Source organism: Xylanibacter sp. (assembly GCF_057607445.1).
Map to the genome: position 1 here is coordinate 1 of NZ_DBLZAX010000015.1, position 104,953 is coordinate 104,953.

A 104,953-nucleotide genomic window follows, 5' to 3' on the forward strand; every position below is an offset into this window, starting at 1 on the left:
GGATGGCAGCATGAAGCTTACCAAAGACTCTAACATTGAATTTTCCATGATGCAAAGATAAGATTTTTTTCTTTCTTTCCCCACTATTTATCGGGTGAGCCGTATTGGGACAGTAGGAATTTGATGGGGATATCCGTAGAGCTTTGCGATTTTAAAGAGGAAAAACTTTTTATCAGTCACTCCATGAAGATTAGCTCTGAAAAGTTTGATTTTAGCATTAAATAATTCAGCCGCTGCATTCGTGGAACGATTGTTATAAAATTTCAATATTTCATCATTATACTCATAAGAGAAAGGTTGCCTTTTCCTGATATGTTTTGGTTTGAATATATTGATTAAAATTAATGTGTGTATTTGTTGTCTGCAAGAGTACTCGCTATTGGTCGGCTAAATGCAAATGTAAGTTTGTTGTTTGGAGAAAAATGAAAGGACGCATAAAAAAATGCGCCCTTTCATTTTTTCCTTCTATCTGATTTCAGATGAAATTGCTTTGTTATATGTGATAGTCTTTGTTTGTTCTTTATTGCCTGTCGTGTTGGGTGATAAATTCTTCTGCGCGCTTTAAGTCTTCGGGAGTATCAATTCCTATGGTTTCAACGTGGGTAATGCCTACTTTTATGCGGTATCCATTTTGAAGCCATCTGAGTTGTTCCAAGCTTTCAGCAAGCTCTAGGCTTGATTGTGGTAATTTTGTTATTTCTGACAAGACATTAGCCCTGTATGCATAAAGTCCAATATGCTTTAAATATGTGAATTTGTTTATCCAATTTGATTTTTCTTCTCCGCGTATATAGGGTATTATATTCCTGCTAAAATACATGGCAAAGCCATTGTTGTCGCAAATGAGTTTCGGGGAATTAGGATTCTCTAAATCATTTATAGAGTCTTTTTCAGTAAATGGCCTGCCTAAAGTCGCAATCATAGTTTCTGAGTCATCGAAACATCTGCATATTGTTTCTATTTGGGTCTTGTGAATAAATGGCTCATCACCTTGGATGTTGATTATGACGTCAAATTTTTTTTCTATAATATTTACTGCTTCTTCTATTCTGTCAGTCCCACTTTTGTGATTAGGGGATGTCATAATAGCATTTCCTCCAAAGCTTTCCACCGCGTCCTTAATCCTTTCATCGTCAGTGGCGACGTATACGTCGTCAAGCACTTTTGAAACTTTTTCGTATACATGTTGAATTACGGGTTTTCCGCCTAAAATGGCTAACGGTTTTCCGGGAAAACGTGTTGACGAATATCTTGCTGGTATGATTCCTACAAAGTTCATAGTATTTCTGTTTTAATATTTTTGCAAAGATACTAATATTTATCAATAAATATATTCGTAAAACCGATTTTAAAAAAATAATTTTGCAGTATGGTTATTTTTTATTACTTTTGGTGATAAATTTAAAAAGAAAAATCGTGAAGAACTATATATTGCTTTTATTTTGTGCTGCTTTGCCTCTAATATGTAGTGCGCAAAAGATAACATTAGGCTCATGTGAGACTAAAGATGGTGGAACATACCAGGGTGAAATGGCTTCTGGAAAACCTCATGGGAAAGGTAAAACTGTTTATAAAAACGGGGATACTTATGAAGGTGAATATGTGAAAGGAAAGCGTCAAGGATATGGAGTTTATACTTTTTCTGATGGGGAGAAGTATGAAGGAGAATGGTTCCAAGATCAGCAACACGGTAGAGGGACATATCATTTTATGAATAATAACAAATATGTTGGACTATGGTTTCGTGATTATCAGCAGGGCCATGGCGTAATGTGGTATTACAACGGCGACAAATATGACGGCGATTGGTATCAGGATAAACGTACCGGAAAAGGAACATACACTTATAGCGGTGGTGCCTATTATACTGGTGAATGGAAAGATGACAAGAAAACGGGTAAGGGATTCTTTGATTGGGGCGATGGGACAACATATGATGGTATGTGGCTAGATAATTTGCGCTCAGGAAAAGGAACCAATCATTATGCTGATGGAGATGTATATATCGGTGATTGGCTAGATGATGTTCAAAATGGGAAAGGTATATATAAGTTCCAAAATGGCGATATGTACGAGGGTGATTATGTTAGAGGAAAACGTACGGGTGAAGGTATTTTTACTTTTGCTAATGGCGATAAATATACCGGACATTTTACAGAAGGAGATAAGGACGGCCATGGAGTCTTACGTTGGAAAAATGGTGATGTATATAATGGATATTGGAAGGCTGACAAACAAAACGGTCTAGGTAAGTTAACGAAAAAAAATGGAGATGTCTTTGAAGGTAATTTTAAAGACGGCGTTTTTGATGGTGAAATTATAATACATTTCTCAGACGGAAGTAAATTCAAGGGTATTTATCGTCGTGGTAAAAGAAATGGTCGAGCTTTAGAGGTCGATAAGGATGGACGGCGTTTTGAAGGCTCTTATAAAGATGATAAGCGTGATGGTAAATATGTTGAGAAAGACAAAAATGGTAACATCGTTTCTCAGGGTATGTATATTTTAGGAAATAAGGTTCAATAATTAATTAAAATAATATTTATGGTTATAGATACATTGGAAAATTTAGAGAAATATGTTTCTTTAAATCCATTATTTAATGATGTAGTTGATTTTTTGAAATCAAATGATTTAAATAAATTAAGTGAAGGAAAACATCTGATTAAAGGCACAGATTTATTCGTAAATATACAAGTGGCAAAAGGTAAATCATGTGAAAGTGCTTTGCTGGAAACTCATAAGAAAATGATTGATATCCAGATACCTTTAAGTACGTCAGAGACGTATGGATATACTCCATTAAAGGATTTGCCTGAAGCAGAATATAATGAAGAAAAAGATATAACAAAATATGAAGGAGCTGCTGCTACGTACGTTACCTGTAAGCCCGGTGAGTTTGCTATATTTTTCCCTCAAGATGGTCATGCTCCTTGTATTTCTGAACAGGCAGAAATAAAGAAGGCCATATTTAAAGTCTTAGCATAATTTTGCTGAGAGTATCAAATAATAATGTTATTATAAAAAGTTTTTAAGGAGGTATCATGGTTACCAGAAAAGCCAAATCATTAAATAATAAGGCTAAAACGGATAGTAAAGCGGCAAATGAGCCGAAACATATTGGCTTAGTTGTTAATGATGGTTATCTCGCGCCTTATGAAGATGCCATAAGAGGGCGGCATGATCATGCCTTGTGGAAATTAGGCCAGCTGACTCGTAATGGTAAAATATCATTAGAGGATTTTGCCAGTGGGTACGATTATTATGGCTTGCATAAATTATCAAGAGGCTGGGTCTTTAGAGAGTGGGCGCCTAATGCGACAGAAATTTATCTTGTCGGCGATTTCAATAATTGGCAAGAGACAGAAAAGTATAAAGCCAAGCGTATAGAAGGAACCGGAAACTGGGAATTGAAAATCTCAGAGAAAGGTATGAAGCATGGCGATTTATACAAAATGCATGTTTATTGGAATGGCGGGTCTGGAGAACGTATCCCGGCATGGTCTCAACGAGTTGTGCAGGATGAAGAAACCAAAATATTCTCAGCCCAAGTCTGGAATCCTGAAAAGCCTTATGTGTGGAGGAAAAAGAAGTTTAAACCAAATAAGAGTCCGCTTCTGATATATGAGTGCCATATAGGAATGTCGCAAGATGCGGAAAAGGTTGGTACTTATACTGAATTTAAGGAGAATGTGTTGCCGAGAATAATTGAGGATGGTTATAATTGTATACAAATTATGGCAATACAAGAGCATCCTTATTATGGTTCTTTCGGTTATCATGTAAGTAGCTTCTTTGCTGCTTCAAGCAGATTTGGTACTCCTGAAGAACTAAAGTCTCTTATTGATGAAGCTCATCGCAATGGCATTGCAGTGATTATGGATATTGTTCATAGTCATGCTGTTAAGAATGAAGTTGAGGGATTGGGTAATTTAGCAGGTGATCCTAACCAATATTTTTATCCAGGTGACAGGCATGAGCATCCCGCATGGGATAGCTTGTGTTTTGATTATGGTAAGGATGAGGTTATGCATTTCTTGTTGAGCAATTGTAAATATTGGCTTAAGGAATTCCATTTTGACGGTTTCCGTTTTGACGGCGTTACTTCTATGCTTTACTATAGTCATGGTTTAGGAGAGGCTTTCTGTAATTATGGTGATTATTTCAACGGGCATGAAGATGATAATGCAATATGTTATCTTACTATTGCTAATAAACTAATTCATGAAATTAATCCTAATGCAATAACAATTGCAGAGGAAGTAAGCGGTATGCCGGGGCTTGCAGCTAAGTTTGAGGATGGCGGATACGGCTTTGACTATAGGATGGCAATGAATATTCCTGACTATTGGATAAAGACGATAAAGGAGCAAAGTGACGAAAACTGGAAGCCTAGCAGTATTTTCTGGGAAGTAAAGAACAGGCGTCCGGATGAAAAGACTATAAGTTATTGTGAAAGTCACGATCAGGCTTTGGTTGGTGATAAAACAATTGTTTTCCGTCTTATTGATGCGGATATGTATTGGCATTTCAAAAAAGGCGACGAAAATGAGGTCGTTCATCGTGGAATAGCTTTGCATAAAATGATACGTTTAGTAACTGCTGCTGCAATTAATGGCGGATACCTTAACTTTATGGGAAATGAGTTTGGGCATCCTGAATGGATTGACTTTCCTAGAGAGGGTAATGGTTGGAGCTACAAATACGCAAGAAGACAATGGAATTTGGTAGACAATAAAGATTTGTGCTATCATTATCTGGGTGATTTTGACCGTGAAATGCTTAGCGTTATCAAGAGTGTGCGTAATTTCCAACGGACGAACGTACAGGAGATTTGGCATAATGATGGTGACCAGATATTGGCTTTTATGCGTGGCGATTTGATATTTGTGTTTAATTTTAATCCCACACGATCCTTTACTGATTACGGATTCTTGGTTCCTACAGGATCTTATGATGTTGTATTGAATACTGACGCTAAAAAGTTTGGTGGAAATGGACTTGCTGATGACAGTATGACACATATGACAAACTTTGATCCTCTTTATGTAAAAGATCATAAGGAATGGTTAAAACTTTATATCCCTGCTCGGTCAGCCGTGGTCTTAAAGAAAAATTAATATGACACAAGAAGTCAAGACAAACAATAGCACATTAGTTAATTCTGTATGTGCTATTGTTTTCATATTATTTACTTTTGTATATTTATATTTCTTCCAGTCTGATATTATTGCTATGGAGCAACATGTCTTGTCTGGAGGCATTACTCATTACAACAAAACCATAGGTGCGGTATTGCTGACTGTGGTACTGTTTCTTATCAAACTTGGCGTGAGTAAGTTAACGAGGTTTGATGGATGGATTAATATTCTGAATTATTTGCCATCATTAATGTTTCTCGCTGTTCTGACATCCGGGAATCAGGATTTCGATGTTAGTTTATTTCCAACCAATGTTATAGTAATCGTATGCATTGTTATAATATTGTATGCAATTTTTGCTGTTTTGTCTAGACAGAAGTCAATATTCTATATTGATACGTCTTATACAGGAAGTCTGACCGGAGGTTTGTGGAAGAGTCTTTTGGCTTTGTCTGCTATGTTGTTGATGGTATGTGCTTTGGGAAATACAAATGAGATTTTTCATTATCGTTTAAGGATAGAGCATTTATTAGAGTCAAATGATTATGATGATGCTTTGAGCGTAGGCGAGAAGTCTGATGATACGGATCCTGATTTAACTATGTTGAGAATTTACGCTTTGTCGCGTACAAAGCAATTGGGTGAACGTTTGTTTGAGTATCCTATACCTAAAGGCGGTTCTGATATATTATTGCCTGATGGGGTGAATGTCAAATGTATGATGTTTCCTGAAACAGAGATATTCAAGCAGCTTGGTATACGAAAGATGGGAAAGATGAAGCCTCTTGAGTATCTGTTGTATCTGGAAAATCATGGTCTGGCAATGAAGTCTGTAACAGACTATATATTATGTGGTTATTTGTTAGATAAAAATTTAGATGGATTTGTGAACATAATTAAAAACAAATATAATCTAAGCTCACCTGCTTTGCCAAAGCATTATAGAGAAGCGCTCACATTGTATACACACCTAAGGTCGAATCCTGTTTTGGTCTTTCATAGCGAGATAATGGATGCTGACTATGCGGATTTTCAAAAACTTGAAGAAAAGTACAATAACAAGTCAGAGCGTTTTTCTTATGTTAAAGACACTTATGGAGAAACATATTGGTTTTATTACTTTTACCAATAAATTTCACTTGGAGTAGATGACCATCGTAAATGAAAACAGAAGGATACAGCATGAAAAAATGTATCCTTCTGTTTTTTTTGTTTATATAATTATTTAGTTTTAATTTTTCGTTATAATAACTTTTATGCTGTCTGCTTGAAGTCTTGCCTTTAGCCAATCTGTGATTTTGCTCCTTTCGAGTTCTTTCATATTGGCTTTTGCTTTAACGCCAATAACGGCCAATGTGTAATGTTTAACCTTTAATGAATCTGTGTTTACATAACTGGCATTAGACAGGCTTATGTCGTCAACGTTATCGAATAAAGACTTAATTTCCTTTGCTACTGCAGGTGCCATAATGTCATATTTTGTATATTGGTCAAGGCTTTTCTGAAGTTCAGATATTTTTGCTGTTTCTTCACGAACCATATCTGAGTAGTTATCGTTAGATGTTCGCATATTTGTCAGTCTGTTGTTGAGCATCATTAATGATGTTGACTCAGAGCCTTGTATTACCTCAAGTTTATACTGCCGGATATTATAATTCTGCATTTCTTTCTCAGCTTTTGCAATAGCACTGTCTGACAGTTCCTTTCCTACGGCGACAACACGTAATGTGAGACTGTCGTTGTTGGCTTCATATGAAATAATCCTTGTGCCAGTACTGTCTAATTGTTCTTTTACAAATTTGCTGAGATTGCTTTTAAATACGCTTGTTTTTACAATACTGTATGTCATGAAGCCTGCCGGTATCATTGTGGCAACTACAATGATAATAATGTATTTCTTTACTGTAGTTTGTCTTTCATGGTCGACAAATTGTTTTTCCTTGAATTTAAGCATTCTTACGCCAATATATGTGGCGAGGGCAATGAATACCGTATTAATAAAAAACAGATAGAAAGCGCCAAGAAAATAGAAAATGTTACCTGTGGCTATTCCAAAGCCGGCTGTGCAGAGCGGCGGCATCAAGGCTGTAGCAATTGCGACTCCTGGCAGCACATTTCCTTTCCCCTTTGTGGCCAGGGCTACAATGCCGGCTGCACCACCGCATAATGCTATAAGTACATCGTATAGTGTGGGGGATGTGCGGGCCAAGAGCTCCGACTGGGCTTCGTCAAGTGGTGTCAGTAAGAAATAAAGTGTTGCTGTACATACACTTATTATTGTTGCCACGAGATAGTTCTTAAGTGACCGCTTTAGTAATTCAAAATCGTTTATACCAACCGCTAATCCCATTCCAATTATAGGTCCCATAAGTGGTGATATCAGCATGGCGCCGATTATTACTGCGGTAGAATTCACGTTGAGGCCCAATGATGCTATGAATATTGCAAAAACCAGAACCCACAGATTGGCCCCGTGAAATGATACTCCATTACTTATGGCCTTGATTGTATTTTCTTCATCCTCTTTGTCGGGCATGGCATTAAAATACTTTTTTAAAAAAGCCATGATGCTTACAGACATCTTTTTTACGAATGATGTTTGTGAATCAGTCAGTTTTTCTTTTGTCATATTTTACGAGATTTAAGTTTTAACTATTATAGTGTTTTGGTTGTATAGGTAAACAAAGTTAAGTATTTTTATCCAATTATAGATGCTTTTTGTGAATAAATGTATAATTGTGTCTAATATTTTTTATTATGTAATATCGTTTACGGTTTGCATGCCAAAGGCTGAAATGGAGAGATTGTTGTATTTTGGCATTATATTATAAATAATTTGCTGTCAGTGTGCAGTAAAATAATATTACAATATTAAATTGAAAAATAGATATTTTCTTGATGTCACACAGCATGAATCATGCTGAATGTTATAGCTTTTGCGGTGAAAGTAGTTGTTCTGTTTTATAAAACCAATGCTTTTAATCAATAAAAGCATTGGTTTTGGAGACAGATTCTTATGGTTTTGTCTCCAAAAACATGCGTATTTTAGCTGGATTTTATATGTAAGACATTATCTTGAATTGCATTATTGATATAATAATTCAGCTTAAAGTGTTGATTATGAGCTGTTTACGTCTTTAGTGTGTTTTTGAGGTTATTTTCTCATAATTCTTGATCTTTTATGGAAATACTTTACGCATAAAGCCTTAAATTTCTGAATTTTGTAAAGAAAGATGAAAGTGTGCAATTAATTTGTTCGCATTTCAGCGATAAGGTTATTGCTGATTATATTTGTTGTTTTCACCCCAAAGTTGTCCTTGATAAATATTGTTCTTCTTTAGATAGTTGACAAACTTATTTGTAAATTCGTAATTTTTTAATCCCCAGTCTGGCGCTATCAGCAAATCTTTAGGAGATTGTGATGTGAATCTGTCTATTATTATATTACTTCGAAGATGTTGTATATATTTTGCAAGCAATTCTATGTATTCGTCTACGTCATAGGTGTGGATTCCTCCTTGGTAGTATTCGTTTTCAAGTTTTGTTCCCCGTATTATCTGCAACTGATGTATTTTTATTATGTTTAAGCTTGTTTGGGATATAAGTGATGCTTGTTTTATATTTTCATTTGTATCTTCTCCAGGAAGTCCTAATATTATATGCCCTCCGGTTATTATGCCTCTTGAAGTCGTTTCCTCTATTGCATTTCTTGAACATTCAAAAGTGTGTCCTCTGTTTATGCGTTTAAGTGTATCGTTGTTAGCTGATTCAATGCCGTATTCAACAATAACAAACGTTTGCCGTGAAAGGCTTTGAAGGTAATCAAGTATTTCGCTGTTAATACAGTCTGGTCGAGTGCCAATAACAATGCCTACGACATCCTCTGTATTTAGCGCTTCTTCATACAACCTTTTAAGCTGCTCTATATTCCCATACGTGTTTGTGTATGCCTGAAAGTATGCCAAATAGCGCATTTCGGGATATTTGTTGCGAAAAAACATCTTTCCTTTTTCAAGCTGCTCCTTAATAGTTTTGTTCTTGTCGCAATAAGCAGGATTGAATGTGCTGTTGTTGCAAAAGGCACATCCGCCGTAGCTGATTCTGCCGTCCCGGTTGGGGCATGAGAAGCCTGCATCAACAGAAATCTTTTGTATTTTGAACGGGAAAATAGATCTTATCCAGCTGCCAAAATCATTATAAGGTGATGTCGTTTTTTTATTTAAATCTTGCATTGTATAATTACGCTTAAATTTTTGCCATACGGCATTAATATCTTTTAAATCAATTGAGATGCAAATGTAGTGAAAATTATGTATCTTTGTGCTCAAAATAATTTATAAAATACAATGAAAAGACTTTTTATTATGTGTGCGGCTTTATTGTTTGCTGCTAGTAATATGATTTCTGGAAATCTGCTTTCTTTAAAAGATGTTGCAGGCAAAACTTTTGCTGCTGAATATCTTAGTGCTGTCAGCCCCATGTCCGACGGAGACTGCTATGCTATGATAAGCAAGGACGGGAAGAGAATAATAAAATATTCTTATAAGACTGGAAAGCAAGTAAGTGTGTTGTTTGACGTAAACAATACTGTCGGTGAAAAAATTGACAAGCTTGAAAATTATATAATGAGCCCTGACGGGAAGAAGATGTTGGTTCAGACTAACTCTAAGAAGATTTATCGCAGGTCTTATACAGCTGATTATTATATTTATAATATTGCAGACCGTAAGTTGGAAAAACTTTCGGATAACGGCCAGCAGCAGTCGCCTGTATGGTCGCCGGATGGAATGAAAGTGGCTTTTGTACGTGACAATAATATTTATCTTGTTAAGCTGCTTTATGGCAATTCGGAGAGTCAGGTTACTAAAGACGGCAAGCGTAATGAGGTTATTAATGGAGTGCCGGATTGGGTTTATGAAGAAGAGTTCGGATTTAATTCTGCACTTACATTTAATGCCGACGGAAGTATGCTTTGCTGGATTCGTTTTGATGAAAAGGATGTGCCTACATATTCTTTACAAATGTTTAAAGGGCTTGAGCCGGAAATGACAGAGTATTCAGAGTATCCAGGGCTATATTCGTATAAATATCCAAAAGCAGGCCAGAAAAATTCAACTGTTTCTGTTCTGAGCTATGATATTCAGTCGCGTCAGACACGCACCATGCAGCTGCAGATGGACAAAGACGGATATATACCCCGTATAAAGGCAACTTCAGATCCGCAAAAGATAATTGTTTACACAATGAACAGACATCAGGATCAGCTCTGTCTGTATGGGGCTAATCCTAGAAGTACAGTATGCAAGTTGCTGATAAAGGAATCTGTGCCAAAGTATGTGAAAGAAGAAGCAATGGCTAATATATTGATTTCTTCTAATCATATATTAATGCCAAGTGACCGAAATGGTTATATGCAATTATATCTTTACAATATGAACGGGCAGTTGCTGCGTAAGGTGACTGACGGCCAGTATGATGTAACAGATGTTTATGGATACGACGAGCAGACCGGTGCTACATACTATCAGGCTGCAGGCAAAAATCCTATGAATCGTGAGGTTTATGTTACTTATAAAAATGGCAAGACTGAATGTCTGACTTCACGCGATGGTTGGAATATAGCTGTGTTTAGTGCTGATTATAAATATTTTGTAAATCAGTGGAGCGACAGAAATACACCATATGAATATGGTATTTTTAATAATTCAGGCAAAGAAACCGTATCATTGATTACTAATAGCGAGTTGAAGAAAACTCTTGCTGAATATGATTTGCCTTCAAAAGAATTTTTTAGCTTCAAGACATCAGAAGGTGTTCAGCTGAATGGTGTTATGATTAAACCTGCTAATTTTGATGCAAGTAAGAAATATCCTGTAATTATGTGGCAATATAGTGGTCCCGGCAGTCAGCAGGTTGTCAACTCATGGAATATCGGTTCAATGGGGCAGGGCGCTTTGCTTGACCAATATTTGGTGCAGCAAGGATTTATTCTTGTCTGTGTTGACGGCAGAGGTACAGGAGCGCGTGGTGCTGATTTCGAAAAATGTACTTATCTGAAAATCGGTGATCTTGAATCTAAAGACCAGGTTGAAACTGCCATATATTTAGGCTCATTGCCCTATGTCGATAAAAATAATATTGGTATATGGGGATGGAGCTTTGGTGGATTCAATACATTAATGAGCATGAGTGAAGGACGTAAAGTCTTCAAGGCAGGAGTTGCTGTTGCACCTCCTACAGACTGGAGATTTTATGATACGGTTTATACTGAGAGATATATGCGTACTCCAAAAGAGAATCCTTCTGGATATGATGTAAATCCGATTAAGCGTGCTGCAAACCTGCATGGCGAACTGCTTATTTGTCAAGGCTTGGCTGATGACAATGTTCATCCACAGAATGTGTTTGAATATACAGAGGCACTCGTGCAGGCAGACAAAGACTTTAAGATGAATGTATATACAAACCGTAATCATAGTATATACGGAGGCAATACGCGTAATCATATCTACAGGCAGATAGCTCAGTTCTTCATCAAAAATCTCAAATGAGAATAAATGTATGAATATAATAAACTAAAATAAAACTATATCGTATGAACTTTTTGAAAAACTTTAGGGTATTATCTTTATTTATGTTTGCAATGCCGTTGTCAGCGATGGCAGATAATGTTACTGTGACAGTTACAAATCCATATGACGTTCAGCGTCAAGAGCTTATAGAGGTTGAGCTCAAAGATGTTTATTCGAAATTAGGAATAAAGAATGGAGAAAGTTTTATTGTAAAGAATGCATTGGGACAGCAGGTGGCTTACCAGATTTCATATGACGGAAAGTTGTTGATTGATGCCAGTGTGCGACCTGCAGGGTCAGCAGATTTTACTATTACTCCAGGAACTCCTAAAGAAATGAAGACCATTGTTTGTGGTAAGCAATATCCCGAGCGTGTAGATGACATTGCATGGGAAAATGACCGTACTGCTTATCGTGCTTATGGTCCTGCCTTACAGCGTACAGGCGAAAAGGCTTTTGGAATAGATGTCTGGGTTAAAAATACGCCGGATTTGGAGGTTGATAAGAGGTATGTAACAGAACTTTCAAACCATGCTAAGATTGAAGAGTTAAAGAAAGCAGGAAAGACAGAAGAAGCTCATGAAATGGAAGAGGCAACAACATATCACTTTGACCATGGATACGGACTTGACTGCTATAAGGTTGGTCCGACGTTGGGTTGTGGCGCTCCTGCGCTTTTGTCTGGAGGGGAGATGGTCTTACCTTATTGTTATAAGACATATAAAATATTGGATAATGGACCTTTGCGCTTTACAGTCCAGCTTGATTACAACCCATTTTCTATAGGAAGTGACAAGAATATTGTTGAACATCGTATTATAAGCCTTGATAAAGGTAGCAACTATAATAAAATGACCGTATGGTACGAAGGACTTACTAAGCCTTGTGATATGGTGGCTGGAGTTGTACTTCATAGTGAAGACACTAAGAGTGTAGCTTGTGGAGATAATTATGTGCTTTATGCAGATCCTACAGATAATCCGGCAAAACAAAATTTCCAGATTTATGTTGGCGTGTTGTTCCCTAATGGTGTTAAGGCAACAAAAAAAATAATGTATGATAATCCTGTTAATGGAAATGCCGGACATGGAGTAGGGCTTATTACATATCAGCCAAATGAGAAATATACATATTATTTCGGCTCTGCATGGAGTAAGAATGATGTTCGCACATTTAATGAATGGAACTTACGTTCTAAAGAGTACTTGAAAGCACTTCATTCACCATTAAAGGTGACTGTTAAATAAAATTATCATTTTAATAACCAATCTTGTTAAATTAAATCTGATATTATGAAAAAACTCTTATTAGGAGATGAGGCTATTGCGCAAGGCGCGATAGACGCAGGTCTTAGTGGGGTGTATGCCTATCCTGGTACACCTTCTACAGAAATAACAGAGTATATTCAGAATTCTAAAACGGCAAAGGAGCGCAACATCCATCGCAGATGGTCGTCAAACGAGAAGACTGCTATGGAGGAGGCACTCGGTATGTCGTTTATGGGAAAGCGTGCTCTTGTTTGTATGAAGCATGTGGGTCTTAATGTTTGTGCCGACCCATTTGTCAATTCTGCTATGACTGGAGTTAATGGAGGAGTAGTCGTATTGGTTGCAGATGATCCTTCAATGCACTCTTCTCAAAATGAACAAGATAGCAGGTTCTATGCTAAGTTTGCCATGATTCCATGTTTTGAACCGAGCAGCCAGCAAGAGGCATATGACATGGTAAGGTATGCCTTTGATTATAGTGAGAAAATACATCTTCCTATTCTTATGCGAGTTACAACCAGAATGGCTCATAGTCGTGCGGTTGTTGAGATCTGTGATAATTCAAGAGAGCAGAATAATATCAATTATGATTCCAAGGCTGCTGATTGGATTTTATTGCCAGCTATGGCACGCAGGAAGAATGATATAGTTACTTCGATGCAGCCAGAACTGGAAAATGACGCTAAGAATAGTAAGTATAATCAATATATTGATGGCAGTGATAAGTCTTTAGGAATAATTGCAAGCGGAATTGCTATAAATTATTTGAATGAATGTTATCCTCAGGGATGTCCTAATCCAGTAATAAAAATAAGTCAATATCCATTGCCAAAGGATTTGATAAGACAGATGACTTCTGCGTGCGATTCTGTATTGGTTATTGAAGAGGGACAGCCTTTCATTGAAGATATGCTTCGCGGCATAATGCCGGGCGATGCAACAATAAAGGGGCGTCTTACCGGTGAACTTCCGCGTACAGGCGAATTAAATCCTGATCTTGTAAAGAAGGCTTTAGGTCTTCCTGTTGATGAATGTTATGCTCCAAGTGAAAATGTGACACCTCGTCCACCTGCATTGTGTCAGGGATGTGGCCATAGAGATGTCTATTCCGCTCTTAATGAAGTTTTGAAAGATTATGAAAATGCAAGAGTCTTTGGTGATATCGGATGTTATACGTTAGGAGCTCTGCCGCCATTTAGAGCTTTGCATTCAACAGTAGACATGGGTGCAAGTATAACCATGGCTAAAGGTGCAGCAGATGCCGGCTTATGGCCTGCAGTTGCCGTTATAGGCGATTCAACATTTACGCACTCTGGCATGACAGGCTTGCTTGATGCGATTAACGAAAATGCAGATATAACGGTCATTATTAGTGACAATCTTACAACAGCCATGACTGGTGGGCAAGATTCTGCCGGAACGAATAAGCTGGAAGCTATATGTAAAGGCTTAGGACTGAATAATGAACATTTAAGAACAGTTGTTCCTCTTCCAAAGAATATGCCTGAAATAACAAACATGCTGAGAGAGGAAATTAATTATCATGGCTTGAGTGTAATTATACCATGTCGTGAATGTATGCAGACATTGCAGAGACATTTAAGAGAAAAAAAGTTAAACGCAAATCAATCAAAATGAAAACAGATATAATACTTTGCGGTGTAGGAGGACAGGGTATTCTTTCAATCGCAACAATTATTGGTGAAGCTGCAATAAAGGACGGACTTTATATTAAGCAGGCAGAGGTTCACGGAATGTCACAACGCGGTGGCGACGTGCAGAGTAACTTGCGTATATCTTCTGAACCAATTAATAGTGATTTGATTGCAGAAGGTCAGGCTGACGTTATTATATCAATGGAACCAATGGAGGCATTACGATATCTTCCATATCTTAATAAGAAAACGGGATGGATTATAACGTCAAGTGTTCCTTTTGTCAATATTCCTAATTATCCTGATATGGATAAAATAAAGGAGGAATATTCAAAACTGAATAATGTTGTTTTCATTGATATCGAGCAGTTGGCAAAGGATAATAATGTGCCGCGTTCTGCTAATATGATATTATTAGGAGCTGCTCAAAAGTCTTTGGGTATAGGATACGAAGAGATAAAGGCTGCTTTGGGCAGAGTGTTTGCACGTAAAGGCGAAGAGGTCGTTAATGCGAATATTAAAGCTCTTAATATCGGAATAAGTGAAAGTAAATAGAATTTCAAATTATCTGAAATATGAAAAATACACCAATAGACAAGGTTCTTGTTGATAATACAATAAGAAGTTTGGGCATACAGGACTTCGAAAAGGCTACGATACGTGAGGTAAAGTCTGTTGCTGCTTCTGTAGAAAAGGAGTCTGGTGTGGAATTCATTAAGCTGGAAATGGGTATACCGGGCTTGCCTGCATCTGAAGTAGGTGTTAAGGCACAAATCGAAGCTTTAAAAAATGGTATTGCACACACATATCCCGATATTCAGGGATACCCTGAATTGAAAAAACAGGCATCACGTTTTGTCAAAGCTTTTATCGGCATAGATATTATGCCGGAATGCTGTGTTCCTGTATGTGGTAGTATGCAAGGTACGTTTGCAGCTTTCCTGACATGTTCACAATGTGACCCAAAGAAAGACACCGTATTATTTATTGACCCGGGATTTCCTGTTCAGAAGATGCAATTGCAGGTCATGGGTGTCAAATATGAAACTTTTGATGTCTATGATTTTAGAGGTGACAAACTTGCTCAAAAATTAGAGGGATATTTATCTAAGGGTAATATTTGTGCAATAGTATATAGCAACCCGAATAATCCATCTTGGATTTGTTTTAATGATGACGAATTGCGTATTATTGGTCAGCTTGCAACTAAATATGATACAATAATAATGGAAGACCTGGCTTACTTTGCCATGGATTTCCGTAAGCAGTTAAGTGTACCGTTTGAGCCTCCTTATCAGGCAACGGTTGCAAGATATACGGATAACTATATGCTTTTTATAAGTGGAAGTAAAGCGTTTAGTTATGCAGGTGAACGAATTGGAGTGACATGTATCAGTAACAAGTTGTTCCATCGTCATTATGATAATCTTGGGGCAAGATATGAAGGCCTCTCCTTTGGTTATGTCTTTTCTACAAGAATGCTTTATGCATTATCTTCAGGAACAAGTCATAGTGCACAATATGCGATGGCAGGGATGTTTAAAGCAGCATGTGATGGCGAATATGATTTCAGAAAGGATATAAGTATTTATGGTGAAAGAGCTCATAAACTGAAAAAAATATTTACAGATCACGGCTTTTACATTGTATATGATAAAGATCTAAGTGAACCTATAGCTGATGGCTTTTATTTCACTGTTGGTTACCCAGGAATGACTGGTGGGCAATTGGCACATGAACTTATGTATTATGGCGTTAGTGCTATATGTTTAGTAACAACAGGTAGTTGTCAAAATGGTTTGCGTGTTTGCACTTCATTTATTGAAGACAGACAGTTGGAAGATTTAGAGCGTAGAATGGCTATCTTTGAAGAGAATAATGCCGTATAATTTCGCGTAAATTTTGATGCATCAGCCTTTCAAGTTTTGTATTAATACATATTTGAAAGGCTGATATTATTCAATATTGCGACAAGAATATATGTGTAAAAGCGTGAATTAAGTGAATGTTACTTACCGATGCAGAAATGTTTGAAGATGTTGCTTAATACTTCATCTGTGGTTATTTCGCCACCTACAATTTCTGTTAGGTGAAAAAGACATTGGCGAAGATCCTCACTTATCAAATCACCAGAAAGTTGGGTATTAAGGCCCTCTTGGACACGGTGGATAGATGAAAGGGCATGACTGAGTGCCTCATAGTGGCGTAGGTTGCTTACAACAACACTATTTTGAGACATGTCAGGTGTAATCGTAAAGTCAATTAGTTGTTGTTGTAAATCATAAAGCCCATCTTTGTTTTTAGCAGATAGAGGTATAGTAACATATTTTGATGGAATGCCATCTGATATTGACATATATGAGCAGTCCGCAGTATCTTTATTGGTTATATTGTTTTCCAATGATTTCTTTATATTTTCATTAAGTAAATCAAACTTATTGAGTATAATTACAAGGTGCTTGTCTTTACATCTTGGTATAATTTGCTCTGACAGTTGCTTATATTGCTTTTCTGCACAAGTAGCATCTATGACCCATAGAACTATATTTGCTTGTTCTAATTTTTGGAAACTACGTTTGATGCCAAGGGATTCAATAGCATCCGTTGTCTCACGTATGCCGGCTGTATCAATAAAGCGGAATGTTATTCCTTCAAGGTTTATAGTATCTTCAATAACATCGCGTGTAGTACCATGGATATCACTTACTATGGCACGTTCTTCATTTAGTAAGGCATTCAATAATGTTGATTTTCCTGCATTTGTTTCTCCAACGATAGCTACAGGAACTCCATTTTTTATGGCATTGCCCATATTGAAAGAATTTGTTAGTAGACTTATTACCTTTTCTATTTGATTAGCTATATCTTTAAGTTCTGAACGGTCTGCAAATTCTAATTCTTCATGATCGCTGAAGTCAAGTTCAAGTTCCATTAGAGATGTAAGTTGAAGTAATTTATCACGTAAGAGTGATAATTCTTTACTGATGCCTCCACGCATTTGATTTATTGCCATGCGGTGTGTAGCTGCTGATGTTGCAGAAATTAAATCTGCAACAGCTTCTGCCTGACTTAGGTCCATCTTCCCGTTAAGAAAGGCTCTTTGTGTATATTCACCAGGGCCGGCTGAGCGGCATCCATTTTTGATTAATAATTGCATAATATTTTGCAATATATATGATGACCCATGACATGATATTTCTACTGAATTTTCTCCTGTATATGAATGCGGTGCTCTGAAAATACTTACAAGAACTTCGTCAATGATTTCTTTTTCGTTATTTTTTATTAGGCCATAGGTTATGGTATTCGCAGCCTTTTTACTTAATGGCATACACTTTTTTCCCACTGGATAAAAAATCTTATCAGTGATGCTTATAGCATCTTGTCCTGATATTCGTATTATGCCTATAGCTCCACCATTCGCTGTTGCAATTGCGCATATTGTATCTTGTATATCCATTTTATATAGCCTCAATGTTGTAGGATAATTTAATGTTTGATTTATAAATAAAAAGCAGAAATATATAAAGACTTTAAAACTTAGTGTTATTGAATATGTATCATATAAATATGGCTGCCTCATTACTTATCTTTGAGACAGCCATTATATTATTGATAATATATTACTGGTATCATATCATCTATCTGATTCTATCTGCAGCTCTGACTAATGCTTCATCTGCGAGTATAGCTCTTCTTGCCATTAAATATAAAATAACAGCTATAAGTGGAAGTATTGATGTAAAGGAAATTTTGTAATGTCCTATAGATTCCGTTAAATTTATTGCAAACACAGCGTAAACTGCATACCATCCTAAGATTAATAATATGTTAAATATACAGAACCGACTTTGTACAATTCTGTTGTGATACATAAAAATTGCAATCAGCGAAATCGGACATGTAATCAGTAAAGTTGCAAAAAGGGCCCATACAGAATAATTATGACTTCCATTCGGCATCGTAATCCACAAATTAAACATTGTAGATGTGGAATTTATATTTCCATCTGCAACAAAATGTCCTAACGGCAAGCATAGACAGATTATATTTAAAATTAATGCTGCCAAAAGTAATAAAGTTTGTTTCCTTTGTATCATTGCATATCTTTTAAATTGTCTTTTTGACCGTCACGCCAATATATATTGCCATCAATGAATTCTTGAGTAGCTAACAATGTCGGTTTAGGGAGTTTTTCATAATATCTTGATATTTCTATTTGCTCTCTATTTTCAAAAACCTCTTCTAAACTATCATTGTATGAAGCAAATTCTGCTAGCTTCTTACTTAAATCTTGTTTTATTTCTACAGAAATTTGGTTTGCACGTTTTGAGATTATAGCAACACTTTCATAAATGTTGCCTGTCTCATCACATAAATCCATAATGTTTCTGGTTACGGTGTTTGATGGTGCTTTTGATTTTTTGTAGTCCATATTCTTTATGTTATATTTATTTCTCTTTGGTATATTTCTTACAAGATGATATGTATTTTTCTGCTAATGCCTTATTCTTTGAGTCTGGATATTCATTAATGAATCCATAACATTCGTCTTCTGCATCTCGATAGCGGTCTATTTTCTTTGATTCAACGCTTTGTTCTGCCAATTCGAATTTACTTTTCATTATTAAAACAGCAAAGTCTTCGCGCAAAGAACTGTATGGATAATCATTGATTGCGTTTTGTGCCGTTATAATACATGCTTCATAATTACTTCCTCCACTTGTACAATTACCAAAATATGTACCTAAATTATAATATAATTGTGCAGAATATAATTCTTTTTTTACAAGTTTATCCTGTAATTCGAAAAGGCGTTTCTGTGCTTTACCTTTTAAAGAGGCTTCTGGATATATATCCAAGTATTCTTGAAAAGCAGCAATTGAATTTACAGTCTGTGTTTGATCTAATCTTGGTTCCGGTGTACTCATAAACAGGCTTTCGCCAATGTAGAATGAGGCCATTTCTGAATAAATACCTTTGGGATATGTCTTATAGTATTTTTTAAAAGTCATTGCAGCACTTTCATAGTCCTTGTCACAAAATTGTGCCATTGCAAGCATATATAGACTTTCTTCAGCATTGTCTGTTCCTTTTTGAATTGTTACAAGTTCTTCAAGCAAAGTAATTGCCTGTGTATATTTGCCATACGCAAAACACTCTTTTGCATATTCATACTTATAATTATAGTCTTGTGACTTATAAACTTGATTGAATTCGTGTGCACATCCAGAAAACAACACGACAGCAAATATGGAGATGATAATATTATTCTTCATAATTCAATATTTGGCTTGCAAAAGTACATATTATTCTATTAAGTAACAAAGTTTTGAACTTATTTTTAAGAAAAAATATCTTTATTAGGTGATTTCTTTGTAATATTTGTATTTTTGCATCTTGAATTGTTATGTATTTATAATATTCTTATTGTGTTTATTGTTATATGAAAGGTTTTAAGCTTACCTCAAATTATAAGCCGACAGGGGATCAACCTGAAGCTATTAAGCAATTAACAGAGGGGGTACTTAATGGTGAAAAGTCACAAGTGTTACTTGGAGTAACTGGATCGGGTAAAACTTTCACGGTTGCAAATGTTATCGCCAATGTAAATAAACCAACGTTAATTTTAAGCCATAATAAGACACTTGCAGCTCAGCTTTACAGTGAAATGAAATCTTTTTTCCCTGATAATGCGGTGGAGTATTATGTATCATACTATGATTATTATCAGCCTGAAGCATATTTACCACAGACGGATACATATATTGAAAAAGATCTTGCTATTAATGAGGAAATAGACCGTTTACGTTTATCTGCTGTTTCTGCATTGCTGTCAGGAAGGAAAGACGTTATTGTCGTATCGTCAGTCTCCTGTATTTATGGTATGGGCGGACCTGTTGAAATGGCAAAAAGTATAATATCTTTAAAGCGAGGCCAGATTTTAGATCGCAATGACTTCTTGCGTAGCCTCGTAGGAGCTTTGTATGTTCGAAATGACATAGAACTCAAGAGAGGCAATTTTAGGGTTAAAGGAGATACTGTTGATGTATTTATGGCTTATAGTAATTATGTTCTTAGAATTTCATTTTGGGATGATGAGGTTGATAGTATTGAGGAAATAGATTCAATTGATTTTCATCGAATTGCTTCTTTTGATAATTATCAAATTTATCCTGCCAATATTTTTGTAACATCAAAAGAGCAAACTGAACTTGCTATACGTAAAATACAAGATGATTTGTTAAAGCAAATATATTACTTTAATGAATTGGGGGATAATATTAAAGCTCAGCGTATTAAGGAACGTGTGGAGTATGATATGGAAATGATAAAAGAATTGGGCCATTGTTCGGGGATAGAAAATTATTCACGATATTTTGATGGACGTGAAGCAGGACAAAAACCATATTGTCTTTTGGATTTTTTCCCGTCAGATTATCTGATGGTGATAGATGAGAGTCATGTGAGTGTTCCTCAAATTAGTGCTATGTATGGTGGCGATAGGGCGAGAAAGACTAATCTGGTTGAATATGGATTCCGTCTGCCGGCAGCATTTGATAATCGTCCATTAAAGTTTGAAGAGTTTCACTCTATGATACATCAGGTAATTTATGTTTCTGCAACTCCTGCAGATTATGAATTGGAGGAAGCCGGAGGGGTTGTTGTTGAGCAGGTTATACGTCCAACAGGATTGTTGGATCCGGAAATAGAAGTAAGACCAAGTGAAAATCAGATTGATGATCTCATGGAAGAGATTGTTATACGTAATGGGAAAAATGAACGTACGTTGGTTACTACATTGACAAAGCGTATGGCTGAAGAGTTGACTGAATATTTGCTTAATCACGATGTTAAAGCTAATTATATACACAGTGATGTCGCTACTTTGGATAGAGTGAAAATTATGAATGATTTACGTGAAGGCGTTTTTGACGTTCTTGTTGGAGTGAACTTATTGCGTGAAGGGCTTGATTTGCCTGAAGTCTCGCTTGTCGCGATACTGGATGCGGATAAAGAAGGTTTTTTGCGTTCACACAGATCGTTGACTCAAACTGCAGGCCGAGCGGCGAGGAATGTAAATGGTAAAGTAATTATGTATGCTGACCATATTACTGCAAGTATGCAGATGACGATAGATGAAACTGCAAGGCGTCGCGAAAAGCAGTTGAAATATAACGAAGAGCATAATATTACTCCTAAACAAATTGTTAAGGTAATAAATCATGATACATTGGGATCTGCTAGTATTATTGATATGCCAGTTGCAAACAAAAAGTATGAGGCTTATATTGAAGAAGACCATGTCGCATTTGCTGCGGATCCTATTGTAACCAAGATGAATAAAGATCAGTTGTTAAAAACAATTGCAAATACACAAAGGATGATGAAAAAAGCGGCAAAAGATCTTGACTTTATACAGGCTGCACAATTTCGAGATGAATTAATTCGTCTGCAAAATATACTTGATGGTAAATATTGATAATTATAAAAACATTATGTAGTAATTTATATCGGTGCTTATTTGTTGCTATTCTAATTCTAGTTGTTAAATTATGCTTATTGTTGCGCCTATAACTTTTAATTTATTAATTTTGCAAAAATATATATTCGTATGAAACTGATTTTTATCCTTTCTATGTATTTGATTCCAATGATTGGCTTGGCACAGAGTGTTTGGGAAGCACCTAATGACGAAGATCATAAAGTCACCACAAGTACATTTATTGATAATAAAGAGAATTCGGAAGCTAAATATTTAAAAGGAGCAGTTCCTGAGGTTGATGGAAAAGTTGAATGGCGCTTAGATATTGATGTCCCAAAGAAAAATGCTCAGGATATATACGATATAATATTTGATTGTTTTACGAGTTTAACTAAAACAGAAAATCAACTTGAAGGTAGTCGTATTTCACTTATCAATAAAAAGGACCATATTGTAGTTGCTAGTATGAAAGAGTGGCTCGTTTTTACAGATAAATTATTGTCTTTAGACAGAACGAAATTTAATTATACTTTAATCGCATATTGTAAAGATAACCATCTTACGGTTACAATGGGACGTATATTATATGTTTATGATGAAGAACGCGTTAGAGGTGGATATGTGTATAAAGCAGAAGAATGGATTAATGATGAAAATGCATTAAATCGTAAGCAGACACGTTTGTTGCCTGGTTCTGCAAAATTTAGAAGAAGGACTATTGATCGTAAAGATTATATTTTTAATATGATTAAAGAAAATGTTTTGAAATAAGCTTATTTTTGATATTTTATTTAAAAGCAATGATTGTAAATACAAATGATAATAACAAGAAAATTAATTCTTGTGGGAAATATGGAAGTCGAGGTGAACGCTTTATGTTTCTTCGTAATATATTAAATATTATTTTCATGTTGGGAGCATTGATTGGTATGGTAATTTATTTTAAAGTAGATCATCAAATTGGCACAATCGTAATATTGTCTTCCATGTTATTTAAAATTGTTGAATGTGTTTTTCGCTTCATAAAATGAGTAAAAGGCTATTAATAGGGATAACGTATATATTATTTTGTTTATCGGTCTATTCACAAGACTATAATCAGTTAACAGATACGGGCGAGTTTACACAAGCGGGATCAAATAAAAGTTCAAAAAGTGATACACTTTCATCTGGGAATAAAGAAATTCCAAAAGGATTGAAAGTTTGGACTATTGATGAACGTTTTGGGGAACGTACGGCTGCTGTACCAGATACAATGCAGCATATGTATATGAACTCAATTTTTACAACAGGCCTTCGTGGAGAATACAATACTACAGGAAACTTAGGAGCGCCACGTATTAGTCGTATTTTTATAGATAGAGATGAAATGTCCCAGTTTGTATTCACACAACCATATGATTATTTCTTGACGCCTGTCAACAAATTCCTTTTTACGAACACTCTTTCGCCGATTACCAATATTTCTTATGATGAATGTGGTGATAGAACAAATGGTGAAGATCATTTTAAGGCAATTTTTGGTGTTAATGCAGGTAAAAAGTTAGGCGTAGGTTTTAAGTTTGATTATATCTATGGCCGTGGATATTATCAAAATCAGAGCACGTCGCATTTTAATTATACTATGTATGGCTCATATCTAGGTGACAGATATAATGCTCATATTTTATTATCAACTAATCACCAAAAAGTGACGGAAAATGGTGGTATAACTGATGATAGGTACATAACACATCCTGAAGCATTTGATGATAATTTTAGGGAGAGTGAAATACCTACCGTTTTAGAACAAAATTGGAATCGTAATGATAATCAACATATATTTTTCACACACCGCTATAATTTGGGATTTAATAGAAAAGTAAAAATGACAGAAGAAGAGATTGCTGCACGAAAGTTCGCAATAGCTTCTCAAAAGGAGAATGAAACAAATAAGGCAAAAGAAGAGGCACGGAAGAAAGCTATTAAGGAAGGACGTGAATTTGATGAAAATGCATATGATGAGAAAAAGACATTTTCAGGGCGTCCTGACAATGCTATAATAGCTGGTGATGAGCCTGCCGATACGACTAATACAGCAAGCGATAGAATAGTTCTTGATAAGACAGCCGCAGATAGTTTGCTTAACGTTCATATAGACGATAAAAATGTTGCTAATGTGGATACTGCATGGATGAAAGATGAATACGTGCCAGTTACAAGCTTTATACATACTTTAAAATTTGATAATTATCGTCGTATATATCAAGCATATAGAACTCCTGAAAATTATTATGCAAATACATTCCCTGTTAATGAGAAGTTTGAAGGGGATTCAATTTATGACAAAACTAACCATTATTCATTAAAAAATACATTTGCTATAGCATTGCTAGAAGGTTTTAATAAATGGGCGAAAGCAGGACTAAGGGCTTTTGTTACATCAGATTTACGGCATTTTAGTTTGCCTGATTCTTTAGGCGGAACAAGTAGCTATAACGAACATAATTTGAGTGTTGGTGGTCAATTAATAAAAAAACAAGGAACAACGTTGCATTATGATGTTACAGCTGAAGCATGGCTTGCAGGAGAAGACGCTGGACAATTGAAAGTTGATGCAAACGCAGATCTTAATTTTCGTCTGTTTAATGATACAGTAACTCTAGCTGCACGGATGTTTTTTTATCGCCTTAACCCAACATTTTATTATAGACATTATCATTCAAAACATTTTTGGTGGGATAATGATGGTCTTAGTAAAGAAATACGTACCCGTATAGAAGGTGTCTTTTCTTTAAGGCGTACTCATACTACATTGCGTGTAGCTATTGATGATTTAAAAGATTATACATATTTGAGTCAAAGTTATACAATTACCGATAATTTTAATCGGGCAGGGAATGTGGTTTCTGTAAAGCAATGCTCAGGGAATATAAATTTATTCACTTTGCAATTGTCACAGGATTTTAAATTTGGCCCTCTTAATTGGGAAAATCAAATAACATATCAGAAATCAAGTAATGAAGAAGTCTTGCCTGTTCCTCTGTTAAATATATACACTAATTTATATTTTAAGTTTAAGGTTGCTCGTGTGTTAAGTGTTGATCTCGGGGCTGATTTGCGTTATTTTACAAAGTATAAAGCGTTGGATTATAGTCCGGCATTAGGTCAATATACCGTACAGGACAATGGTGAGAATAATGTTGAAATAGGGAATTATCCTTATGTAAATGTATACGCCAATTTACATCTAAAGCATACGCGATTTTTCATTATGATGAGCCATGTTAATGCAAGTGCAGGTGAATATTTCCTCGTTCCTCATTATCCTTTGAATGGAAGAGTGCTACGTTTTGGTGTGTCATGGAACTTTTTCAACTGATAGTAATCTTGCAACATTGACTGATGAAATAAATTTTATTGTTGATTAGTCTTTAAGTTTATATTAATTTTGTTAGAAAATATCAAATTATGCCTCAAATATCAGTACGTGGATTAGAAATGCCGGAGTCGCCAATAAGAAAATTAGCTCCGTTAGCGACAGCTGCTAAAAATCGCGGAATAAAAGTATATCATCTTAATATAGGACAGCCTGATCTGCCTACACCCAAAGTTGCTATTGACGCTATACGTAATATTGATAGAGAAATTCTTGAATATTCACCATCACAAGGATATCTTGGATACAGAAAGAAGCTTGTGAATTATTATAAAAAGTACAACATTAATGTAAGTCCTGATGATATTATAATAACTTGTGGGGGAAGTGAAGCGGTTCTTTTTGCTTTCATGTCGTGTCTAAATCCAGGAGATGAGATAATTGTTCCTGAACCTGCATATGCTAATTATATGGCTTTTGCTATTTCTGCTGGAGCAAAAATAAGGACTATTGCAACAACTATAGATGAAGGATTTTCTTTACCAAAAGTTGAGAAATTTGAAGAGTTGATAAATGATCGTACACGTGCAATACTTATTTGTAACCCCAATAATCCTACAGGATATTTGTATACAAGACGTGAAATGAACCAGATTAGAGATTTGGTTAATAAGTATGACTTGTATCTTTTTTCTGATGAAGTTTATCGTGAATATATATATACAGGTTCGCCTTATATCAGTGCATGTCATCTTGAAGGTATTGAGCAAAATGTAGTTCTTATTGACTCTGTTAGTAAAAGATATAGCGAGTGTGGAATACGTATTGGAGCCTTGATAACAAAAAACTTGGATGTACGTCAAGCCGTGATGAAATTTTGTCAAGCCCGTTTGTCACCGCCATTAATCGGACAAATAGCAGCAGAAGCATCTCTTGATGTGCCAGAAGAATATTCACGTAGCGTATATGACGAATATGTGGAACGTCGTAAATGTCTTATTGATGGCCTTAATCGTATACCAGGTGTTTATTCACCTATACCTATGGGGGCTTTCTATACTGTTGCAAAACTACCTGTAGATGATAGTGAAAAGTTTTGCCGTTGGTGTTTGGAAACATTTAATTATGAAGGTGAAACTGTCATGATGGCTCCAGCGTCAGGATTTTATACAACACCTGGAGCCGGATATAATCAAGTACGTATAGCATATGTGTTAAAAAAAGAAGATTTAATACGTGCGCTTTTTATATTACGAAAAGCGCTTGAAACTTATCCGGGGAGGGTTGATGAAGAATGAATTTACCATTATATATAGCAAAGCGTATTTATTCAGACAATAACGCTCAGCAAAAAGTTAGTAAGCCGGCAATCCATATCGCAACAGCAGGTGTTGCCGTAGGGTTAGCCGTAATGATAATTTCTGTATGTATTGTTTTAGGTTTTAAGCATACTATACGTGATAAAGTTATAGGCTTTGGTTCCCATATTACTGTTGCGAACTTTATGACGCTACATGGCTATGAACAGAAGCCTATTGCTATGCCTGATAGTATGATGAATGTATTGAAATCCATTAATGGAGTTAAGCACGTACAACGTTATGCAATTAAACAAGGCATATTGAAGACAGACAGCGATTTTCTGGGAATAGCTTTTAAGGGCATTGCTTCAGAATACGATACTGCTTTTATCCACAATAATATGATAAGTGGTACTATTCCTGCATTTAGTGACAATAAAAGCCATAATAAGATTGTTATATCTAAGATTATGGCGGATATGCTCAAGATAAATACTGGTGATAAGGTGTTTGCATATTTTATTGATAATGATGATGTCAGAATGAGACGATTTACTGTATCAGGAGTTTATCAAACAAACCTTACACAATATGATAAAACAATCTGTTTTACCGATCTTTATACTGCATCCCGTCTTAATGGATGGGACACAGGACAAGTTACAGGTGCAGAACTTATTGTGAATGATTTCAATAAGATTAATAATGTCGAAAATATTCTTATTTCTAAAGTAAATAGAACTACTGATACTTATGGAGAAGCCTATTCTTCAGAAACAATTCAAGAGGCGAATCCACAAATTTTTTCATGGCTTGATCTTTTAGATTTAAATGTTTGGATAATACTGGCACTTATGCTATGTGTTGCTGGATTTACAATGATTTCAGGATTACTCATAATAATTCTTGAACGTACAAGTATGATAGGTATTTTAAAAGCTCTTGGTGCAAAGAATACGATAATCCGTAAAACTTTTTTATGGTTTGCTATTTTTATTATAGGGAAAGGTATGATTATTGGAAATATTATTGGTTTTGGACTAGTTTTATTACAAAAACTGACAGGTATTGTTTCTCTAGATCCTTCAACTTATTATGTTAAGACCGTACCAGTTGAAATTAATTTACCTTTAATTATATTACTTAATGTTGCCACTTTACTTATAAGTGTTTTTGTGCTTATAGCACCAAGCTTTCTTGTTTCACGTGTACATCCAGCAAAGTCAATGAGATATGAATAGAATCTAAATATAAATGATTAAGATAAGGCTTCATTATTATGTTTGTAAGTGATTTAATTAATAAAAGAAATTTCCCTAAATTCTAATTAGTCGCCCCTTAAAAAGGTTATTATCTACTGGTATTCAGTAATTTAATCAATAAAAGTCTTTGATGAATCTGCAAGTTTTCTTATCTTTAGGGTAATAAACTTGCAGATTTTATGATTAAAAAAAGTGTAGTGTTTCACTGAGTGTGTCTGAGGCAAGTTTGCCTTAGAAGTGATGATGCAAAGTTAATAGACAATTTTGTATTTCATATCAAAAAAGTGAATTTTATGTTGTATCTGGACGAGGAACGGGTTCTGCAGAGGAGCACCCCGTCAGCAACATGGCTACGCCTATACTGATAGCAAGAACTATCCTGGAGTCGTCATGGCGGCGACTCCTTTTTTTGCTTTCAGGCAGGCTTTTCTGCTAAAAAAACTATTCCATTAGTCCGGAAACAGAGTCTTGTCGCAGGTTATGTTGGGTAGCAGCCGGTCAAAAGCCTTGTGTTCCATGGCGACACTGCCCATGAGCGTCAGTACTGATTCTTCGCCAGGCATGGCTGTACGCATTCAGGTCACTCTCCTGAAGTCCCGGTTGAGGCGCTAGATCCAATTAGTGGTATATATCATGGACAGAATCTCCGGAGCATAGTTCAAGTAAGTCATGTATGCCTTGTAGTCGGCGTTGTTATGCATGAGTTTGAATGCCCGGTAGTCTTTACCCCACCTCTCACACATATCCTGCCATTTCTTCCATGCCATCTCAATGGTGTAATCGCGCTGTCCGGTACGGAATATATCACGCAGGTCAGAAGCCAAAGCACCCTTGTCTCCATGACTGACCTTGGCAAACATATTGCGTTTGAGATGGGTTACGCATCTCTGAAGCGGAGTACCGGGGAATTTCTCTCCCACAACGACATCAAGACCCTTAATACCGTCTGCTACCATGAGCCCAATCTTTTGGACGCCCCTTTCTTTTAAAGTGTCAAAGATATCACTCCATCCTGTTGCGCTCTCTGTAGGAATATTGAATATACCCAGCACATCACGGCGGCCTTCCTCTGTAACGGCCAATGCGACATAGAACGCTTCACTGGATACCGAACGTTTACGGTGAATCTTAATATGCACACAGTCTACGAACATGACCGGGTAGTAACTCTCAAGACTGCGCTCCAGCCAGGCGCTTACCTGGGTACGAACGCTGTCTACCATCCGGCTGATGCTGGACTTGGAATAGTGCTGGCCGTAAATCTGCTCAAAGACATCTCCGACCTATTCCTGCGTCAGCCCTTTGGTATATAAGACTCCAGCCAACCGGTCACATTCCTCTTCCTGATTGCGAAGAATGGCAAGTATCCGGGGATGAAAGTTGCCATAACGGTCGCGGGGAATACGGAATTCCAATTTTCTTCCTTGGCCATAGGCATGTCCAAAACGATAGCCATTGCCCTTATTTTGAGGATTTTCATGCAGAAACTCACTCCGTTCTGCTACCATCATGCTTTCAGGCATGATTTCCATCAGGTCGTGTAGACCATTTTCTTTCTCTGCATGCTTGCGCATGAGCTCAGAAATTTGTAGTTTCGTGAAGTGCATAGTTTGTATATTTAGTGGTTTGGTTACTCCTAAATTACAAACTTCAGGGCTGACACGCAAGGGGCGGCCCTTTTTTACTGACTATCAGACACACTTTTTGAGATGGTATCACGTTCTTCTGGTTGCAGCGGCTTATAACTTCAAAAGAACCATGAAAGCTCTTTGTTGCATGCATCAAAAAATATGCGAGATACTGTGTTTGAACAATATCTCGCAAAAAGGGCTTTTTTAGGGACGACAAGGGCATTTTCTAATAAATGGTTTTGTCATATACAACTTCAGGGTCTGGTGAACCTGATATCATATCTTGATATGCTTTTGATAAATCAGACTTTACAATATCAATGTCATTATTAACTGGTCGGCCATTATCTAAAATAGAATGTGAGAAGAGCCATTCATATGTTTTATTCATATATAATATTCGTGCTAATGCCCCGTGTGAAGCACCTTTTAGCCAGTCAAATTTAAGTCTTTTGTCATTATTTGTTTGTTTTAATTCGTCGACAACGACTTTTGATTCTTTTATTGATACTGCTCTGTCAGCAGTACCATGTATTATCCATAATGGTACCTTTCCTAAACCAGTTTTGTCTTTGAGCGTACATCCACCGCAAAGCGCCATAGCTGCAGCAACTTTATTTGGATAAGTTCCGGTAAAATCAAGCGTTCCGTATCCACCAAGACTCATTCCAATTACATATACGCGTGTAGAGTCCATTGAATAATTATTTTTTGTCCATTCTAAAACTTGATTTATTTTGTACGGATTCCATGAACCGCCAGGGTTTTGTGGAACAATAACTAATGCATCAATTTGTCTGCCTTTAACTATTGCATCTAATGGTCCATATCGCCTTACTTTATTAAGGTCATTTCCACATAAACTTTGGCCGTGTAAGAAAATTATTACTGGTGTATTCTCAAGCGTATAATAATAGTCGAGTGGGGTATATACCCAGAAATTATATCCTCCGGGTATTGAATCTTTTACAGGTCGAATAAAGTCGTATTGTGCTAATAAATATTGACTATAGCACAGCATCATACAGACTAATAATAATTGTTTCATTTTTGAATGTAATGCATATATCATATGCGATTAAGAACAATTTTTATTAAATCATCAATTTGATTTTTATAACCAGTATTTGCTTCTTTTGCAACACGATTAGCAATAACCATGCAGCATGTTGTTGCTTTATGTCCCATAAGGCGAGCGAGTCCTGCAAGAGCGGAACTTTCCATTTCAAAGTTTGTTATTTTTAAGCCATTATATTCAAACTTTTCTATCTTTTCATTTTGTTTTGGATCAGTCAATGGAATGCGTAATTGACGACCTTGTGGCCCAAAGAAACCACCGCAGGCAATAGTTACACCTCTAACCATATCCTTATCAGCTATGCGTTCAACAAGCTCAGAATCTGCATCTATTATATACGGAGCAGGTGCACACATATTTCCAGTCCAACCAAGATGATTTAAAAGTGCTCTTTCCATTGCAAGATCACACACGGCATTACGCCCTTCATAGAAGTTTAAGAGTCCATCAAATCCAATTGATTTTTCTGAACAAATAAAAGTTCCAACAGGCGTGTATGGTTGTAAACCTCCGCATGTACCTATTCTAACAATATCTAACTGTCGTATTTTTTCTTTTTCTGTACGTGTATTGAAATCAATATTTGCAAGTGCATCGATTTCGTTCATTACAATGTCAATGTTGTCACAGCCAATACCTGTTGATGTGACCATTATTCGTTTGCCATTATATGTTCCGGTTATTGTATGAAATTCCCTACTTTCAATATTACATTCTTTTGTGTCAAAATGTGAAGCTACTAATTCAACTCTTCCTGGATCTCCAACAAGAATAACCTTATCTGCAAGGTCCTCGGGTCTTACATGAAGATGAAATACACTACCATCTGGATTAATTATTAATTCAGACTCTTCAAAATATCGTTTTCCCATATATTTTTCCTCCTATATTTTATTGTTCATTAATTGCAATGTTTTCAGTATTTCTTATTTCTTTTTCTAATGTTTGGATATATTTGTGAAGTTTCTCAAGCTGGTATTCTATATCTCTAATTTCTTTACCTAATGCTTTATTCTTATTTGTCGTATATCTTTTTCTATATGTTTCAAGTTGTAATTCTGTATCTTTTATTTTTTGTTTCATTTCGCATAATTGCAAAAAACGTTTTTGATTTGCTACTGATTTAAAGTCTGTAGGACTAGTATATACTGTATTATCATTTACGATAAATGAGATATTCTTGTTTTCACTTTCCGTTTTCCGCTTAATAAGTTTGGACAGCCTATTTCTAGCATCTTTAAGTTTTTTTGCATCTGTCCATGTCGCTTGTATACTTTTGATATCTGCAAGATCTTTCAATTTGTTATCATCCATATTGACGTCATCGTATATAGTACGTGATGTTGACGGAACAAATGTATATATACAAACCTTACCTTCAGGTTGTCTTCTGTCTGTAACAAGCCATCCAATAGAATCAAATTCGTTTATTATGCAATAATAATCATTTCCTGTTGAGTTGTATGGAAGACCTATATTCTCTGGTTTGTAGAAACGGGCAGAATCTGCATCATACATAGTTACATATATGTCATAGCCACCTAAATTATCTTTGCTTTTACCTGCGAAATATAAAGTTATTCCGTCTGACATCATATATGGGTTATTTATATCAGTAAATTCATCATCAAAATCTGTTATACGTCTTATATCGTTCCACTTTCCGTTAAGTTTATCAGCTGTATAAAGTCGTAAATGGCCTGTTTCATCTTTTTTTGAGAAATATACTTTATTTCCAAATTCATTCATATATGTGTACGATTGCGCTTGGTCGGATACTTTCCAAAAGTTGTTATAAGAATTCACGCTCCCAGATTCTTTGGTCAATGGTATTTTGTTCAAAAAATTATTTTTATCAGCAATAATACTATCAATTATCATTATCTGTTCTGTTGAAGGTAGCATCGTTTCGTATAACATCTGTGCCTGATCTTCTGATGTTATTTTTGTTGTGGCTGCCTTTTTTGTGGTTCTTGATTTTTGCGCGAAGACATTAAATGATACATTTGTTGCCAAAATAATCAGTATAAAATATATGAAACGTTTATTTGACATTACTTTAACTAGTTTTTTAAGGTTATTATTTATTTTGATAAACATATTGTTTGGAATCCTTTTTGTATGAGTACAATGCTTTTACGAGATATATAGTACACCTCGATATGCAAAGATAGCGTAATTTGTTTGAAAGTGGAAAGGATAAATGTCTTTTTTGAATGGCGAAATTTTCGTTTAACTAAAATTAGGCTATTCTTCAATGAGTTTTCCATTCTTTTCTAATGCGTTCCAAATGGAATATCTTGCCTCATTATTCATTTTTTCAACTTCATTAAACAACAAACAGATATCATTTCTATGTGAATCAGTTTCATATGGACATAATTTAATCTGTTTTTTATAGTTGTTGTTTATTGCATATTGCTTGATGTCTTTTTCTTCTTCTAGACATAAAGGACGAATTATTGTGATTGGCATTTTTCTCATTTTTAGGCGTATTGGCATGGTTGAAAAACTGCCTTGAAAATATAAATTCATCATAGTTGTATGAATTATGTCATCCATGTGATGTCCTAAAGCTATTTTATTGCATCCAAGTTCTTGAGCTATTGTGAACAACTGCTTGCGGCGATTCCATGAACATAGAAAACATGGTGATTTCCTTTTATCTGTCATGGCATTAAATTCTGTAGTCACAACATTAAACTTTATACCTCTACTTTCCGTGAAGTTTTTAAGATAGGATATATCTGATTCGTATTTTATGTTTGACATTCTTATATGAAGTGCTTCGGCTGCAAATGAAGGCTTATTAATTCTTAGTCTTCTACTGATTAAGTCTACTAGGCAAAGGGAATCTTTACCACCAGATATTCCAATCAAAATCTTATCATTATCACAAATAAGTTTATAATCATAAATCGCTTTTTGAAAGCGACTTATGATTTTTCTTTCAAGTTTTTCGTTATCAGATAAAATAGGCATGATATATCGTTCTTATGATTCGAAATATTTGTTATTTCATAAAAACAAGATATACTGCACATATTATTAGTAAAAATGCAAGTACATGATTCCAATGCAGTGTTTGACCCTGAAACAGAATATTTGCTATTACGGCGAATACACCTAAACTTATACATTCTTGAATAACTTTAAGTTGTATAAGATTAAAGGGGCCTCCGTTGTCTTGGAATCCGATGCGATTTGCAGGAACTTGACAGCAATATTCAAAGAATGCAATACCCCATGAAAAAAGAATAACTCCTATCATGGGCCATTTTGCTGATATTCCTGATGCTTGAAGTTTTAAATGCCCATACCAAGCAAGTGTCATAAACACATTGCTTAGTATGAGTAATATGATTGTATATAATCCATTCATTATTTATTTTCTTTCATGAGTTGTTTGTCCATGTTGTGAGCTGCGCGTCGTCCGTCACCCATTGCCAATATTACAGTAGCTCCACCTCTGACAATATCACCTCCTGCATAAATCTCTGGGCGCGAGCTTTGCATCTCATCATTTACAACTATGGTATTTTTACGTCCGAGAGTTAAATCTTTAATAGATTTCGGTACTAACGGGTTTGGTGATACACCTATGGCTACTATGACTTGGTCAACGTCTATTGTGATTGTTTTACCTTCAACAGGTACAGGACTTCTTCTTCCTGACGCATCAGGCTCTCCTAAAGTCATAACTTGTAACACAGCCTGCTTTACAGCACCATTTTCATCCGATATATATTCTATCGGATTGTGTAGGCACATAAAATTAATTCCCTCTTCTTTTGCATGTTTGACTTCCTCTAATCTTGCTGGCATTTCTGTTTCAGAACGTCTGTATACTAATGTAACGTCTGCTCCTAAACGTTTAGCTGTTCTACATGAATCCATCGCAGTATTTCCACCACCTACAACTAGTACATGTTTGCCAATATTTAGAGGTGTGTCGGTTGTTGGGTTGGCTGCATCCATTAGGTTTACACGTGTCAGGTATTCATTAGATGACATAATATTTATCAGATTTTCACCAGGTATGTTCATAAAATTAGGCAAACCGGCTCCAGAGCAGACGAAGATGCCTTTAAAACCATTACTCTCAAGCTGTTCTATACTGATAGTTTTTCCTATAATGCAGTCTGTTTGGAAATGAACTCCCATTTTTCGTAGGTTGTCAATTTCTACATCTACGATCTTGTTTGGAAGACGGAATTCAGGTATACCATATTTAAGCACTCCACCTATTTCATGTAAAGCTTCAAATACATATACGTCATATCCCTTTTTTATCATGTCCCCTGCAAAGCTTAGTCCTGCAGGACCAGAGCCGACAACAGCAATCTTAATACCGTTGGAAGAACTTATTTCTGGTAATGAGATCTGTCCACTTTCACGTTCATAATCTGCAGCAAAACGTTCAAGGTATCCAATTGCAACAGCAGGTTCATTCATCTTAAGATGTATACATTGGCTTTCACACTGCTTTTCCTGTGGACAAACACGTCCACATACAGCGGGTAGGGCAGAGGTGTTTTTAAGTACTTTAGCTGCAGCTAAGAACTGGCCTCGTTCAATATTCTTGATGAATGACGGAATATTGATATTAACCGGACAGCCTTCTATGCATGTAGGTTTGGCACAGTCAAGGCATCTTTTAGCCTCTGTCATAGCCATCTCCTTTGTCAAACCCTTATTTACTTCTTCATATCTTGTGGTAGAGCGATAAGAAGGATCTAATTCTGGCATTATTACTCGTTTAATGGCAGTCCGCTCTTTAGGTTTCATCGTTGCACGCAGAGCTTTACGCCATTCTGAGTTTCTGTCTGTCAAAACGTCTATAGGTTCGTCTGTAATTTGGTCGTTTGCGCTAATTAGGTGCTCTTTTTTATCCCCATTGCTTTGTTTTGTCGCATTTAGGTGCTCTTCAAAATGTTCTAGTTCTTCTTGTTCTGCACGTTTGAATGTCCCCATGCGTTTAAACATTTCATCCCAGTCAACTAATGCTCCGTCAAATTCAGGACCGTCAATGCAAACAAACTTTGTCTTTCCACCAATAGTAAGTCGACATGCACCGCACATTCCAGTACCATCGACCATGATTGTATTTAGAGATACATCTGTTGGGATATTATATTTCTGTGTGAGCATGCAACTAAACTTCATCATAATAGGAGGTCCGATAGCAAAAACTTTATCAATATGTTCTTGATTTATAAGTTTTTCAATACCGACTGTTACGACTCCTTTTTCCCCATAAGACCCGTCATCTGTCATTATTATAGTTTCATCACTATTCTCTCGGACTTCATTTTCAAGTATAATTAAATCTTTGTTTCGTCCTGCAATTACAGATAAAACTCTATTGCCTGCTGCTTTTAATGCTTTTATAATAGGAAGCATTGGAGCAACTCCAACTCCGCCTCCTGCACATATTACGGTTCCAAATTTTTTAATGTCTGTAGGATTTCCAAGTGGTCCAACAACGTCTGTGATATAATCTCCGACGTTCAGATTACACATCTTAATTGATGACAGACCTACTTTTTGCACAACCATTGTAATGGTTCCTTTTTCTATGTCTGCATCTGCAATTGTGAGCGGCATACGTTCGCCATTTTCGCCAATTCTTACAATCACAAAATTACCGGCTTTCCGGCTTTTTGCAATCAGTGGCGCTTCTACTTCAAAGAGAAATACTTTCTCTGAGAATTGTTCCTTACGGATAATCTTGTTCATTGTTGTTTTATGGTGTAGTATTTAATAATTAAGGTGTTATATAATTTATGGTTTATGGTAGCAAACCATAAACCATAAATTTAGGTTTTGCAATAGACTTGTATTTAAAAGTTATTATTGTCAAGCATATCGAATCCGCAGTATGGTATAAGCGCTTTGGGAACTTTAATACCTTCTGGTGTTTGATTGTTTTCAATTATTGTAGCTACAATGCGAGGTAAAGCTAATGCAGAGCCATTTAATGTGTGGCACAGTTCTGTTTTTTTTGTTTCAGAATTGCGATAGCGGCATTTTAGACGATTAGCCTGATAACTTTCGAAGTTGCTGACAGATGAAACTTCGAGCCATTTCTTTTGTGCAGCGCTATAGACTTCAAAGTCATAGCAAATAGCTGATGTAAAACTCATGTCGCCTCCACAAAGACGTAAAATGTGATATGGCAATTCTAGTTTCTGACACAATCCTTCAACATGTGCAAGCATTTCATTAAGTGATTCATAAGAATGTTCTGGCTTATCTATGCGGACAATTTCAACCTTATCAAATTGATGTAATCTGTTAAGTCCTCTCACGTCTTTACCATATGAACCAGCCTCACGTCTGAAACATGCAGAATATGCACATCTTTTGATTGGAAGATCTTTCTCGTCCAATATGACGTCTCTGAATATATTGGTTACAGGAACTTCTGCTGTAGGAATAAGATAAAGATTGTCCATATTGCAATGATACATTTGACCTTCCTTGTCTGGTAACTGGCCTGTTCCGTATCCAGATGCTTCATTTACTACATATGGAGGTTGTATTTCCAAGTATCCGCTTTTACGTGCTTCTTCAAGAAAAAATGCTTCGAGCGCTCTTTGAAAACGTGCCATCTTTCCTATATATATAGGGAATCCGGCTCCTGTAATTTTTACACCTAAATCGAAGTTTATTAAATTGAATTTTTTGCATAGATCCCAATGGCATAAAGCATCTACTGGAAGGTCGGGTATTTGTCCGCCTTCTTTTACGATAACATTATCTGATGCATCTTTACCTTCCGGAACATCGTCGTTTGGAATGTTGGGGATTGTACAGAGTAGTTCTGTCAGTTTTTCTTGGGTTTTATCTAATTGATGCTCAAGATTTTTGGCACTTTCTTTTAGCTTGGATACATTTTCTTTAATCGCATTGGCTTCGTCTGTTTTCTTTTCTTTCATTAGAGAGCCAATTTGTGCTGACAACAATTTGCATTCCTGCAGATTCTTGTCAAGCTTTTGCTGGGTTTCACGTCTGGTCTTATCCAATGCTAAGACATTGTCAATAGCCTCTTTGGCACCATTAAAGTGTTTTTTCTCAAGCCCTTTAATTACACGTTCAGTTTCTTCACTGATGAGTTTTAGTGTAAGCATACAAATTTATATTTTATAATAACAGATGCAAATTTACAAAAAATATTTTTTGTAGCGACTAAAAAAAGCAAAAATCCCGATTCTCGTGTGAGAAAAGGGATTCTTGTGTTTGTTTGGAATAAATAATTAAAAATTCTTTTGTTTAAGCTTCTGCTTCAGGTATTACAGATACAACACTCTTGTCTCTGCGGCCCTTGTGGAAATTAACCACGCCGTCAACCAAAGCATAAAGAGTATCATCTTTACCAATACCTACGTTCTTGCCAGGGTTGTGCTTAGTACCACGCTGACGAACAATAATGTTACCAGCAATTACTTTCTGACCACCCCAAATCTTAACGCCTAATCTTTGAGAAGCTGACTCACGTCCGTTCTTAGAACTACCTACACCTTTTTTATGTGCCATTTCTTGTTCCTCCTAAAATTTAAGCGATTACTTCTTTGATTTGTACTTCAGTGAATTGAGCACGATGTCCGTTCTTCTTACGGTAATCTTTTCTGCGCTTCATCTTGAAAACGATGACTTTGTCACCTTTTACAAGAGGATTTACAACTTCACATACTACCTTTGCACCGTCTACGGTTGGTGCACCTACCTGTACTGAACCTTCTTTGTCGACAAGCAGTACCTTGTCGAATTCAACAGCCTGGCCTTCTTTCACATCTTTCATGTGGTGAACGAACAGTTTTTTGCCCTGTTCTGCCTTAAACTGCTGACCGTTAATTTCTACAATTGCGTACATTTTATTATGTTAAACGGTTTTTTCCGTAAGGCGTATGACATCGTGTCATAGCTTGTTTGAGCCTATACGGACTAAATCGGCTGCAAAATTATAACAAATAATTTAAACTTCCAAATTTTTTGTGTTTGTTGGTTTGGTTGTTGTAATAAAAATATTTAAAAATCCTTTCTTGGTCTATCATTGTGCGATTTTACATCTTGCTTTGTTCTGTATTTGGGTAGTCTTATCGTTTTAGTGTTATATATGGATATTATTTATCTATTTGTCGTCAATGTAAATATAAATAATATGGCATGCCTCAAGTAATGTAGGCATGCCATATTAATATATTACTTTCTGTTTATTAATATGCAAAAAGTGGATATTTTGACATTGTTTCATTCACTCTTTGACGCACTGAAGAAATTACGTTTTCATCTTCAGGACTGTTCAGAACTTCTTCAATAAGGTCTGCGATAAGAACCATGAGGTCTTCTTTTGCTCCTCTTGTTGTTATAGCAGGAGTGCCAAGACGTATTCCTGATGTTTGGAATGCACTGCGTGTATCATACGGAACCATATTCTTATTTACGGTTATATCAGCAGCAACTAATGCACTTTCTGCAACTTTTCCTGTAAGATCAGGATATTTAGAACGCAGGTCAACGAGCATAGAGTGGTTGTCTGTTCCTCCACTTACGATAGTAAAGCCGCGTTTAATGAGTTCGTCAGCAAGTACAGTCGCATTTTTCTTAACTTGCATAGCCCATTCTTTAAATTCTGGTTGTAGTGCTTCATTAAATGCTACTGCTTTTGCTGCTATTACATGCTCCAGCGGTCCGCCCTGTGTACCAGGGAATACAGCACTGTTAAGAAGCTGACTCATCATCTTGATTTGACCTTTAGGTGTCTTCTTACCCCATGGATTCTCAAAGTCTTTACCCATAAGTATAATACCGCCTCTTGGGCCACGTAGTGTTTTGTGAGTTGTAGATGTTACAATATGTGCATATTTAACAGGATTATCCAAAAGACCAGCGGCAATAAGACCTGCAGGATGAGCCATGTCAACCATTAAAATTGCTCCTACTTTGTCTGCAATTTCACGCATGCGTTTGTAATCCCATTCGCGGCTATATGCTGAACCACCGCCAATGATTAATTTTGGCTTATGCTCGATTGCCAGTTTTTCCATCTCGTCATAGTCAACGCGACCAGTTTCTTTGTCGAGATTGTATCCTACAGCATTATATAATATACCTGATGTGTTTACACTTGAGCCATGAGACAAGTGACCTCCATGGGCAAGGTTAAGCCCAAGGAACGTATCTCCTGGATTTAATACAGTTAAAAGAACAGCAGCATTTGCCTGTGCTCCAGAGTGAGGCTGAACATTTGCGAATTCTGCACCAAAAAGTTTTTTTACGCGTTCGATAGCCAGTGTTTCAACTTCGTCTACCACACCGCAACCGCCATAATAGCGTTTTCCTGGAAGGCCTTCTGCATACTTGTTTGTCAAGTATGAGCCCATAGCCTGCATAACTTCATCACTTACAAAGTTCTCTGAGGCAATGAGTTCCATTCCCTTTAACTGTCTTTGATGTTCTCTTTCGATGAGGTCGAAAATTACTTGATCTCTTTCCATACGATAGATTTTAATATGAATGTTGTGTTTAGGTTATTAATAGTTATGCAAAAATATAAAAAAATATCGATGCATGCAAGATAATTATTCTATAACTTATACGAGTTTAACCTTATTAATATCTTGTTCCTTGTCGCAATAATGACATTTAATAATGCCATTTTCTTTATCTATTACATGGAACACGGTTTTCATCGGTTCATTATTTGTAATACACTTAGGATTATTGCATTTGATGATTCCTTGAAGTTCGTTGGGTGTAACGACTTTTTTCTTCTCAACAACCTCATAGTTGCGTATGATGTTGAGAACGACATTTGGAGCAACAACAGAAAGTCTTGAGATTTCTTCATCTGTGAAGAATTTGTCCTCGACTTTGATAATTCCTTTATGTCCGATTTTCTTTGACAGATAATTATAGCCTATAGTAACTACAGTTTTCAAATTCTGAAGTCCTAAAATATTGGCCACTTCGTATGTCTTTTCTGAAGGTATATGGTCAATGACGGTACCATTTTCTATTGCTGCTACCAATCTTTCTTTCTTGCTCATTGTTTACTGGCTTAATAAAGTTCTGCTTATTTAATAATAGTAGGGTCGTTAATGATTTCATCCATAGACAAGCCTAGTACGTCGCATATGATAGCCTCACGTGCATAAAGGCCGTTTTGTGCCTGCTGGATATAATATGCATGCGGATTTGTGTCAACCTCATATTCTATTTCGTTAACACGTGGAAGCGGATGCAATATTTTCATGTTATCCCTTGCGTTATTGAGCATGTCGTTTTTTAGAATATAAACATTTTTTACTTTCTCATATTCCATTAAGTCAGAGAATCTTTCTTTCTGTACTCGTGTCATATATAGAATATCGGCCTCGTTTATTATTTTTTCGTTGAATGCCGTATGTTCCACATATTTTATATTATGTTCTTTACAATAAATTTTATATTCATTAGGCATTGCAAGTTCCTTAGGTGCAATGAAATGGAACGTTGGATTGAAGTGTCTCATTGCCATGATAAGAGAGTGAACAGTTCTTCCGTATTTCAAATCACCAACGAGACATATATTCAGATTTTCAAGTGTGCCTTGCGTCTTGTATATTGAGTATAAATCAAGCATACATTGTGAGGGGTGTTGGTGTGCACCGTCTCCAGCATTAATAATTGGTATTGGGGCAACTTCACTTGCATACTGTGCAGCACCTTCAATATAGTGGCGCATTACAATCGCATCGGCGTAGTTGGATACCATTAATATCGTATCCTTTAATGTTTCTCCTTTAGTCGCGCTTGTTACTTTCGCGTCACTAAATCCTATAACACGTGCTCCAAGTCTATTTGCTGCAGTTTCAAAACTTAGGCGAGTACGTGTAGAAGGTTCAAAGAAAAGCGTAGCTACAACCTTGCCTTTTAGAATTTCTCTGTTAGGATGTTTTTCAAACTCTTGTGCCAACTTTATCATGTAAAGAATTTTCTCCTTTGATAAATCAGCAATAGTTACAAAATTATGTTTTCCCATTAATGTAGTGTTTCTAATTCGACCGCTAAGTTAAGCATTATTTTTAATTTATGATTGATATTTCAAAAGAAAAATAGTATTTTTGCAGCTAATTAGTTTTTTATTATAAATAATGAGAAAAACATTTGTGCGTATCCTTTGGGGAACGCTTTGTGCGGTTATAGTATTTTTGGCTGTTAGTTTTACTTCCATATGGTTTGGATGGATTGGTTATATGCCAGATTTGGAAGATTTGCAAAACCCTATTAGCCGATATGCCTCTCAGGTTTATTCTGTAGACGGCAAGATTCTTGGTACATATAATATGAATCGTGAAAATAGGGTACATGTTGATTATGATGGTATTTCGCCTTATCTGGTTCAGGCTTTGGTCGCTACAGAAGACGAACGATTTTACGATCATTCCGGCATAGATTTTATCGCATTAACTCGTGCTGTTGTAAAACGTGGAATTTTAGGACAGAAAAGCGCAGGTGGCGGTTCAACAATAACCCAGCAACTTGCAAAGCAACTCTATTCAGCTACAGCTAAAAGCACACTTGAACGTTTGTTGCAGAAGCCAATAGAATGGGTTATTGCTGTGAAACTTGAGCGTTTTTATACAAAAGAAGAAATAATAACAATGTACCTTAATTATTTCGACTTTCTTCATAATGCCGTAGGCATCAAGACCGCTGCTGATGTTTATTTTGACAAGGATCCTAAAAATCTTACATTGACAGAGTCTGCCACACTTATTGGCTTGTGTAAGAATCCTTCTTATTTTAATCCTGTAAGATATCCTGAAAGATGTACAGATCGCCGTAATGTTGTTCTGGGGCAAATGTTGAAAGCTGGATATCTTACAAATGAAGAATATCAAAAAGCTCATGATGAGCCTTTGGCTCTTAATTTTCATCGTGTTGACCATAAGGATGGTATTGCAACTTATTTTAGGGAGTTTTTAAGACAATACATTATGGCTCAAAAACCAACGTTGGAAGATTATCCATCTTGGAATAGGGTTCAGTTTACAATTGATTCTTTGGCATGGGAGACTGATCCTTTGTATGGCTGGTGTAATAAGAATCATAAGAAGAATGGTGAACCTTATAATGTGTATACAGATGGTTTGAAGATTTTTACAACAATAGATTCCAGAATGCAGAAGTATGCTGAGGAGGCCGTATTGAAGCATGTGGGGAATTATCTTCAGCCGGCTTTTACGAAAGAGAACAGAACAAAGCCAAACGCTCCGTTTACTAATGCTCTTACTGCTGCTGAGGTAAAAGGAATTCTGAACAGGTCAATAAGACAGAGCGAGAGATATAGGGCTATGAAAGAGCAAGGTGCTACGGAAAGTGAAATACAAAAAGCATTTAGAACACCTGTTGAGATGTCCGTATTCACGTATCATGGTGATGTAGATACAGTGATGACACCGCTCGATTCAATTCGTTATATAAAATCATTCTTGCGTTCTGGTTTTGTCAGTATGGATCCGCATAATGGTGCTGTCAAGGCTTATGTGGGAGGCGTAGATTTTACTCATTTTACTTATGATATGGCTACACAGGGACGCAGGCAGGTGGGATCAACGATAAAGCCGTTCCTTTATGCTTTAAGTATGTCTAACGGTATGTCGCCTTGTGATGTTGCACCCAATGTTCAGAGATCTTATGGCAACTGGACACCAAGAAATGGCAGTCGGTCAAGATATGGACAAATGGTAACCCTGAAATGGGGACTTGCACAGTCGAACAACTGGATATCTGCGTATTTGATGAGTCGTATTAATCCTCAGGATTTTTTGCGTATATTGCGTGATTTCGGTATAAACACTTATGGCGTATATCCGTCTATTGTACTTTGTCTTGGCCCTAATGAAGCCTCTGTATGTGAGATGGTAAGTGCTTACACTACGTTTGCAAATCATGGAATACATTGTTCGCCTATGTTTGTTTCAAAGATAGAGGACAACGAAGGCAACGTAATAGCTACGTTCCAGCCACGTATGAATGAGGTGATAAGCGAAGAGAGTGCTTATAAAATGCTCGAGATGCTTAAGGCTGTGATGGATGGTGGTACAGGTAGCCGAATGAGATATAAGTATAAGGTTGAGTGTGATATGGGAGGCAAGACTGGTACCACCAACCGTAATGCCGATGCTTGGTTTATGGGTTTCACGCCATCTTTGGTAAGCGGCTGTTGGGTTGGCGGTGAAGATCGTGACATTCATTTCGACTCTACCAGAATGGGACAGGGCGCTAATATGGCTTTGCCTATCTGGGCGTATTACATGAAGAAGGTGTTTGCCGACCGTTCTCTGGGATACGATCCTAACGAGAAGTTTGATATACCTGAAGATTTCAACCCCTGTGTTTCAGAGTTTGATGACTATAGCGCAGGAGGTATTGAAGAGGTGTTCGAATAGCAATTAATTATTATCCGATAGTTCGTTATTATTGAGCAATACAAAAATAAGAGGGTGGGGCTGATTGTTTAGCCTCACCCTCTTATCTTTTCAGATACCATCACATTTACTTCAAATCAGTCATTAGTTCATATACATTTTTACCTTTTTGCGCATCCATATTTTCAGCCGCATTTCTATTTTCTATTAGCGAAAAATAGTACTAAAATCCGTTTTATATAAAGCAAAAATACAGTTTCAATTCTGATGACGATTCTGTTCTTTTAGCCAGCAAGGCTATGAATTTTTACGGTCATTCTGTCACTACAAACTGAAACGTACCTTGAACAATATTTCTCGTGGACGTAGACGGGTGGATGTATATATGCGTTGTGTGTCTGTGAAATATCGGCGCTCAAACAGATCTTTACCAAACAGGTTATGACAAGCTGCGCCTATCTCAATGTGTCGTGTCTTGTATGTTATCGAAAGGTCGGAATACAATGTTGTCGACACCGATTCGTCGTTGCTGTGATACATCTCGTTGTCAAACTCAATAATCCAGTTGCCAGGCATGATATATGTGCGCAGTTTATGGGTAAAATAACATAATGTTTCGTCATAACCGTCTGTACTCTCCTGATTGGTCTGATGGTTACGGTTTAGTGAAGACGTCAAGTCAGCAGAGAGCCAATATAGAGGCTTTATAGAGATGTTGAGCTTTATCTCGCTGCTTTCCATCCTGAATGGCTGCACATTGTCATTTATGAGCATGCTGTAGTTGTTCCATGTCTGCCGTGCAGATAATTTAAGCAACAGACCGGCCCAGTCGAAGCTCTTACTTGCCGAGCCGTTAAGCGTAATCATGCTTACGGACGAGCGTTGGTCTGACGGAGTGCTGCAATAAACATTATCTACAAGTTCACCCTTATACATCAGCATGTTGCCCATACGGCTGTAGACGATTCCGCCATTGGCAAAAAATCCGCTTATCACGTTTTTGTATCTTGCAGCGGCATTCAATACGAAAGCGTCAATATAGTCAAGCTGTCCGTTGCCGCGACGTGCTGTTATATAGTCGGTGAACACCAGAGTCGGCATGGATGTCAGCGCGTCCTGCGGCATCAATGAATATGAGCCGCCAGCCGTAAGTTGCCATCGAGCCGTTGGCTCATAGCTGAAATAGAGTGAAGGGTCTGCCGTAAACTTATGTGCCGACAGCGAATTCAGACTGCGGTATCGCCAGTTTATTGGCACATTAAGACTGATACTTACGTCGTGTGTCTTGATGCTTATGTCAGGAGATACGTAAACCCTATATTCATCATATTTATCGGTGGCTGTGTTCACTGCGTTTTCTACATCAATGTTCTGCCGTTTCAGGTCAAATCCTACGGTATATGTAATATTCAGCAACCACAATCTGTGTCTGAAGTTTGTATAAGTTTTCCAGTCTAACTGACCTATGTTGAGTGTCTCTGCCGATCCGTCTGATATGAGCAGCGTTCCGGGCTTATAATGATAAGCGGCAGCTGAACTTAACGAGAAACTGTTTCCGCCTGAAAAATTCTTAATGAAACGCAGATTGTCTGCCACATATCTTTCACGCGGTCTTACGCTCTGCAGCGTTGTCTGTCCGTTAAGTACAGATGTACCGAGGCTGCGGTTAAAGTCAGCATATCCTTTAAGGGTGTTTACAAGATATAGCCTGTCTTTATTCACTTTATACATCAGCTCGCCTTCATATTCGTTACGGTATGCCTGTGCGTCGTTGTCCTGTGTTATCACGGCTCCGCTGCCTAAGTCGGTATAAACAGTCTGCGACTGCTGCCGCTTCAGACTCTTGTCGAACAGCCCCGTAAGTTGAAGTCGCAGGTCGTTGTCTGCCGCCGTCTTAAACAGCCAGTTGGTGGCAAGTATATGTGTGTTGTTAAACATGGTTCGGCTTTCGTCAAGTCCTGTTCTGCCCAGACCAATGCCTGAAAGCAGTCCGCCTGCAGCCGGTACGCTCTCTTCGAGCGATGCCAATGAGCCAACTTCGCTGCTTATGTCCTTGCCTGTGTTGTTGCACTTATACATTGATATGCTCTGCATCTTCCGCGAAAACAGCATTGCCAATGCCCGACTGTCATACAATGCGTCTGTCTTTCCCTGCAGAGTGGCGCCTCCGCCAAGCGACAATTCTCCCTGCCACATATCCTTCACCTTCTCGTCGAGCACGATGTTAAGCGCAGCCTGGTCACTGAACACTACATCCTTAAGTGTCTTCACTGGCTGATGATTCTCCATCACCTGCACCTTCTTCACCTTGCCGGCATCTATGTTGTTGCTCGCTACGCCATATTTGCTGCCCATGAGGTCCATGCCTTCAATATAAAACTTGTTGATGTTTTTGCCCTGATATGTTATGCTGCCGTCTTTTCCAACCTCCATTCCGGGCATACGTGATATGACGTCGGCTATCGAGCGGTCGTTTTTCTGCCGGAAACTGCTAACCAAATAGTCTATCGTGTCGCCGCGCTGTGTTATCTTGTCTGGTTTCACCTTCACTTCTTTCAGCGCGAAAGCTTCTTCCCTCATGGTTATTGTCCGTCCGTCTTTATATGTCTTTGCAGCCAGCGTCACTGTGGCATAGCCCATACTTCTGAATACGAGCGAGTCGGTTTGTCCGTCTTCTCCTTCATACTTCAGAGTAAAGGCTCCCGTCTTAGCCGTTATGGCGTATGCCCTTATGCGTCCTGCTGTGCCTTTGAGCATAACCGAAACTCCTGGAAGCGGCTTGCCGCCCTCATCCTTAACAAGGCCCTTAAATGTCCGGGCATTGAGCAGTAGGGGAATCATAAGTAAAATCAGGACAAATATCTTTTTCATAATTGGGCATAATTTATTTTTCATATAATCATAAGCAGTTTCATTACTGAGGATGAAAGGTTAAGGCCTGTATGTCTCCATCAGATTCACCGGCTTTTTCCTCAATGCTTCAGTGTTTCCTGTTTCCATATAATGTTTGGTGAACGGAACGCCGTTTACCTTTTCCATATAAAGTTTTATGTTGGCAAAATATTCCTTGTAGATATCTTGCAGTTCCAGAGGAGTACAGTCTACATACTTTTGCTTGTCGACCGCCAACTGCCGTCCGTCGCCTTTTTCTATGGCTGTGCATACAAATGAGAATGTTCCTGTTTCGTCAGCAGCCTTGAGTATCAGCCCAGGCAGACCGCATAATTTCCATGGGCCGTCAGCTATGGGTATGTCGGCGGTAAACCATACGTGCCATCTGCGTCCGCGCAATTCGCCCACAGCGCTTTGGCATCTATAGCCAGCCACGGTACTGTCGCTCTCTGTCAGAGTCCATTCTATATGTGGCATGTCTTCTTCATATTTAAAGAAATCTATCAGCACTCTGTCGACATACACCAGTCTTCCCTGTGACGGAATGTTCTTATAAATGTGATACGCTTGCCCGCTCTGATATGGCTTAACCTGCTTGCGTATCTTCTCTAAGTTTATCTGTCTTGTAGCATTCATGCTGTCAATCAAGGCTTCTTTCATTCTGTTCATCCAACTGTAAAAGTGTGACGCACTGTTGCCAATGTCAAGCTTCATCACGTCCTGTTTAGCTTCGTTTTCACCTTCTGTATTAGCATATCGCACCTGATATGTTACGCTAAGTCGAACACTGTCAGCTGTGGATGCAGACAGCGTCATAAACGACAACAACAAGAATATCATCATGTATTTTCTCATATCTCAGCTTATTATTTTTATGCAATGCATCAACATATTATCAGCCTCTCTTCATTAAGTTGCAATCCAATTTGTCATGGCATTGTTTCCTTACATGCTTAAAACTTTAAATTTTGTAGCGCGACAAGTATATGTCATAACGTAAAAGGCGCAGATAGAGGGACGTAATCAGTGCGTAAACGGTTTTTCGTCTATTGATATTATCGCGCTCTTCCGTTTACTGCCGGGAATGGGCAGCGAGTTGCCGGTACGGGTGACAAGAAACTGTATTGGGTCGTCGTTATATTTATAATAAAGCGTTTTGTATTCATCGTAAGTACAATCTGTATAATTTCCCGAAGGCATTTCCACCAACATTCCGTTTCCGCTTGTTATAGATGTGCAGCAGAATGAATATATTCCGTCGGATTCAACAGCTTTGAGTATGAGTCCCGGCAGTCCGCGCAGTTTCCATGGACCGTCGCTTACCGGAATGTCTGCTGTGAACCATACAGTCCATCGTCTTCCACCTATATTCGTCCATGCCTTGCCACAGCTGTATCCGCATATCGTGGTGTCGCCATCTTCGATATTCCACTGCAGCCGTTTGTCAGCTTCAGTGTATTTCACTCCGTCTAACCCAAACGTATCATAAAACGTTATACTGTCACCACCTGAAGGGCGCTTGCATACATGCCATTGCAAACCTCCTCCGCCAACGTTCTTTGCGTTGTTTATGGCTATGTCGAGTGGCAGATTGCTTTCATTGATCTTTTTCATCTGTTCGTCACGCAGCCTTTGTGCCTCGCTGTAAAAATGAGACATGGTACGCCCCACATCCAATGCCATAACGTCATGGGGCTTATGTCCGTTGCCGTATGTGGCATAAGTTGTATTATATACGATGTGCAGCATAACGCTGTCGGCTGTCTCGGCCGACAGCGCAGCAAAATTCAATAGCAAAAGTAATAAGATGTATTTTCTCATAAAATTAATTATTTAAAGGATATTACGAAATATCTGTCATATAAGTATGTTTTTACGGCTGATAAAAATTCATGTAGACAACAGCTAATCACTGGCATATTTACAATGACCTCATACTTCTGTTGACTGTTAAGAACATATATATTGTTTATTTATGTCATAGTATTCTAGAAAATGCAACTTCGCCTTAGCATTAGCTTTGGGAACAAACCGGTTTATAACTTCTTGCAGAATTGTCTGTCCGTACGTGTCAGGCATATAAGTTAAAGGATCCGAAAGAAATTTTGTGCTAATTGTATTTACGCTTATGCTTCCACTCATATTCATGCTGTCCATCTTTGCCAGTTTCTGCTCAAAATAGTCGCTGAAAAAGTGTGATGAACGCTTTCCTATATCAAGACGCATCATATCACAACGGTCAGACTTTCTATATTTTGAATAGTTGTATTCAGATGTATAAACAATGCTCATTATCACGCTGTCAGTTGTCTGAGCTGAAAGTGTAAAGCAGCTGATAAAGAAATACAACAAAATAACCAATTTATATGCCATATTTAAATTCTTATATTCATTCAGTATGTACATAACTTTATTGAAGAAATACATTAAGATTTCTTCAATAATAAAATCAGCAACTTACAATTATCTTTTATACTTGTTTTTTATTTTTCTCACAATAAGCAATATCCCCGCGAATATCAGCAGGCAAGTTGCTATTACGGCCAGCTCATGCCAGTTGGTCAAATCCTCAAATACGTTGGCAAACATTGTGAGAAAAGAAACGTAAAAGAACAAACATGCGAGAGCATTTCTTCTCTTACGTATATCAAGATATATACCCGCCGCAAGCAGCGCAACTGTTATTAAAAGCTTAAATATAATCATATTTTGTCCACCAAAAATTTAAATAAGTCTATTACTAATTATAATGCCTTATCCGGAATCTCCGGCCAAACCATCAGGCATTATTGCTACGAAAACAAAAATTGCACATATCGCAAAAAATACGGATACGGCTTTTTCATAGTTTCATATTCAACTTTTACAAAATTACAAAAAATAGCGAAATATACGATAATATTTCACTTCACAAAACTTCACAAAAATACAATCTGTTGATTTCCAGTTATTTACAATAGCGTTAAAGTTCTTTGATAAAATGGTCAAGATCTTTTGCTCCTCCCTTTTTTTGAAACATTTTAAAGTATAAACGTGACTTTGCCATGCCGAGAGAGCTATATGAATAAGGTGAGATATTGCATATTTCTTTAGATGAAAGACCTGCTTTCACCATACAGCAAATCCATACTTCATTATCATTTATGTCTGGATAAAACTCTTTAAGGCGTTTTGTAAAATTGTTGTATGCCTTATTCAAGGCTTCAACAAGTCTGTGATAATCAGCAGAAGACGGTACGACATTTGGAGTGTGATACAATTTATATACATCCGTATCAGCCAAGTCAGCTATCAGCAGCTCACGATGTTTTTCTTTAAAGAGCATATGTTCATTCTGCTTAGCCAGCATCTCAGCCTCGTTACGCATTAAAGACTTGCGTATTTCAGTAAGTTTTTCGTTCGAGACAGATAATTCTGTTTCCAATTGTGCTATACGCTCTTCATTACGCTTCATTTTTTGCATTCCAGTTTCTTGGAGCTGGCTTAAATAATTATTTGCACGTTCCTGCTGTTCCCGTATGCGTTTTCTCACATTAGAATAATGTTTTATCAAAATCAAAGACACAACTATCACCGTAAAGATAATTACCGAAAGCAATATGGTAAGATTTGTCTTTGTCTCTGCCAATATAGTATTTTTACGCTCTATATCAATATTCTTCTCCACCTGTGACAACATATCTGATGTTTCATTTAGCTCGCTTGCCGTCACAGAGTCAGAATACACAGAATATTGCTCATAATACTTTATTGCCTCGTTATGCTTGCCCTGTTTCATTAATAATCGAGCTAAATCCAAAGACACATCCCTCTTTATAGAGACATCGCTGTAATTCATCCCACGCTTATTATATGCAACGGCAGAATCGAGCTGCCCTCTTTTCTCAAAGTACATAGCCCAAATGTAATAATGAGACGATATGTCTTTGTCTGTCGTTGCAAGGAATTGCGTATTCAATGCCGCATAAGCTTCATCAAGCCTACCTTCTTCAATATATATACCGGCCAATTCCTCCATAACCATATTATAAAGGTTCGCGTCATCAATGGTTTTTGCTTTTTTTGCTGCTTTTTGGTAATAATGTATAGCAATGTCATTTCTGTTTAAATCACGATACGAACGTCCAATATCTCTCAATGAATAAACTTCTGTAACCTGTGCACCAGCCTGCTTGGCATATCCGTATGCCAACTTATTATATCGCAACGCATCTTTATGCAAGCCCTTCACTTCATAAACATATCCTGCCCATGTGGCAGAACGGGCTTTGTAGCGGTTTATGGCAGAATCGTTTTCAGACTCCACTTTAATTGCTTTGTTGAACGAGGTCAGGGCATGACCATAAAGATGCATGTCGCAATAGACGCGGCCGAGAAGATAATTAGCACGGACGCGCTGAAGGTCACTGCCATGACTATTATAATAGTTTGCTGCAGCGCGCATGGTTGAGTCTGACACATGTAGGATATAGCATTTGTCGTCGGCTTCGGTGCGCGACAGTGCGTACCATAAGCGATAGTCTTTGCCAGAACGGCATATCTCAAGCGAGTCGCGCCTCAATATGTACAGCGCACTGTCGGGATGTTCTTCCATAAGGCTGTCTGCCGTGCGCAATAAACTTTCAGTTCTACCTCCGTCACGACATGAAAAGAATGTTGTGCAGAGCAACAAGAAGGGGAGTGCTTTTGTTATTAAAGAAGTTAAAGTCATATGCCTTGTAGTCTTTTATCTTAGTTTAAATTTACCAGCATTAAGCCTTACCGAAAGCATAGCTTGTAAAGTTGGTTTAAACACTAGGCATCAGCTCTTTTATATATTGCGTTTTTGCGTCTTGTGCAGTGAACTGACGAGTCCTGCGCAGTGCAAATATAGCGAAACTCGCCCGATTTCGGATGGATTTAGGAAGAATAATGTAAACTATTGGGCTTTCAGGGAGATACGCAGCATTATTCCGCATTTGTAAATGTGTGCTTTGAAGCCGTTTTTTGAATAGTTAAGCGAAAAAATTGCTACCTATCCGTTGCCCATTCCAGTTGTATGGAGTTGTTTGAAAATCCTTTCTGCTCCGACCGTAAAGAACGCAGTTTCATCATTTTGGCTTAGCGAAGGTACTTATTTTTTTTGAGATATGAAAAATATAGGTTCCGGAAGTCAATGGTGATAGCTTTGTCGATGTCTGACGATATTTTACATGCCGATGATTAACTCTGTCTCTGTTAATTTTGCAAACAATGGAACAGATTATGAATCAGACAGATGTAAAGGTTTCGTTCTACCTTAAAAAGAGCGAGGCGGATGCCAGGGGAAACTGTCCCGTGATGGCACGGCTTATTGTCGGCAAGCACTCTGAAACAGCATTCAGTGTCAAGTTTCGTGTGCCACAGTCATTGTGGTCATCCGGACGGGCGTGTGGAAAAAGTGTTGCGGCAAGAGACATAAACAACAGACTGGATGAAATACGTGCTGCCGCGCTCGGCATCTATGCGGAACAATCTGCAATCCGTGAGGATGTAACAGCAGAGGATGTAAAGCATCAACTTTTGGGGATGGCTTCGGAACAGGAAACCCTATTAAGCTATTTCAGACTTTTCATTAGAAATTTCGAGAAACGCGTTGGGATCAATCGTACGGAAAAGACATTGAGGGCTTACCGCAATTCCTACAATCATCTGGTACGTTTTTTACAGATGCAATATAAGCTGTCAGATATCCCTTTTGCCGCATTGGACCGTTCCTTCATTGAAAAATATGACTTGTATCTACGTACGGAATGTTGTCTGGCTTCAGGCACAATAGTCAATCTTACCGTCCAACTGAAAACAATTGTCGGAGAAGCTATTGCTGACGGTATAATAACAGTATTCCCGTTTGTCGGATATGAACCGGTACATCCGAAACCGGAACAGAAATATCTCACCTCCGAAGAATTGAATAGGATTATGACAACACCTCTCCATGATCAGATTCTTTATCATGTGAGAGATATGTTCCTGTTTTCCTGTTATACGGGTATTCCCTATAGCGACATGTGTCTGCTGACAAATGAAAACCTTTCTCTCGCGGAAGATGGTACCTGGTGGATCAGGAGTTCTCGCAAGAAAACCGGTGTAGATTTTGAAATACCGCTTATGGAACTGCCGTTCCATATTATTGAAAAATACCGCGATATGGCTCCTGAAGGAAAGCTTCTCCCCATGTATTCCAACAGTTCATTGAATCGTTATTTGAAACGCATCGCCGAAATTTGCGGTATAGGACGTAAGCTGGTCTTCCATGCAGCCCGTCATACCTATGCGACAGAAATTACACTTTCCCATGGCGTACCGCTTGAAACGGTCAGCAAGATGTTGGGGCACAGTCGTATTGAGACCACACAGCATTACGCAAAGGTGACAGACAATAAGATAGATACAGATACGAAAGCATTGGATAAAAAAATTGCTGAGCGGTTTTCTGTAGTTATTTGATAATGGCAAAAAATAGGATTATGAAAAGAAATACTGACAATATGGAAATCAAACGTCGCAGTACATTTGCGATACTGTTTTATATAAACCGCACCAAAGTCCGTAAGGATGGAACGTGCCAGTTGCTGTGCAAGATAAGCATAGATGCCAAATGGGAACAGATAGGAACGAAAGTATCCGTCAATCCGGCCATCTGGAATCCTGAAAAAGGACGGGCTGACGGCCGCAGTGAGAATGCCATTACCGTCAACCGGGCTATTGATGATCTGACCAAAGAAATCAAGGAGCATTACAGGCGGATTAAGAACAGTCTGGGATTTATTACGGCAGAGCAGGTGAAGAATGCCGTGATGGGAGTCGGTCAGAAACCGTTAACTCTGCTGGCTCTTTTCAGAGAGCATAACGAGGAGTTCAAGAAGCGTATCGGTGTGGATCGTATAAAGGAGAGTTATGATTCCTACTTACGTTCATATAAGCACCTTTCGGCTTTCGTGCAGGAAAAACGCGGCGTAGAGGATGTACTGCTACGTAGTCTTGACCGTGTGTTCTACGATGACTTTGAACTTTTTCTCAGGACGGACAGGAATTTAAGCCCGAAGAGCGTGCATGAACATCTTTACAGGCTGAAGAAGATGACCATGCGGGCTGTCAGCCAGGGAACAATCCGCCGTGATCCGTATTGTCGCCTTCATCCTGAACTGCCCAAACGGAAAAGTCGTCATCTGAAGCTGGAAGACTTGAAGACACTGCTTACAACACCTGTCGAGAAGCCACAGCTTCAGTTTGTTAGGGATATGTTCATCTTCTCCACTTTTACCGGACTTGCCTATACGGATTTGAAAAAATTGAGGGTAAATGATATTACCCAATCTGAAGACGGTTCATGGTGGATCCATATCCACCGCCAGAAAACAGGAACACTGTCTTCTGTCCGATTGTTGGATATTCCGTTGAAGATAATAGAGAAATATCGGGAACAGAGAAAGGATGACAAGGTCTTCAATCTGTATAGTCGTACGTATTTCATTATGCTCGCCCACCAGTTGGGTGAAGTTTACGGATTTGAACTTACATTTCATAAGGCACGACACAATTTCGGAACCCATATAACCCTTTCATTGGGTGTTCCAATCGAGACAGTCGGCAAAATGATGGGGCATATGCGTATTGAGACCACGCAGCTTTACGCCAAAGTGACTGACAGGAAAGTGGACGAGGACATGAAACGGCTGAAAGCAGCCGGAATGGATCGGATTCCTGGTCTGTATGAAGAAGATGTTATTGTCAGGAAACGAAGAAGGAGATTCGGATACCAATTGTCCGACAACAAAGAAACGACCTTGTAAAGAGGCCGTTTCTTTTACTTTTGCTTCATACCCATCGCTGTTCTTCCCTGCATCTTTTATAAGCGTCATCAAGAACTTTTTGTATGTCTGACTCTTTGTATAGGGCTTTTCCCTGCACAAGATAGTAAGGTATCACACCGAGGGTCCGGTATTCCTGCAAGGTACGCCGGCTTACTTTCAACAGCTTTGAAAGTTCCTCGTCCGTGAGGAAATAATCACCGTGAAATGCGGGCCTTGGAGCCGTCCGTATTGCGTCTATCATGCGCTCCATGTTTTCCAGCCCTTTGAAAATAGTATCAATCCGCTGGTCTTTTCTGTTTATAAGATCGTAACTCATGGCTTTCTTTTTTGTGGGTGATAACTTGATTCCAACATGCTTTGTACATCTTCCGGTTTGTAGAAGAACTTGTTCTTGATCCGGGTGAAAGGCAACAGTCCTTTCTCGCGATATACCTGAAGTGTTTTCTTGGATATTCGGAGAACCCCGCATACCTCCTGATTGTCCATCCATTTTTTCAGTCCCGCGTCTTTGGTCTGACTACATAGACCGATGACTTTTTTCTCAATCAGGCTGAGGCGGACAACCAATTCGTCAAAGGTCTGTTTTTCCATACATATAATTTCCATACCGTCATTTTATTAGGATTGAAGACCGAGTTCCTTTTTTATTTTCGCCGGCAGCACCTTTCCCTTTTTGTTCAGGAAGTCCTGGACTTCCGAAGCTTTGTAATAGGTACGTCCGTCAATCATGTAGTATGTGACGAGCTTCTTCTGGCGGTAGCGTGCAAGGGTACGCTTGGTAACACCAAGGAGTTCGCACATATCCTGGTTGTCAAGCAGCTTGTCACCCTCAAGGGCGGCCGTCTGCCTGTTCATGCGGTTCAGTCTGTCATCTATCCTGTCAAACCGTTCCATTATCTGATGGAGCATCATCTGGAATGTCTCCCTGTCTATCTGTATCATAATGAATTCTGTTTTTAGTGTAATAATTCCATTTTTTACACCGTGTTGCGCAACAGGTTTCATTATGATATAGGCCAAAACATGGACCAATGCAGCAAGACACACCCACATAAAAATATATCCCACTGGATTACAGTGAGATAAAAAATAGAAATTCAAAAAGACATGTTTGGGTAACGTTGCAGAAACATTGCAGTTGCGAGAAGCTATTGCAATGTTTTGCGATATATCAGGCGGCAAATACCGTTACGGAAACTTTTTGAGGAGTGCAGATTCCAGGAGCAGGAATCAAGAAAATCAGATATTCGTATTCCATGGCCGGAAATTACAGGCAGCATATAGATGACAATTTCGTCGGGAAGGTGATATACAGACAGTCTGCGTAATATTTCCGTATCTTCACGTTCGGATATTATTGCCTGGAATATGGAATCAGAGGAAGTGGTATCCTTGAAACAGATAAGATCGACCATCGGGTAGTCAGGAGCTATGGAAAATGTGCTGTGCTGTTTCCAGAGAAGGAATCCGTTCCTGTCTTCTCTTATCCATTCCATCAGCCTGTCATCATCCGGGAAGTAACCGTCGATGGTCATTGCGAATACGATCTGAACTTTTGCCATACCTCTACCTGTTATAAATAAAAGCGTGAAACTCACACATTTTCAGGTAGGGGCTCTGGTAAGCCCATTGTAGATAATGCATGAGCTCACGCTATTTTTAGGCATAGCATAAGCTGCACGCAAAAGTCTCTACAATTTGAAATTTACCAGATTCCTACCTGAGACGTCTTGCGACTTATGTATAATAGGCGACAGCCGCTTTGCGGCGTCGTCATATTTTATTTCAAAATACAGACATGGCCAATAGACCAGTCTGTTACAAAATTAGTCATTTTGCTGGAATTACAGGCAATTCACTGCAAAAAATATTCATTTCAGCCCATATTTGTTCATCTTACGGTACAATGTAGCAGGATTGATGCCGAGCAGTTCTGCCGTTTTTTTCCGGTGGCCGCCTGTGGCTTTTAGAGCCTTGATGATGGACAGTTTTTCTTCTGTCATGCCATCATAATAGACAGAATTTGCAGATACGGTATTCGTATTGATGCCGATATCCATGCACTCCGGTTCGATGACCGGTTTTTCTGTCAGCAGCACGGCCCTTTTTATCTTGTTCTGCAACTCCCTGATGTTCCCCGGCCATTCGTAGGAAAGGAGAAGCTGCTGGGCTTCTATGGAAAATCCTTCAGTATCCCTTCTCAGTTTGGTGGAAGATTCTTTCCTGAAAAATTCCGCGAGTGGCAGAATGTCTTCGGGACACTGGCGTAATGGAGATTGCGTTATCTCAAATTCTCCCAGTCTGTGATAAAGGTCTTCACGGAAGCGTCTTTCTGCTATGGCTTTGGGAATATCCTCGTTCGTGGCCGCAACTATTCTTACATCCGCATGTCTTTCCTTGCTGTCCCCTACAGGTATGTACGTGTTTTCCTGCAAGACTCTTAAAAGGACAGACTGTACGGAATAAGGCAGCGTCCCTATTTCATCCAGAAACAGTGTCCCTCCTTTTGCAAGGTCGAAATATCCCTGTCTGGCTGTATCAGCTCCGGTGAATGCCCCTTTTGCATGACCGAACAGAAGTGAAGCCGCGAGCTCCCCGGGAATGGCTCCGCAGTTTACCGCGACAAACGGAGCTTCATGCCTGTCGCTGTAGTTATGTATCATCCTCGCAACCGATTCCTTACCGGTACCGTTTTCCCCCAATATCAGTACCGACATATCGGATGGAGCGACCAGTTTTGCCTGTTTCTCACATTTTACGGCTTGTGCGCTTGTCCTTTTGAACAGATGCTTTTCACCGTTCCAGACAGCGGACATGTGCTTGAGGAATGTATCCACAAGTTCAAGGAGTTGTTCCCTGTGAACCGGTTTGACCAGATAGTCCTTTGCTCCGAGTTTGATCGCACGCACCGCGTCAGGATAGGAAGCGTATTCGGTCATCACCACAAATGGAATATGAATGTGTTCCCGGTTTATCCATTCAAGCAGTTCTATGCCATTTCCTTGAGGCAGTCTTACATCTGAAAGAATCAGGGCAATATTTTCGGTTTTCAGTACTCTTTTTGCCACAGGTTCATCCATGGCGGTTGTGACAGCATAACCGCAACGTTCAAGCCAGTCCCTTTGCAGTTGGGACAAGGCTACGTTATCTTCAACTATCAGTATTTTCCTTTTCATTTTCCTGTCTGATTAAACTGTTTATCTCATTTTCTGCTGCCGAGACAAGTCTGTCAAGGCTGGCTGTTATTTTCAAGGTCCATTCTTTCATGATCTGATCTCCGGAGCTATCATCGTGGACAAGGTTTCTGTATTCTTGCAATTCTTCTGCAATTCCGAGCATTTCCCACATGGGAAACATCCGGTGTATTATCTCCTTTATCCGCATTCTATCCTTATTCCTTATTGCTTCCAAAAGTTCTTTCTTGTTCGTTTCGGATTCTTTTACAAGCATTGTCAATACCTTGCGTTTGTTTCCGGAATCCGATATGAGCGGCCTGAAATCTATTGATTGTGATTCAGGCTTGTTCGTCTTTTCCATAATAGAGGACAGGAACAGAAGCAGTTCCGGGCTTGAAAAAGGCTTATGGATACATCCGGTGAAACCAGCCTTGATGAAATTCTCCTTTTCTTCATCTCCTCTTGCAGTCATGGCAGCTATCGGAATGCTTCGTGAACTGCCAATATTGGAGTTGCGCAGCAGATTGAGCAGACTGAAGCCGTTGGTTCCCGGCATTTGTATATCTGTAAGTATCAGATCATAATCCTCTTTTCTCAAAAGACAGACCACTTCTTTTACATTTTGGCAGGCATGACAACTGACTCCATTCCTTTCCAGGATGTCGCGTGTTATTTCCATCTGGACAGGATCGTCTTCCACGACTATGATACGGTGTGGAAGTCTTTTTGCCGGATTTGGAAGCGTTGTGCATTTTTCCTCAATTGTTTCTGATGTTTCTTTCAGCGGAATGCTCACCTTGAATGTACTGCCTTCTCCGATTTTGCTTTCCACGGAGATATTTCCTTTCAGTAAGGTTACGAGTCCTTTTGTAATGGAGAGGCCAAGTCCGAAACCTTCAGGACAAATCTCTACTGCTGCCCTTTCAAATGGAGAGAATATGCGTTTTAAGGTTTCTTCGCTCATGCCGATACCTGTATCCCTGACTGTTACTGTCAGAATATCGTTTCTGAATATGGCAAAGAATCCAATAGAACCGGATTCTGTAAATTTTATGGCATTGGACAGCAGGTTGCTGATTATCTGCTCTATGCGGTCCGCATCGCCGGTAACGGTAATGTCGGTTCCGATAAAGTCTCCGGATAGCATTATTCCCTTGTCGTTGGCGATGCGTCCATATTCTTTTTCGATGTCTGAAAGGAAGGTATTCAAGCGGAATGGAATTTCATTTAGAGTTTCTTTGGCCTCATTCAGGCGTGACAGGTCCAGAAGGCTGTTTACCAGCCGCATGATATGTCCAGTAGAGCTCAGGATGTTGTTCAGATAGGAATTTCGCCGTTTTCTGTCTTTGGTATCCATTGCCAGTTCTGCACTTCCCCGGATGGCATTCAGGGGTCCCCGAATGTCATGAGAGAGCGTGATGATAATCTTTTTGCGTATCTCCAGCATTTTACGGTTATGCAGGTCTGAGTCCTCAAGTTCTTTTCTCTTGCGGTGTTTTCTGTGTATATCCCTGGTTATGAATATGGATAGGAACAAGGCGCACAATAAGGCTGCTGATGATATGATACATATTGTGTCGAATGCTTCTTCCCTAAGTTCAGAAACCCTTTGATGCCGTTCTGCAGTACGCTCCAGGGCGTCTTTTTCCAATTCATTGATCAGTCTGGAGATGTTCCGGTTGAGAATATGGTTCTTATGCTCAAGAGAGTCCGCGAGTGATTCAAAAAGCTGGTTTTGCTTTTCCAGTACCTCGTACATTTCATCCCCGAACTTTCGGATGTTATGGGCGTTATCGGTTTGTCTGTTTTTTTGCTGTACTGATGTTTCTGTTTCCTTCTGTTTCCTTTTCCGGGAAAAAAGGCGGCTCAGAAAATTTTTCTTTTCAGGTTTCGTCGGTTCCGTATGTAATATTGTAGCGGAAGAAGTCATTTTTCTTTCCAGTACCGGAAGCTGACTTGAGAGGATACTGTCCATCTGTGTGAGTACGGAAGGGATATTCTTCAAAGAACGGATATGGTCATGCTTTTGATTGAGCAGGAACTCGACTGTATCAATGCGTGCCTGCTGAAGGGAGTCGGTATATACTTTTCTCAGTTCATCAAGCATGAAGAAGACCCTGTTTTCTTTTTCATTGTACTCTTTTTGGTCCGATATGTCACGCAGATATGCCGATTCGTTGTCCAGGAAGAGTGATACAAGCGCTTTGAATGTCCTGCTGGTCAGTTCCCGTTGTGCAAGCATTGCGTTCTCTTCCGCTTCTGCTTCCGCAAAAACCTTTTTTTCATGCCATAAAGCAGCGATGATTCCTATAACCAGCAGTGCCAGGATAGTGTAACCGGCAAATATTTTTATTAGCAGGGAACCCGAAGGTTTTATTGGATTTTCTTTTTTCGTTTCCATAACCTTGTATCGTGATTTTTACAAAGTTACGGAGGTGACGATGAAGTGATGTTCTGATTACTAACGGATTTTTTCTGATTTTTATCGGACTGTGTCGGCAAGCAGTTCTTTTCTTAACTGCAAGGGAGTTTTGTTAAAATTCCGTTTGCAATAGTCGGAGAAGGTTGACTCTGACTTGAAGCCGTTGTTTTCCGCTACCCGATATAACGGTATCGCCGGATTTTTCAGCATTCCTGCTATTCTCTTTTTCTTCCTTTCACGCAGCCATTGTGATACGTTCATGCCGAATTCACGCTTGAACCGTTCCCGGAATACGGTATTCGACATGTGGCATTTTTTCGCGAGCTCCTCTCCGGTCATATTTGCTGTAACCCGCAAAAGGACTGTTTCTCTGAAACCTGCTCCCTTGAAATCCGGGATATATTTTTCTGCAAGACGGAAATCGGATTCGGTCATGAAAGAATCGTTTGTTTTCATGTGCCGTTTGAATTCGCTGATGACATTTCCGGCCATAAGGTTATACAGGAAGTTCAGGTGTGGATATTCTTCTTCCGGGCTTATTGCATGAAGAATTTTAGCACAAACCAACAGGCCGTGGGCATTACGGTTTTTGTATTGGTACATGTAGGTATCGATTACGTAGCCGAGCACTCTGTTGTTCCGACAGAAACTTGCCAGTATGTATAGCGCGGTTTCAGTCTTGTTCTCAAACGAAGGGGCCGGCTGTAGTTTTCTCAGTTTTTCTGTCAGCCATATCATGGCCGGTATGTTCTCAGACAAAGGTTTCAGGATGGTCCAAGTCCGTGGAATACGGATATCTGTCTGCCGGACAGCTTCGGCAAGTTCGAGTACCCATGCCTCCCATTGTGTCCGGAATGAGTCGTGCTTAAGAGATTCTATAAGTATGTATTCCATGATTCGTAAGTTTCTGTGCAAAATTATAATTTCCTGTATGACAGAACAAATAAAGGTTACCGAAACTTTTTGATTCTGTGCACTTTTCGTTAAATTTGCAAACGGCAGATGCCGTTGTTTTCTTAAAAGTATTATTATGGAATGGTTGGAAAAGGTCAAAGAATTCATAACCGGTTTCCCGCAGTTGCTTCAGACAAGCCCGAGGTACGGTTATCTGATAGTGGCGGCAATACTGCTGCTGTGGCTTTTGGGTATAATCTGCGGATGGAAGTGGACCTATACACGTCCGGGCAGCTGGGGCGGGAATTTCTGGCTGGAAACACTCGGACCAAAGGCTTTCCGTTTCTGGCTGGGGGTGATCCTTGCCGTCGGGATAGGACTGGCTTTGTTTCTGTTCTCTATTTCCGGCAAGTAGCTGAACATTCTTTCCTCAGATGAAACCTGTAAACATAAAAAAGAGATTGAGTATGAAAACAATTCCAATTATGACCTTCTTCCTGTGTACGGCGATGTATGCCCAGGCACAGCTTAACATCGTTCCCAAGAGCGATGAACTAAAAGAGTACACGGTGACAAATGCCCTTCCCTATGACAGCCTGACGAACGTGGAGAAGCGGAGTTTCGCTTCCCTTCCGGGACAGACCCTGTACATGCACGGGGCGAGAAATGACGGGGACGGCTACTGGGATGCCTTCTACACGTCCAACTTCCTTGCCGGGGATGACCGGACGGTGTACAAGGCGGTCAATATCAGTTCGACCCCCGCTAAAGAGGTGGTCGGAAAATATTACGAGGTGGTGAAGGTCTGGACCAAGACAGACTACCTGTCGGCAGGATGCTGCCTGCTGCTTCGTGAGAAAGAAAGCGGAGAAGAAATGTATTATAACCCGTTCAGGTATCCGCTGAGCATGACCTGTTTAGGGTATTATGAGAAACTGAAACGCTTTGTCGGGCAGACATTCCTGTCGCTTGCCAAGCGTGTGGAGACCGAGGACGGCCAGGTCATCACCCCGGCTGAAGGTGCGGAGTATCGTTGTGTGGACGTCGGCCTGAAGATGAACAGTGATGGGGCGTTTCTGCTGATGGAGGGTGCTGATGGTGTACGAGTGGAAGCATTTCCTATAGGAGGTGACGAGGTGTTCGAGTTTGTAAGCACTGCACGTATCGGCCAGCTGGAAAAACGGTACGGCAAGAAATACGGGAAGCTGATTGCCTTCCGCAAGGTCGATACCGGCATGACGAGGGAAATGGTCATTTCCGCATGGGGTGAGCCATACCACAAATCGGAAGTCAAAAAGGAAGGCAGGACTCTGGAGACTTTGCGCTTTTCCGACGACCGTTGTGTGGAACTGCTTGACGGGAAAGTACAGTATGTGCACGTCTATTGAACGGAAGTGCATCTTTGCCTGTAAAGTCACAGGCAAGAGTTGCGTTTATCGTTTATTAACAGACAAAAGTACCAAAAAATCAGGGAAAAATACCTATCTTGCGTAACTCTATTTAATAGAGGAAACATTGTCCAAAACAGTAATTAAAAAAGAATTGATATGGACATATACCAGAACAAGCCCAGAATCAAACTTACGCCGACCGTCAGGTATGGCAGGAAGTTCATAGAGGCAGCCTTTGATGATGACAGCCTGCGGATACCTTTGTCTAAAGAGGAAGGCATTCAACTTGTGGGCGGCAAAGCCTATTTGCCGGAAGAACACTTTGTGCTTGCGGAATTCTTTGACCGTTATGTAAAGATGGCTTTTATCGACTATTCCTCCATCAGGGAACTGGGGCCCAGGAAACAGGAAGACAGCCGTCCGCCTCTTCCGGAAGGTTATCTGGAGAAATTGGAGCAGGTGCGGTACAGCGGACATACTGTCAGGGTTTATACATCCTATTTCCGGGATTTCCAGCAACATTTCAAAGGTCGTGACATCGGGACGATCACTTCCGGTGAGATAAATGACTATCTGCTTTACCTTATTCACGAGAAAAACATATCCTCTTGCCAGCAGAACCAGAGAATCAATGCCATCAAGTTTTATTATGAGAAGGTACTCGGACAGGAACGCCGATGCTACAAAGTGAACCGTGCAAAACGGGAAAAGACACTGCCCGACGTGTTAAGCAAGGAAGAGATAAAAAAGATACTTGATGTGACAGCGAAAGACCTGCGCTTCTTCTGTGTGTTTTCCATACTTTATTCCGCCGGGTTGAGAATCAGTGAACTTTTGAATTTGAAACCCGGAGACATCAGTGAGTCACGTTTTATGATCCGAGTGCGACAGGGAAAAGGCAGGAAAGACCGCTATACCCTGCTGTCCAAACCATTGATGAAGAAGTTGGCAGAATACAATCGTCTGTACAGACCGAAAGTGTGGTTCTTTGAACGCAGGCCGGGAGAGCCTTTCACGGAAAGCATCATATCGAAACGTTTGAAGGCTGCCGCACTTGAAGCCGGTATAACGAAACGTATTTATCCTCACCTGTTACGTCATTCCTTTGCCACGCATCTACTGGAGCAAGGCACTGACATTAAGATTGTAAAGGAGCTTATGGGACATAACAACATTAAGACAACGGAAAGATATGTACATATAGCTGATACATTCAAAAGCAATATCAAAAGCCCGTTGGATGACCTGTTGACAGAAGAGGAATAGATATGATACTTAGAAAAAATAACAGCCAAATCGGCTGATAGCATAACATTAGCTACCTATAAATAAAAAATAAATATGAAAGAGTTAGATAAGAGAATTTGTTCAGTTTGCGGTAAAGAATACCAACTGACAGAAAAGCAAAAAAAAGAAATAATGGAGGAAGCAAAATATAAAACAGAAAATTTTATTCTTACTTGCCCATTGTGTCATTCTCTTGATTTTGTTAATCCTTTAGAGATGCTAGGCCTAAGTACTAAAAAAAAATCAGAAATAGTTGATAATAGACTTTTTTGTTGCCCAGTTGAAGGTTGTATTGGTTTTGTAGAAGAAGACGAAGACATAAAAGGACTATACGGATGTTCTGAATGTGGAACAGAATGGAAAAGTATAAATGCCATTTATAGGGATATAGAGAAGATAATATCGAAATATCCTTATAGAGAAGAGGTATATAAAAAGTCTGGTAATGCTTTTAAGTCTGTTCCATTTGATAAAATCCCTAAAGGTTATTATTCAAAAGTACAGAAAGAAGATGTATAGGCAGCTAACATACACCTTAATCGCCCATAAAGGTCGATTAGCTGCCAAACATTATGAACTCAACAGAAACAATATATGAGAACTGAAATTTTACAGTTGAAAGATTTGGGTCGTATGCCTAATGAAAGCGTCAATGACACAGATGAGATTATTGAAGTTATACGTTCTTATGATGACTTATTAGGGCAAATACAACTTCCCATATCTTTTGATGAAGCTGAAGTATTGGTACAACTTTTTCCTGAGCACTCTTTTTATGATTTACATTGGGATTTATTAAAGTTGGTAGAATCTATCATACTTTTTGAGAAAGGTGATAAATATATCCAGTTAATAAATACTTGTCCAAGTAAAGAATGGAAAGATCTTCTAAACATTCGCTATCAAAATTATCAGAAATCACAAGAAATAAGAAAGTAAGTTCATAATACACACCTCAATCGCCACAAATGGCGATTAGCTGCCGAACATTATCGCTAAATAAATTATAAACTAAAAAATATTGAATATGGAACTTTACATTAAAAAATGGTGGGGCAATTATGTCGGAGGGTGCGATGACTCCTTTCTATTGCTGGACTATTTCGGAAATCAGAAACAAAGTAGCTTGGAGCTAAGCAAAATACTATCCGATATTCATTTGAATACCTTATTAAAAGAAGATTCGGTGAATGAAGGAGATGCTTATTTTAAGATAAATGAGTCATATGAACCGCATTTTGATATGGCTATTAATGTGATAATAGACTTGTCGGCCATCTTACTGGAAAGTATAAAAAATGAGAAGATTGATATAAAAGAATTAGATCCTGATAGTGAATATACTAATTCATTTTCTATTTCTACATCAAAAGATGATGCGATGTTACTTCTAAGTGGTCTGGACAAATTTATAAATGCTCCACAAGAATATGAATTGGCAGATTTTATGGATGAAAGCGAATTGGAGGAATTAGTTGGCGACTGTAAGGAGATTAGCGGTATATTAACCAATTGCATTAGCCAAATGTAGCGATAACAAGCACCTGTGCCGCCAAATGGCGGCAAGCTGCAAACCATTAGCAACCAAGAAAATCAAAAATGGAACAAGGATTATTACATACTTTTAAAAAGTCATATTTCTTAAAAATGTCCCCAAACAAGCATTTTCTTGCCCAAGTAAATGCTACTCAAGTGAATGTTTTTAAATATGATACGTTACAACAAGTAGCTCAAATAAAAGCTAATAATGCAGAACCTTTCTTTTCAAATGATAGTAGTCTATTGTTGATTAAAGAAAGCTATAAGAAGTTGTATGTATATAACACGGAAACAATGACTTTGTACTCTAAATTGACATCTTCAAAAGGATGTTATGATAATGGTAACGGAGCGTGCATTTCACATGACAACAAATACGTTATCAATATTGGATATGAACATCCATACGGTTTCATTTCTGTATATAATATTGAAAATAGAAAAGAGATAAGATATCGAGAAGATATGCAGGAAGTGTATAGGAATATTCAATATATCTCCTCACGCCAACTTTATTTTATAGATGGATATAGGCGTCTTGATTTAAGTGGAAAAAACAAATATTTCTATATGTGGTTCAATCTTGAGGAACAATCATTTGAGCAAACGTTCTGTGATTTGGAAGATGTAAATTTTCTTTACGCAAACTCATTAGACCAAATATTATACTATTCGCAGAGAGGAAAGACAGCTTTTCGTTTTTTACCATTGAACATCGAAATACCTGTGGAACATAAATATGATACCTTTGATATAAAACTTTCACATAATAATGAAATGATTGCATTTTATCATGGCAAAGACCTGAAAGTATGTACATTCCCCGACATGAATATATTAGCTAATTTCTCTAATATAGATTATGGTAGAGTGTCTTTTTCACCTGATGACAATGAAATATTGATTGCAAGTCATAAAGGATTTATTTACAAATTGAATTAATAAGGTTGCTAACAAACAGCACTGCCGCTTAAAGCGGAACGCTGCCAAACATTACCCACAAAAGAATGAAGAAGATGGAAACAGGAATAGAATTGTTTGAATCAATAATGAACTCTTGCCCCCAAAAGAAGGTAGCGAGTTTGTGCAAAAAGTTAGTAAAGAAATGTTCTTTTAATAGTGGCGCAGATGCCGAAAATCTGTGCCACTTAGCTTATCGGCTTTTTGTGTATGGGTATATTGAAGAAACTTTTGCAGTTTGTCGCTATACGCATGACATCCCCTTTCCGGGAAAAGGGGTTTATCGTGTATGGGATTTCATATTATATATATGGGGACTTGAAGTATTTCTTTTGTATAAGCAAGAAAAACATGAAGAAGCTAATGCAAGAGCAAAAGAAATAGATTCTATTAGAGCACAACCAGTGGATAGTATATTCAATACCCCAGAAAAACGCAGAGAATTTATTGATAAACTATATCAACGCGTTGTTTATCCAGATGTACTGCTTCAAGAGAAGATTGAAAAAGAAGAAAATGAACGAAATGCCAATGAATATCGTTTTTTAGCACTTATCAGGATGGTAGGGTGTGGCGCAACCGGGCTTTATCCAAATTTATCAGCACATTGGAATGAATTACAGCAAGATATAGATAACTATGTATCTATTCTTTCAAAAGAAAAATGAATTATGTGGGTAACAAGCGGCTCAACCTCCCCTGGAAGGTCGGTTAGCCACCGAACATTATAAGTAAATGGAATGGCTGAACAACATATATCAGAATTTTGAGGGGCTACTATCAGATTTAGCCCAATATATTCAATCAAATCCTAAAGTAGGTCATTTAATTGGTATATTTCTATTGTCAATCTGGCTCATCGGGCTTATATTCAACTGGAAGTGGACGTATAAAGGGAACGGTTCTTATGGATGGAACCAGTTACTCGAAGAATTGGGTCCCAATACTTTCCGTTTTTGGTTAGGGGTATTTATAACTATCTGTCTATTGATTATGATCTATATCTATGTTAAGGTATGATAGAACCGATGCTTATTCTCCTGCCGTATAAATCCGAGGTGAAACACCAGCACGACATTTGCCACAGTCAAGACGATGGCGAGAAGAACTATTTTGGCGGTTTTATCTTTCCAGAATGTTCACGGAGCTGTTTGCACCGCCCGGTCGTATAATGTAGTTTATAGAGCATAAAGGGAAGAAAACAGAATATCATTACTACGGCAAAAGCAACAATCCGACTGAAAGCGGAAGGCTACCGAACATTAGTAGTATAAGGGGCATCACCAACCAAAGCCTCCGGCAGGGTAACTTGCCGGGGGCTTCGTGCATTTGCATATACAACATTAGGGGTAAAAAAAGAAATCCTAAATACATTGATTAACAGAATTATTCAGTATATTTACGGGCATAAGTCTATAAGGAAAAGGCGCACCGGGAACTGTACCGGGTGCGTGATGAACAAAGGACTTTCGAATAAATATAGAATTGGGAAGAATAACAGCCAAATTAGCTGTTAGCATAACATTAGTCGCTTAGAATAAAATTAGAAACAATATGACACCTGAAGAATTATTAAAGTTAGATTGGATGGGGCGATTTAAGCAATCAATCCAAACGATAAGGGACAATAAAGTATTTTGGGTTCTGAAAAATCCTAATGGGAGTTATTCTATACCCGAAGGAAGACCTAAAAAATTTTGTGTCTGGGGAGAAGAGAGCCATGCACAATATAATTGCACAGACGGTTGGGAAGACACAATTCCAACTGCAATGTCATTTGAAGACTTTATGTCTGGCTTATATCCTCGATTAAAGAAAGGAAAGGTGAACACAATACTTGTATCACCAATGAGAAACAGACGTGGAAAGGAAATTCCGATAACAGAATTTTTTGAAAGGGTCGGAATTGAAACTGATACTATTTCTAATAATGATGTTCTAAGTGACCACAAAGTCATACTTACGCCCATTGACGATAAAATACTGAAAGGTTTGTTTGACTATCTCGATGAAAAATTAGGCACAGAAGGATGTAAGAATGATTTAACATTGACTGTTGCTTATCTTAAAAATCATGGAGTTAAGGACTTAGACAATGCTATTGCATGGCTACAATCCAAAGGTGGATATTGTGATTGTGAAGTGCTGGCAAATGTAGAAGAATAAGCGACTAACAAACAGCAAACCGACTAAAAAGCGGAACTCTGCCAAACATTAGTTGTCAAATAAAAAAAGGAATTAAAAATGAATGAAATAATAAGCAAATTGTCATTGGCTGGAAATAAGCGACCTGTGACAAATAAAGATATGTCACAAATAGAAAATAAATTGGGGATAGTCATTCCTGATGATATGAAGGCTTTCTATCTTTGTCTTAATGGCACAGGTGTCTTAGGCTTGGATGTAGAATGTATGTTCCACTCTCCGATAACTGGATTAGATTATGAAATTTCACATTTTATTTCATTTAAATATGGTGGCGCACAATTTACCATAGACGGAGGTGCATCAATCGCTCGCATTGAAGAAAACCGTGCATCCAATCTGCTTGTATTTGCCATAGCGGAAGATCATTCTCGTTTTGTGATTGATGTTAAAACTGGGAACATCTACAATTACAAGCATAAGGAAATCAAATGGTATTATACCAAAGAGGGACGACAGATTTTCTTTGATGTAAGTACATATGATGAACAAGCCGATAATTTCTGGCGTACATCGTCAGAGCCATTCAGGAGTGAACAGGCATATTATTTGGGCGATAAAACGCTTGTTGCAGAATCGTTCTCTGAATTTATACTTCATCTGTCTGTTACAGTTAATGAATATCCAGAAGCTGAAGTTTTACCTGAAAGTCGTTATACTGATTTTTGGGGAAATGTAGTGTATGATAAATATGAGGGTTTCAAGACAGAACGAAAAGTGGAAGTTCTTGCTTTAAACATGGATGCTACCGTATATGTGGGCAGAGCGTATAACGACAATGGAGAAGAGATAACGACACCACCAACAATGAAGAAGCTGGAAGAGTATGAACAAACTTTACGGCAATTTCTTGATAATACAGATTTGATTGTAAGCCAAATAATGGAAAAGGCATATAAGTACTACAAAAAGAATTACGCACATTACTACGAAAAAGAATTTGAGGTACTGTTTCCTAATGAGATGGTAATGCCATCGGCTGACTCAAAATTGCACTCTCCGCTATGTATAACAACTCCAGCGGAACATCTACGATACATGACTTACAATCCGTGTAAACATATCCGTATATTGCCTCGCAAAACTATTATCATTCCGATTAACTATGCACTTGATGAGGAACATGGGATGGAAATAAAGATTGTTGATGGTAAAGTAAAATCCATTGGTGAATCAGGAAACTACGAATAGACAACTAACATACACCTTAATCGCCCAAAAAAGCGATTAGCTGCCAAACATTATATCATAACGGCCCAAGCATTATACAGACCAGTAAAATGGACGTATGGAAGTATATTTATATTAAGTTTTATAAATTTCGTCGATGGGGGTTGGGTAAAACACTCGGAGAAGATTATGCTGCAATGTTGTTTGTGGCTTCCTTTGATGTGCTTTTGTATTTTGGAATATTAATACTTATCGATAAATCTGTGGACAATGTATTATCAAAAGAATACGAGCCATTGTATTTCGCATTTTATATGTTAGGGATGTTAACCATTGAACGGCTTCGCAACCGTACCATGTGCAAAAACGGGGCCTATGAGCGTATAAAGGAGGAAGTTGAGAATGAACCTCAAAAGTTGAAATGGAGTATTTTGTCCATTCTATATATGATTTTTGTGGTCTTTTTTTTCTTATTTTGCTGTTATATCGGGAAATACGGGTTATGACCTGCTATTTTGCGAAAGGAAATAAGATAAACGGAAAACCTTATGAGGAAACAGGGATATACAGAGCAAGAACGAAAGCGACGTTATTATTTCTTCGACTATCTGTTCTGGTTGGGAGAAATAACATGGGAGAATTATCACAAGGTCAATTTCAAACAGCCCAGAGGAAGTGATATGCTGTGGGCCTGTATCGTGCTTTTTATATTCATACCGCTTCTGGCCATAGCCGGTCTTTTCCTTCATGACTTGGCATACGAGGTGTTTGGAGTCATTCTTGTAATCGTGTTTTCCGTTTCTGTCATCATGACAGACCGCTTGTTCGGCAAAATATACCCGCCTTCCCGGCGGAAAGCGGTCATGCAGCATTATGCGGGCTGTAAGTTCAGTCCTTTCCGACGTAACCTGTTCTTTTTCTCTCTCTATTTACTGGGTATTCCCGCAATGGTTTTATTAGTAACCGCACTGAAATGGATAAATGAAATACTCAAATGACAGAAGGAAAGAACATATTCAGCCGATTTTTCCGCATGTTGGTGATGCTGCATAAAATTACTTATGCGCATTTCACGGAATGGAACAATAAGAGGAAGCACAAGGCGTTAGCTGCCGGAGTATATTGCCTGAGCATCATCCCGGAATATGTTCTGTTGGCCGGCACATTCCTGGCAGCAAGGGGGCAAGACGGGTATGTGCATCTGGTAAACGTGCCGCAAAAGGTTGTCTTCTACGGTTTGGCGGGTCTGGCGGTGCTGCTGTCCGCCATCCCTCTGGGATTTTTTGACGATAAGAAGATATGCAAGGAAGTCCGTCAGGAACTTCGTAAGCGTCCCCGTTACTGGAGACGGGCGTTAGCGGTCTATTGGACGGTTATCGTAGCAATAGTGGTAGTTGTGAACATGGCGTTTCCCATGGCCTCGGAGAATACAGTTCCTGCGGAGAAAGAGCAGGTCGAAGTACCACAAAGTTACAGGGATTATCTTTCACTGCATTTCAAGATAGGAGCCCGTCAGGAAGCACCCAATGAAGCCTTGCAGCGTCAGATCGACCAAGACGAACGCACGACCCGATACGGGCAACCGGTCTATGCGATGCAGGTACGGGCAACAAAGGGGGATATGGACGGAGGGTTCCGTGCAAGGTTGTTGAACCATGCCACCATTGATGAAATCAGGGACGGCACACGGAAGTTTGCCGAACGCACATGGGGCAAGGGATATACGTCTGACAGCATAAGGATATTACTGACGGTATGGTATGAAATGAAGAAAGTTGAACTTTGTCCAGTGGACAGTCTGGAATGGACTGAAGATACGAGGTTCTAAGTACAGATTTATCTTGATTTCTTCCACATTATTGCATGACAATCAATCGATTTCGTTACTTTTGTCCTATATGAATGGAATGTTTCTGAAATACATATATTTGGTATTACTAAATGGAATATGGAGAAAAGAAGGCATAAATATAATCAGGAAAGGAAGGAAGCATACAAGCAAAAGCCCTTCATCAAACCTCACCGAATCTCATTCTGGGACAATATCTTCTATTGGTCATGGTATTCGACCAAACATGGCCTGCCGCACCGTACCTTTGCGACTGTTACAGTTATGCAGTATGTCTATGTCGTGCTGTTCACGGCTGTCATACTCAACTGTCTTGACAGTCAGACTGCATGGCATCTGTATATTCTCCACAAGTCAAAGGATATATTGGGCTATATCCTTGTTCCGTTTGTCATATTGATTCTGGTAAACGGTCGGATTTATAAGGAAAGCCGCTATGAAAGGTTGAAAGCGGAGTTTGACCGGATGGAAAATTCAGAGAAGAAGAGGCGCAGAACAATATTTTGGATTTTTATAGGTATCACCCTGCTTGCCGGATATGCGGCATACAGGCTGTTCTGCCGTTTCAACATGCAGTTCCTGCTGCCTTGACATTAACAAAAACAGATTATCAAATGAAAACAACCCGTATCATGAACAAGATTATCATTTATCTGAGTGCCGTATTGCTGCTGTGCAGTTGCGGCAGTGCAAAACATTATGCAGCGTTTCAATATGACAACGGAGACGACTATGTAAGTGAAGGACTGTACCGCATAGTGGACCGGAAAGGACGTATCGGTTACGCTGACGAGACAGGCAAGACCGTCATCCGTCCCCGTTTTGCCTTCGGCTATCCATTCGAGGGTGGCAAGGCGAAAGTTACCGATTCGGGGGAACGGAAAGAGGTGGCAGGCTCCGGCGGCGAGCACTGGTATTGGAAAAGTGATGACTGGTACTACATTGATCGGAATGGTGACATTGTTGGAATATTAATGCAAGATAGTACTCGCTTTGGGAGAAGTAAATAATATTGTTTATGACAATAGGAATACAGAATACAACTCACGTTGATTAAGAAGTTACTTGAATGTAATTCTCAAAGGAACATCAATCCATTTTTTGTGGTCATGAAAATGTAAATAGATAGAATCTCCCTCAAAGAAATTATCAATGATATATTTACAATTGCTATTGAAATCCTTCAAAGAAACGTGAATGGTATCTTTCTTTTCACTTATCATTTTTTTATAGTACCCAGATAAATTTCTTTGCAAAGTATCATTTTTATCGATAATATACAATATAGAACCATTAAATACCTTATAAGAGGAAGTCAAATAATTGTCTTCATCATAAGTTGTTAAATAACAGCCAGCTGTACCTGAACTAAGTTTCTCATTGTGAAATAAATAAGAGTTTTCTGCATAATAAATATCCCTATTATCTGTTTTTTTTATCTTAAAAGATAAAGGATATGATAAACTGAAGATAGAACTCTTATCTTTCTTCATTCTCAATACAATTGAATTTGTACTCTCAATTTGTTTTACAAACACTACATTTTCATTAGAAACACATCCTACAAAACAATAACAAACAATAGAAATAACAAAATTTCTCATATATGCAATTAAGTTGAAATTCGATATTAGCCATAATAATAAAACCGGAACAGAGGTCATTATGTCCTTAGAGCCTAAATTTACGGAAATTTATTGGATAGCCTATGTATTTTACAATTTAATTCCATTGAAATAGAGAAATGTATGATTGGCGGTGCGAAATGATAGGTCTGACAGTTGAGATGAGCAGTAGTGAAGACAGAAATTCCTAATCTTATCATTCGGCAACGTAATCGGGGTATAAATTACACCCCGATAGGATTCACTTTCATGGTGGAGAGATTCAGGTACAGCCCGTGATACTCGATCATACCGTTGCGGAACATTTTCCACAGGATGTTGCAGCCGAGCTGTGCCAGTGTAGAGTTGATGAACAGGTCCTGCTTCTCCAGGGCCTCCGCCAGCGAACAGCTCGGTCCGGAATCCTTTTCCTTCACTCTCGCGTATTTGACATATCGTGTGATCACCTTCAGCGATTCTACCGTTTCGTACAGCTTGGATGCCGGTTGTTTGATTTTCTTCGGTACGGTTCCGAGGATGACCTGTCCCGTATCCTGTGTGTTGCCGAAGTCCATCCAGTACAGGGGGGTCTCGTGGCTTCTGTATTCTGAAACCGGCACGGCTTTCAGTATGTTCCACAGATCGAGACGGGACTTTATGTTGTCCGTGCAGGTAATCGTTATGTTGGCCAGATTGTCCCGTCTGGCATCCTTCAGAGCTGCCGGATAGATGTCCGGTACCGCCTTCCAGTCGTTGCCGAAGAAGTTGTTCATGCGTGTGACAAGACACTGTGCCTTGTTCAGGCCGATGTCCGAGGGGCTGAAGAGCTGCCGCCCGATATTGGCCTCCGTTACGATGTCGGAATCATACACAGTTATGAACAGTCCGGGATGTCCCAGTCCCCTCAGTGCCGTGTCAAGCCTGGCCAGGCAGGTAAGCACCTGCGAGCCTGTTCCTCCCGCTCCGATAAGGTTTACCGTTACCGGATGCTGCGGGTTTATGAGATAGTTGTCGATGTAGTGTACTCTTTTCATTTCAGTATGTCTTTAAGTTTCATGTCGTTCAGTTGCTTCAGTTCGTCGAGGTTGAAGTCCCTGTCCCGTGCCGCCTTTGTCACCAGTACGAGGTTTGATTTTGTCGGGTTCCCGTTCCCTCCCAGGTGGGAGAATTCCGTCAGCCAGAATTTCCTTTCCCAGTACTGCAGCAGCTTCTCATAGGTCAGGTTGGCGTTTCCCAGACATACGCTGGAACCTGTCACGTTGAAGAATGGCGCGGCATACAGCACGGTATCCGGTCCGGGAACATTTTCCTTGTAGGCATAGATTCTCATTCCGTGTTCTCCGGCCTCATAGATCACTCCCGGCAGGTAATATTCCGCGTTTTCTATTCTGAGCGCGGGGCTGAAGAACATCATCCTCTTGTGCGGAGGGTTGTACCACACGTATCTCTCGCTGCCCTTGCGCGGGTCGCAATACAACAAGTTGTCGGGTATCTTCCCGTATGGAGTGGTGCTGTGTCTTTCCGAGTATCCCTTCACGAGCGTGTTCATGAATTCCAGGGTTACCGGTCTTCCTTCCGTCATGTTTCCCCGGTCGTCAATTTCACGGATTTCAAGGAAAAAGTTCCTGTCATTCTCCGAGGCATAAGCAATCAGTGCCGCCTTGGGGTTGAGCGGCGTCTTGATTTTTCTGGTCAGTTCGTTGCTGTCTATCATATGCTTTCAGATTGGTTTATACTGTGATGTTGATGAATTTTTCCGCCCATTTGAAGAAACGTTCCGGATAGTCGTCCATGCGGAACAGTTCCTCCGTTTCCGGAGACAGGTCACAGGTGGTGACCGGAATGATGTCATATGTCTCCTGGCTGTAGGAGTTGTAATAGTCGGTGAGATATTCCGTTATCATGTCGGTGCAGTCATAGATGACCCGGATCTGCTTGCTGAGATACATGGGCAGAAAGTCCGGTTCTTCCTCGTAGAAGGGATCGTAGCCGTATTCCATGATGCCGTGTTCAGGTGTAAGGAACTCCAGTCCCTCCTTCATGACAGAGAGCAGTGACTGTTCGTACCCGTTCTTCGGCTTATATCGGTCGATTGCCTTCGGCAGATTCTTGTAATAGGATTTGCGTTCCACCCGGCGTAACAGGGCATGTATCCTGCCTTCCTTATAGGAGTGCAGGAGCCGCCGCCTCTTTTTCCGGTCAGATGCCGTTTCACCCGAATCATCCTCAGACATCAGTGTCAGGGCATAGTCCATGTCATCCTCGTCCAGTACAGTATTTATCCCGTTCGCCTGCATCAGGTTGTGGATGAAGGTGACGGATATGCGTCTCAGTTCCGGTCCGAGCCTTTCCATGAACTTCGTCGGGAAGTAATACAACGTGAGTTCTCCCCATTCATGACATTTCCAGAGACGGAACAGGAGTCTTTCTTCGTCCTGCTCAATGTTGACATTCATGTCATTGCCTACAAGGTTACACATCTCTTCGTGCAGTCTGGCAATGCTTTCACCGGGCGTTCGTCCCGGTGTATGTACCGCCTCCTTCTTCATGAGGAGTGCATATCTGAAAAAGGAATCACGCAGGTACTCATAGTTTTCCTGCGTGATAAGATTGTGCGGCTTCCCGTCAGTACCGTCCGTGAACAGTTCCGATGGGGATATCGGCAAGAACGTAGCGTTCAGAAAAGAATTACGGCACCGCTGGGTGCCGCAATCCGTTTCTTTCTTTCCGTGCCGTAATGCACCTTCCTTTCTGTTTCCGCAATGATAAGTCTCGCGAGCTGTTCCGCCTGATATCCGTCCAATGGTACACATGATTTCTTCTTTTTTCTGTTGTCCTTTACCATATCCTTTATCCTTTTGTTCCGATAGTTGTCTTGAACTCATATTCTGTCATGTCCTCCCTGATGACCGGTCCGTGAACGGTAGCCGTCGTCAGTTCCGGGTACATGTTCGAATAGTAGCTCATGACCATGTCCGGCGAGATGTTCGGATCCGGGTCCTGAAGGGTTATATACTCCGTTCCTTTCTTGAATTTGAATGAGCGTGTCATTCCTTTGATTTCGAGTGCCATGTCTTAAACTGTCTGATAAGGTGAATACTTGGGTTCCAGCATGGACTGCGGGAAATCGATGTATTCCTCGTAGTCCTTCTCACTGTATGCGGGATGTTCCTGATCGGAGAGGTACGGTTGCTGTTCGTCCTCCTGCATGAACCGTTCTTCCTGCCAGTCCTGTATTTCAGGCTGCGGCGGATATTGAGGTTGGGAAGGCTGCTGTCCTCCTGTCCGCTGTACGTATTGCGCGTGCGGCTGTATCTGCGGTCTTGCCTGCGGCTGTGGCGGCTGTTGTTGCGACGGCCATATTCCCGGTTGTTGCGGATGTTGCGTGTATGCCTGTTGTGGTCTCTGCGGTGCGGGCTGAGCCTGTCCCGGCATCGGCTGTGACGGTCTCCGCGTGTATGTCTGCTGCGGTGCCGGCTGTTGCGGACGTTGCGGTTGCGGATTTCTCTGTTCCGGTGCCTGCGTGTATGCCGGCTGCTGGGAGTGTGGCTGTTGCTGCTGTACCGAAGGTTCCGGCTGTGCTTCCTGTTCCATCAGGTCGAAGAGGCTTCCCCGGTTCATTTCCGTGTCGGCCGCCTTTATCTTCTCCTCGATTTCCTTCAACTGGGCGGCATTCGCGTGTGCTTTCGCCTGTGTAAGCACACTGACGGCTTCCCGGTGGTTTCTGGCCGCTGTCAGTTCCTCAGCCTTCTTCATCAGTTTCTCATACTTCTCCCGTTTCTCGCGTTCTTCCTTCGTCTCCTTGGATTTCGCTTCCTTGGCAGCCTTGCTGCTGGCAGCGGCCTTGTCCGCCTGTGCCTCGAACTGTGCCATATTGGAGATCAGCCCGCACGTTTTCTGTATAGGTCTTGTGACTGCCTGCAGGAATCCTGTGTCAAGTTCCTGCGGTGTGCCCGTGACAGTCAGCGGCACGATGTGGTTCTGGGCCTCGTCCTTGAGTCCGTTCGATTTGGGCAATGTGGAAACGGTCAGTTGTCCGTTTGTCTTGCGGATGACGATCGTGAGGTCCACGCTTTCCGTCATCATCTGGTGGATTGCTGTAAAAAACATAATTTCAGATATTAAATGATTAGACGATGTGTTTCAATATTCGCTGAAGAATTCTGCCAGCAGCCTGTTCCTGTCCGGATGTCTGCAAATTTCCAGAACGGGGTTCAGCAGCTTTGAGATGTGAACGGGACCTGTGGTTCCCCTTGGTGGCAGCTTGATTGCCGGTTGCGGGACGTGTACTTTCGGTCTTCTTGTCACGGGCATCCCTATCGGAGCTGGTGACTGTCTTGTGATGATCGCTTGTTGCATATTCTTTAATTTTTAACTGTGAATACCCGGGCTTTGGCAGCCCGTTGAACTACAAGGGCCCAACGGCAAATGCTTCCGGAAAGGCAGGGTTTTCGGGAAAAATACCGGAGCGCAGCGAGGATGATTTTTTCCGAAACCGCTTGCGGCCTGACCTTGCCGTCCGACAAGAAGCGTTTGCCAACTTTGCCCTGTAGTTCTCGGTTTGCCAATGTCTGTGTTTTTAGTCCTTTCTCTTTTCTTCCCGTGTCATTTCCGATTGTGACGGATACAAAAAGAGCCGCCCGCTCCCGGACAGCTCCCTTATGCTGCAATGATAAATTCCGTGCATGTTCCATATCGTCAGATTTCAGAAGACCAGAAAACTCAGTATGCACAGAATGATGGCCAGTGCCACGAGAAAACAGGCTATACGGTAGAGGAACCTGAAGAGTCCCCTGAAACAGATGATGGCCACGGCGGTCCATACAGGCGATATACCGTGGGAATAGAGCCAGCTGAATATGATGGCTGCTGTTACGGCCAGCGCGAGTGTCCTTGCCCATCTGCTGTCCGCTATCTTTCTGATACGTTCTTTTGTTTTCATAATCTTCATGTGTTTGGCGGGAATGCCATTCCCGGTTTCAGGGGCTTTCTTGCAGTCCGCCTCCACAGGCAAGGTTTTCGGGAAAAATACCGGAGCCTCGGGCGAGGATGATTTTTCCCAGAAACCGTAAGGCCAGACCTTGCCGGTGGAAACGGGCGGGCTGCGACCTTTGCCCCTCGAATCGGGATGGCTTCATCATTTCCTTTTCCTGCCGTTCCCGTTTTTGGGGAACGAGAGTGTCAGGGTGAACCCGGCGTCGAAAGTGACCGAAGCGTCGAAAGCCACGCCCTTCTTTCCCTTGAATCCCTTGATGAGCCGTGTGGAGCCGGAGGAGAAAAGCTGTTCCAGATGCTGGTCCGTCAGTTCCTTGTTCAGGAATCTGCGGTACACGGTCAGTCCGCACCCTTTATTGTCGCAGCGGGCACTCTTCTCCCTGACGATGATGTGTCCGGTCTTGCATTTGGGACAGGTGAACGTGCGGGCGGCTACCGCCGGAAGGCTGAGGTTCAGGATTTCACGGGTAGCCTTGCGGGTGTAGTCCGTGATGGATGCCATGAACGTGTCCGGTCCGAGTGTGTGCCGCTCTATCTGGAGCAGGGTCTTCTCCCAGCTTCCTGTCAGGGAAACATCCGCCACGAGCATGTCCTTCACCGCATCGTAGATATGGAGTCCCTTCTCTGTGGGGAGGATGCTCTTGCCGGAGCGGGCGATATAGTCACGTTTGAACAGTGTGGTGATGATGGCGGCTCTTGTAGCGGGCGTGCCGATGCCCAGCTCCTTCACGGCCTCGCGTGCCTGTTCGTCGGCTATCTCCCTGCCGCAGGTCTCCATTGCTGCCAGCAGCGTGGCTTCGGTATAGAGCGGTCTGGGCACGGTCTTCTTCTGGGCCAGTCCGAATCCTGAAACAGGGACCGTGTCCCCTTCGGCAAATACGGCCGTACCCTCGTCGGTTTCCGGTTCGTCGTCCTGCCTGTCCTCTTTCCTGCGGAAGATGCCGCGCCATCCCGGACTGACGACAAGGGAGCTTTTCGAGCGGAAATCCATGTTGTCCAGACGGCATTCCATAAGAATCAGCTCCTTCTCGCAGCAGGGCGAGAACGCCTCCAGCATACGTCCGGCTATCAGCGTATAGACGGCCTCTTCCGCCTCGGAAAGTCCTTCGGGTGCGATGCCGGTCGTGATGAGGGCATGGTGGTCCGTCACTTTGCTGTCGTCCACGCTACGGGTGTTGAGATGCGCAAAGTCAAGGATTCCGGCACTTGTGGCGAATCCGGGCATGGCCAAGATTCTTTCCAGCAGACCGGGTACGCAGGCCATCACGTCGTGCGGGATATACCGGCTTCCCGTTCTCGGGTAGGAAATGAGCTTCTTCTCGTAGAGCGACTGGGCGATGTCCAGCGTCTTTGCCGCGGGCAGGTCGAGGTGCACGTTGCAGTCCTTCTGAAGTGCCGTCAGGTCGTAGAGCAGCGGCGGCTGTTGCAGGGTTTTCCTGCGCTCCACCTTCGTAACCGTCGCCGAAGAATCGGGAGTGAGACTGCGGTAGGCGGTTTCTGCCTTCTGCCTGTCGTCAAAGGTCGCGGGATGGAAGAAGCGGCGGTGTGACGTGCCGCCATTGAGGGTGACATGCAGCTGCCAGTATGGTGTGGATACGAAACTGCGGTTCTCCCTGTAGCGGCTGCATATCATGGCGAGCGTCGGAGTCTGCACCCGTCCGATCGAGTTGTTGGACGAGCCGGAGACGATGGCCAGGGCACGGCTGGCGTTCATGCCCACCAGCCAGTCCGCCTTCGCGCGGCTGTCGGCGGCGGCATACAGGCTGTCGTATTCCGAGCCGTCCTTCAGTTCCTCCAGCCCTTTCCGTATGGCCTCGTCAGTAAGCGAGGAAATCCACAGGCGTCTGAACGGTTTCGTGCAGCCCAGAAAGTCGTATATCCAGCGGAAGATAAGTTCCCCTTCACGACCGGCATCGGTTGCCACGATGATGCTGTCACAGCGGTTGAATACGCTTTCTATGACTTTCAGCTGTTTCGAGGCGGCGATGTCCGTAACCATTCCCCTGTCCGTGCGCATCTGTCGGGAGACCAGGCGGAACGGGTCCGGCAGCATCGGCAGGTCCTCCGCTGCCGTTTTCGTATAACCGTAAGTGTCCGGCATGGCCAGTGACACGAGGTGTCCCAGTGCCCAGGTTACCATATATCCGTTACCGGAACAGTAGCCGTCATTTCTTGTATCAGCCCCGACTACACGGGCTATGTCCAAGCCTACACTCGGCTTTTCTGCGATGATTGCTATCATATTGGATAAAAATTAAGCCGTTTCCCGTTTTCCATGCGGAAGACAGGAAACGGCGGTAAGACATCGGTTTACTTGATAATTGCTTCCAGATTATTTGCCCAGCGGTGTCACTCCCTGGATTTCCAGCAGCGGTGCCTCGCCCTTGCGGACCAGCTGGAGCGTGGCGTCCATCACCACGTCCACGCCGAGGAGCACGAGGCTCAGGGACATCACTTTCGTTTTCTCTCCCCTGAGGAGGGTGTCCATTTCGCCGGAGAGTTCCAGCTCGTCCTTCATGATACCGATACCGGAGAGTTCGTCCCAGTTCACTTCATCAGCCTTGAAAGGCATGTCGTTTCCGTTTTCCTTTTTCATATTTCTTTCTTTTTTTATTTAACATTCATTTTCCGTTACCTATAGTCAGGCAATGCTCGCACCTTTTGACTTGCGGTTGCCCTGTTCCTGTCGCTGGCTGTTGGCCACCACGTTTCGCTGTGACGCGTCACGCTTACGGTCGGGATTTTCGTTGTAGAAGTCCAGACGCCCCTGGTTAAAGTTCGCCTTGACGTACTGCGAGATGGTCTTCCCGTCATATCCCTTTATGCCTTCCACCAGCACGGCCTTTCCGCTCTGCAGGTCCGCACGCTGCTGTCTGGTCAGTTCCACGTCCCATACCTTGGTTGGAATCTTGAAATCCTCGCGCTGCTCGAAACCGTCCGGCGTACGGGAGTAGCTCAGGCGTCCCGTTTCCAAATCGGCCTTGATGAAGGAGGAGAATTCCTCTCCCTTGCGGTTCACCATGTCATTGAGGAAAATCACCTTGCCGTCACGGAGTTGCTGCTGTTCCTCCGCCGTAATCTTCACCCCGTTGATTTCGTTGGGGATATAGATTTCGCGTGCGCCTTCCGGAGAGTCCGGGTTGTAGCGGGTGTAGGACGGGCGGCCCGTCGCCTCGTCCAGCTTCACGTAAGAGGAGAACACCTCGCCGTCCTTGCGCTGCATTCCCTCCACGAAGATGGCTTTTCCGGCGTTCAGGTCCTCAATCTGTTTCTGTGTCAGTTCCACGCCCCCGAGTGTCTGGCGGTTGAAGAGTTTGTCGTTCTCGAAAATAAACTCGACACCCCTGCGTTCGGCATTCACCTGGATGAAGGCGTTGAACTCGTTACCGGACTTGGCGATCATGCCCTCGATATAGACCTTCTTGCCTTCACGCAGGTCATTCTGCTCCTGCTCTGTCAGTTCCACGCCCTTGATTTCCCTTGGGATGAAGGCATTCTCCGCTTTCATGGCGACCACCTCGTTGGTCAGCTTGTCAATACTGATGAAGGAAGGGATATATTCCCCGTTGCGTCCTTTCAGTTCCACGACACGTCCCATGTTGCCCGTTTCGAGCAGGTTCCTCTTGTCCTCGTCGGAGAAGATGTGTCCGAAATACGGTCGGTCGAGGTCGGGTTTCTGTCGGATACCATGGATGCCGAGCACCACTTCGCCCGCCATGGACTGCTGGAATGACAGACGTGCGTCAGTCCTCAGTACGGCCGAGCCGAAGTTCATGCTGATGGGTACTACCTGGTTGGTCTTGTAGCCACGGAGCATCTGTTCGAGCAGTCCGCGTTCCTGGAGGTATTCACGGGAGATTCCGAAATTCTTGAGCTGTTCCCAGTTGATCATGGACTCGTTGTAACGGTACTGGGGGGACTGGGTCTGCGGCTGGCTGTCAGCTGCGGCAGCCTGCTGCTGGGTTTCATTTTTCTTTGCCATTTCTTCTTGATTTTTTTGGTTGATACTTTGGTTTTCCTTGTTGCGCGGAACAATCTCGTACTGCTTGAGAAATTCCTCCACGGCTTTTGTCTTTTTTCCTGCGGCGATGTCCTCGATGGCCTGCTGTACGGCAGGATCGTCCAGCCTGTCTTCCTTGACGGAGAGGATTCCGAAGCGTGTCGGGTCTTTCAGCTGGCTCCAGAAGTTCTTGATGAAGTTCTCGAAGGCATCTGCATAGCGGTCAATCTTCAGGAAGGAGTTCCGGTTCTGCCTGTCGGCGGCTACCGTGTTGAATTTTCCGTCCTGTCCGATTTGTGACACCGCTTCCAGAATCAGTTCCATCTTGTCGAGGATGAACACGATGTCACTCATCTGCTCGTTTTCGGTGACCTGCGGTTTCGGGGGTTCTTCCCGTGCATTTTTCTTTGCCATAATTTTTGATTTTTAGTGTTGATAACTCATGTTGTCACCGCAAATATATATGAGAAAAATTGATAAATAATTGATTTGTAATGTGTTAGGATATACATTACATCTTGTGTCATCACATTACACCGCAGGCCGGAGAAAACGGAGTGAAAAAACGGGGTAAAACGGCAGGAAAAGGAGAAAAAACGAAAGGCGGCAAAGGAAAGGGAAAAGGATGGAACAGGCCGGACAGACAAGGGCATGGCGGTACGCACAGCCGCACAGAAGAAAAGGAAAAACTGTAATTATGCAGAGTTGGGAGCGAGCTGCTTTTGTCCCCCTTGATGTGTCCTTTCGTGACAGGAAGCGGAATTCTGTTTACGGGAATAACCGGATGGCGTAATCCATTGGGAAGGCATACGGGAGCATGGTTCTCCCGCCAGATTCTTTTTTATTTTGACCTGTATCTATGCGTCGTAGGTCGCTTCGCTTGCTAAGTCCCGGTACTTTCCCCAACTCGGACGGCAATACCGGAGCGTTTTTTCGGGCGGAAAATTACCGCAGGGAATTTTGTGTCCCGAAAACCGGAGGCTTGAACGTGGAGGTATTCGCCCTCCGAGTTAACTTCTCGGAAGGGACTTGTCAAGTGAAGCGTGGCTTATGACCGTATTATTGGAATGATTATGGACATTGATGTTTACGATTGAATTCGACATCTGATATGTCCAAACGGTCGGTTTGTATTGATGTACATGTATTGTGAATATTAGAATTAGATTAAGGTATAATTGGTTTCTGATACAAAGATTTAATCCTTGACCTCATTCATACTCATAAAAATCAAAGATTAAATCTTGAATTGTGTCATAAAAGTTCTTCATACACTCCGAATCCGAAACATCCGGCTATGACAAAATCTTCCCCGCTTTTGTCAGCCAGTGACAGCAGGCTGTCCAGAGTATCGCAGTAGAAAAAGATTTCATCGTCCATTTCCGTATCGGAATCCATGTTCAGGGCTATTCTTGTCTCCAGTGTCTCCAAGGTGTCGTTCCAGCGTATGATGCATTCGAGGAAATGTGGTTCATGTCCCTTTTCAGTACGGTACTCCTGATATTTTTCACGGATTTCCTTCTTGATTTCTTCCGGCTTTTTCCAGGAACTGTCGTCCACGATTTCAAGACTCAGACCCTCGATAAGCAGGCACGTGCCTCTGTCATATACCATCAGGGTACGTTTTCCCATGTGTTTTTTTCTCAAGTTTTCCCAATCGGGAATGTCCCATCGTTCGGTAGTCCATACTCCCCGATAATTTTCGGGGACAGCGAGATATTCGCTCAGTGTCATTCTTTTCATTTTTCTGTGTATTTATGGTGAAACAAAAAGAACCTTGCAGGTCTTGCAAGGCTCTCCAAATGCGGGATAGCGGTCAAACTCGTTGCAGGCGTCCCAATTAACGCTCATCGTGTATCCTTTCGGGAAATGTGTGCCGACAAATTTTTCAATCATGGCCCGTTCCTTTTCGTTCAGACTGCCGTCCTCTTCCGTTCCGTATTCCAGGGCATATATGGCCCATTCGGGGATGTTGTCCCATCCCGTCTTTGTCATGTGCGCTGCCATAGCATACCGTTTATGCGGCGGAAAGTCTGCCGATTATCTCCTGAAGTTCCTGTTCCCATTTCCCGTCGCCATTGCCGAAGGATGGATAGGTAAGCTGGTACCAGTTGTGGTAATCGAAGAGTTTCATCCTCAGCGGATAGTAGTCGAATATTTTCCGGCCGTCCCTGAAGATGCGGATATGATTTATACCTACGTTCATGGCCTGTAGTCCGTGTCCGTTTAGAATCTCATGGAATCTTTCCATCGGGGTGAAGTTGCTTCTGCTCATATCTTTCATTTTTTTGAGTTAGACATCTGCGGCTTGTCAAGCCGGTATTTTATTTCTTGCCTGCCTTTCTGTCCCGTGCCGGATAGTGCAAGGCTTTGCGAAAAAATACCGGAGCACTCGTGCGAGGATGATTTTTTCAGCAAACCACGGAGGGGCCCGGCCTTGCACAATCCAGCGGGCACGGGACGACCTTTGCAGGCGGAAATAAAACAGCGGTCTCCCTTTTTCTCTATTTTCAGTCATTGTTTTCTTCTCCCTCCTGCTGCGGGATGAGGTGTCTCAGCTCCGGATCATTTTTTATTCTTTCCATTTCTTCTTCTATTATCTGCAAGACATCCGCCTTTATCTGCGAGTAGTTGCGGTCAATCTGCTGCTGCATGATATCGTTTCCGTCCGCGTCCCTGAACTCGTTGATGACAGGAATTTTCTTGTAGGCTTTCATCTCTTCCGATACCTTGGCGCTGTCCACGATGATGCGGGCATGGAAAATCTTCTGGTCTATCTCTTCCCCGAAATTGTCTGCCACGCTGCCAACGAATGTACCCTGCGAAAGATTGGCTATCTTGGAAGCGGGTATCAGGGAATCAAGCTGCGTGTTGATGGAAGTCGAAGTGTCCTGACGGTTGATGGATATGGACTGCCGCTGCTGGAGAATCTTGCCGAACCGTTCCGACAGTGATTTTGCCGTTTCTCCGACCACTTGTCCGCTGAAGATATTGCCCACCGTGTTCTGGATAACCTTCGCCTCCTTGTCGCCGTAGTCACGTGCAAGCTGCGAGAAGTCCTGGAAGCCGAGACAGACGGCCACCTTGTTGCTTCGGGCGGTCGCAATCAGGTTGTCGATACCACGGAAATAGATGGTCGGAAGCTCGTCGATGATGATGGAACTTTTCAGTTGTCCTTTCTTGTTCACCAATTTGACGATGCGCGAATTGTACAGGCCGAGAGCCGCCGAATAGATATTCTGCCTGTCTGGATTATTGCCCACGCAGAGGATTTTGGGGTGTTCGGGATTGTTCAGGTCAAGGGTGAAATCGTCTCCCGTCATCACCCAGTAAAGCTGTGGCGAGATCATTCGCGAAAGAGGGATTTTCGCACTTGCTATCTGGCCCTGGAGCTGGTCTTGAGCTCCACCTTGCCATGCGTCCATAAAGGGAGAAAGATAGTTTTCGAGGGACGGATAAGAGGTAAGAATCGTGAAGATATCGGCATACGGCTTGTTAAGAAATTCGATTGCATGAGGGAACGTGCAATACTTTCCGTCCTTGTAAATCCGCAAATACCAGATGATTGCGGCAAGCAGGATAATCGGTGACTCCACGAAAAAATCACCCTGTTTCTGTATCCAGGTCTTGTTCAGGTTGAGCATTATCGTGTAAGCTGACTCATAGGCATCCGATATGTCCGCCATGAATCTTGGATTGATAGGATTGCAGCGGTGGCTGCGTCTGGGGTCGTCGAAATTGATGACGTAGAATTCCGGTTTGACTTTGTAATGTTGTCTGTGCTTGAGCAGATGGTTGTAGGCTATCTCCGAAAGGTCCGGAAACTTGTAGTCATAGATATACATGGCAAAGGATTTCTCAATCTGCTGTTTGATGTAGTTGTTCACCACGGCATAGCTCTTTCCGGAGCCCGGTGTTCCAAGTACGATAGAGGCTCTGAACGGGTTCACGATGTTGATCCAGCCGTCCCATTCCTTGCCCTGATAGACAAATTTCGTGGGCAGGTTGACGGAATACTCGTTTTCCATAAGCCTTGTTTCCTGCATGAAACTTTCGTTGGCGGTGTTGAATACGTCTTCCATGAGGTTGTGTTTCAGCATACGGCTGATCCATATTCCTGACATAAGCAGGAGAATGTAGCCCGTGGTAAGCGTCAGCGTATATACGGTAGCATTCAATGTCGTACTGAACGGCAGGTCAAGCATCCACCAGTTCATGAAGAACAGGACGATGCCGCCGAGGAAGGCGGCGTATATTTTCCGCCACGTCATCTTCTGGTTCTTGACACCTTTCGTACCCAGACACGAAAGTCCCAGGAATATGAAGGCGAACACTTTCGTCACGAGCAGGTTGCTGAACAGTCCTGCCGTCCTCTGGAAGTTCAGCAGAATTCTGTCCACGACTCCGATGTTGATGCCCATATCCACGAATGCGCTGTAGCAGAACCAGTAGACATGGATCACAATAAACACGATGGAAATGGCACGCATGAACTCCATGACCTTGGCCAGTCCTCTTAAATCATCTTCTTGTTGCATAACTGTAAAAATTTTGATGGTTGGTAATTGACAATCAGGATATGCCGCGTGAACGGCGTTTCTTCTTTTTCTTGCGTTGCAGTCTGCGGGCGAGTGCCTCCTCCTGCGGGTCCGGTCCGTTGATGTCGGGACTGAATATTCCGAAAGCCTGCTCGATGGCGCTTTCCATGTTGTCGGAAAGGCTCTCCCGTGTGGAGGCATATTGTCCGGTGGATTCCGGCTCCGGAAATTCCTGCGGCCTGTTAAAAAGCTGTTCGAAGGCGTTGGCGGAAAACTCCTTGCCCAGACGGGAACCGTTATATACCTCACGGTTTCTGTGGTCTATGAAGGTCACGCCGTAGATACGGCCTTCCTCGTTTTCCCTCAACACCACGTCAATGCCCTTTTCCCCGAGCAGCCGGATGAAATCTTCCCGGTTTCCTCGGCAGCCGTGCATGGCCAGCGTGACGGCATCATGGATTTTCGGCTGCCACTTCCGGTTTCTGAAATCTCGGACATTGACGGCAATCCTTTTTTCTATCCCTTCGTAGCCGAAGCGCTTGCCGATGAGCGAAGACTTGATGGGCGTGCATACCGGCCTGCCCGCATCGTCCGTCAGGGTATATACGATACCGTTGTAGGGTGAGTCTTCAAATTCTCCCCGAACCTGTTTGGCCTCGATGTTGAAGCATGAGAGCATGGCACTGAACTCCCCGAATGTCTGGAAGCGGTAGGCGGTGAACACACTTTTGAGGATATTGCCGACCTGACGTTTCACGTCCCCGTCCCGGTAGTCCGCCTTCTTGAGATACGGTTCCAGCAGTTCGTTCCGCTTGTCAGCCACAGGCTTGAGTCCGAATCTGTTTTCCAGTTCCCGGCAGGCTTTCATCGAACGATTCCATTCGTATGCGTCACTGATTTTCTCGCCGTTCTCCTTCACGCAGGTGGAGACAATATGGACATGCCTGCGGTCGATGTCCTCGTGCAGATAGACGATGTAGGGCTGGTCGCCGTAGCCCATCTTCTGCATGTACTCGCGTGCCAGTTCCGCGAACTGCCCGTCCGTGAGGCGGTCGTCCACCGATGGGTTCAGAGAGATATGCAGTACCGGCTTCTCCGTGTTCCTGTTGGCGGCGAGGTAGCTCTCGAAAGCCCATAGCGTCTGCTGCATGACATTGTGGGGATTTCCGGTGAGGTCGGTAATCATACGGTTGCCCGCGATGATACGGGCGGTTGTCTCATCCACTTTACGCTGGTTGTAGATGACCGCCCCGTAGAGCGATACACCCCTGTTGATCTTAGCCACCATTCTGCTGTTCCTCCTTCTTTCTTTTTATAAGGTATTCCTCCTCGAACTCCCGGGTAAGCATGATGATCCGCTTGCTCAGCACCACCAGGTCGATGGTGGCCTTTTCCAGATTGCGGAGCAGGGCGAACGCCCGTTTCTCGCCGAAATTGGACTTGACTGCCTTCACAGTCTGGTTGTAGTTGTTGCCGATGGCCTGGAACTGGTGATAGAAATTTGTAAGTCTGATGTAGTAGTCCATCGCAGCCTTGTCGATTCTGACGACCTTCATTTCACGTCCGAAAATCATCGCCTTGATGAATCTTGCCCGTTGTTTCATCCCGGATTTTTCAAACAGCAGCTCGAAATTTCCGTTCTCTTCCGAAGTCAGTTTGATACCGTAGCGGAATACTGCCGGGTCGGTCTTCGGTTTTCTGCCCGTGCTTCTTCTTGTTCTTCTTTTACTGTTTTCTTCCATACGCATTGAGATTTTCTGTTTCTGATTTTACGTCATGGATTTCCGACTTTGGAGGAAATCCCTCCCGAGCCTTCAGGCGAGTGGCAAGTTTGTTTTGGGATGCCCGAATCATTTCGGGCTGCCCAAAACACAACTTGCTATGTTCGCTTGAACATGAATTTGCCTGAAGTCAAATTGAGTTTTGACCTTCAGCCTCATTCTTCGGCTTCGGGATAGCTCCATCCGGCATCCATTCCGTTGTCGGTGGCAAAGTTACGTCGGTATATTCGTCTGTAAAACAGTGGATTATATGTAACAAGATGTCATACGGTGACAAGGGTCGTCACCGTCTCCGGATGATGGTGATCATTCGGGAAAATCCCCTTTTATTTGCAGTGTGAATGATGGAATTTGTGCAATACTTAACGACTGAATTACTGCAGTACTGACTGTGTGAATGCAGTACTGACTGACAGAACGACTGATTGGCTGGAGTACTGCACATCGGAAGTAGATAATGACTGGCGTACTGATGTTATGCAGTAGTGATGGAAAGCAGTGATGATGTACTGGCGTAATGCTGTAATGACAGGCTGCATATATCCAGTCAGCCAGTAAGTATGGAATCTGTTATGTTCAATATAAAAGTAAGAAGCGTATGAAAAAAGAAACAGTTTATGTTGCCCTTTGCAACCAGAAGGGCGGAGTCGGCAAATCGGCCATGACGATTTTGCTTGCCGGGTATTACCATTATCTGAAAGGACTGAATGTTGCGGTTGTTGACTGTGACTACCCACAGTTCAGTCTGGTCCGTATGAAAGAGAGGGATATGCGTACTGTCGAACACAGTGAATATTTCAAGCAGCTGATGGTATCCCAGTTTGAGCGTATCAAGAAGAAAGCCTACACGATTGTAGGATCGAAAGCGGAGAATGCCCGGCAGACGGCAGACGAACTGGCGGCGGGCGGCGATTATGACCTGATTATCGTGGATCTGCCCGGAACGGTAAATTCCAGAGGGGTTCTCAATACCATTGTCAATATGGATTACGTGCTGACTCCGATTGTTCCGGACCGGATAGTGATGCAGAGCAGTCTGTCATTTTCCACAACCGTCCTAGATTATATCAGGGAGATGAAGGATATTCCGTTGAAAGAGTTCTTCTTTTTCTGGACCAAAAAGGATGCCCGTGCTTCAACGGAAGTATTCGACGCCTATTGTGCCATTATGCACAAGTTGGAATTGAATGTTCTGGATACCATTGTTCCGGAAACCAACCGTTATGAAAAGGAATTGTCACTTCTCAACAAGTCCTTTTTCCGTTGTACCCTTTTCCCGCCTCCAGCCAAGCTGATGAAAGGCAGCGGACTCGCAGAACTTGCAGAGGAACTTTTTGTTAAATTAAAACTGGAATGTCATGGCGAAGAAACAGGTAACGGTAAATGAGGAACTTCTCCGGGGAATTATGGCAGGGGATGTTCCGGTCTATGGCAAGAATGCTCCGAAAGACGTAATCATTGACGAGGAATCTGTAGAAGAAGATATACAGGAAAAGGGGGACGATACCGGCGGTCATGATATGAAAAGTGCCGTAAGACAGAAAAAACGCAAGGATGAATCCGGTTCGTACCGCAGGCAGTTCCTCAAGGGTGGTAATATCCAGTTGAGACAGCAGGCCTATATCAGTCTTGAAAATTACCAGTTCATACGGAGATTCCTGTCCGTTGTGGCCCCGGGAGTCAGTATGTCAAAATATATCGATGATATTCTGACCGCTCATTTGGAGCAGTACCGGGAGGAAATAAACAGTCTTTATAACAATCAAATCAATAATCAACCTTTATACAAAGAATAGTTAGGGAATATATTCATGAAAATGACATTGAAAGTGTCCGTAACAGAAATTGTATAATGGGAATAACACCAAATAATTGTAAGCACTATGGTAACGATTTTATATTTTATGGTCAAGACGATATGTGTGACCATCATACTTAATCATTTATGGGTATTTGTTTTCGGAAGCAGAATGTACGGTTTATGGGACGGGGTTGTCCGTTGGCTACGTATCGTCCGTGTCAGGTCATGGAAACTTCGCAGGAAACATCTGAAGAAGAAAAAGGACGTGTGGCGAAAACCGGAAACACAGACCACGTCTGAAGATACGGTGCCGGTAGGAAAGCACATTCATAAGAATTCTGCCGTAAGTGAAACTGCATCACCGGTTTCAGATGATGATGTAATCGGCAAGACAAAGATTGTATATCTTGAAGACCCTGATATTCGTAAGAAAGTACCGGTTCGTTCTGAACCTTTGGAGAAGATACCTGTAGAGGAAGACAGGGAAATCAATGCCGATGATGTGGATGACACTCTTTCTGGCGGGAAAACCGGTCTGTCCGATGAAGAAAAACGTGAATTGATGATACCTGCGGATTCTGAACCGGACCCGGATTTCAATACTGCATTGACATATGAAGACATGAACAATATGGCTGATGTGCTGGTGGATAACGCTACTGATGAGACCAAGATTATCCGTGCTGTTCACACTATACGGCATAAGTTGTCCGGCACCCAATTGCTGGCTTTCCTTGAAAATGAATCCGGTTTCCAGCAGAAAATAGACAATCTTATTGACGAATATATGGATAAGGTCGAAGGTTTTACGAAACAGGATGCCGGGGAAAAAGCCGACATTTCATTTGATATAAGGAAATATACTTAGCCGTTAAGTAAAAAAGTTGTAGCGTTGAAATGATGATAACCCCGAAAGTAAGATAAAACGTTCGGGGTTATCATTAGTTATACTATTAAAGGCTTATTTGAGTATAGTTCTGCATTAACTCTTATTTTCTGCACTTTATTATTATTCTTGTAATACGAATATGTAAATATAGTATTAATAATCAGTTAATTATAATTATTGAAGTAATATTTTGTAATAAAGAAGTTCTAATATTCAGCAACTTATAACATAAGAAGAGGTATATAGCTAAAAAAGTTTATTTCACAAGGATGATATCATCGAGTTTGGTGGTGTACTGTTTTCTGATATGTTCACTTTTGAGGTGCCAGGACTTATCTGTAGTGCCCTGGAAAGCTACCTTTATGGTGTTGTGGCCGTTCTTGTTGTTGATTTACTACAAGATTAATCGCATGTGTGTGGATATGATAGATAAATTAGTATTTAATTAAATGTAAATGGTAATCTATTAGGGTATGAACATAGCCCCAAAAAGAACTATTATAAGATATATTTATAAACGAATATTATAGTTAATTTTGTTTGCTGTTTATGTTAAAAGTTTATCTTTCATAGGATTGTTGTTTGCTTATAATTATTTTTATAAATATATAATTTATAACTCTATGAACAATAAAATTATTTATACATTCCTTTTACTTATTGGAATTTCAAGCTGTAGTATTAACCAAGTTGTATCAGATGTTGGTGTTCCTTCATCTGTAAAGGGATATGCCGTAAAAACTGTTAAGGACTATATTAATAGTGGTGAATTTATTGAAGTTACTCAGATAACCGATTCCAATAAAGCATATAGTTATTCCTTTCAGAAAAAACAAGAAGAAGATTATAAAATGAAAGCAGCCGCTTATCGATTTTATAAGCATTGTACCCAAGATAAAGATGGAATAATAACTTGTAATGTCGCGAATGGTAAAGATATTAATATCTCAGAAGAAATATTTGAATTGCGTATTAGGGATATGGAGTCTTGTAATGAATGGATAAGAAAATGTAAAAAGGAAGGTAAGAATTATAAGATAACACGTCTTGATGATAAATATTTTAATCAACTTCTTAACTATAAATAATGACAGTATGTATTACTGCAGGTTTTGTTTTTTGTTGTTTAATATTGGGGCTATTATAGGTGTTCATTTTAAGGAAAAGAAAAACTCATGCCAATATTGTTAGTAGTTGGGTTGATTGCATTTATATGCAAAAAAAGCTTTGAAAAACAGTGAGAGTATAAATTATACTCTCACTGTTTTTTAGGTACATACTTTATTTCAATTATTCAATGTCACTTCACGAGGATGACATCATCGAGGTTGGTGGTGTACTGCTTGCTGATGTGTTCGCATTTCAGGTGCCATGACTTGTCTGTGCTACCCTGGACGGCTACCTTAATGGTGTTATGACCGTTCTTGCGATTAATCGCATCTATGGCGGCAGCCAGGCGTGACTGCTTATCACGGTCTATGGTATCAAAAAGGTTGGTCTGGATGGCAGAATCAGGAACTATGTTCCAGACAATGACACCGGCTTTTTTATATAAATATCCCCCCTCTTTACGGAAATCCATGCGGAGTGCCCGGACTGCGGTGCTAACAAGTTCCTGAAGGTCGTTGGTCGGTACCTGTAGGTGGATGGTACGGTTGATGCAGTGTTGTGGAAGATCCAGACGGAAACGGCTGGTATAGGCGAAGACTGTTATCTCCGTGCAGCAGCTGTGCTGCATACGAAGCTTGCGGACACATTCGGAAGAAAAGTTGGCGACTGCTTCCTCTAAGCTGGAGAGTTCTGACAGACCGGAGCCAGGGAAACTACGGCTGGTACAGATACTCTTCTTCTGTGGCAGTTCCTCGACATCGATACAAGATTCACCACGAAGTTCCTTCCAAGTACGTACACCGGTTATTGTAAGCAATTTTCGCACAAAACTCTCGCTTTTCTGAGTGAAATCCCAGGCGGTATTTATACCGTAATAGCGCAGCTTATCCAAGCTCCGATGGCCTATTCCCCAGACATCGCCAATTTCGAAGCCCTGCAGCGCCTTGATGCGCTTTTCCTCAGAATCTATCATGCATACACCCTGATATCCCTTGTATTTCTTTCCGTAGCGGCTTGCCACCTTTGCCAGAGTCTTTGTCGGTGCAATGCCCATCGTTACCGGGATGCCTGTACCCTTACCGATGGTCTTTACAATCTTCCGGCCGTAGGAAACCAGCTTCTCGCCTTCTCCGAATCCGGAGAGATCCAGGAACGCTTCATCAATCGAGTATTGTGTCAGTTCGGGCGTGAACTCGGACAGCAGCATCATTACACGGCGGCTCATGTCACCATACAGATTGTAGTTGGAACTGAAGACAGCCACATTGTTTGCCTCCAAGATTTCACGGATCTGATAGAGAGGTGTACCCATCTTGATGCCCATTGACTTTACTTCGTTACTTCTGGCCACGACACAGCCGTCATTGTTACTCAGAACAACGACAGGTTTGTCACGGAGCAGCGGATTGAACACGCGCTCGCATGAGCAGTAGAAGTTATTGCAATCAACAAGGGCTATCATAAATATTCTGTTGCAAAGATATCAATAGTATGCCAAACTATAATCATCAATAATCAAAACTACCCTACAGGGTAGTGGAAAAGTCTCGCGAAGTATGGAACTTTGCAGCAGAAAACTAAAAACTATCATACAATGAAATTAATTAAAGTATTTTTATTAGGACTTATTAGTATCATACTACCTGTCAGTTTGTCCGCACAGACAGTTAGCGGAAAATTGATTGACGAGAACAGCCAGCCTTTGCCATACGCCAATGTGGTATTGCTGTCGCTGCCGGATTCTGCTTTTGTTAGTGGAACAATCAGCGGTGAAGACGGTTCTTTTACACTGGAGGCAACATCACAAAACCAGATAGTGAAAATATCATCTATCGGATATAAGACAGTATATAAGTCGGTATCTCCGGCAAATATAGGTATCGTACAGCTCGTTTCGGATGCACAACAATTGGGGGAAGTTGTTGTAAAAGCAGACTTACCTAAAACACGCGTAAAAGGTAATGCAATGGTGACAACCGTTGCAGGGAGTGTACTTGAAAAAGCCGGAACAGGAAATGATCTGCTCAATAAAATACCGGGGTTGTCTGCCGATGACGGATCAGTGAATGTTTTCGGAAGCGGAGTAGCTGAAATCTACATCAACGGAAGAAAAATGAGAAACAGTTCGGAGCTTGACCAACTGTCGTCTGACGATATAAAAAGCGTTGAAGTCCTTCGTAATCCAGGTGCCAAATACGATGCTTCAGTAAAAGCTGTTGTACGAATCATAACTAAGAAAACACAAGGAGAAGGATTCGGTTTCAACAATCGTGCATACGTGGGATACCAGTATGACCTTGCTTTGCTCGACCAATTTAACTTTAATTACCGCAAGGGAGGTTTTGATCTCGGAGGAATGTTATTCGGCAGAGACAACAAGTTTGAAGAGAACAAGATACTGACACAGAAAACATACCTTGATAAAGTATGGACACAAAATTCGGATATGAAAAGTCCGTTTCACACTCAGAATATTGCAGCCATGCTTTCATTGAATTATCAATTCAACGAAAATCATGTGATGGGTGTAAGGTATGATTTTAGCAGAAATCCTCAGATTGAGATGTGTCTGGATATGAACTCTTCCATTCATGTGGATAATCTATTAGAGGAAGAAAGTAAAAGTAAAACCCATTCAATAACCACAAACAACAGACATACCGTAAATGCTTATTATAATGGCAATTTCAATGATTGGAATGTGGATTTGAATATGGATGGAATGTGGTCGGATAGTAATAATCCTATCGTAGCTGAAGAATATGTCAAGCAATCGGACAATACGGAAGTAAACAGCACTATCCATACACTGGGTAAGAACAGAAATGAACTTTATGCTGCCAAACTTGTAATGGAGCACCCGTTATGGGAGGGTAGTTTCTCCATAGGCAGTGAATATACCTACAGCAGCCGTATCAACCAATACGCAAACGATGAGAATATTATACCTGACAACGACAACAAAATCAGGGAAAATGCTGTATCCGCATTTGCTATGTACGCACGCAGTTTCGGCCAGTTGCAAGCTCAGGCAGGTGTGAGATATGAGCATCTGAATTCCGATTATTATGAGTTCGGGAAAAGAATGGATGAGCAAAGCCGTAAGTATGACAATGTATTTCCTTCCATATCCCTGTCATATCCTATAGGTAAAACCCAACTGATGATAAGTTATTCAGGCAATATAGAACGACCAAGCTACAACAAGCTGTCAAGTGCAGTAATCTATGGCAATAAATATACATACGAGAGTGGAAATCCGCTTCTGCGCTCTTCGATACTGAATACCCTGTCACTTAATGCATCATGGAAATGGCTTTATTTCAATATGAATTACAGTCGCATCAAGGACATGCAGATACAGGTAAGCCAATCCTATTCGGATGCAGATCCTTCTATTTCTCTGTTCACACATACCAATGTTCCTAAGGTGGACAAACTGAATGCTACCTTGTCAGCATCGCCAACGATCGGTATATGGTCGCCACAGTTCACAGCCATGTACAGCCAGCAATGGTTTGTGATGGATACACCAGACGGTCCCAGAAACCTTAATAATCCTATCGGATTTTTCCAATGGAACAATACATTCAGTTTACCTAAGGATTTTCAGTTGAATATAGATTTGGAGACTTCCACACGAGGAGAAGACAGCAGCTACCGTTTAATTGAACCCGGTAGTTCGGTCAACATTTCTTTATATAAAGGATTTTTGAACGGAAAACTGGCTGTTCAACTGCAAGCTAATGACATATTCAATACTTCATCCTCAGACATACTGATGTACAGCGGTAACCGAATTACAATACTTCAGCCAGAATCACGCCGCAGTTTCGGTATGACGGTACGATACAAATTCAATACAGCCAAGAACAAGTATAAAGGAACAGGAGCTGGAGATAGCCAGAAAAATCGTATGTAAATTATGACAGCAACAATATCTTATATAAATCTCTCATGGGCAGTTGTGGGCATCATCGATAAGGATGTCCACAACTGCCTTCAATCCATGAAGCGTCCCAACGAACCAATAGAAGTTACCATTGAAAGATATGTTGTCGGTTATCTGGCATTCTGGCATATTGCCTATATTGATAAAGAAAAGATGAACAGATGTGACGATGAGAAGGTAATCGAACTTGGACGGAAGAAAATGAAGGAATACGTCACCTCACATCCCCCTGTAGCTACTTTGCCGAAGTTCTACATCGTCTTCCTAAATCAGCCTCATATTGGCTGCGATACCCACGGCCTCAGTGATGTTTTCTGCGTGTAGTTTTTCGAAAAGTTTCTTCTTGTGAAACTTGACGGTATTGGCATCAATAAAGAGAGTTTCTCCAATCTCCGTGTTCGACAGTCCTTTGACGGAGAGCTGGAGAATCTCTTTTTCACGGTCGGAAAGAATCAGTTCAGGCTGTTTTCTCCATCGTCTTCCCTCGAATGAATATAAATACCTGTCAGTACATGTATGGTCTGAAATAACTACATCTCCGATAGTTTTCTCTGGTGACAGTGAAACTGTACATAAAGCCAGCCATATATCACCCTTGTCACTCAGCAAGACAGGTGTCAGTTTGTGGTGGATAAGATGTGAGTGCTTTTCTGATGTACGGAGATGAAAGTTATACTCGATGGACAGGTCAAGTCTTTTTTCTACCGGTTGGTCATAGTAGAACCGAAATCCGGCTTCATTGATTTCCATAAGACGGTTTATTTCGTCAGACGGAACAACATCAAAATAAAATGCATAACCTCTCTGTTGCACATCTTCCGGTGAATGACCGCAGAGAAAAAGCGGGTTTGACGATACGTAAAGGAAATTCTTGCGGTTATAGTCGATGATATACAGACTGTGATTTGTATTGCGGGCCAGAGCCTTGACCATGGCAATACATACATCGGTTTTTGAATAATCACTGTCTGGTATTTGTAGGTCTGTATTTATCGGGCGAAAGAAGTCGTTTATATTATTTGTTTGCATAAAATATAATTGTTATGAGATGCTATCATCTTCCTTTTCTAAGCTGTCTTTTGATGTTGTATGTAAGAACACCCCATATCAGGAAGTTGTTCTCTTCTGTAATCTTATGGGGTGAATCTGGTTCATTTCGGTCAACAAGCCAGATTCAGTTTTCCATATTATCAAAGTGCAAAATCTTTAGAAAGGTCTCTATTGATTTATAACAGAATTATAGTTTATTTGCCAAGTAAAAATGTACTATTATCTTTCACATACTGCCCTTTACAAAAGATCGGATATCCGTATGTTTCACCATTCATAAATGGATTATTAAGGTAATTTTGTAAAGCTTCGAACGATTTACTGATATCAGCTGTTTGTCTTATATCGGAAACCATGAGAAGAATAATCTGTGAATCATTCAACACCTTTTCGTTTTCCTGCTTATTGATAAAAGGACCTCTCAATGAAGAAACAACTTCATTATAGGAATATTTACTTGCTATTAAGAAATAAGCACTGGTACCATAGGTCAGTGAACGCATATAAACAAGACTGTCTTCATTGGAAGGACTTTCAACGAATATTCCTTTTTCTGGTATATCCATTGAAACTGTAAAACCTTTGAAAATAACTTTACCCAAACAAAGACTAGCAATATTGTTTAAGTCAAATTCCTGATTACCTATCTTTGTCAGTGTGTTAGAAAAACTTTTATTATCATCGATACATAATTCTATATCATCAAGGCTCTTCAATTCTGCCAGTTTTGCGATATATGGCCTTGTGGGATAAATGAAACTCTGATATTCTTTAGATTTTATTGCTTCCTTAAATACTTTTAAATATTCAATTCGTCTGACATCATTCATCGTCGTAATATACGGTTCAGGAAAATCAAAGAAGAGATTTACAGGTTGCTTCTTGTCCGTTACTTCTTTATCAAAAGAAGTTGCAAATGAACTTTCTGGAAATACAGCTCCTACATATAAATACGGAGGATTGGCAATATCCAACCAATTTTGGACTCCATTATATTTGCTGCTTATATCTATTTCATCTCCTTTACTGTCATCAATGAAAGTATCCCATACAGGAGTAGCCTTGACTACATTATCGTTAATTATATCGAGGAGCTTATATCTAATGTTACTCGCATCGCTGGCTGGCTTCGCAAGGATTGTTTTTTCAGTTCTCAATACATACTCATGTCCTTTTTGATAATTAAACCCAAGGATTCCATTAATAGGTATTTTTGAGTATTCGGATATGCCTTCTTCCTTTACTGACATACATTCTACAGGATTTTCACTTCCCCATGGGGTATAAAAATCCGTTTCATGCGATACATACATTTTGATAATCTCCACTTTGTCGATAACTACATCTTCTTTTTTACAACTGGCAATGCTGATTGAGAATAGGAGCCAAAGTAATAGTCCTGGTAAAGCCTTAATTTTCATATCAATATATATTTTTTGTGTACACTAGTTACTATTATATAATTTGTTGATAGAAATTGGATTTATGTAATTTCTATTTTATATGTCCATCTATATTATAACACACTACAGCAGGTAAACCACTAAATAAATATGTTAAATAAATCAAACTTATCATCAAAAAAAATAACTTTAAGCTATGAACATATAATAGTTGCCTGAAATCTTTAATGAATTTACTCATTATAATTTATAGTCCGATTTATTTTTTCTTTCTGAATTGTCTCTTGATGTTGTAGGTAAGAACTCCCCATATGAGGAAGTTGTTTTCCTCTGTAATCTTAATCGGAGTATATTCCTCGTTGGCCGGAACAAGCCAGATGCACTTTTCCTTATCGTCAAAGCGCACTGTCTTCAGCGTGAACTCTCCATCGATGAAAGCTACAACGATGTCACCGTCCTGAGGTTCCAAGGCCTTGTCTATGACAAGCAGGTCGCCGTCATCAATACCACAGTCCTTCATGGAATCTCCTGAAGCACGGGCATAGAATGTTGTGGCCGGATGACGTATGAGTTCCCGGTTCAGGTCTATGCTGTCAGTCATGTAGTCCTGGGCCGGTGAAGGAAATCCAGCTCTCACACCCTGGTCTGCAAACGGCAATGACAGTTCGCTGCTCAGGTCAGCAGAATACATGGTAAGTTTTATGTTCATCCCAGAAGTCCTTTCTCCAGCATTTCCTTACGAAGAAGTTCTTTCTCTACTTCAGTCATATCAGCCAGTTTCAATCTGTGGGGATTCTGTCTCTGATAACCCTTGACATCCTCAATCACATTCTGGAAGTCATACAGAAATTCGCGAGAAGCACCATGTCTTCTGTAGATTTCAATAGCTGCTTCCAATACTTCTACCGTACAGGTATCATCATCTTGAAATATAGTAGCAGGTATTTGATTTACGACGCATTTTCGTAATAAAGCAAATTGATACATAATGTTTGTTTGTATTTCAAAATTTAACTTCTAATTATCGTGGCATATTTGTCATCAGATTCTTATAATAATTCATCAATTTTGCAAATATAGTGTATAATTGAAAGCAGTCACTCATATTAATTAATTTCTAGTAACAAATAAGTTTAATATTCAGCTACTTATGATAATCGAAGCATATTACTTAAAAAATGTCATTTCACGAGGATTACATCATCAAGATTGGATGTGTACTGTTTGCTAATATGTTCACTTTATAGCGTTGCGGCCGTTCTTACGATTGATGCAGTGCTGGAGAAGCAGTAGGAGGATAATTCAACTTGTTCAAGAAAAGAGGTCGAGGGGATTGGTATGTTATTTTAGATAACTTTACCGCTTGCGTTAGGTATGTTTGTCCCCTGTCTTTTTGATACAGTTCTCCGATCTCCGATCATGAGATCAGCAGGTGGATTTTCTAAAGTTGTTTTTCACTTTTTAGAATGTACTAAAACCTTTCTTTTATAAGCAAATCCTCTATGCCATTGAATGGAAGTTTAGAAAAGCTTGAAATCCTTCTTCTTCAACAGGGTTTGTCCGTTATGAAATCCGTCGTATATGTGGACTATGATTCTCTGTCATTCATGCTGTCACTGGTAGAGAAGAGTGAAGGCTCGGGCTACCTTTGCCGGAAGAATCAAATGCCGTTTTTCCGCTGTTTTTTCTTTGTCGCAATCCCTTTCCGATGTAACGTAACGACACCCGATGTCACGCATCGTCAGTATTGTAAATCAATAAATTATACGTTATATATTCGTGGTCGAAATCATTTTTTGTCTCACCAATTAAAAGTTTCGACACATGAAAAAAAGATTCTTTTTTGCAGCCATGATGCTGCTTGCAACGACAGGGGCTTTCGCTCAGGGTAACGGTATCGGCGGTATCACTGAAGCCACCAACATGGTCACTTCCTATTTCGATCCGGGAACCAAACTGATTTATGCCATCGGAGCCGTAGTCGGCCTTATCGGAGGCGTGAAGGTCTATTCCAAGTTCTCTTCGGGAGATCCCGACACCTCCAAGACGGCAGCCAGCTGGTTCGGCGCCTGCATCTTTTTAATCGTAGCCGCCACAATCTTACGCTCATTCTTCCTCTGATTATGGCGGAGTATCCTATCAACAAGGGAATCGGCCGCAGCCCTGAGTTCAAGGGGCTGAAAAGCCAGTACCTGTTCATCTTCGCCGGCGGACTGCTCGCCCTGTTCGTCCTGTTTGTCATCATGTACATGGCAGGTATCGACCAGTGGGTATGTATCGGTTTCGGTGTCATCTGCGCTTCGGTGCTTGTCTGGGTGACTTTCCGCCTGAACGCGAAATACGGTGAATGGGGACTGATGAAATTGCAGGCGCTGCGCCGACATCCCCGCTACATCATCAGCCGGAAGGGTTTTCTCCGGTTGATTTGTCCAACCCCGAAAAAACGAAATGTATGAGAAATGTAATGAAAGCCGCTACGCTGGAAAGCCGGTTTCCGCTGATGGCCGTCGAGCACGGGTGTATCATCAGCAAGGATGCCGACATTACCGTGGCCTACAGGGTGGAGCTGCCGGAAGTGTTCACACTGACACGCGCCGAGTACGAGGCCCTCCATTCCACATGGGCGAAGGCTGTCCGGGTTCTACCGAACTACAGCATTGTCCACAAGCAGGATATCTTCATAGAGGAGAGTTACAGACCTGACATCTGCCGGGATGACCTGAGTTTCCTCAGCCGAAGCTTTGAAAGGCATTTCAACGAACGGCCGTACCTGAACCATACCTGCTATCTGTTCCTGACTAAGACCACGAAGGAACACAGCCGCACGACAAGCAGTTTCAATGCCCTCACGCGCGGGTTCATCATCCCCAAGGAGATGCAGGACAAGGATACCGTTGCACGCTTCCTGGAATGCTGTGGGCAGTTCGAGCGTATCGTGAACGACAGCGGTCTGCTCCGCATGGTCAGGCTGACGGACGAAGAGATTACCGGTACGGAAACCTCCGCGGGCATTATCGAAAAGTATTTTTCGCTTTCGCAGGAAGATACGGCCAGCCTGCAGGACATCACTCTCGGAGCCGGGGAAATGAAGGTCGGCGACAATGTGCTCTGCCTGCATACTCTTTCTGAAACAGAGGATTTGCCGTCATCCGTGGGTACGGACAGCCGTTATGAACGGCTGTCCACGGACCGCAGTGACTGCCGCCTGTCCTTTGCCGCACCGATAGGGATACTGCTCACGTGCAACCATATCGTGAACCAGTATCTCTTCATAGACGATTCGGCGGAGAACCTGAGGAAATTCGAGCAGACCGCCCGCAACATGCACTCGCTGTCCCGTTACAGCCGTTCCAACCAGATCAACCGTGAATGGATTGAGGAGTACCTGAACGAGGCGCACAGCAAGGGACTCACTTCCATCCGTGCGCACTGCAATGTCTTTGCATGGAGCGACGACCGGGAGAAGCTGAAGCGTATCAAGAATGATGTGGGCAGCCAGATTGCCCTGATGGAGGCCAAGCCCCGCCATAACACGGTTGATGTGCCGACACTCTTCTGGGCGGCCATTCCCGGCAATGCCGGTGATTTTCCGTCTGAGGAAAGCTTCTACACCTTCATCGAACAGGCCCTGTGCCTGTTCATCGGGGAAACTTCCTACAAGGATTCGCTCTCGCCGTTCGGCATCCGCATGGTGGACCGTCTGACCGGAAAGCCTGTCCATCTGGACATTTCCGACCTTCCGATGAAGAACGGTACGATTACCAACCGCAATAAGTTCATCCTCGGACCTTCGGGCAGCGGAAAGTCATTTTTCACCAACCACATGGTACGCCAGTATTACGAACAGGGAGCGCATGTGCTGCTGGTGGACACGGGAAATTCCTATCAGGGACTGTGCAGCCTTATCCATGCCCGAACGCATGGCGAGGACGGCATCTATTTCACCTATGAGGAGAGCGATCCGATAGCCTTCAATCCTTTCTACGTGGAGGACGGTACTTTTGATATCGAAAAAAAGGAGTCCATCAAGACGCTTATCCTTACCCTGTGGAAACGTGATGACGAGCCGCCGACACGTGCCGAGGAGGTGGCGCTCTCCAACGCGGTCAATCTCTTTCTGGAGAAGATACGCACGGACAGTACCGTGGTTCCGTCCTTCAACACCTTCTATGAGTTCATCCGCGACGAGTATCAGGAAATCCTGAAGACCAAGCGTACACGGGAGAAGGATTTTGACGTGTGGGGATTCCTGAATGTGCTGGAACCTTATTACAAGGGTGGCGAATACGACTATCTGTTAAACTCCGAAAAGCAGCTTGATCTGTTATCCAAACGCTTCATTGTCTTTGAGTTGGATAATATCAAGGACAACAAGGTACTGTTCCCGATTGTCACCATCATCATTATGGAAACCTTCATCAACAAGATGAGAAAGCTGAAAGGTATTCGCAAAATGATTCTGTTGGAGGAGGCATGGAAGGCCATCAGCAAGGAAGGTATGGCGGAATATCTGAAGTACCTTTTCAAGACCGTCCGAAAGTTTTTCGGAGAGGCTGTTGTCGTTACCCAGGAGGTGGAAGACATCATTTCGTCACCCATCGTCAAGGGAACCATCATCAACAACAGCGACTGCAAGATTTTGTTGGACCAGAGGAAGTATGTCAACAAGTTCGATGAAATCCAGTCCCTGCTGGGTTTGACCGATAAGGAACGTGCCCAGATTCTCTCCATCAACATGGCCAACAGCCCGTCCCGCAAGTACAAGGAAGTGTGGATAGGTCTTGGCGGAACACAGTCGGCGGTCTATGCCACCGAGGTCTCGCCGGAAGAGTACTACACCTATACGACCGAGGAGACGGAAAAGCTTGAAGTAATGCGGCTTACCCGGAAGCTGGGTGGCAATATCGAGCTGGCAATCAAGCAGCTGGCCGAGAGCAAGAGGAAAAAGTGAAATCATTTATCAACCCATTAAACTTCTGAATCTATGTATAGCGATCTGGAATCTAATGAAAGCAAACGCCGTGAGGTCGTGTCATCCCTCTACTGGTCCCTGATGCAGGGCTGGAATATTCCTCTTTCCATACAGGAGTATTACGGACTCACGGAGGATTACCGTCTGTTCCATCAGCTTGAAGGGATGGCTCCTGACGAATACCTGCGGAAGAGACAGACGGGGGAAGTACCCGACATTCTGGAGGTGGATGCAAGACTGACACACGCGGTGGAGAAGATTTTTGAAAGTGTATGTCCCCGTCCTCCGGCTGAATACCTTGACAAGCTGAACGGGGAACTGGAGAGGCTGGGCAGTATTGCCGCCTCGCCGGGTTCCGTACATGACCCGATACATATCCGCCCGGATTTTCTTGTGAAATACGGCATTGACAGGAGCAGTCCGGAGGATGTGATACGGAAACAGGCGGAGAAGGCTTACCGGGAACTGGATGTCCGATTTGTCAGGATGACCGGCAGACGTCCCTATGCGGACGAGTTCTTCAGGAATATCAGGCCTGCCCGCACGGTCTTCTCGGAAACAACACTGCGGAGGAAACCGCACATCACCGTCCGTCCTAAGCCGAAAGGCCGCAAGATGGGACTCTGAACTAACGGAAAAGATTTATCAACCATTAAAGATTAACGACATGAAGAAAAGAATTCTGACAGCCTTATGCTGTATCTGCCTCCTTTCGGCAGGCAGGGCACACGCCCAATGGGTAGTGACCGATCCCGGGAATCTTGCCCAGGGCATCATCAATGCCGCCAAGAACATCGTCCACACGTCCTCGACGGCTGGCAACATGCTCAACAATTTTCAGGAGACGGTCAAGATTTACAAGCAGGGCAAGGAGTATTATGATGGCCTTAGGAAGGTCAAGAATCTGGTACGCGATGCCCGCAAGGTGCAGCAGACCATCCTGATGGTCGGCGACATCACGGAAATCTATGTGACCAGTTATGAGCGTATGCTCAGTGACCCTTATTTCACCCCTGAGGAACTGAGTGCCATCGCCCTCGGCTACACGAAGCTGCTGGAGGAGAGTGC

99 protein-coding genes and 2 pseudogenes are annotated in these 104,953 nt (G+C 41.0%); 45 read left to right on the forward strand and 56 right to left on the reverse strand.

Features of this window, described 5'->3' with window-relative positions; genetic code table 11:
• Window positions 1-87: 87 nt before the first annotated feature.
• Window positions 88-288: pseudogene (locus ACZMIG_RS11305) on the reverse strand (transposase); the annotation flags it as partial.
• A gap of 232 nt (window positions 289-520) precedes the next feature.
• Window positions 521-1,279 (reverse strand): 3-deoxy-manno-octulosonate cytidylyltransferase, encoded by a 759-nt coding sequence (gene kdsB, locus ACZMIG_RS11310; protein WP_484446627.1) that lies wholly within the window; start codon window positions 1,277-1,279, stop codon window positions 521-523.
• Window positions 1,280-1,416: 137 nt separating this feature from the next.
• Here kdsB and ACZMIG_RS11315 point away from each other — a divergent pair, with 137 nt between their 5' ends.
• Genes ACZMIG_RS11315 through ACZMIG_RS11330 form a run of 4 tightly spaced genes read left to right on the forward strand, consistent with a single transcriptional unit; the run spans window position 1,417 to window position 6,273 of the window.
• Window positions 1,417-2,526 (forward strand): MORN repeat-containing protein, encoded by a 1,110-nt coding sequence (locus ACZMIG_RS11315; protein WP_053398378.1) that lies wholly within the window; start codon window positions 1,417-1,419, stop codon window positions 2,524-2,526.
• An 18-nt stretch (window positions 2,527-2,544) separates the two neighbouring features.
• Window positions 2,545-2,988, forward strand: coding sequence for a NanQ anomerase/TabA/YiaL family protein (locus ACZMIG_RS11320; protein ID WP_053398355.1), 444 nt, complete (start codon window positions 2,545-2,547; stop codon window positions 2,986-2,988).
• A 56-nt stretch (window positions 2,989-3,044) separates the two neighbouring features.
• Window positions 3,045-5,120 (forward strand): alpha amylase C-terminal domain-containing protein, encoded by a 2,076-nt coding sequence (locus ACZMIG_RS11325; RefSeq protein ID WP_021854317.1) that lies wholly within the window; start codon window positions 3,045-3,047, stop codon window positions 5,118-5,120.
• Between the two features lies 1 nt (window position 5,121).
• The gene (locus tag ACZMIG_RS11330) at window positions 5,122-6,273 is read left to right on the forward strand and encodes a DUF6057 family protein (protein ID WP_487889563.1); all 1,152 of its coding nucleotides are present in this window, start codon (window positions 5,122-5,124) and stop codon (window positions 6,271-6,273) included.
• Window positions 6,274-6,372: 99 nt separating this feature from the next.
• Here ACZMIG_RS11330 and ACZMIG_RS11335 read toward each other — a convergent pair whose 3' ends face one another.
• The gene (locus ACZMIG_RS11335) at window positions 6,373-7,722 is read right to left on the reverse strand and encodes a TIGR00341 family protein (RefSeq protein WP_125105295.1); all 1,350 of its coding nucleotides are present in this window, start codon (window positions 7,720-7,722) and stop codon (window positions 6,373-6,375) included.
• Between the two features lie 694 nt (window positions 7,723-8,416).
• Window positions 8,417-9,373: a tRNA modification radical SAM protein MnmL/YtqA gene (gene mnmL / locus ACZMIG_RS11340; protein ID WP_487889564.1), complete on the reverse strand. Its 957-nt coding sequence runs from the start codon at window positions 9,371-9,373 to the stop codon at window positions 8,417-8,419.
• A 114-nt stretch (window positions 9,374-9,487) separates the two neighbouring features.
• Between mnmL and ACZMIG_RS11345 the strand changes: the two genes are divergently transcribed.
• Genes ACZMIG_RS11345 through ACZMIG_RS11365 form a run of 5 tightly spaced genes read left to right on the forward strand, consistent with a single transcriptional unit; the run spans window position 9,488 to window position 16,525 of the window.
• Window positions 9,488-11,692 (forward strand): S9 family peptidase, encoded by a 2,205-nt coding sequence (locus ACZMIG_RS11345; RefSeq protein WP_053398360.1) that lies wholly within the window; start codon window positions 9,488-9,490, stop codon window positions 11,690-11,692.
• Between the two features lie 44 nt (window positions 11,693-11,736).
• Window positions 11,737-12,960 carry a BT3233 family polysaccharide utilization protein gene (locus ACZMIG_RS11350; protein WP_487889565.1) on the forward strand — a complete coding sequence of 408 codons (1,224 nt, stop codon included), beginning with the start codon at window positions 11,737-11,739 and terminating at the stop codon, window positions 12,958-12,960.
• 45 nt (window positions 12,961-13,005) lie between these two features.
• Window positions 13,006-14,619 (forward strand): thiamine pyrophosphate-dependent enzyme, encoded by a 1,614-nt coding sequence (locus ACZMIG_RS11355; protein ID WP_053398361.1) that lies wholly within the window; start codon window positions 13,006-13,008, stop codon window positions 14,617-14,619.
• Window positions 14,616-15,191, forward strand: a complete 576-nt coding sequence (locus ACZMIG_RS11360; protein ID WP_021854324.1) for an indolepyruvate oxidoreductase subunit beta — start codon at window positions 14,616-14,618, stop codon at window positions 15,189-15,191. The genes ACZMIG_RS11355 and ACZMIG_RS11360 overlap by 4 nt, the downstream gene beginning before the upstream one ends.
• Window positions 15,192-15,211: 20 nt before the next feature.
• Window positions 15,212-16,525 carry an aminotransferase class I/II-fold pyridoxal phosphate-dependent enzyme gene (locus tag ACZMIG_RS11365; protein ID WP_125104179.1) on the forward strand — a complete coding sequence of 438 codons (1,314 nt, stop codon included), beginning with the start codon at window positions 15,212-15,214 and terminating at the stop codon, window positions 16,523-16,525.
• A 119-nt stretch (window positions 16,526-16,644) separates the two neighbouring features.
• On the opposite strand, the gene mnmE is transcribed toward ACZMIG_RS11365, so the two are convergent.
• The 4 genes from mnmE to ACZMIG_RS11385 form a co-directional block, all read right to left on the reverse strand.
• A complete protein-coding gene (gene mnmE / locus ACZMIG_RS11370; protein WP_303054380.1) occupies window positions 16,645-18,096 on the reverse strand; it encodes a tRNA uridine-5-carboxymethylaminomethyl(34) synthesis GTPase MnmE in 1,452 nt (483 codons plus the stop codon).
• Between the two features lie 181 nt (window positions 18,097-18,277).
• Entirely contained in the window at window positions 18,278-18,736 is a 459-nt protein-coding gene (locus ACZMIG_RS11375; RefSeq protein ID WP_487889566.1) for a DUF4293 domain-containing protein, read from the reverse strand.
• Window positions 18,733-19,071, reverse strand: a complete 339-nt coding sequence (locus ACZMIG_RS11380) for a DNA-directed RNA polymerase subunit omega (protein WP_021855321.1) — start codon at window positions 19,069-19,071, stop codon at window positions 18,733-18,735. Before ACZMIG_RS11380 ends, ACZMIG_RS11375 begins: the two co-directional genes overlap by 4 nt.
• A 16-nt stretch (window positions 19,072-19,087) precedes the next feature.
• Window positions 19,088-19,915 (reverse strand): outer membrane protein assembly factor BamD, encoded by an 828-nt coding sequence (locus ACZMIG_RS11385; RefSeq protein WP_021855322.1) that lies wholly within the window; start codon window positions 19,913-19,915, stop codon window positions 19,088-19,090.
• A 167-nt stretch (window positions 19,916-20,082) separates the two neighbouring features.
• On the opposite strand from ACZMIG_RS11385, the gene uvrB reads away from it, so the two are divergent.
• From uvrB to ACZMIG_RS11415, 6 genes are all read left to right on the forward strand, one after another.
• Window positions 20,083-22,119, forward strand: coding sequence for an excinuclease ABC subunit UvrB (gene uvrB, locus ACZMIG_RS11390; RefSeq protein ID WP_125104248.1), 2,037 nt, complete (start codon window positions 20,083-20,085; stop codon window positions 22,117-22,119).
• A 132-nt stretch (window positions 22,120-22,251) separates the two neighbouring features.
• A complete protein-coding gene (locus ACZMIG_RS11395; RefSeq protein ID WP_487889567.1) occupies window positions 22,252-22,893 on the forward strand; it encodes a DUF4468 domain-containing protein in 642 nt (213 codons plus the stop codon).
• A gap of 29 nt (window positions 22,894-22,922) precedes the next feature.
• Window positions 22,923-23,153, forward strand: a complete 231-nt coding sequence (locus tag ACZMIG_RS11400; protein ID WP_303054379.1) for a hypothetical protein — start codon at window positions 22,923-22,925, stop codon at window positions 23,151-23,153.
• Entirely contained in the window at window positions 23,150-25,483 is a 2,334-nt protein-coding gene (locus ACZMIG_RS11405; protein WP_487889568.1) for a putative porin, read from the forward strand. The genes ACZMIG_RS11400 and ACZMIG_RS11405 overlap by 4 nt, the downstream gene beginning before the upstream one ends.
• 89 nt (window positions 25,484-25,572) lie before the next feature.
• On the forward strand, window positions 25,573-26,778 hold the full coding sequence (locus ACZMIG_RS11410; RefSeq protein ID WP_303054377.1) for a pyridoxal phosphate-dependent aminotransferase: 1,206 nt from the start codon (window positions 25,573-25,575) through the stop codon (window positions 26,776-26,778).
• The gene (locus ACZMIG_RS11415) at window positions 26,775-28,022 is read left to right on the forward strand and encodes an ABC transporter permease (protein WP_021855328.1); all 1,248 of its coding nucleotides are present in this window, start codon (window positions 26,775-26,777) and stop codon (window positions 28,020-28,022) included. The genes ACZMIG_RS11410 and ACZMIG_RS11415 overlap by 4 nt, the downstream gene beginning before the upstream one ends.
• 470 nt (window positions 28,023-28,492) lie before the next feature.
• Here ACZMIG_RS11415 and ACZMIG_RS11420 read toward each other — a convergent pair.
• The 13 genes and pseudogenes from ACZMIG_RS11420 to pyrB all read right to left on the reverse strand — a co-directional run bounded on the left by ACZMIG_RS11420 (window position 28,493) and on the right by pyrB (window position 41,778).
• Window positions 28,493-29,650, reverse strand: a pseudogene (locus ACZMIG_RS11420) (IS256 family transposase).
• A gap of 250 nt (window positions 29,651-29,900) precedes the next feature.
• The gene (locus ACZMIG_RS11425; protein WP_288172614.1) at window positions 29,901-30,722 is read right to left on the reverse strand and encodes a carboxylesterase family protein; all 822 of its coding nucleotides are present in this window, start codon (window positions 30,720-30,722) and stop codon (window positions 29,901-29,903) included.
• A 20-nt stretch (window positions 30,723-30,742) separates the two neighbouring features.
• Window positions 30,743-31,624, reverse strand: a complete 882-nt coding sequence (locus ACZMIG_RS11430; protein WP_021854330.1) for a nucleoside phosphorylase — start codon at window positions 31,622-31,624, stop codon at window positions 30,743-30,745.
• 19 nt (window positions 31,625-31,643) lie between these two features.
• A complete protein-coding gene (locus ACZMIG_RS11435) occupies window positions 31,644-32,852 on the reverse strand; it encodes a hypothetical protein (RefSeq protein WP_487889569.1) in 1,209 nt (402 codons plus the stop codon).
• A gap of 147 nt (window positions 32,853-32,999) precedes the next feature.
• Complete coding sequence (locus ACZMIG_RS11440; protein ID WP_487889570.1) at window positions 33,000-33,734, reverse strand: PP-loop family protein; 735 nt, start codon at window positions 33,732-33,734, stop codon at window positions 33,000-33,002.
• Between the two features lie 31 nt (window positions 33,735-33,765).
• Window positions 33,766-34,134, reverse strand: coding sequence for a DMT family protein (locus ACZMIG_RS11445; RefSeq protein WP_021854333.1), 369 nt, complete (start codon window positions 34,132-34,134; stop codon window positions 33,766-33,768).
• Entirely contained in the window at window positions 34,134-36,491 is a 2,358-nt protein-coding gene (locus ACZMIG_RS11450) for a bifunctional dihydroorotate dehydrogenase B NAD binding subunit/NADPH-dependent glutamate synthase (protein WP_302024659.1), read from the reverse strand. Before ACZMIG_RS11450 ends, ACZMIG_RS11445 begins: the two co-directional genes overlap by 1 nt.
• A gap of 104 nt (window positions 36,492-36,595) precedes the next feature.
• The gene (serS, locus tag ACZMIG_RS11455) at window positions 36,596-37,885 is read right to left on the reverse strand and encodes a serine--tRNA ligase (RefSeq protein ID WP_487889571.1); all 1,290 of its coding nucleotides are present in this window, start codon (window positions 37,883-37,885) and stop codon (window positions 36,596-36,598) included.
• Between the two features lie 142 nt (window positions 37,886-38,027).
• Window positions 38,028-38,291: a 50S ribosomal protein L27 gene (gene rpmA, locus ACZMIG_RS11460; RefSeq protein WP_021854336.1), complete on the reverse strand. Its 264-nt coding sequence runs from the start codon at window positions 38,289-38,291 to the stop codon at window positions 38,028-38,030.
• 19 nt (window positions 38,292-38,310) lie between these two features.
• Window positions 38,311-38,628, reverse strand: coding sequence for a 50S ribosomal protein L21 (gene rplU, locus ACZMIG_RS11465; protein ID WP_021854337.1), 318 nt, complete (start codon window positions 38,626-38,628; stop codon window positions 38,311-38,313).
• A 343-nt stretch (window positions 38,629-38,971) separates the two neighbouring features.
• Entirely contained in the window at window positions 38,972-40,252 is a 1,281-nt protein-coding gene (gene glyA / locus ACZMIG_RS11470) for a serine hydroxymethyltransferase (RefSeq protein ID WP_021854338.1), read from the reverse strand.
• Between the two features lie 96 nt (window positions 40,253-40,348).
• On the reverse strand, window positions 40,349-40,804 hold the full coding sequence (gene pyrI, locus ACZMIG_RS11475; protein ID WP_021854339.1) for an aspartate carbamoyltransferase regulatory subunit: 456 nt from the start codon (window positions 40,802-40,804) through the stop codon (window positions 40,349-40,351).
• Between the two features lie 26 nt (window positions 40,805-40,830).
• A complete protein-coding gene (gene pyrB / locus ACZMIG_RS11480) occupies window positions 40,831-41,778 on the reverse strand; it encodes an aspartate carbamoyltransferase (RefSeq protein WP_125104255.1) in 948 nt (315 codons plus the stop codon).
• A 112-nt stretch (window positions 41,779-41,890) separates the two neighbouring features.
• Between pyrB and ACZMIG_RS11485 the strand changes: the two genes are divergently transcribed.
• Window positions 41,891-44,191 carry a transglycosylase domain-containing protein gene (locus ACZMIG_RS11485; protein WP_370799047.1) on the forward strand — a complete coding sequence of 767 codons (2,301 nt, stop codon included), beginning with the start codon at window positions 41,891-41,893 and terminating at the stop codon, window positions 44,189-44,191.
• Window positions 44,192-44,494: 303 nt separating this feature from the next.
• Here the strand turns inward: ACZMIG_RS11485 and ACZMIG_RS11490 are convergent, their stop codons facing one another.
• From ACZMIG_RS11490 to ACZMIG_RS11510, 5 genes are all read right to left on the reverse strand, one after another.
• Entirely contained in the window at window positions 44,495-47,041 is a 2,547-nt protein-coding gene (locus ACZMIG_RS11490) for a carboxypeptidase-like regulatory domain-containing protein (RefSeq protein ID WP_487889572.1), read from the reverse strand.
• 60 nt (window positions 47,042-47,101) lie between these two features.
• Window positions 47,102-47,917, reverse strand: a complete 816-nt coding sequence (locus ACZMIG_RS11495; protein ID WP_487889573.1) for a GLPGLI family protein — start codon at window positions 47,915-47,917, stop codon at window positions 47,102-47,104.
• A 168-nt stretch (window positions 47,918-48,085) separates the two neighbouring features.
• Window positions 48,086-48,883 carry a GLPGLI family protein gene (locus tag ACZMIG_RS11500; protein WP_487889574.1) on the reverse strand — a complete coding sequence of 266 codons (798 nt, stop codon included), beginning with the start codon at window positions 48,881-48,883 and terminating at the stop codon, window positions 48,086-48,088.
• 129 nt (window positions 48,884-49,012) lie between these two features.
• A complete protein-coding gene (locus ACZMIG_RS11505; RefSeq protein ID WP_288949239.1) occupies window positions 49,013-49,435 on the reverse strand; it encodes a hypothetical protein in 423 nt (140 codons plus the stop codon).
• Between the two features lie 589 nt (window positions 49,436-50,024).
• The gene (locus ACZMIG_RS11510; protein ID WP_487889575.1) at window positions 50,025-51,506 is read right to left on the reverse strand and encodes a tetratricopeptide repeat protein; all 1,482 of its coding nucleotides are present in this window, start codon (window positions 51,504-51,506) and stop codon (window positions 50,025-50,027) included.
• 800 nt (window positions 51,507-52,306) lie between these two features.
• On the opposite strand from ACZMIG_RS11510, the gene ACZMIG_RS11515 reads away from it, so the two are divergent.
• Both ACZMIG_RS11515 and ACZMIG_RS11520 read left to right on the forward strand, forming a co-directional pair.
• A complete protein-coding gene (locus ACZMIG_RS11515; protein ID WP_204428408.1) occupies window positions 52,307-53,530 on the forward strand; it encodes a site-specific integrase in 1,224 nt (407 codons plus the stop codon).
• A 20-nt stretch (window positions 53,531-53,550) separates the two neighbouring features.
• On the forward strand, window positions 53,551-54,876 hold the full coding sequence (locus tag ACZMIG_RS11520; RefSeq protein ID WP_022161962.1) for a site-specific integrase: 1,326 nt from the start codon (window positions 53,551-53,553) through the stop codon (window positions 54,874-54,876).
• Between the two features lie 25 nt (window positions 54,877-54,901).
• Here the strand turns inward: ACZMIG_RS11520 and ACZMIG_RS11525 are convergent, their stop codons facing one another.
• From ACZMIG_RS11525 to ACZMIG_RS11555, 7 genes are all read right to left on the reverse strand, one after another.
• On the reverse strand, window positions 54,902-55,213 hold the full coding sequence (locus tag ACZMIG_RS11525; protein WP_022161963.1) for a helix-turn-helix domain-containing protein: 312 nt from the start codon (window positions 55,211-55,213) through the stop codon (window positions 54,902-54,904).
• The gene (locus tag ACZMIG_RS11530) at window positions 55,210-55,503 is read right to left on the reverse strand and encodes a helix-turn-helix domain-containing protein (protein WP_216945140.1); all 294 of its coding nucleotides are present in this window, start codon (window positions 55,501-55,503) and stop codon (window positions 55,210-55,212) included. Before ACZMIG_RS11530 ends, ACZMIG_RS11525 begins: the two co-directional genes overlap by 4 nt.
• A 12-nt stretch (window positions 55,504-55,515) precedes the next feature.
• Window positions 55,516-55,839 carry a helix-turn-helix domain-containing protein gene (locus ACZMIG_RS11535; protein ID WP_022161965.1) on the reverse strand — a complete coding sequence of 108 codons (324 nt, stop codon included), beginning with the start codon at window positions 55,837-55,839 and terminating at the stop codon, window positions 55,516-55,518.
• A 206-nt stretch (window positions 55,840-56,045) separates the two neighbouring features.
• Complete coding sequence (locus ACZMIG_RS11540) at window positions 56,046-56,459, reverse strand: hypothetical protein (RefSeq protein WP_072545533.1); 414 nt, start codon at window positions 56,457-56,459, stop codon at window positions 56,046-56,048.
• 309 nt (window positions 56,460-56,768) lie between these two features.
• Entirely contained in the window at window positions 56,769-58,073 is a 1,305-nt protein-coding gene (locus tag ACZMIG_RS11545) for a sigma-54-dependent transcriptional regulator (protein ID WP_487889576.1), read from the reverse strand.
• A complete protein-coding gene (locus tag ACZMIG_RS11550; protein WP_487889577.1) occupies window positions 58,048-60,474 on the reverse strand; it encodes a hybrid sensor histidine kinase/response regulator in 2,427 nt (808 codons plus the stop codon). Before ACZMIG_RS11550 ends, ACZMIG_RS11545 begins: the two co-directional genes overlap by 26 nt.
• Before the next feature lie 81 nt (window positions 60,475-60,555).
• Window positions 60,556-61,389: a helix-turn-helix transcriptional regulator gene (locus ACZMIG_RS11555; RefSeq protein WP_195360164.1), complete on the reverse strand. Its 834-nt coding sequence runs from the start codon at window positions 61,387-61,389 to the stop codon at window positions 60,556-60,558.
• A 136-nt stretch (window positions 61,390-61,525) separates the two neighbouring features.
• Between ACZMIG_RS11555 and ACZMIG_RS11560 the strand changes: the two genes are divergently transcribed.
• From ACZMIG_RS11560 to ACZMIG_RS11635, 16 genes are all read left to right on the forward strand, one after another.
• Window positions 61,526-61,804: an immunity 17 family protein gene (locus ACZMIG_RS11560; protein ID WP_119958676.1), complete on the forward strand. Its 279-nt coding sequence runs from the start codon at window positions 61,526-61,528 to the stop codon at window positions 61,802-61,804.
• A 52-nt stretch (window positions 61,805-61,856) separates the two neighbouring features.
• Complete coding sequence (locus tag ACZMIG_RS11565; RefSeq protein ID WP_487889578.1) at window positions 61,857-62,777, forward strand: hypothetical protein; 921 nt, start codon at window positions 61,857-61,859, stop codon at window positions 62,775-62,777.
• A 159-nt stretch (window positions 62,778-62,936) separates the two neighbouring features.
• Complete coding sequence (locus ACZMIG_RS11570) at window positions 62,937-64,046, forward strand: tyrosine-type recombinase/integrase (RefSeq protein WP_022161673.1); 1,110 nt, start codon at window positions 62,937-62,939, stop codon at window positions 64,044-64,046.
• Between the two features lie 75 nt (window positions 64,047-64,121).
• Window positions 64,122-64,586 carry a hypothetical protein gene (locus ACZMIG_RS11575; RefSeq protein ID WP_349855415.1) on the forward strand — a complete coding sequence of 155 codons (465 nt, stop codon included), beginning with the start codon at window positions 64,122-64,124 and terminating at the stop codon, window positions 64,584-64,586.
• Window positions 64,587-64,661: 75 nt separating this feature from the next.
• Window positions 64,662-65,006, forward strand: coding sequence for a hypothetical protein (locus ACZMIG_RS11580; protein WP_441852073.1), 345 nt, complete (start codon window positions 64,662-64,664; stop codon window positions 65,004-65,006).
• Window positions 65,007-65,094: 88 nt separating this feature from the next.
• A complete protein-coding gene (locus ACZMIG_RS11585; protein ID WP_308770185.1) occupies window positions 65,095-65,598 on the forward strand; it encodes an imm68 putative immunity domain-containing protein in 504 nt (167 codons plus the stop codon).
• Window positions 65,599-65,666: 68 nt separating this feature from the next.
• Window positions 65,667-66,548, forward strand: coding sequence for a WD40 repeat domain-containing protein (locus ACZMIG_RS11590; RefSeq protein ID WP_272058859.1), 882 nt, complete (start codon window positions 65,667-65,669; stop codon window positions 66,546-66,548).
• 74 nt (window positions 66,549-66,622) lie between these two features.
• Window positions 66,623-67,234, forward strand: a complete 612-nt coding sequence (locus tag ACZMIG_RS11595; RefSeq protein ID WP_205109228.1) for a DUF6707 family protein — start codon at window positions 66,623-66,625, stop codon at window positions 67,232-67,234.
• Window positions 67,235-67,301: 67 nt separating this feature from the next.
• Window positions 67,302-67,586: an immunity 17 family protein gene (locus tag ACZMIG_RS11600; protein ID WP_487889579.1), complete on the forward strand. Its 285-nt coding sequence runs from the start codon at window positions 67,302-67,304 to the stop codon at window positions 67,584-67,586.
• A gap of 534 nt (window positions 67,587-68,120) precedes the next feature.
• The gene (locus tag ACZMIG_RS11605) at window positions 68,121-68,732 is read left to right on the forward strand and encodes a DUF2695 domain-containing protein (RefSeq protein WP_487889580.1); all 612 of its coding nucleotides are present in this window, start codon (window positions 68,121-68,123) and stop codon (window positions 68,730-68,732) included.
• Between the two features lie 78 nt (window positions 68,733-68,810).
• The gene (locus ACZMIG_RS11610) at window positions 68,811-69,962 is read left to right on the forward strand and encodes an SMI1/KNR4 family protein (protein ID WP_487889581.1); all 1,152 of its coding nucleotides are present in this window, start codon (window positions 68,811-68,813) and stop codon (window positions 69,960-69,962) included.
• A gap of 89 nt (window positions 69,963-70,051) precedes the next feature.
• Complete coding sequence (locus ACZMIG_RS11615; protein ID WP_487889582.1) at window positions 70,052-70,447, forward strand: hypothetical protein; 396 nt, start codon at window positions 70,052-70,054, stop codon at window positions 70,445-70,447.
• 42 nt (window positions 70,448-70,489) lie between these two features.
• Window positions 70,490-70,939 carry a hypothetical protein gene (locus ACZMIG_RS11620; RefSeq protein WP_289539839.1) on the forward strand — a complete coding sequence of 150 codons (450 nt, stop codon included), beginning with the start codon at window positions 70,490-70,492 and terminating at the stop codon, window positions 70,937-70,939.
• Window positions 70,936-71,769 carry a hypothetical protein gene (locus tag ACZMIG_RS11625; RefSeq protein WP_487889583.1) on the forward strand — a complete coding sequence of 278 codons (834 nt, stop codon included), beginning with the start codon at window positions 70,936-70,938 and terminating at the stop codon, window positions 71,767-71,769. Before ACZMIG_RS11620 ends, ACZMIG_RS11625 begins: the two co-directional genes overlap by 4 nt.
• 120 nt (window positions 71,770-71,889) lie before the next feature.
• Window positions 71,890-72,381, forward strand: a complete 492-nt coding sequence (locus ACZMIG_RS11630) for a hypothetical protein (RefSeq protein WP_487889584.1) — start codon at window positions 71,890-71,892, stop codon at window positions 72,379-72,381.
• Between the two features lie 41 nt (window positions 72,382-72,422).
• Entirely contained in the window at window positions 72,423-72,800 is a 378-nt protein-coding gene (locus tag ACZMIG_RS11635; RefSeq protein WP_487889585.1) for a WG repeat-containing protein, read from the forward strand.
• Between the two features lie 51 nt (window positions 72,801-72,851).
• Here ACZMIG_RS11635 and ACZMIG_RS11640 read toward each other — a convergent pair whose 3' ends face one another.
• From ACZMIG_RS11640 to mobA, 17 genes are all read right to left on the reverse strand, one after another.
• The gene (locus ACZMIG_RS11640) at window positions 72,852-73,394 is read right to left on the reverse strand and encodes a hypothetical protein (protein WP_487889586.1); all 543 of its coding nucleotides are present in this window, start codon (window positions 73,392-73,394) and stop codon (window positions 72,852-72,854) included.
• A gap of 245 nt (window positions 73,395-73,639) precedes the next feature.
• The gene (locus ACZMIG_RS11645) at window positions 73,640-74,428 is read right to left on the reverse strand and encodes a PRTRC system ThiF family protein (RefSeq protein WP_072545517.1); all 789 of its coding nucleotides are present in this window, start codon (window positions 74,426-74,428) and stop codon (window positions 73,640-73,642) included.
• Entirely contained in the window at window positions 74,425-75,108 is a 684-nt protein-coding gene (locus tag ACZMIG_RS11650) for a PRTRC system protein B (RefSeq protein WP_487889587.1), read from the reverse strand. Before ACZMIG_RS11650 ends, ACZMIG_RS11645 begins: the two co-directional genes overlap by 4 nt.
• Before the next feature lie 16 nt (window positions 75,109-75,124).
• Window positions 75,125-76,207: a hypothetical protein gene (locus ACZMIG_RS11655; protein ID WP_487889604.1), complete on the reverse strand. Its 1,083-nt coding sequence runs from the start codon at window positions 76,205-76,207 to the stop codon at window positions 75,125-75,127.
• A gap of 37 nt (window positions 76,208-76,244) precedes the next feature.
• A complete protein-coding gene (locus ACZMIG_RS11660) occupies window positions 76,245-76,466 on the reverse strand; it encodes a PRTRC system protein C (RefSeq protein ID WP_055300447.1) in 222 nt (73 codons plus the stop codon).
• 3 nt (window positions 76,467-76,469) lie between these two features.
• The gene (locus tag ACZMIG_RS11665) at window positions 76,470-77,504 is read right to left on the reverse strand and encodes a PRTRC system protein E (RefSeq protein WP_087208449.1); all 1,035 of its coding nucleotides are present in this window, start codon (window positions 77,502-77,504) and stop codon (window positions 76,470-76,472) included.
• A gap of 33 nt (window positions 77,505-77,537) precedes the next feature.
• On the reverse strand, window positions 77,538-77,753 hold the full coding sequence (locus ACZMIG_RS11670; RefSeq protein WP_057252928.1) for a hypothetical protein: 216 nt from the start codon (window positions 77,751-77,753) through the stop codon (window positions 77,538-77,540).
• 346 nt (window positions 77,754-78,099) lie between these two features.
• On the reverse strand, window positions 78,100-78,336 hold the full coding sequence (locus ACZMIG_RS11675) for a hypothetical protein (protein WP_032944600.1): 237 nt from the start codon (window positions 78,334-78,336) through the stop codon (window positions 78,100-78,102).
• Between the two features lie 195 nt (window positions 78,337-78,531).
• A complete protein-coding gene (locus ACZMIG_RS11680; protein ID WP_483928775.1) occupies window positions 78,532-80,631 on the reverse strand; it encodes a type IA DNA topoisomerase in 2,100 nt (699 codons plus the stop codon).
• Window positions 80,632-80,721: 90 nt separating this feature from the next.
• Window positions 80,722-80,985 carry a DUF4099 domain-containing protein gene (locus ACZMIG_RS11685; protein ID WP_032944512.1) on the reverse strand — a complete coding sequence of 88 codons (264 nt, stop codon included), beginning with the start codon at window positions 80,983-80,985 and terminating at the stop codon, window positions 80,722-80,724.
• Window positions 80,986-81,030: 45 nt separating this feature from the next.
• Window positions 81,031-82,803, reverse strand: coding sequence for a DUF3945 domain-containing protein (locus ACZMIG_RS11690; protein ID WP_487889588.1), 1,773 nt, complete (start codon window positions 82,801-82,803; stop codon window positions 81,031-81,033).
• An 840-nt stretch (window positions 82,804-83,643) separates the two neighbouring features.
• Window positions 83,644-84,132, reverse strand: a complete 489-nt coding sequence (locus ACZMIG_RS11695; RefSeq protein ID WP_487889589.1) for a hypothetical protein — start codon at window positions 84,130-84,132, stop codon at window positions 83,644-83,646.
• 12 nt (window positions 84,133-84,144) lie between these two features.
• On the reverse strand, window positions 84,145-84,396 hold the full coding sequence (locus ACZMIG_RS11700) for a DUF6926 domain-containing protein (protein ID WP_487889590.1): 252 nt from the start codon (window positions 84,394-84,396) through the stop codon (window positions 84,145-84,147).
• Between the two features lie 10 nt (window positions 84,397-84,406).
• Window positions 84,407-84,664 carry a hypothetical protein gene (locus tag ACZMIG_RS11705; RefSeq protein ID WP_055172787.1) on the reverse strand — a complete coding sequence of 86 codons (258 nt, stop codon included), beginning with the start codon at window positions 84,662-84,664 and terminating at the stop codon, window positions 84,407-84,409.
• Between the two features lie 235 nt (window positions 84,665-84,899).
• A complete protein-coding gene (mobC, locus tag ACZMIG_RS11710; RefSeq protein ID WP_120178105.1) occupies window positions 84,900-86,927 on the reverse strand; it encodes a conjugal transfer protein MobC in 2,028 nt (675 codons plus the stop codon).
• 34 nt (window positions 86,928-86,961) lie between these two features.
• Complete coding sequence (gene mobB / locus ACZMIG_RS11715; protein WP_487889591.1) at window positions 86,962-88,215, reverse strand: conjugal transfer protein MobB; 1,254 nt, start codon at window positions 88,213-88,215, stop codon at window positions 86,962-86,964.
• Window positions 88,205-88,675 (reverse strand): conjugal transfer protein MobA, encoded by a 471-nt coding sequence (gene mobA / locus ACZMIG_RS11720; RefSeq protein ID WP_017141823.1) that lies wholly within the window; start codon window positions 88,673-88,675, stop codon window positions 88,205-88,207. The genes mobB and mobA overlap by 11 nt, the downstream gene beginning before the upstream one ends.
• 631 nt (window positions 88,676-89,306) lie before the next feature.
• Here mobA and ACZMIG_RS11725 point away from each other — a divergent pair.
• The 3 genes from ACZMIG_RS11725 to ACZMIG_RS11735 all read left to right on the forward strand — a co-directional run bounded on the left by ACZMIG_RS11725 (window position 89,307) and on the right by ACZMIG_RS11735 (window position 91,377).
• Window positions 89,307-90,095: a ParA family protein gene (locus ACZMIG_RS11725; RefSeq protein WP_118308774.1), complete on the forward strand. Its 789-nt coding sequence runs from the start codon at window positions 89,307-89,309 to the stop codon at window positions 90,093-90,095.
• Complete coding sequence (locus tag ACZMIG_RS11730; RefSeq protein WP_057281971.1) at window positions 90,067-90,504, forward strand: DUF3408 domain-containing protein; 438 nt, start codon at window positions 90,067-90,069, stop codon at window positions 90,502-90,504. Before ACZMIG_RS11725 ends, ACZMIG_RS11730 begins: the two co-directional genes overlap by 29 nt.
• 108 nt (window positions 90,505-90,612) lie before the next feature.
• Window positions 90,613-91,377, forward strand: a complete 765-nt coding sequence (locus tag ACZMIG_RS11735; RefSeq protein WP_487889592.1) for a DUF4122 family protein — start codon at window positions 90,613-90,615, stop codon at window positions 91,375-91,377.
• Between the two features lie 277 nt (window positions 91,378-91,654).
• Here the strand turns inward: ACZMIG_RS11735 and ACZMIG_RS11740 are convergent, their stop codons facing one another.
• Window positions 91,655-91,789, reverse strand: a complete 135-nt coding sequence (locus ACZMIG_RS11740) for a DUF4113 domain-containing protein (protein ID WP_487889605.1) — start codon at window positions 91,787-91,789, stop codon at window positions 91,655-91,657.
• 232 nt (window positions 91,790-92,021) lie between these two features.
• On the opposite strand from ACZMIG_RS11740, the gene ACZMIG_RS11745 reads away from it, so the two are divergent.
• Complete coding sequence (locus tag ACZMIG_RS11745) at window positions 92,022-92,486, forward strand: hypothetical protein (protein ID WP_487889593.1); 465 nt, start codon at window positions 92,022-92,024, stop codon at window positions 92,484-92,486.
• 212 nt (window positions 92,487-92,698) lie between these two features.
• Here the strand turns inward: ACZMIG_RS11745 and ACZMIG_RS11750 are convergent, their stop codons facing one another.
• The gene (locus ACZMIG_RS11750) at window positions 92,699-93,970 is read right to left on the reverse strand and encodes a Y-family DNA polymerase (protein ID WP_487889594.1); all 1,272 of its coding nucleotides are present in this window, start codon (window positions 93,968-93,970) and stop codon (window positions 92,699-92,701) included.
• Window positions 93,971-94,159: 189 nt separating this feature from the next.
• Here ACZMIG_RS11750 and ACZMIG_RS11755 point away from each other — a divergent pair, with 189 nt between their 5' ends.
• Together ACZMIG_RS11755 and ACZMIG_RS11760 are read left to right on the forward strand one after the other, a co-directional pair.
• On the forward strand, window positions 94,160-96,430 hold the full coding sequence (locus ACZMIG_RS11755; RefSeq protein ID WP_487889595.1) for a TonB-dependent receptor domain-containing protein: 2,271 nt from the start codon (window positions 94,160-94,162) through the stop codon (window positions 96,428-96,430).
• Between the two features lie 3 nt (window positions 96,431-96,433).
• Window positions 96,434-96,784: a hypothetical protein gene (locus tag ACZMIG_RS11760; RefSeq protein WP_487889596.1), complete on the forward strand. Its 351-nt coding sequence runs from the start codon at window positions 96,434-96,436 to the stop codon at window positions 96,782-96,784.
• Here the strand turns inward: ACZMIG_RS11760 and ACZMIG_RS11765 are convergent.
• From ACZMIG_RS11765 to ACZMIG_RS11780, 4 genes are all read right to left on the reverse strand, one after another.
• On the reverse strand, window positions 96,725-97,489 hold the full coding sequence (locus ACZMIG_RS11765) for a helix-turn-helix transcriptional regulator (protein ID WP_487889597.1): 765 nt from the start codon (window positions 97,487-97,489) through the stop codon (window positions 96,725-96,727). The two genes, ACZMIG_RS11760 and ACZMIG_RS11765, sit on opposite strands and share 60 nt — an antisense overlap.
• 215 nt (window positions 97,490-97,704) lie before the next feature.
• Window positions 97,705-98,931, reverse strand: a complete 1,227-nt coding sequence (locus tag ACZMIG_RS11770) for a DUF4377 domain-containing protein (RefSeq protein WP_487889598.1) — start codon at window positions 98,929-98,931, stop codon at window positions 97,705-97,707.
• Between the two features lie 241 nt (window positions 98,932-99,172).
• Window positions 99,173-99,622 (reverse strand): LexA family protein, encoded by a 450-nt coding sequence (locus ACZMIG_RS11775; protein WP_487889599.1) that lies wholly within the window; start codon window positions 99,620-99,622, stop codon window positions 99,173-99,175.
• Window positions 99,619-99,810, reverse strand: coding sequence for a hypothetical protein (locus ACZMIG_RS11780; protein ID WP_487889600.1), 192 nt, complete (start codon window positions 99,808-99,810; stop codon window positions 99,619-99,621). Before ACZMIG_RS11780 ends, ACZMIG_RS11775 begins: the two co-directional genes overlap by 4 nt.
• A gap of 927 nt (window positions 99,811-100,737) precedes the next feature.
• On the opposite strand from ACZMIG_RS11780, the gene ACZMIG_RS11785 reads away from it, so the two are divergent.
• The 5 genes from ACZMIG_RS11785 to ACZMIG_RS11805 form a co-directional block, all read left to right on the forward strand.
• On the forward strand, window positions 100,738-101,034 hold the full coding sequence (locus ACZMIG_RS11785) for a DUF4134 domain-containing protein (RefSeq protein WP_005801791.1): 297 nt from the start codon (window positions 100,738-100,740) through the stop codon (window positions 101,032-101,034).
• A 2-nt stretch (window positions 101,035-101,036) separates the two neighbouring features.
• A complete protein-coding gene (locus ACZMIG_RS11790) occupies window positions 101,037-101,369 on the forward strand; it encodes a DUF4133 domain-containing protein (protein WP_005801790.1) in 333 nt (110 codons plus the stop codon).
• Window positions 101,366-103,864 (forward strand): TraG family conjugative transposon ATPase, encoded by a 2,499-nt coding sequence (locus ACZMIG_RS11795; RefSeq protein WP_487889601.1) that lies wholly within the window; start codon window positions 101,366-101,368, stop codon window positions 103,862-103,864. The genes ACZMIG_RS11790 and ACZMIG_RS11795 overlap by 4 nt, the downstream gene beginning before the upstream one ends.
• Window positions 103,865-103,897: 33 nt before the next feature.
• Window positions 103,898-104,512: a hypothetical protein gene (locus tag ACZMIG_RS11800; protein WP_487889602.1), complete on the forward strand. Its 615-nt coding sequence runs from the start codon at window positions 103,898-103,900 to the stop codon at window positions 104,510-104,512.
• Window positions 104,513-104,552: 40 nt separating this feature from the next.
• Window positions 104,553-104,953, forward strand: a 401-nt coding sequence (locus tag ACZMIG_RS11805; RefSeq protein WP_487889603.1) for a DUF4141 domain-containing protein, incomplete at its 3' end; no start/stop codon positions are given.

Bases quoted from the DNA above. Each gene is read 5' to 3' on its own strand.
- kdsB (WP_484446627.1), bottom strand. From the start codon at position 1,279: ATGAACTTTGTAGGAATCATACCAGCAAGATATTCGTCAACACGTTTT.
- ACZMIG_RS11320 (WP_053398355.1), top strand. From the start codon at position 2,545: ATGGTTATAGATACATTGGAAAATTTAGAGAAATATGTTTCTTTAAAT.
- ACZMIG_RS11325 (WP_021854317.1), top strand. From the start codon at position 3,045: ATGGTTACCAGAAAAGCCAAATCATTAAATAATAAGGCTAAAACGGAT.
- ACZMIG_RS11330 (WP_487889563.1), top strand. From the start codon at position 5,122: ATGACACAAGAAGTCAAGACAAACAATAGCACATTAGTTAATTCTGTA.
- ACZMIG_RS11335 (WP_125105295.1), bottom strand. From the start codon at position 7,722: ATGTCTGTAAGCATCATGGCTTTTTTAAAAAAGTATTTTAATGCCATG.
- mnmL (WP_487889564.1), bottom strand. From the start codon at position 9,373: ATGCAAGATTTAAATAAAAAAACGACATCACCTTATAATGATTTTGGC.
- ACZMIG_RS11345 (WP_053398360.1), top strand. From the start codon at position 9,488: ATGAAAAGACTTTTTATTATGTGTGCGGCTTTATTGTTTGCTGCTAGT.
- ACZMIG_RS11350 (WP_487889565.1), top strand. From the start codon at position 11,737: ATGAACTTTTTGAAAAACTTTAGGGTATTATCTTTATTTATGTTTGCA.
- ACZMIG_RS11355 (WP_053398361.1), top strand. From the start codon at position 13,006: ATGAAAAAACTCTTATTAGGAGATGAGGCTATTGCGCAAGGCGCGATA.
- ACZMIG_RS11360 (WP_021854324.1), top strand. From the start codon at position 14,616: ATGAAAACAGATATAATACTTTGCGGTGTAGGAGGACAGGGTATTCTT.
- ACZMIG_RS11365 (WP_125104179.1), top strand. From the start codon at position 15,212: ATGAAAAATACACCAATAGACAAGGTTCTTGTTGATAATACAATAAGA.
- mnmE (WP_303054380.1), bottom strand. From the start codon at position 18,096: ATGGATATACAAGATACAATATGCGCAATTGCAACAGCGAATGGTGGA.
- ACZMIG_RS11375 (WP_487889566.1), bottom strand. From the start codon at position 18,736: ATGATACAAAGGAAACAAACTTTATTACTTTTGGCAGCATTAATTTTA.
- ACZMIG_RS11380 (WP_021855321.1), bottom strand. From the start codon at position 19,071: ATGGACTACAAAAAATCAAAAGCACCATCAAACACCGTAACCAGAAAC.
- ACZMIG_RS11385 (WP_021855322.1), bottom strand. From the start codon at position 19,915: ATGAAGAATAATATTATCATCTCCATATTTGCTGTCGTGTTGTTTTCT.
- uvrB (WP_125104248.1), top strand. From the start codon at position 20,083: ATGAAAGGTTTTAAGCTTACCTCAAATTATAAGCCGACAGGGGATCAA.
- ACZMIG_RS11395 (WP_487889567.1), top strand. From the start codon at position 22,252: ATGAAACTGATTTTTATCCTTTCTATGTATTTGATTCCAATGATTGGC.
- ACZMIG_RS11400 (WP_303054379.1), top strand. From the start codon at position 22,923: ATGATTGTAAATACAAATGATAATAACAAGAAAATTAATTCTTGTGGG.
- ACZMIG_RS11405 (WP_487889568.1), top strand. From the start codon at position 23,150: ATGAGTAAAAGGCTATTAATAGGGATAACGTATATATTATTTTGTTTA.
- ACZMIG_RS11410 (WP_303054377.1), top strand. From the start codon at position 25,573: ATGCCTCAAATATCAGTACGTGGATTAGAAATGCCGGAGTCGCCAATA.
- ACZMIG_RS11415 (WP_021855328.1), top strand. From the start codon at position 26,775: ATGAATTTACCATTATATATAGCAAAGCGTATTTATTCAGACAATAAC.
- ACZMIG_RS11425 (WP_288172614.1), bottom strand. From the start codon at position 30,722: ATGAAACAATTATTATTAGTCTGTATGATGCTGTGCTATAGTCAATAT.
- ACZMIG_RS11430 (WP_021854330.1), bottom strand. From the start codon at position 31,624: ATGGGAAAACGATATTTTGAAGAGTCTGAATTAATAATTAATCCAGAT.
- ACZMIG_RS11435 (WP_487889569.1), bottom strand. From the start codon at position 32,852: ATGTTTATCAAAATAAATAATAACCTTAAAAAACTAGTTAAAGTAATG.
- ACZMIG_RS11440 (WP_487889570.1), bottom strand. From the start codon at position 33,734: ATGCCTATTTTATCTGATAACGAAAAACTTGAAAGAAAAATCATAAGT.
- ACZMIG_RS11445 (WP_021854333.1), bottom strand. From the start codon at position 34,134: ATGAATGGATTATATACAATCATATTACTCATACTAAGCAATGTGTTT.
- ACZMIG_RS11450 (WP_302024659.1), bottom strand. From the start codon at position 36,491: ATGAACAAGATTATCCGTAAGGAACAATTCTCAGAGAAAGTATTTCTC.
- serS (WP_487889571.1), bottom strand. From the start codon at position 37,885: ATGCTTACACTAAAACTCATCAGTGAAGAAACTGAACGTGTAATTAAA.
- rpmA (WP_021854336.1), bottom strand. From the start codon at position 38,291: ATGGCACATAAAAAAGGTGTAGGTAGTTCTAAGAACGGACGTGAGTCA.
- rplU (WP_021854337.1), bottom strand. From the start codon at position 38,628: ATGTACGCAATTGTAGAAATTAACGGTCAGCAGTTTAAGGCAGAACAG.
- glyA (WP_021854338.1), bottom strand. From the start codon at position 40,252: ATGGAAAGAGATCAAGTAATTTTCGACCTCATCGAAAGAGAACATCAA.
- pyrI (WP_021854339.1), bottom strand. From the start codon at position 40,804: ATGAGCAAGAAAGAAAGATTGGTAGCAGCAATAGAAAATGGTACCGTC.
- pyrB (WP_125104255.1), bottom strand. From the start codon at position 41,778: ATGGGAAAACATAATTTTGTAACTATTGCTGATTTATCAAAGGAGAAA.
- ACZMIG_RS11485 (WP_370799047.1), top strand. From the start codon at position 41,891: ATGAGAAAAACATTTGTGCGTATCCTTTGGGGAACGCTTTGTGCGGTT.
- ACZMIG_RS11490 (WP_487889572.1), bottom strand. From the start codon at position 47,041: ATGAAAAAGATATTTGTCCTGATTTTACTTATGATTCCCCTACTGCTC.
- ACZMIG_RS11495 (WP_487889573.1), bottom strand. From the start codon at position 47,917: ATGAGAAAATACATGATGATATTCTTGTTGTTGTCGTTTATGACGCTG.
- ACZMIG_RS11500 (WP_487889574.1), bottom strand. From the start codon at position 48,883: ATGAGAAAATACATCTTATTACTTTTGCTATTGAATTTTGCTGCGCTG.
- ACZMIG_RS11505 (WP_288949239.1), bottom strand. From the start codon at position 49,435: ATGGCATATAAATTGGTTATTTTGTTGTATTTCTTTATCAGCTGCTTT.
- ACZMIG_RS11510 (WP_487889575.1), bottom strand. From the start codon at position 51,506: ATGCGCGCTGCAGCAAACTATTATAATAGTCATGGCAGTGACCTTCAG.
- ACZMIG_RS11515 (WP_204428408.1), top strand. From the start codon at position 52,307: ATGAATCAGACAGATGTAAAGGTTTCGTTCTACCTTAAAAAGAGCGAG.
- ACZMIG_RS11520 (WP_022161962.1), top strand. From the start codon at position 53,551: ATGAAAAGAAATACTGACAATATGGAAATCAAACGTCGCAGTACATTT.
- ACZMIG_RS11525 (WP_022161963.1), bottom strand. From the start codon at position 55,213: ATGAGTTACGATCTTATAAACAGAAAAGACCAGCGGATTGATACTATT.
- ACZMIG_RS11530 (WP_216945140.1), bottom strand. From the start codon at position 55,503: ATGGAAATTATATGTATGGAAAAACAGACCTTTGACGAATTGGTTGTC.
- ACZMIG_RS11535 (WP_022161965.1), bottom strand. From the start codon at position 55,839: ATGATACAGATAGACAGGGAGACATTCCAGATGATGCTCCATCAGATA.
- ACZMIG_RS11540 (WP_072545533.1), bottom strand. From the start codon at position 56,459: ATGGCAAAAGTTCAGATCGTATTCGCAATGACCATCGACGGTTACTTC.
- ACZMIG_RS11545 (WP_487889576.1), bottom strand. From the start codon at position 58,073: ATGAAAAGGAAAATACTGATAGTTGAAGATAACGTAGCCTTGTCCCAA.
- ACZMIG_RS11550 (WP_487889577.1), bottom strand. From the start codon at position 60,474: ATGGAAACGAAAAAAGAAAATCCAATAAAACCTTCGGGTTCCCTGCTA.
- ACZMIG_RS11555 (WP_195360164.1), bottom strand. From the start codon at position 61,389: ATGGAATACATACTTATAGAATCTCTTAAGCACGACTCATTCCGGACA.
- ACZMIG_RS11560 (WP_119958676.1), top strand. From the start codon at position 61,526: ATGGAATGGTTGGAAAAGGTCAAAGAATTCATAACCGGTTTCCCGCAG.
- ACZMIG_RS11565 (WP_487889578.1), top strand. From the start codon at position 61,857: ATGAAAACAATTCCAATTATGACCTTCTTCCTGTGTACGGCGATGTAT.
- ACZMIG_RS11570 (WP_022161673.1), top strand. From the start codon at position 62,937: ATGGACATATACCAGAACAAGCCCAGAATCAAACTTACGCCGACCGTC.
- ACZMIG_RS11575 (WP_349855415.1), top strand. From the start codon at position 64,122: ATGAAAGAGTTAGATAAGAGAATTTGTTCAGTTTGCGGTAAAGAATAC.
- ACZMIG_RS11580 (WP_441852073.1), top strand. From the start codon at position 64,662: ATGAGAACTGAAATTTTACAGTTGAAAGATTTGGGTCGTATGCCTAAT.
- ACZMIG_RS11585 (WP_308770185.1), top strand. From the start codon at position 65,095: ATGGAACTTTACATTAAAAAATGGTGGGGCAATTATGTCGGAGGGTGC.
- ACZMIG_RS11590 (WP_272058859.1), top strand. From the start codon at position 65,667: ATGGAACAAGGATTATTACATACTTTTAAAAAGTCATATTTCTTAAAA.
- ACZMIG_RS11595 (WP_205109228.1), top strand. From the start codon at position 66,623: ATGGAAACAGGAATAGAATTGTTTGAATCAATAATGAACTCTTGCCCC.
- ACZMIG_RS11600 (WP_487889579.1), top strand. From the start codon at position 67,302: ATGGAATGGCTGAACAACATATATCAGAATTTTGAGGGGCTACTATCA.
- ACZMIG_RS11605 (WP_487889580.1), top strand. From the start codon at position 68,121: ATGACACCTGAAGAATTATTAAAGTTAGATTGGATGGGGCGATTTAAG.
- ACZMIG_RS11610 (WP_487889581.1), top strand. From the start codon at position 68,811: ATGAATGAAATAATAAGCAAATTGTCATTGGCTGGAAATAAGCGACCT.
- ACZMIG_RS11615 (WP_487889582.1), top strand. From the start codon at position 70,052: ATGGACGTATGGAAGTATATTTATATTAAGTTTTATAAATTTCGTCGA.
- ACZMIG_RS11620 (WP_289539839.1), top strand. From the start codon at position 70,490: ATGAGGAAACAGGGATATACAGAGCAAGAACGAAAGCGACGTTATTAT.
- ACZMIG_RS11625 (WP_487889583.1), top strand. From the start codon at position 70,936: ATGACAGAAGGAAAGAACATATTCAGCCGATTTTTCCGCATGTTGGTG.
- ACZMIG_RS11630 (WP_487889584.1), top strand. From the start codon at position 71,890: ATGGAGAAAAGAAGGCATAAATATAATCAGGAAAGGAAGGAAGCATAC.
- ACZMIG_RS11635 (WP_487889585.1), top strand. From the start codon at position 72,423: ATGAACAAGATTATCATTTATCTGAGTGCCGTATTGCTGCTGTGCAGT.
- ACZMIG_RS11640 (WP_487889586.1), bottom strand. From the start codon at position 73,394: ATGAGAAATTTTGTTATTTCTATTGTTTGTTATTGTTTTGTAGGATGT.
- ACZMIG_RS11645 (WP_072545517.1), bottom strand. From the start codon at position 74,428: ATGAAAAGAGTACACTACATCGACAACTATCTCATAAACCCGCAGCAT.
- ACZMIG_RS11650 (WP_487889587.1), bottom strand. From the start codon at position 75,108: ATGATAGACAGCAACGAACTGACCAGAAAAATCAAGACGCCGCTCAAC.
- ACZMIG_RS11655 (WP_487889604.1), bottom strand. From the start codon at position 76,207: ATGTGTACCATTGGACGGATATCAGGCGGAACAGCTCGCGAGACTTAT.
- ACZMIG_RS11660 (WP_055300447.1), bottom strand. From the start codon at position 76,466: ATGGCACTCGAAATCAAAGGAATGACACGCTCATTCAAATTCAAGAAA.
- ACZMIG_RS11665 (WP_087208449.1), bottom strand. From the start codon at position 77,504: ATGTTTTTTACAGCAATCCACCAGATGATGACGGAAAGCGTGGACCTC.
- ACZMIG_RS11670 (WP_057252928.1), bottom strand. From the start codon at position 77,753: ATGCAACAAGCGATCATCACAAGACAGTCACCAGCTCCGATAGGGATG.
- ACZMIG_RS11675 (WP_032944600.1), bottom strand. From the start codon at position 78,336: ATGAAAACAAAAGAACGTATCAGAAAGATAGCGGACAGCAGATGGGCA.
- ACZMIG_RS11680 (WP_483928775.1), bottom strand. From the start codon at position 80,631: ATGATAGCAATCATCGCAGAAAAGCCGAGTGTAGGCTTGGACATAGCC.
- ACZMIG_RS11685 (WP_032944512.1), bottom strand. From the start codon at position 80,985: ATGAAAAAGGAAAACGGAAACGACATGCCTTTCAAGGCTGATGAAGTG.
- ACZMIG_RS11690 (WP_487889588.1), bottom strand. From the start codon at position 82,803: ATGGCAAAGAAAAATGCACGGGAAGAACCCCCGAAACCGCAGGTCACC.
- ACZMIG_RS11695 (WP_487889589.1), bottom strand. From the start codon at position 84,132: ATGAAAAGAATGACACTGAGCGAATATCTCGCTGTCCCCGAAAATTAT.
- ACZMIG_RS11700 (WP_487889590.1), bottom strand. From the start codon at position 84,396: ATGGCAGCGCACATGACAAAGACGGGATGGGACAACATCCCCGAATGG.
- ACZMIG_RS11705 (WP_055172787.1), bottom strand. From the start codon at position 84,664: ATGAGCAGAAGCAACTTCACCCCGATGGAAAGATTCCATGAGATTCTA.
- mobC (WP_120178105.1), bottom strand. From the start codon at position 86,927: ATGCAACAAGAAGATGATTTAAGAGGACTGGCCAAGGTCATGGAGTTC.
- mobB (WP_487889591.1), bottom strand. From the start codon at position 88,215: ATGGTGGCTAAGATCAACAGGGGTGTATCGCTCTACGGGGCGGTCATC.
- mobA (WP_017141823.1), bottom strand. From the start codon at position 88,675: ATGCGTATGGAAGAAAACAGTAAAAGAAGAACAAGAAGAAGCACGGGC.
- ACZMIG_RS11725 (WP_118308774.1), top strand. From the start codon at position 89,307: ATGAAAAAAGAAACAGTTTATGTTGCCCTTTGCAACCAGAAGGGCGGA.
- ACZMIG_RS11730 (WP_057281971.1), top strand. From the start codon at position 90,067: ATGGCGAAGAAACAGGTAACGGTAAATGAGGAACTTCTCCGGGGAATT.
- ACZMIG_RS11735 (WP_487889592.1), top strand. From the start codon at position 90,613: ATGGTCAAGACGATATGTGTGACCATCATACTTAATCATTTATGGGTA.
- ACZMIG_RS11745 (WP_487889593.1), top strand. From the start codon at position 92,022: ATGAACAATAAAATTATTTATACATTCCTTTTACTTATTGGAATTTCA.
- ACZMIG_RS11750 (WP_487889594.1), bottom strand. From the start codon at position 93,970: ATGATAGCCCTTGTTGATTGCAATAACTTCTACTGCTCATGCGAGCGC.
- ACZMIG_RS11760 (WP_487889596.1), top strand. From the start codon at position 96,434: ATGACAGCAACAATATCTTATATAAATCTCTCATGGGCAGTTGTGGGC.
- ACZMIG_RS11765 (WP_487889597.1), bottom strand. From the start codon at position 97,489: ATGCAAACAAATAATATAAACGACTTCTTTCGCCCGATAAATACAGAC.
- ACZMIG_RS11770 (WP_487889598.1), bottom strand. From the start codon at position 98,931: ATGAAAATTAAGGCTTTACCAGGACTATTACTTTGGCTCCTATTCTCA.
- ACZMIG_RS11775 (WP_487889599.1), bottom strand. From the start codon at position 99,622: ATGAACATAAAACTTACCATGTATTCTGCTGACCTGAGCAGCGAACTG.
- ACZMIG_RS11785 (WP_005801791.1), top strand. From the start codon at position 100,738: ATGAAAAAAAGATTCTTTTTTGCAGCCATGATGCTGCTTGCAACGACA.
- ACZMIG_RS11790 (WP_005801790.1), top strand. From the start codon at position 101,037: ATGGCGGAGTATCCTATCAACAAGGGAATCGGCCGCAGCCCTGAGTTC.
- ACZMIG_RS11795 (WP_487889601.1), top strand. From the start codon at position 101,366: ATGAGAAATGTAATGAAAGCCGCTACGCTGGAAAGCCGGTTTCCGCTG.
- ACZMIG_RS11800 (WP_487889602.1), top strand. From the start codon at position 103,898: ATGTATAGCGATCTGGAATCTAATGAAAGCAAACGCCGTGAGGTCGTG.